Genomic DNA, 84,550 nt, shown 5'->3' on the forward strand with positions numbered 1-84,550 from the left:
TGTCAGCAGTGATTTTTATTGGAGTCACAAATGATCCTAAATCTCCATATGAAATTCGATCTTTTAAAACTGTTGCTGAAGCATATGTTTCAAGTAAATAACAAGCTCTGTCTACAGCTTCATCGACGAATTCAGTTGCAATCCCCTTTTCAAATCGACTCGATGATTCGCTTCTTAAATTTAAACGGCGTGATGTATGTCGAATAGATACAGGATCAAAGATAGCCCCTTCTACTACAACATGTCGTGTTTGTTCAGTGACTTCAGAGAAATCTCCTCCCATAACACCTCCTAATGCTATAGGGTCTTTCCCATTTGTAATGACAATGTCAGTATCTAACAATCGACGTTCTTCACCATCTAAAGTTCTCATTGTCTCATCTTTTTTAGCCTGTCTAACTTCAATAGATTGCGAACCAATTTGCTCTTGATCAAACATGTGTAGAGGTTGGCCATATTCTAAAAGTACATAATTGGAAATATCTACCACATTATTAATTGGACGTATTCCCGCTTTAATTAATCGGAACTGCATCCATACTGGAGAAGGACCAATAGTCACGTCATGAACAACACGTGCACTATAGTAAGGTACTTTATCTTCGTTTTTAACTTCTATTGTTAGTTCATCTTTAGCAGACTCTTGACTTTCATTGCTTGTTAACTGAGGTTTATTCATTTTAGTTTGATATAAAGCTGCGACTTCATACGCAGTACCTATCATACTTAATGCATCAGCACGATTAGGTGTTAAATCAAATTCCATCACTTGGTCATTAAGATATAGTGCTTCTAGCGCATCTGTTCCAGGTTTTACTGCTTCTGGAAATACATATATACCTGATTCATAATTTTTAGGAGTTACATGACTTGAAATACCTATTTCTTGTAATGAGCAAATCATACCTTCAGAGCGTTCGCCACGTAATTTGGCACGTTTAATTTTAACTCCACCAGGTAAACGACCACCAACTTTAGCAACAATCACATGTTGCCCTTCATCTACATTTGGTGCACCACAAACAATTTGAACTGGTTCTTCTTCACCTAAGTCTACTTGACAAATATTTAATTTATCAGCATTGGGATGTGGCGTCTTCGACAAGACATGTCCAACTACTAATTTTTTTATATCTTTTGTATAGTCAATAATATCATCGACTTCAATTCCAGTTCTTGTAATTCTCTCTGCTAACGCTTGAACTGACTGGTCAACATTCACATAATCTTTTAGCCATTCGTTTGAAATTAACATTATTGTTCACCTCTATCTTCTACAGCTTTAAATTGATCTAAGAAACGGACATCATTGGTATAAAAGTGACGAATATCTTCAATACCATACTTTAACATTGCAATTCGATCTGGTCCCATACCAAATGCGAAGCCAGAATATTCCTTAGAATCGAATCCGGCCATTTCTAATACATTTGGGTGAACCATGCCTGCTCCTAAAATTTCAATCCAACCTGTGTGTTTACAAACATTACAACCCTGTCCTTTACATTTGAAACATGATACATCTACTTCAACTGATGGTTCAGTAAACGGGAAATAACTTGGGCGTAAACGAATCTCACGATCTGCACCGAATAATTTTTTGGCAACTAACTCTAAAGTCCCTTTTAAATCGCTCATTTTAATATTTTTATCAACTACTAAACCTTCAATTTGTGTAAATTGGTGGCTATGCGTTGCATCATCTGAGTCACGTCGATAAACTTTACCAGGACAAATAATTTTGACTGGTCCTTGTCCTTTACGTTTTTCCATAGTACGTGCTTGTACTGGTGAAGTATGTGTACGCATTAAAATTTCTTCTGTGATATAAAAGCTATCTTGCATATCACGTGCTGGATGCGATTTAGGTAAATTTAAAGCTTCAAAATTATAGTAATCTTGTTCAACTTCATAACCATCAACAATTTCATAACCTAACCCTAAGAACAAGTCTTCAATCTCTTCAACTGTACGTGTTAAAGGATGCTTTGATCCTATTTCAATATGACGACTTGGCAATGTGACATCAATTGTTTCTTCAGAAAGCTGTTGATTTAATTTCTCTTCTTTGATTAGCTTTTGTCTTTCATCTAATTCACTCTGAATAGTTTGTCTTAATTCATTTACCTTTTGACCGTACGCTGGTTTTTCTTCATTAGGTAAATCTTTCATATTTTTCATTAAGGCGCTAACAGAACCTTTTTTACCTAAATATTTCACCTTTACTTCTTGTAACGCTTGCGCATCATTTGCTTCATTAATATCAACTAAAGCTTGTTGCTTCAACTCAGACATTAGATCATTTTGAGTCATGACTGAATTCCTCCTTATATAGTCCCTTCAATTATTTACAAATCAATACCGCCACTTGTTAATAACAAAAAAGCTTTCATCCCCTGTTCAAAAGGGACGAAAGCTTTCCGTGGTACCACCCAAATTTATGCATGCGCATACACTTGTAAATCTATTGATAACGGAATGACTATTCCGACTTAAATTTCTTTAAGTTACCAAAAAGATGAAAAAATTATTACAAGTTGGAATGACTTTCAGTCTCGATCATTCTCCCTTTTCAACTTTCTAAATAATTTATGTCTTTTTATAGGTTATTATTAATATGTTAAAGCGATAGTAATTTTGAAATTTCATTCATTATTATAGTCGATGATAACATCAAAGGTCAACCTTTCAGCTGATACATTAAGATACTTCCAGCAATAGCTACATTTAAACTCTCAGCTTTGCCATAAATAGGAATAGTAAGATTTTGCGTTGTTTCTTTTAATAAATCTGGGTTGACACCCTCTCCTTCATTACCTAATACAAGCGCAAAATTGGCTTGTGCTTCAACATCATTGAAGCTCACTGCGTTTTCAAGTGCCGTACCATACACTGGACCATTAAATTGATGAATATAATTATAGATGTCATCAAAAATGACTGGTATATGAAAAATACTTCCTTGACTAGCACGTATCACCTTATCTTGAAAAGGGTCAGCCGTCCCCTTCTCCATAACTATCAAATCTAATCCAGCAGCATCAGCTGTCCTAATTAAAGTTCCTAGATTACCAGGATCTTGAATACGGTCAATTAATAACACTTGTTTGGCTTGTGTCTTATCATAAGTTGGTTTTTTTATAATGGCAAAGAAACCTTGCGGTGTAACAGTTCCAGAAAGTGCTTCAGCAACTTTTAGATTAATTTGATACACTTCTTTCGCATAATCAACTATTGAAGATGACATTCTATCGGGATCAACGATAAACAATTGTATTACTTCAATTTGACTTTGATAAGCTTCTTCTATGAGATGAATCCCCTCTATTAAAGCAAGACCTGTTTTATCTCTTTCACGTTTCTTTTTTAATTTATTCGCATTTTTTATTTTACTATTTTGAGCAGAAGTAATTTGTTCCATTAAAATATGTCTCCATCTTCAAAAGTTTATAATTCTATTGTAAGTGAATATGTATCATTTTCAAAGTCAATAATAATGTATTCTTTAAAATTGATATGTCCCTTGAAAATCAATCAATTTTGTAGTTCTTTCATTTAAGCGATTTTAATTTTAACACGTATGATGATTGTTTTGAAAACAGAAAAAATATTCAATAATTATTTTATATAGTTGTTTGAAGTTAGAAAAATATGTTAATATATTGACATCTAATACAAACTTAGATAGATTTATTTCAATCTAGTTTCAAAAATCTCAAACGCAACTGAGACAACTACATTCAAAGGAGAGATTACATTATGAAAAAATCTAGTAAATTTTCAAAAGATTTCCCTACTAGAAAAAATCATTACGCAATTAGAAAATTCACAGTGGGCACTGCTTCGATTATCGTAGGATCATTCTTATTTTTCGGACAAACACAAGCTCATGCTGAAGAATTCGAAAGAGTAACTACTGGTACAGTTGACACAGGTGGACAGCCTGCTAGAGCAGATCAAGGACAAGAAGGACCACAAGCAGGCGCGGATACGCACAATACAGCAAGTCAACCTGGTGCTACAGGTCAAGATGCACCAAATGAAAATCATGCTGGTGACCAAAATGCTGCAGTTACACTTCCGGCTGATCAAGAAAATAATGCACCTCAAGCTGGTGCTGGTACTCCTGGTGCTGAGAATACACCACAAGCTGGTGGTGAAAATCATAATCAAGATAATGCAGTAACTGCAGCTGGTACTAGTGGGGAACAAAATGGTGGTAAACCAGCTACGTCAACGACTGGTCAAGATGCCGCGCAACCCAATGGACCTCAAGGTACTTCAGTAGCTCAACCTAGTAATGATGCTTCTAGTCAAGGTCATGATACACCTCAAGCTGATGCTGGTACTCATAATACAGAAGGCCAACCTGCTGTAACTACTGGTGAACAAGCTGGTGGTAAACCTGCTGCAACGAAACCTGAAGGTGCCGATACAGAAACTGCGCCAGTGCCTAATACTGCTGATGAAAATCACGCTCAACCTTCACCACAATCAGGAGGTACTACAGCAACACAAGCTGGACAAGTAAAACCGTCTGGAGATTCTACGCCTACCGGTAAGCCAAACACAGCAGACGATCAAGGTACACAAATTAAACCTACAAGTAACCAAGGTACTACAGCAACAACTGGTGAAACTGGAAATCAAAAACCAAGTGGTCAAACAGGTAATACTGAGAACACACCTAATAATGGTACGCAAGTAAAGCCTAATAATAACCCAGCTGTGACTGGTACTCCAAATGCTAATGAAGAACAAACTGGTCAACCTAATGCAACAGTAACACCAGGACAAGGTAATGACGAGATTAACGGAGCTACTAAACCTGGAGAAGTGTCCCCGAAACCTGAAGAAAACAATCCAGCTGTGACTGAACCTGGTACAACTGCACCTGGGAATACTAATCAAGGCACTCAAGTGAAACCTAATCCAGATCAAAATAATAACCCAACTACTGGTCAAGACGCTGATCAAACAGGTCAAGGTACTCAAGTAAAACCTAATAACAATCAAACAGCAACTGGTACACAAGGTGCCACTGGTGATCAAAATACGCAACAAGGTAATACTGAACAAAACAATCAAAATGCTGAACCATCAGCGCCTGGAACAACTGATCAAGCTGGTGCGACGGTTAAACCTGGCTCTGCTCCAAATCAAGACGCTGAAGTAAAACCTAATCCAGATCAAAATAATAACCCAACTACTGGTCAAGACGCTGATCAAACAGGTCAAGGTACTCAAGTAAAACCTAATAACAATCAAACAGCAACTGGTACACAAGGTGCCACTGGTGATCAAAATACGCAACAAGGCAATACTGAACAAAACAATCAAAATGCTGAACAAGGTAATACTGGGCAAGAGGGTTCTAACCCTAATCAAAGTGCTCAGTTAGGCGCTACGGTTAAACCTGGCTCTGCTCCAACTCAAGATACTGAAGTAAAACCAAATCCAGATCAAAATAATAACCCAACTACTGGTCAAGACGCTGATCAAACAGGTCAAGGTACTCAAGTAAAACCTAATAACAATCAAACAGCAACTGGTACACAAGGTGCCACTGGTGATCAAAATACGCAACAAGGCAATGCAGGTAATAAAGGCAATGCAGGTAATAAAGGCAATACAGGCAATGCAGATAAAGATGCTAAAGTAAATACTAATGATGATGAAACAAAAACAGATGTTAAAAATGGTACTGAATTACCTGAAACAGGACTAAGTAATGAATATGATTATACAACTACAGTATTTGGTTCTATCGCTTTAATATCTTCACTTCTATTATTAAGACGACAAAGAAAAGAATCTAAATAATACTTAACATCTTTATAACGAGTAAATCGCAATATCGATTTACTCGTTATTTTAATTTCTTAAAAAATTAATTTATCGCAATATTAAATATTGAATAACTACAAAAGACGAAGAAACTGAATAAGATAAAAAGAGAACACACTCGGTGACAACGTTGATGATTCACAATATAGAGTATTAAATTGCTCTATTCAATTGTTAAGTATTTTTTACATTCGGTCACACATAAATCAATACTCTGTTTTAAAATCAACTAAATTTCTATAAATATAAGAGGCATATTTAAATTAGTTTGATTTTATTATTTATATATCCTTAAAAAAGAGATTCCTTAAATATAGATATGAAGTGTATTGGTAAGACATGATAAATACTTTATTATTGTACTAAATTCCTATAAATAAATTATTCTAGCTACTCTAGTTCAAAACAAAAAATCCAACAATCTCACACGAGATTGTTGGATTTATTTCTTGTGTTATATTATTTAGAAACTACTTCTTCACCATTGTATGAACCACAGTTTTTACATACGCGGTGAGATAATTTGTATTCGCCACAGTTAGGGCATTCAGTCATACCAGGTACTGAAATTTTAAAATGCGTACGGCGTTTATTTTTTCTTGTTTTAGACGTTCTTCTTTTTGGTACTGCCATGATTAATCCTCCTTAGAATAGACACTTAATTCAAAATGTCAGCTCAATTAATAATTATTATATCATTAATTCAACTGCTATTGATCTTTATCGTATAATTGTTGTAATTTTTGAAGCCTTGGATCAACTTTTCTTTGTTCAGAATCACTATCTTGCTCTTTTTGAACTTCAGTCAATTGATCTTCATCAATGACTTCCCAACCATTGCCTTCAGTTAACATTTGATCACTATGTTCAGAATAGGCACGCATAGGTTTTTCAATAATTACAAGCTCTTCAGCAATGTCTTTAATATTAATCATACCGTCAGTTACAAGATGATAATGTTCATCTTCTTGATCGTCACTATCGGTATAACCATCATAGCCTTCCAAATCAAATACTTCTGAAGTAGATACATCAAGAGGCACATCAACTGGTACTAAAGTACGAGCACAAGGCATTGTGTAAGTTCCAGTAACATGCATATCTGCAATCACTTCATTTGATTTGACTGTCAACTGTCCTTCAACATTGATATCTGAAAGATCAATTAAATCTAATGATTCTCTTAAATGCTCAAAATTAACCGTTTGATTAAATTCAAATGGCTTACCTTGATATTTTCTCAATTGTGTTATTGACCATTTCATATGGCTTCACCTCTAACAAGCACAAAATTTATTTTAACTTTCTAAACAAAAGTTGTCAAGATTTTTTCTTAACATACCTCGTTCTGTTACAATACTTATGATGAATACTGAAAAGGAGAAATGCAAATGAAAAGTGTTGGACTGATAACTGAATATAATCCTTTTCATAACGGGCACTTATTTCACGCTTCATTGTCAAAACAACGCTCTGAAACTAATGTAACTATTGCCATTATGAGTGGTAATTTTGTGATGCGTGGAGAACCAGCAATCTATCATAAATTTAAACGTACTGAAATGGCTTTATCTGCTGTAGATTTGGTCGTTGAGCTACCATTGATAGGTAGCTTATCTTCAAGTGATACCTTTGCGGAAATTGCTATTAAAACGGCTCAGTATCTCGATATAGATATTATATCTTTTGGCAGTGAAAGTGCGTCCTTAAAAGATTTACAATATCTTGCAACACAAATGATTGCCTATGAAACACATCCAGTTTTTAAAGAGAAATTAAAACAAGGTAAAAGCTATCCACGAATCTTAAGTGAGTTAACACATAACGACACACTTTTGCAATCCCCAAACAATATTTTAGGAATAAGCTACCTTAAAGCAATGCAGCAATTTGCACCTCGCATGTCAGCATTGACTATTAAAAGAGAAGGTTCACTTCATCATCAAACAGTAATTGATCACCATCATTTTGCAAGTGGAACATCTATTAGGCGTTCTCTAATGAATGATAATGAAGATTGGAAAAATGTGGTCCCAAACCAAATACAATCTCTATATTGTACACCTCATACTACGGTTGAGGATACATTTCCTTTTATCAAACACCAATTAATTACACAGCCAAAAGAGAGCCTTCATTCTATATACACAATAAATGAGGGCTTTGAAAACCGCTTGCAAACAATGATTCATCGAAGTGATTCCTTTGAGTCTCTAATATCAAACCTTAAAACAAAACGTTATACGCAGACATATATTCAACGTGTATTAATGAATGTGTTATTAAATATAACGAAAGATGATGTTAACAAGGAAATTAACGCTGTTAGAGTTTTAGGAATGAGTGAGAAAGGACGTTCGTATTTAAAATATTTAAAAGCGACTTATCCAAATCGTCACTACATTACTAATGTAAATCAAAAGACTGCACATTATTTTAAAAATGAAATTAAAGCGACTCATGTATATAATCTATTAAGTAATCAATCACTGACAGACTTTAACACACCCTTAGTACGCATTTAAATGTTATAAAAGACCCGAAGTCTTACAACTCAAGCATAGTGTTAGATACAAAAAATAATTGTAGTTTAATACCATTGTAGTCAACGTTATTCTTTCACTGACCTGAGCTTTTTTGTCAAATTTCGTATATAGAGTTACCTTTCATCTTTCTATTAACTTTATAATAAAAGAATCTGCTCTATTGGGTGTATCACTTCATATTATATATATATTGCTGTAATCATTATGAACAGAAACTGTAACATCTTTTTTGTAGTTTTGTAGTTCATTATGACTAAAATCCCTCAATAGAGTATTTTGTAATTAGATACCCTATTGAGGGATTTTTGACTGGATAGTTAAGAGGTGACAGCCATTTCATATATAGAACTAAATGACTGTTATACACCCCTATATGTACAGTCGCCTCAGACATTAAATTTCTTTTTTAATGCTCTTTCGACATGAGGCGGTACAAAAGGTGATATATCCGCTTGATATGCAGCTACTTCTTTAACTATACTTGAACTTATAAATGAATAGTTTGCACTTGTCATCATGTACATTGTTTCAATATTACTATTTAACTTTTTGTTCATAGAAGTAAGTCGTAGTTCATATTCAAAGTCACTTACAGCTCTTAAACCTCGAATAATTGTCTTTGCACCTACTTGATCACAAAAATCAACAAGCAATCCATTAAAATGATGCACTTGAATATTAGGCAAATGTTTAACTGACTCTTCAATCAACGCCATGCGTTCTTCTGAGTCAAACGTTCCACCTTTACTACTATTTTTTAGTACACAAACATGGATTTCATCAAAGCGATCGGCGCTTCTTTCAATGATATCTAAGTGACCATATGTAATTGGATCAAAACTACCGGGAATAACTGCTCTTGTCTTACTCATATTATTCTCCTTTTTCAAGTAACAAAGTATCTGTCAAACCATAATGATAACGCTTAATCATTTGAAATGGCGCAATTGTTATTTCTTCATTATGACTAAACTCACAAACGATAATACCATTTTCTTTTAATAAGTTAAACTCTGCTATACGAGAAATCGCCTCATTTATAAGCCCTTTATTATAAGGTGGATCTAAAAAAATAACATCGAATTGTACTTCTCGTTTAGCAAGTGCTTTAAGTGCTCTGTCAGCATTATTTTTATAGACTTCTGCTTGTGACATTAAATCCAATTGATTAAGATTAGCTTTTATAACCTTGACCGCTTTAAAATTTTGATCTACAAAAATCATTTTATCCATACCACGTGATAATGCTTCAATGCCTAGTGCACCACTACCGGCAAATAAGTCTAATCCTAAACCAGAAACATCATATAAACTATTAAAAATACCTTCCTTAACTTTATCCATAGTTGGGCGAGTATTTCGCCCCTCTAAACTTTCTAGCGCTTTACTTTTATGCTTACCCGCAATTACACGCATTGACTCACACTTCCATTTCATTCATTTATTTAATATAATTTGAAGATAAAGGAGTTTGATTTATTTATGAAACAATCATTTATTAAAATTGGTGAAGGTTTAACCGATTTATTCGAATTTACTACTCTTATAGAATATAATCATACGCGAATCAATCGTATTGTATATTTCCATACACCTCATTCTGAGAAACAATTATCATCCGTCGCAATAATAATGAACCCTACTGCTGAAAAACATTTCCAGGCCATGTACATCATGACAAATGCATTAAAATATCCCTATCCAGAGGGCAACAAAAAATTCAAGATGATTAATTCAGCTGCAGAAAATTATGACATTCCAGTTGTAGGTATCGACGTACAACCTCCTGATGTGTACCCAGACTTAGAATTATATTTTAACTACCTTATCAGTGTTTTGCGTCTTCAAAGATGGATACCACCTTTGCAATAAATTGATACTCTATTGTATTTCATGTTTTTCTTTTTCATATGTTTTTTTCAAATATTTATATGGAGAACCTTGAATGTCGTGAACGTACTTGAGTTGCATAAGTTTATGAACAATATTGTCAGCATCTGCTTCATTTATATACATCACAACATATTTTCGTTGACGGTTTGAGTGCACGATGTGACCATATTTTCTAATTTGTCGCTCATGTTTCATATGTTTTAAATAAATAATTAAACTCGTTCTAGGAATTATATTCATTTCTTACTCACTCCATTATTTATACATTTGTTATCATATCATGACTTTATAAGTAATGAAATAACTAAGGATTAACCTAAACGATAAAAGTAATATTGAAATTCTATGACTTTAAACTTTATTTATCTTAAAATAATGATGAGAAAAAGTAATCATAACCATCGTACCCAACAATAGTATTGGGATACACTCACTTTAACTATCACTAGGAGGATTCGATTATGGCTCATTCAAAAAAATGGTTTATTAATGGTACTTTAGCAACAGCCGGTATTATAAGCAGTCTATTTTACTTTTTTAAAAATAAAAATAAACCACCGCAACAATTAAAATCAATTCCACCTTTCTTCTCAGGTCAAGCACCTTACATACTTGCACATAGAGGTGGCATGGCAATGCGTCCAGAGCAAACACAGTTGGCATTTGATAATGCTGTTGAATATGGACTGGATGGCTTTGAAACAGATGTACGACTAACTAAAGATGAACAACTCATTGTTTTTCACGATGCACTTGTCGACCGTACAACTAATGGTTCAGGTAAAGTGAGTGAACATACTCTAGCTGAACTAAAACGCTTAGATGCGGGATATCATTTTACTGATATCAATAATCAAACCCCTTATCGCGGGCATGATAAAGCTAAGATTTTATCATTCGAGGAACTGCTTGAATTGTACCCTAATATGTATATCAATGTGGATTTAAAAGATGCGCCAGACACCTATGAAGGTCGTATCGCACCAAAAGTGATTTTCGATAATATCATCAAACATGGGGCACAACATCGAGTGCTCGTTACAAGTTTCCATAAAAAACAAATTCAACGTTTCACTGAGTATAACCAAGCTGACATTGCTATCGGTGCTAGTGAAGCCGAAGTTGCTGAAGGTTTTCTTAAATTTAATGGAATGTTAGGTCATACATTTAAACCTCAAGCGGACACATTCCAAATGCCAGTTGCATATAAAGGAATTTCATTAACTTCTAAGCGTTTCATTCAATGGCTTAACTTAAATAATATTGTACCCGGTTACTATGGTGTGAATAGTATAGATTTAATGACAGACTTATATCATAAAGGTGTTCATACCTTAGTGACAGATCGCCCAGATTTAGGTCAACAATTTAAAGAAACATTAAAATAAATTGAAATATAAGTTTTTTAATGATTGCTCATTATTAATTTAACTCAAAATACCTAGGACATCCGAATTGTCCTAGGTATTTAACATATCTACCGCGCGTTTCTGAAATGAAAGTGTATTTACTTTTAGTCTTTTAACATTAATTTATCTTTAGCTAAATAATGCAATATTTACGATGTCATTATTTAATCTATTTTACTTTGTATATAGTTTGAGCGGTACAAGTATTTTTCATAAATGAGCATCGTTAAAAATAGAAATGACTTTGATAAAGTGCGAATCTAAAATTTTGTTTTATAAAATGTATATATAGTAGACTTGCCTTTCATAAAACTATAATGGACAAAAAGAGGTGTGAAATAGTTTATTAATCCATTTCACGTCTCTTAAAAATGATACAAACCGCTTCCTTCAAAGTAACAAATTCTTAATTACAAAGATTTATCTTCTGTATAACATTAATTACACAAACATTATTCTTTGATATTACTGATTAAATAATGCTTTGATCATGCCTTTTAATTACAATGAACAGTTACATGTGCCACCAGATGCACATCCATCATGCCCAGTTTGGAAGAAAGGATTACCTGTTTCAATTTTTACATGTTCAGAAACAGCAAATGCGATTTTGGACATCACTTCGTCAATTAAATTTTGTAATGCCACTTCCTTTGCTTTATACTCCATTACTACTGGAAGCATTTCATAAGCACGTTTTCGTTGTCGTGTTTCTAACATAATATCTTTGTAGTCGGGATGATATTTTCCAAATCTCATCACATCATCATACTTATCTTTCACTTTTAGAAAAGCTTGATAAAATAGACTTGCCTCATCATCAGCATCTAATTGTATTTTAGCTCGTCGGTATGATACATAAATATCAGATTGTACAATCATATCCGAGATATCCTCAATATCATCTAAAATGTCTAATATTTCTTCAGTAATCACAGAATCATCCTTTATTTACTTTACTTTTCTACAAATATTAATGAGTAGTAATCACTCATCACTTCTCCACCCATTTCATCATACTTATTACTTAACAAGCGCGAGCGATGAATATCAGAATTAATCCAACTATGGATAAGTGTAGGTACATCGTCAAAATCATAACCTACATTTTGACTTGCCGACTTATAACTTACATGGCGCTCATCCAGTCGCTGTGTTAAAGCATTCTCAGTAAACTCCACACTGTCAGATTCTTTATCCGTTGCTTCATACAAATTGATAGCAGCAATACGAGCAATATCGTTATTAACTTTAAGTGATTTTAAATTTTTCATTTCTCTCATTTTATTCGTTACTTCATAGAGTGTAATCAATTGATTAGGATTTTGTTCATGAGGAATTTTATCGTCGGAACTTTCACTAATTCGTCCCTCATCTTCTACTCTATTTAACTTATATGGTTGTAGTGTTGCCAATGTATTTGCATCTAAAAATCTCACTGCCAAAATTTTATTAGTCTGTTGATCAGAATATATTTGAGCATAAACATCTCCATATTTAATTAACGTCTGTGTCTTTAAATCTTCATCAGACATTTCAAATTTATAAGTTTTACCTTTCGTCTTGACAGTTGGTTCTGGATTAATACTAGTATCTTCAAAAATATGAGATGAATTTTCACCTATTTTAAGTGGGCTCACTTTTACACCTTTTCCTGTGGCATAAACTGATGTGATTGTTCCTTTATTAGTACTGACAATATAATATTCATCTTTGTGTTTAAAGACATAATTTTTTAAACCATTTTTATATGGATAAGACCGGTCAGCTTGTCCATAATGATGCGTTAGAGTTTTAATATCTTTTCCAATCCAAGTCCCTATCCCTTCTTTAGGTTTAGGGTTCTTAGCATCCTTATTCGCCTGTTTAAATTGCTCTGTCTTAGTCGTCTTGCTATTTTTATTAGGATTCTCTAGAACATCAAACTTTAAACGTGGTGAGTAAAAGAGATAAATTAAAAATGTCACTAATAATATAACACCAATAACTTTAATTATTAACTTCTTCATCTTTCACCCACCTCTTAATAATTATATATATTGTACAAAAATGTCCTAACCTTTTTCAACATAAGTGAAACGTGTAAACAATCCCCATCATTATTCTTATAAAAAATTTTAAATGCTTTTGTATTCTTTATTTATACCAAAGTAAACATGAATAAATTTTCGAACATATTAAAAGGTAAATATTGAATAGATATATATCGTATCAGTAAAAAACGACTTCAGTATGATTACAGATCTCGCTTCAATTTATTTAAAATATTTAGATAGGATTTGAGTCATATGTGATATGTATGTAACTGTAGAAATAGTAGATAATGATTAGGAATAAAAAATTTGTTTATTGTATAATTTATGACAACCTGACAACTAAGTTATCTTCGTTCAGTACATAAAAATACCTGAGACAACCATTTTGTCTCAGGCTCTTATAAAGAAAATTTATAGACCTAATGTAGCTTTAAGCAATGATGTTGTTTCTCCACCTGGATACAATATATATAACAATACATAAACTGCAACACCAGTAATTGCGGTAAAGAACCAAATTATTGAAGCCCAAGGCCCAATCTTTCTGTGAATATGAAGTTTATCTTTGAAGGCTAAAATGATTTGAATTAAGCCTAAAACGCCACCAACTGTTGCAAGAATGATATGGAAAACCAAGAAAATAGTGTAATAAACTTTAATAGAACTTGGTCCACCGAAAGCTGTATTACCGATAAAAATAGTTCTTGCTGCATAAATAATAAAGAATGTTAAAGCGAAAAAGGCAGCCCATAGCATAATGTTTTTATGCTTATGAACTTGACGTTTCCAAATCAATGTCCAACCAATAGCGACTAAAATCGCACTAATAACAATACACGATGTACTTATCGTTGGTAAAATGGGTACGTTCATAAGTTTCATCCTTACTTAAGTTAATTTATATCATCTTGATTAATGAAACAACTACAACGAGCGCAAAGAATACTACTAAGTAATTCAATGAATAAATGAACATTTGCGTTGCCCATTTAGTTTGATTAGATTCTTTTCTGAACGTTGTAAAACCTAAAGCTAACCATCCTAAATTAAGTAGTGTAGCAATAACAACAAAAGTTACACCTAAATTAGATAATAAGAATGGTAATGGTAATAATAACACTAACCAAATAAACATGCTTACTCTTGTCCGTTTGAAACCTTTCACTGATGGTAACATAGGAATATTTGCAAGCGCATACTCATCACTACGTTTAATTGCAAGAGCGTAGAAATGGATGGGTTGCCAACAAAAGACAACTAAGAAGAGTGCTACTGCTGGTAAACTTAATGATCCATCGATAGCTACCCAACCAATTAATGGCGGTACAGCTCCAGGAAAACTTCCAACAACAGTATTCCAAGTTGTGTGACGCTTAGACCAAATTGAATAGTAAGATACATATCCAACAATACCAATTAATCCTAAAACACCAGAAGGTATATTTAATAAGAATAAACATGCTTCACCTATTAACATCATCCCAAAACTTAACATTAATAAGTTTCTATCAGATATTCTATCATTTACTGTTGGTCTACTTTGCTTACTTGGCATAATGCGATCAATATCTTGATCATAATAATTATTTAAAGCACAAGCGCCCCCCATAATAAGCGTAGAGCCAACTAGCATCAATAGTATTTGTGGAATGGAAGATAGGAAGGAATGGTTTGTCATTACTATTGCAAGCCATGCGCCTGCAAAAGCAGGTATTAAATTACCTTGAACAAGGCCCATTTTAATAATTTGTTGTAATTCTTTGAAGGATACACGGCCCGTAGTATGTGACAAAGTTTGATCTTTGTTCATAATTCCCCTCCTTAAATTTCTCATATAGTATAATGATATAGTAAATCACATAAAAAGACTAGGTTTTATAAAATTAAATTGTGACACTTTTACGACATTATAAATCGTCAATTTTGTGACACACTTAAAAATGTTATTCTTGGTATAATAAGTTAAAAGTAAAAATATGTACATTAATTTAAAGTCATTTTTCTTCAAGTGTCGTATTTAATGAAGTATCAATTAACGAGTCTTTCAATGACTTTATTCTATTATGTAATATTATAATTTAATACTTTAAATTAATGATGGGGTGTTTATCATTGTTTAGAAAGCAAAACCTTAAATGGTTAGGTGTTTTAGCTACGATTATTATGACCTTTGTACAATTAGGTGGCGCCCTCGTAACTAAAACAGGATCAGAAGATGGTTGTGGCTCGTCTTGGCCTTTATGTAACGGCGCTCTACTTCCAGAAAATTTACCAATACAAACAATTATAGAACTGAGTCATCGCGCAGTATCAGCCATTTCACTTATAGTTGTATTATGGCTTGTAATTACAGCTTGGAAAAATATTGGATATATTAAAGAAATCAAACCACTCTCTATTATTAGTGTTGGTTTTTTATTAGTTCAAGCACTTGTAGGTGCTGCTGCTGTGATATGGCAACAAAATCCTTATGTATTAGCACTACATTTTGGTATATCACTTATCAGTTTCTCTTCTGTTTTCTTAATGACATTAATTATTTTCTCAATTGACAAAAAATATGAAGCTGACATTTTATTTATTCACAAACCTTTACGTATCTTAACTTGGTTGATGGCTATCATAGTATACTTAACTATTTATACTGGTGCTTTAGTTAGACATACTAAATCAAGTCTTGCTTATGGTGCTTGGCCTATTCCATTTGATGATATCGTTCCTCATAATGCGCATGATTGGGTACAATTCTCGCACAGAGGTATGGCCCTCATCACTTTTATCTGGATTATGATTACATTTATACACGCTATTAAGAATTATTCAGATAATCGAACTGTACGCTATGGTTATACTGCATCATTTATACTTGTTATCCTTCAAGTTATTACAGGTGCTTTATCAGTCATAACTAATGTCAATTTAATTATTGCGTTATTCCATGCTTTGTTTATCACATACTTATTCGGAATGATTGCTTACTTTATTTTACTAATGTTAAGAACGACGAGAAGTCTAAAATAATTTATTTTTTTCATAAATTTATAACAATTAAAAAGACACGCCACTCAAAATACCATAACGGTAAGATAAGTGGCGTGTTTTAATATATTTAAGTAAAAATAGACCATCTAAATATCTTACTAATTCTAGATGGTCATATTAACTATGATTGTTTTTCAATTTCCACTAATAAATCTCCTGTGGCAATGGCATCTCCATTAGCAACATTTATTTGCTTAATAATTCCATCAAATGGCGCCTGAATCGTCGTTTCCATCTTCATTGCTTCAGTGATTAATAATGGTTGATTAGCTTGAACTTCATCACCTACTGACACTTTAACTTCAGTTACAGAACCAGGCATTTGAGCACCAATATGATTTGGATTCGATTTATCGGCCTTAGGTTTAACATTAGCATTCGTTTTTACATTTTCATCTTGAATATAAATACGTCTTGCTTGACCATTCATAGCGTAATAAATTGTACGTTTACCATTCTCATCTGGTTCACTGATTGTTTCTAATTTAATAATTAGACGTTTACCAGTATCAATTTCGATTTCAACTGTTTCACCATTACGCATGCCGAATAAGAATGTCGGTGTATCCAGTAAAGATACATTACCAAATTGCTCTTTAGTTTGAATATATTGTTTATATACCTTCGGATAAAGTACATAACTAATTATATCTTGTTCTGTTACCTCGTCTTGTTGTATGTCGCTTAATTCTTGACGGATTGCTTCAAAATCGACTGGCTCCAAGTATTCCCCTGGTCTTTCAGTAATTGGTTGCTGTCCTTTTAAAATAACATCTTGCAATTTCTTGTTGAATCCATTGACAGGTTGTCCAATATCACCTTTAAAGAATGACACAACAGATTCTGGGAAATCTAATTTATAACCATCATTGATGACAGTATCTTCATCAAGATCATTTTGCACCATATATAGTGCCATATCTCCAACTACCTTTGAAGATGGTGTTACTTTTACAAGATCTCCAAACAGGAAGTTGACACGACGATACATCTCTTTGACTTCATCAAAACGTTCACCCAATCCTAAACTTTTAGCTTGTTGACTTAAGTTTGAATATTGGCCACCCGGCATTTCATGTTGATAAATTTCTGTATTTGGTGATTTGATATCACTCTCAAAGTCTGCATAGTAAGGTCTGACTACAGACCAGTAATGACTTAATTCTTCTAAACCATCAATATCAGTTCTTAAATTACGTGGGAATCCATTTAGTGCATAATATAATGAGTTTGCACTTGGTTGACTCGTTAAACCACTCATAGATGCAACAGCAGTATCAATAATATCTACGCCAGCATCAATGGCTTGTTTATATGTCAACAATCCATTTCCACTTGTATCATGTGTATGTAAATGAATTGGAAGATGTGTTGCCTCACGTAATTCACCAATTAATTCGTAAGCTGCCTTCGGTTTCAACAAACCAGCCATATCTTTAATTGCTAAAATATGGAATCCTTCTCTTTCCAGCTCTTTAGCCATTTTAACGTAATAATCTAAAGTATAAATATTAGAACGTTCAGCATTTAAAATATCACCTGTATAGCAAATTGTACCCTCAGATACCATTCCCGCTTCTTGAACAGCTTCATTTGCTACTTTCATTTGATCAACCCAGTTCAATGAGTCGAAAATACGGAAAACATCTACACCAGCTTTTGCACTTTCATGAACGAATTTCTTAATTACGTTATCAGGATAGTTTTTATAACCTACTGCGTTCGAAGCGCGTAATAACATTTGGAATAACACATTCGGAATGGCTTTGCGCAATCTTTCTAAACGTTCCCATGGATTCTCTTTCAAGAAATTATAAGCGACATCAAATGTTGCACCACCCCACATTTCTAATGAAAAACTATCTTTAAACACTTCAGCAGTTTTAGATGCAATGTTCATCATATCTTTTGTTCTTACTCGTGTTGCAAGTAAAGATTGGTGTGCATCTCTAAATGTAGTATCGGTAATTAAAACATCTTCTTGTTCTCTCACCCAATTTGCAACACCTGTTGGTCCATGTTGCTCAAGGATTTGTTTTGTTCCAGATAACTGATTGATTTTCTTTTGAGAAATTTTTGGGATTTTGGTAGATTCATATTCTGGTTTTGGACGCTTTTCTACATTAGGAAATCCGTTTATCGTCACATTACCAATATACTCTAAAGTCTTGGTACCTCTATCCAATGTCGGTGCAATATCGAAAAGTTCAGGTGTTTCTTCAATAAATTTAGTAGTATAATCACCACTTCTAAATTTATCATTACGCATAACATTGATGAGAAATGGAATATTCGTTTTTACACCACGAATTCGCATTTCGCGTAATGAACGTTCCATTTTCTCTTCAGCTTGTTTAAATGAAACGGCATGTGTAGAAAGCTTAACTAATAGTGAATCATAGTAAGGTGAAATTTCTGCACCTTGGAATCCATCACCTGCATCAAGTCTCACTCCAAAACCGCCACTTGATCGATATGCAATAATTGTGCCAGAATCTGGCATAAAATCATTAGTAGGATCTTCAGTTGTTATACGACATTGTATCGCATACCCTAAAGTTTGTATTTCATTTTGGTGTGGCATAGAGATTTTATCTCCAAATAACGATTCTCCATCAGCAACTAAAATTTGCGTTTTTACAATGTCTATACCAGTAATCATTTCAGTAATTGTATGCTCAACTTGAACACGTGGATTAACCTCAATGAAGAAAAATTCATCTCCAGAAACTAAAAATTCCACTGTTCCAGCGTTGACATATTTAATATTTTTCATCAGTTGAATTGCGGCATCACAAATTCGCTCTCTTAATTTGTTAGAAAGACCTACTGAAGGTGCAACTTCAACGACCTTTTGATGACGTCTTTGCACGGAGCAATCTCTTTCATACAAATGAATGATATTCCCGAATTCGTCACCAATAACTTGAACTTCTATATGTTTTGGATTATCAATATATCTTTCAATATAAACTTCACTATTACCAAATGACTTTTCGGCTTCTGATTTCGCACGATGGAAAGCGTCTTCTAACTCGCTTGATTCACGAACGATTCGCATACCTTTACCGCCGCCACCGCTAGTGGCCTTAATCATAAGTGGGTAACCTGCTTCATTAGCAAACTGTTCTGCAGCTTCAAAACTTTCAATAGGACCATCTGTACCTGGGATTACAGGTAAGTTAGCGTTAATAGCAGTTGTTCTTGCCTTAACCTTATCTCCGAACATGTCTAGATGTTCTAGATGCGGACCTATAAATTTAATGCCTTCCTCAGCACATCGGCGTGCAAATTGCTCATTTTCACTTAAAAAACCATACCCAGGATGAATTGCATCGACACCCGCGCGAAGAGTTACTTCGATGATACGTTCGATATTCAAATAACTTTCAGCAGGTCCTAAGTCACTTCCCACTAAATAGGATTCATCTGCTTTATATCTATGTAACGAACTTTTATCTTCATTAGAATAAATTGCTACTGTACTAATATTTAATTCTGCTGCCGCTCTAAAAATTCTAATAGCGATTTCACCACGGTTAGCAACAAGTAATTTCTTTATTTGTTTCAAAAGCCAAGACACCCCTTAGAATGTTACGAATTTTCTAAATAATTAGATAATAAAATTTTATCTCAAATGATTGAATAATTCTATAGTAATTCATGAAAGAATCATATCATTTATCAATTTGTAACATTTAATTAAATAAATTAGTTCAAACTGACTGCACTATGTGTAAGTTAAGTTGTCAGTCAATTACTAGAAAACTTATAAATGTTAATAACTTAATATTATCATCTATATAAGAATGACGCTAGTTAAAGTATGCAGATTTACAGAATCTTAAATTATGATCATGAGTAGTGACTAACTATACCAAATATTATGATATGAAAAACCCAAGAGGAATAATTTACATTCTTCTTGGGCTATAGTCTTAACTTGATATTATAAATTTTATATACTATTTAATTAATTATATCGACGTTTAATATCTACCTTACGTTGTTTCAGTCGTTTATCATCTTGTTTTATCTGTTTTGCTGTAATAAGCAGTAATCCCATGGCTATACTTAAACTAATCATCGATGAACCACCAAAACTGATAAATGGTAACGGTACACCAGTAAGTGGAATTGTGGCAGAAATACCACCGATATTTACAAATGTTTGGCTTCCGATATAACTAGCTATCCCAACGCAAACTAATTTATAAAAATACGATTGCGTTTTATTAGCAAGTTGGAAAGCTCGATATACAATAAAGTACTCTAAAATTAAAACGATTAAGCCACCGATTAATCCCATCTCTTCACAAATAATAGCAAATATGAAGTCTGTATGTGGCTCTGGCAAATAACCAAGCTTCATAATACTATTTCCTAGACCACGTCCGAACAACCCACCATTGCCAATTGCCAAAAGAGAATTAGAAATATGATATCCTGTACCTGATTCTTGACTAAATGGATTGGTTAACGTACTAAAACGTGCCTGCAAATAACTTGGAACCATGTCTAACATGAACATAAATGTAGCTACGATGATAAAACCAATAGCTACCAAAGTACCCCATTTTAGCATATTCTGCACACCGATACCTGAGTAAAAAATAATTGAGAAGAATATGATCACAATTAGCATTGTTTGACCAACATCTTTTTGAAAAAGAACAAGTATCAAACATGTTACAACAAACAAAATTGGTCCTAATATTAATTTAATATTATGTCTCACCGCAGGCATCTTCTTTTCAATCATAAATGGTATGTATAGAATTATTGCAATCTTCAATAACTCCGAAGCCTGTAAGTTCATGAATCCTAAGTTAATCCAACTTTTAGAACCATTGATATTTTTTCCTATTACTAAAGTTAGTAGTAAAAGTATAAAAATTCCAATCATCATACCTTTTTGAACATTAGGCTTTTTTAATATTTTAACATTCATAATAAAAGCCATAAAAAATACGATAATAAAGCTCATGATAACGTATAAAAGTTGTCGATTGTAAAAGTATGTACCTGAAACTGGTACTCCCCCGGTTAAAGTACCTTTTGTAGCTGCAACCATGCTTGCGCTATAAACCATTACTAATCCAATCAAACAGAGGACAACATAAGTTATTAACAATGGATAATCGATAAATTTAGAAGTCTTTCCAATATATCGCATTATATTTTTAAAATTTTTCATATACTAGATCTTCCAATACTAAATGATTAAAATTTATCTCTTTGTTGACTTAGTAAAACACATCGCTACTAAAAAGCGTTCTTATCTATTATATACTTCAACGTATCTATTAAACAAATATAAACAAATACATCTACCATTAAAATCCATGATTTAAATTTACTTTAACAATATTTGAGAGAAATGGGCTTTTTTTAGTCTGCTTTCAAATCAATTTCACTTTTAAAGCTTACAACAAAAAAGACCGAGAAAGATATCAGAATTAATATCAACTCAGTCATTTATGCGATGATTGACTCGCACAATTAATCATCTATCAATATTTTCTTTAAACATAAGACATTATGCATACTCTCAATTTAGCGAATACATTATTTTTACAATTAATTACAAATAAAAAGTTTAAACATTCGTAAATGCTTCGTGCAATTTAGAAAGTTCTTTTTCAAGTCTTAGCATTAATTGCTTACCATCTTCTTTATCAACTAATCCAAGTTGAACTGCGAAATCAACTTCCTTTTGTAAACCAAACATTTGAGTATCTAAAACCTCTTCATAAAGTGGACAAGAAGGTAAAGTTAAGTTATCCATTTGAACTTTAATTAGATGTAATATTCTGTCTGCATCTTTATTCAATTGGTCATATGCCGCACTATTTAACTTCGATTGGTTAGACATGACATATTCCCCCTATCGTTTCAATTAATATCTTCACAATAGAAGTTTATCCTACTGAAAGTTAAAAAGCAAGCGAATTTAAATTAAGTGAAAGCGATTTTGTGTTAAAATAATAAAAGATAAAAATTTAGGGAGTGGGCATTTATGATTCAAATAAAAGGAGCAGTCAATTTCCCTATTTCATTGGATAGTACGACTTGGATATTTGACGATAGAAAAGTTACTATTGATGATTTAGAACGTGGGGTATTTGATGGTAGTAGACCCATCAACTTTGATGATAACAAGGAATGGAACCGTGCTATTTTAGAAGGACAAACAAATCCGCCAACGCTTGATTCTGAAATTAAATATAAAAAACGTTCGGTTTTAGATGAGACATTTGTGATAAATATGACACCATTTTTCAAAAATGCCGAACCCATGGAGAATGCTAGCACAATAAAACTTTCTAATAAAGATTACTCTATCAATGTACCCATGGACTTATTACCTTATTTGTTCTTTCAATTTTCTAGGAATGGCAAACGTTTATATAGTGATAATGCCGTTGATAGTTTTATATATATACCTGAGGAAGGATACTCTCATCAATTTAAGTATGTCACACATATAGAGGTGCTTTAATATGAGAAAGGTTCAATGTATTATTTGCGATACTAAGGTTTTTATTGATGAACATACAGTCGAGGCTAAACGCTTAAGAAATAATCCTATACGCACTTTTATGTGCGATGATTGTAAGAGTAGACTCGATACACCTAAACAAAGCAAACGAGATTAAAATGATATATTTGAAAATTTCAAAGTATCTAACATAAATAAAGGGTGCAACCTTAATAATGAAAATTATTACTGTGGTTGCACCCTTTGTTATATAACTAAATTATTGTTCGTCCTGCATTAATTGTTTAACTCTTTTCGCTTCTTTTTCACGGGCAGATTTATTAAGTATTTTCTTTCTTAAGCGAATACTTTCAGGAGTTACTTCCACCAATTCATCATCATTGATAAATTGTAACGCTTCTTCTAATGTTAAAATTCTAGGACGATTCATCGTTTGTGTTTGATCTTTAGTAGCTGAACGTACGTTTGTTTGATGCTTTGCTTTAGTAATATTTACTGTTAAATCGTTCTCACGATTATGTTCACCAACAATCATACCTTCATATACTTCAGTACCTGGTTCCATAAAGTTAACACCACGATCTTCTAAGTTAATAATCGCATAAGATGTTGCTTGACCTTGGTCCATAGAAATCAACGCACCATTACGTCTACCACCGATTTGAGCTTTAACTCGTGGTCTAAATTCTTCAAATGTATGGTTAATAATTCCATAACCACGTGTCATAGACATAAATTCAGTAGTATAACCAATCATACCGCGTGCAGGTACCATAAAGATTAAACGCGTCAAACCATTGTCGGTCGTCATCATATCTAACATTTCACCTTTTCGTGCACCTAATGACTCAATCACTGCCCCGGCATTTTCAGAAGGCACTTCACATTGTACACGCTCAAATGGTTCACTTAACACACCATCGATTTCTCTTAAAATAACTTGAGGTTTAGAAACCTGTAATTCAAAGCCTTCTCGTCTCATGTTTTCAATAAGAATAGACAAGTGTAGTTCACCACGACCAGCAACAACCCATGAATCTGGTTGATCAGTCGGTGTAACTTTTAAAGAAACATCTGTTTCAAGTTGTTGATCTAATCTTTCTTGAATTTGTCGAGCTGTTACATAATCACCTTCACGTCCAGCAAACGGAGAGTTATTTACTTTAAAAGTCATTTCTAGAGTTGGTTCATCAATACGTAACACCGGTAATGGATCACGATGATCATGTGGTGTAACTGTTTCACCAACGTTAATATCTTCCATACCTGAAACAGCTATTAAGTCTCCTGCTTGTGCTTCTTCAATTTCTTCACGTTTAAGACCAAAGTAACCAAATATCTTCGTCACACGAAAGTTCTTAACTGTACCATCTAATTTAATTAGTGATACATTATCACCTACACGCATTTTACCTCTGAACACACGTCCAACGCCTATACGACCTACATAATCATTATAATCTAGTAAAGCAATTTGGAATTGTAATGGTTCATCTGAATTATCTACTGGTGCCGGTACATAGTCAATAATCGTCTCATATAGGGATTGCATATTTTCGTCTTGCTTTTCAGAGTCTAAACTTGCTGTTCCATTCACTGCTGAAGCATAAACAACTGGGAAGTCTAATTGCTCATCATTCGCTTCCAATTCAATGAACAAGTCTAATACTTCATCTACAACTCCCTCAGGTCTAGCAGCTGGTTTATCAATTTTATTCACAACTACAACCGGTTTTAAGTTTTGTTCTAAAGCTTTTTTAAGAACAAAACGAGTTTGAGGCATTGTACCTTCATATGCGTCAACCACTAGTACAACACCGTCAACCATTTTCATGATACGTTCAACTTCACCACCAAAATCAGCGTGTCCAGGTGTGTCTAAGATATTGATACGCGTATCTTTATAATCTATCGCTGTATTCTTAGCAAGAATAGTAATACCACGTTCTCTTTCTAAATCATTAGAGTCCATTGCACGCTCGTCGACATGTTCGTTTTCACGAAATATACCTGATTGTTTAAGCAACTGGTCTACTAATGTTGTCTTACCATGGTCGACATGCGCAATAATCGCTATATTACGAACATCTTCTCTTAAATTAGTCATTTTATAAATTCCTTTCTTGTGTATACTCCCACTTTTAATTGCAACTGTTTTATTATATCATATATTATTGAAAAGATAAGTAAAAGGTGGGGTATGGGATGCAACAAAAAAAATCTAAAGGTATTTTCTGGATCTTCTCAATATTGGCTGTCATTTTTTTAACATTATTTAGTTTCGCATTAGGTGCTGCTAATGTTCCAATGATGATTTTAACATTTATACTTCTCATTGCAACATTTGGTGTTGGGTTCAGTGTGAAAAAGAAATATCGCAAAAACAATTGGCTATAAAAATTTATTTATCATTATATTGATTTTATTAAAACCACACAAAGACAGTCATTGTACGTAATTGTAATACTTATATGAACTTGTAATTTTAAATCAAATATTATAAGTCTTGAACACTTTCAAATTTTGATTCAGTAGATTTTAAATCTAACACTTTTCATAACAGTGAGTTATTTATGATGAACATAATCAATCGAGGTAGAGTAGACGGAATTTAACTTGAATTCGTCGTTTCACTCGGGTAAAGATTCTTCACCTAGATGATTCGTAGAATGAACTGAGTGAAATTCTCTCTGATGTGACCTACAATTCATTATGAAATAACCCTCATATCAGTACATTTTCAATTCAGTCATTGACCGTCTACACATTATGAAAGCCTAGGACAACAACTATGCCCTAGGCTTTTATATTTTTTATAAAGAGATAACTCAACAATACTTATATCAAACTTTTAGTGGTTCTAAACTCCTTATAAGACATTCTTCAAATTAAGGTTTGAAGAACAAAGAAATTTGAAATCTTCATACTAAATAAAATAGATAAATTTTTAACTCTATTGATTCCGTCTTTCTATCTCTTTCCAAATCTTTTTTCATGGAGTGTAATAAGCGTATCTCTTTGCTGATTTAAATGATGGTTTAATATTTCACGATGAAGGCTAGGATTTGCTATTAATATTGAATTCGGTTGATTGAAGTCTAATTTATCGCCTAATAAGTTGGTTCCTATCCCGCCTACTTCGTTCAAAATCAACAATCCTCCTGCAAAATCCCACGGTTGTAATCTAGGTGTAACGTAAGCCGCCAATTGACCTTTCGCTACACTAATAATTTCTAATGCTGCACTACCATATGCTCGTGCACTTCTTGCATCATTCACTATTGAACTAAAAATATCACTAAGTATTGGTTTCGTAAGCCAATTAGGATTAATACCTATAATACTTCTTTTAAGTTCGGTGTTTTGAATCATTTCAAGTTTATGTGTGTTTTCAAATGCACCCTGTCCAACCTTTGCATGATATAAAACATCTTTCATGACATCATAAACAAAACCTGCATAAGGCTTCCCATCATGATAAATACCAATAGAGATGGCAAAATTTTCTTTTTGGTGAACAAAATTAAGCGTTCCATCAATCGGATCAATAACCCAAATAACCCCATTTAAATACTCGAGATTATGACCATGCCCCTCTTCGCCAATAACCTGATGATCTGGATAATTATGAAGAATCGTTTCATATAGATAATTCTCTGTCGCCTTATCCACATTTGTAACTAAATCATTAGGATTTGATTTAGTCTTAATGTCTAATTCTTCTTGCATCATCAATCTTACCTTATTTCCTGCTTCTAGTATCAATCCTTTTGCAAAATCATATAAAGCCATCGTATCATCTCCTATTACTACATATTATACATGAATAACTATGTAAATTTATATGAATACACACTATTTTACCTTTAAAAAGACTTCGTAAATCAAGAGAATGACCATCCTTATTTTAGATAAACTTTAAAAGTTTATGCTACAATATTCCTAATCATATTAAAAGGAGGCATATGATGACTCAATATACTTTTTCACCTAAAGATTTTAAAGCTTTTGAAGTCGAAGGATTAGATCAAAGAATGGAAGCACTTAATGACTATGTCAGACCTCAACTTCATCAATTAGGATCTTATTTTGAAGAATATTTTACTACACAAACAGGTGAAACATTTTATGCTCACGTAGCTAAACACGCACGTAGAAGTGTCAATCCACCTATCGATACATGGGTAGCTTTTGCTCCTAATAAACGTGGTTATAAAATGTTACCACACTTTCAAATCGGATTGTTTAGAAATCAGCTTTTCATTATGTTCGGTATCATGCACGAAGGTAGAAATAAAGAAGAAAAAGTGAAAATATTTGATAAACATTTTGATAAACTGACATCATTACCTAGTGATTATAGTGTTTCTCTAGATCATATGAAATCTGAAAAGCACTATATCAACGATATGAGTAATGAAGAGTTGCATGCTGCTATCGATAGAGTCAAAAATGTTAAAAAAGGTGAATTTTTTGTTGCCAGAACATTATCACCTACCGATAAAAGATTACAATCTGATAAGTCTTTCCTAAAATTTGTTGAGGAAACTTTTGATGAATTTTTAAAATTTTATCAATAAATTTAAAATGCTTGAGTGATTTAAATTATGAAAAGTCATTCAAGCATTTTTATTGCCCCAATATTTTTAGGTTGACCTAATATTTTCTTTAGGTTAATATATACTCATATATTAATGGGGGTGATTTTATTGAATATCAATAGTAACAATCAGGAACAACAACGAAGTTTAGATGAAATCAATAACACCATCAACTTCAATCATAATGATAGTGCAAGTCAAAAATTTCTGGCTTTTTTAGGACCAGGATTGCTTGTCGCTGTTGGTTACATGGATCCCGGAAATTGGATTACATCCATGCAAGGAGGAGCACAATATGGCTATACCTTGTTATTCGTAATCTTAATCTCTAGCTTATCTGCTATGTTGTTACAAAGTATGACTGTGAGATTAGGAATAGCAACTGGTATGGATTTAGCACAAATGACACGTCATTTTTTAAATAAGCCTGTAGCAATTATGTTCTGGATTATTGCAGAATTAGCAATTATCGCTACTGATATTGCAGAAGTTATAGGAAGTGCTATCGCATTAGATTTAATCTTTGGCATACCATTAATTGTAGGTGCATTAATCACTGTATTTGATGTATTCTTATTATTATTCATCATGAAATTTGGCTTCAGAAAGATTGAAGCTATCGTGGGAACGTTAATCTTTACCGTATTGGCTATTTTTGTATTTGAAGTTTATATTTCTTCTCCACAAGTAATGGATATGCTTAATGGTTTTGTGCCCCATAAAGAAATTGTTACAAACCAAGGGATACTTTATATTGCACTAGGTATCATAGGTGCTACTATTATGCCACATAACTTATATTTACATTCTTCTATTGTACAATCGCGAAAATATGATAGACACAGTATTCATGAAAAAGCACAAGCGATTAAGTATGCTACCATCGACTCTAATATACAGCTATCCATCGCTTTTGTAGTCAATTGCTTATTACTTACACTTGGCGCTGCGCTATTCTTTGGAACAAAAACTGAAGATTTGGGTGGTTTTTATGATCTTTATTCGGCTCTAAAAACAGAACCTGCTTTAGGTGCATCGCTTGGCGGTATTATGAGTACTTTATTTGCTGTTGCCCTTTTAGCTTCTGGTCAAAATTCAACTATAACGGGAACGTTAGCAGGCCAAATTGTGATGGAAGGATTTCTTAAATTATCCATTCCAAACTGGTTACGTCGTCTTATCACTCGGTCTTTAGCAGTGATACCTGTTATCATTTGTCTTATAGTATTTAAAGGAAATACTGAAAAAATTGAACAATTACTTGTCTTTTCTCAAGTGTTTTTGAGTATTGCTTTGCCATTTTCGTTAATACCGCTTCAATTAGCTACAAGTAATCAAAATCTTATGGGAACTTTTAAGAATAAAACATGGATTAACATCATTTCCTGGTTACTCATAATTATCTTAAGTGGACTTAACGTATATCTTATCATTCAAACATTTCAAGAATTATGATTAAATGAATAACAAAGAATATGTATCCTCTATTTTGAAATGATGAATTAGAAATATAGCTACTGTTGAAAAGGTACATAATAAAATTCAATTTAGATAGTGACGTTATATTTTATTAAAAAAGTCATTATTTTTCACTATTTATTCACATACTTAACTTCAAGTTGTATAGTCCCTTTCTTACTTTATTAAAAAATACGCCCTATCAATTATTTTTACTGATAGGGCGTATTTTTATGGACTGTATTCAACATTTATTAGTCAAATATCAATTCTAAACCTATTAATATATATATGGATCGTCCTTTTTTTGTTTGTTGATTTCTTGTTCAGGATCCCAAACATCTTTCTGTTGTTGATTTTGTTGATGATTCAGATCACTTTGGTCCTTTGAATGGTTTTGACGAAGTTGATCTGTATCATTTTCATTTACATATGTTTTATCTTTTTTTGCAAAAAGTCTAATCGCAGCAATCATCCATAAAACCATCGCGATTAAATTAGTCGTAAATAAACCTACGATAGCCGCTGCTATGAGTAAACTGGCAGCAAGGTTTTTTCTTCCTTCAATTACCATTGCACCAACAAAACCTAATAGCGTTGAAAAACCTAAAATGACTAATGATGCAATAAGAGAAACTAAAAACATTTCAGATGACATATCTTGATTATTACCTGAAAACTGCTTCATTAATTCATTATATTGTTGTTGATTTGATGCATTATTAATAAAAAATATCGATAGAATACCAAAAATTAAAAATAATAGGCTTAAGATATTAGCAATCCACGCTAATCTTTTTTCTACTTTTCTATTCAATTAATATGTGCCTCCTAACTCTTAAAACTATAGTTAATTTAATCATACTAAAAATTTATCTTTATCGCGAATAAGTGCATTTCTTATATTGATTAAGAAGTAAATAAGTTGCTATGGTGTCAAGTTGATTTATCCAGAGTCCAACTCACTTTCTTTGAAATAGCGACATAGGTATCCCCACTTTTATTAAGTAATACGGTTAATCTAAAATTAAAAATATTGAATTCATCCTATATAAAATCTAGTTACAGAGGATGAATTTTTTAAAATGCCTAGGACAGCAATAAATGTCCTAGGCATAAATATTAATTTTCTTTTTTTGAATCTTCCTCTTGGTTTAAGTTATTATCTGCATCTTCATGTTCATTATTAATCATTTGTCGACGTTCTTCATAATTCATACGTCGTTGGTTAACAGCACTTGGCTGGTTTTTTCTTCGTTCTTTCATACGTTTATTATATGCTTTTCTCTTTTCTTTTTTCTTAGCACGTATTTCTGCTTTTTCTCTTTTTCTTTGCGCTTTTAGTTCTTTAGGATCAATTTGTGGTTCAACAACTCCTACGTCATCGAGTTGATTACCTTCCATATGTTCCTGTTGTACATCTTCAAAATCCGTATTTTTAGATTTTTTATTGTACTTAGCTTGTCTTGACATGACTGTTGGTTCATCTTCAGTTTGTTGAGACGCATATTCACTTTCAACTGCTCTTTTTGGAAATTGAGAATATTTATCTTCATTGTCTACATATTCGTCTGAATAAAGTTGATTGGAAGATATATCTTCATCAGGTTGATTATCAGTTATACCATTATAGGAATCTTGTTGCTGAGCATTTCTATTGAATTGACGTCTTGTATTTCTATCTTCCTTTTTAGTGTGCATAGGTTCATACACATCATCATTATATCCATGTTCATTTCTTGACTCTGGTTCATAAAAACCTCTCTCATCATAGTATGTTTGATCATAATCATTATAATAAGATGGCACTGTTTCTATTCTATCTCTTCTAGCAAACATCATCATTGCAATGATAAAGAATAGGATAGGAATGATTAGAGTTACAATCAACAATACAAGTGGAATAGTGACTATCGCAGCTATTAAAAAAAGAAAACCAGACAAAACTCTTATATTCATAGAAATTAACGCTAAAAACGAGATGAGCAAACAAACAATAAAATAAACAATAATTGCCCATACTCCATTTTGTAACCAAATCACAAATTGAGTTGTACTTAAATCATTATTGGCTAAAATTTGTTGTACGAGTTCATTATTATTAAGTGTGTTTTCTAAATTGGCAATTGACGTATCATTACTAAAAGATACGAGCGCAATAAACATTGAAACAATAGTTAATATGAGTAAGAATACCCAACTAAACCAACCTAATATTTTTTCAGTTAGCCGATTTGCTGGACGCTTAATTTGTGTATATTGCTCTCCTAACATTCGTTACAACTCCTTAACTTACTTATCACATTATTATATTAAAAAATTCTAAAAATAACTACCATTTGCTATTTTAAAGACATTTTAAAATTTAAAAAGCTTTCATTATAATCACTGAGAGACGATTGACCTAAATCTTTATAGACTTCTAACCGTTGCTGTTCTTGCTTTGATGGGTAGAATCTATGATCGTTTCTTACCTCTTTAGGCAACTTACTTCGAGCTGCTTTATTAGGTGTTGCATATCCTACCCATTCTGTATTCTGGGCACTATTTTGCGCGTCTAGTAAGAAATTCATAAACTTATACGCACCTTCTTTATTTTGTGCAGTTTTAGGTATCACCATATTATCAAACCAAAGATTGGAGCCTTCTTTAGGTATCACGTAATTATAACGAGTATTTTCCTGTACAAGTGGTGCAGCAACGCCACTCCAAACTACTGCAACATGTCCTTCGTTTTGTTGAAGCATCATGGTAATTTCGTCGCCTACTATACCTCTAACTTGTGGTGCTAAATTATGCAAATCTTTTTCTGCTTGATGAATATGGGTCGGATTTTTGTCATTAAGGCTATACCCTAATTTATTTAATCCCATTCCAATTATTTCACGTGCACCGTCTACTAATAAAATATCATTTTTGAGTTGAGAATGATACAAATCGCCCCAACTATCAAACGTTTCATTAGGATATTTCTCTTTATCATATAAAATGCCTACCGTTCCAAAGAAATATGGAATTGAATATCGATTGTTTGGGTCATATGACAAGTTCATATAATCATTGTCTAAATTTCTGATATTTGGAATTTTGTCATGATTTAAAGTCTCAAGCAATTTAGCTTTTTTTAGTTTTTGAACAGTATATTCACTTGGAAAAGCTACATCATAGTGTGTGCCTCCATTTCGAATTTTCGCTTCCATTGCTTCATTTGAATCAAAGGTTTCATATACGACTTGTATACCTGTTTCTTTTTCAAACTTCTTAATTAAGCTAGGATCAATATATTCTCCCCAATTGTAAACATATAACTTCTCATTTGCGTGGGTATTATCTTTTGATTTAAACCAATGACTAATCATTAAACATAAAATACCAATAACCATAGCAGAAATGATAAGTTGAAAAAATCGCTTCATTCATTGACACCTCGTTTCATCTTTTTCTGACGATTAACGATATGTTGAATAAAGTAATATCCAAATACTCCAAACATAATAGCAATAAATATTATTGTAGAAATGGCATTAATCTCCATACTTATACCTTTTCGAGCCATAGCATAAACTTCTACAGACAATACACTAAATCCGTTTCCGGTAACAAAGAAGCTTACTGTAAAATCATCTAAAGAATATGTTAATGCCATAAAGAATCCTCCTATAATCGAGGGCATAATATTAGGTATAATAATGCTACTTAATAATTGTGATTCATTAGCACCTAAATCTCTTGCTGCATTTAACATATTATCATTCATTTCATATAATTGGGGTAAGACGATGATAACAACAATTGGAATACAGAACGCTATATGAGATGCTAGCACTGTTGAAAACCCTAAACCTAAACCTGTGAAATGTCCTATTGCAGTGAACATAATTAAAAAAGAAGCACCAATGACTACGTCTGAAGATACCATTAATACATTATTCATCGTTAATAGCGTAATCTTAAACCGTTTGTTGCGTAAATAATATAAAGCGATTGCACCAAATGTACCTATAACTGTAGCAATCGATGCAGATAAAAGTGCCACTGCAACAGTATTAAAAATCACCGACATCAACCGATCATTATAAAAAAGGGAGTGGTAATGTTCTAAAGTAAAATGTTCGAAGTGACTCATATTACTCGCAGAATTAAAAGAATAAATCATTAAAAAGAAAATAGGAATATAAAGCACACTTATTAATAGAGCTATATATAATTTTCCATACCATTTCACACTAATCACCCCTTCCCATTAGATGATTTTGATTTTGTAATAATGAGTAAAAAAGCCATAAAAATAATAAGAAAAAGTGCTATAGTGGAACCTAATCCATAATTTTGTATAGTTAAGAACTGTTCTTCAATTGCTGTACCTACATTGATTACTTTGTTCCCAGCAATCAACCTGGTAATCATAAACAGTGAAAGAGCTGGTATAAACGTTACTTGCACACCAGTTTTAATACCTTCTCTTGTTAACGGAACGATGACTTTACGAAACGTAGTAAATGTACTAGCACCTAAATCATTAGAGGCTTGCAAAATATTGTTAGGAATTGCTTTCATGCTATTAAATATAGGCAAAATCATAAATGGGATATATATATAACTTGCCACCAATAAAAATGCACCACTTGTAAACAACAAGTTTAATTTAGGTATTTGAAATACATGTAGAGCTTGGTTAATAAATCCATCATGCCCTAACAAACCAATAAATGCATAAGTCTTGAGAAGTAAGTTAATCCAAGTAGGGATAATTAACAACATGAGCAGTATATTTTGAAATCTTGAATAAGAAATAAAGTACGCAGCTGGGTAACTTATTACTAAGGTAATCATTGTAATTAAAGCGGCATACCATATTGAATCAATAAACATTTTTAAATATCTAGTTGAAAATACCTGCTCATAATTTGTAAAACTAAAGTGACCATGAATATCTATAAAAGAAAAGTAAACAAGTAAAATGACTGGAATGATAATAAATATAACCATCCATAATAAGTAAGGAACCAGTAACCATTTATTGACATTACGCATGATGATAGTCCTCATAACTTTCAATTCGCTTATCAAATTCTTCTTCAGTTTCACCTGGTACCATGATGTGTATTGCTTCTGGTTCAAAATACAGCCCTACTTCACTACCTACATTAGCTTTTTTTGTTGATTGTATTACCCATTCATACCCTTTTCTGTCTTTGCAACAAATTTCATAATGTACACCTCTAAATAGCATAGAATCAACTTTGGCTTTAAATAGCCCATCATTTTTTGAAACAAGTGAAATGTCTTCGGGTCTAATTACAACTTCAACTTTTTTATTTTCTGTTATTCCCATATCTACACAATCAAAATTTTGACCATAAATATTGACGACAAAATCTTCAACCATTGTACCTTCAACTATATTGGACTCTCCTATAAAATCAGCAACAAATCGGTTAACTGGTTCATCGTATATATCTATTGGTGTCCCGAATTGTTGAATTTTGCCATCTTTCATAACAAAAATATAATCACTTAATGCTAAGGCCTCTTCTTGATCATGAGTTACAAATATAAAGGTTATACCTAAACGGGATTGAAGTTCTCTCAATAAATATTGCATTTCTGTTCGTAATTTTAAATCTAAGGCGGATAAAGACTCATCTAATAATAATATTTCAGGCTCATTAACAATTGCTCGTGCTATGGCTACACGTTGTTTTTGTCCACCACTCATACCTTGTATTTGCCTATGTTCATACCCACTTAATTTCACCAACTGAAGTGCCTCAGTAACTTTACGCTTAATTTCTGACTTACTTAATTTTTTTAATTTTAAACCATATGCTATATTGTCGAATACATTTAAATGTGGAAACAATGCATAATCTTGGAATACAGTATTTACCTTACGCTTATTCGGTGGCATTTTACCAATAGGTTTATCTTTATATATAATATCTCCACTATCGGGATATTCAAATCCTGCTATGAGTTTTAAAATTGTTGTTTTTCCACAACCCGAAGGACCTAAAAGTGTATAAAAATAGCCTGGTTCAATATCAATATTAATTTCGTTTAGTATTTGTACATCTTCAAAGCCCTTACTGACATCTTTAAAAGAAAGCAATGGATTCATAAAGTTTCCTCCTATAAATATGAAGCTGTGGCAACGATTAAAACCTTAACTTCTTTATTTGTTTCGTTATATAAGCGATGTTTATCTTTCGCTTTAAAATAAAGTACATCTTCTTTACAAGCTTTATATACTTGATTTCCTAGTTGAAGTGATACTTCACCATTTAAACAATAGATAAAAGTATCTGATTCAGATGGTTTAAAGTTTTTATATGAGGCATTTGGTCGTAAAGTTAGAATCAATGGTTCCATGTCAAACTCATTAGAATTCGTTACAAGCCAGTTCAAGATATAACCTTTATCATACTCATCATAAATAGTCTGTTCGTTCTTCTTATAAAGTACCTTCTCATCTGACGATTCTTTAAAAAAGTCGCTTGCAGAAGTACCAAGTACTTCTATTAAATTTAAAAATGTTTCCATACTAGGTGAAGCATGATTACTTTCAATTTGCGATATATATCCTTTTGATAGATCAGTTCGCTCTGCTAATTCCTCTTGTGTCAAATTTTTTATTCTTCTTAAATTACGTAATTTATATCCAATATCCATCTTTCTGACCACCTAAAAAAGCTATATCATGTTTACTTATATCAAACATTTTGTTTAATGCTTAATAAAAATAACAGAATATAGCTACGTAATCAATAGTTTTATATTAACTTATTATTGCGGATTTAATAGAAAAAGTTAGTCGATATCTTTACTAAAAATAGTTTGATTTGGATTTTTTTTAATTTCTTGAATTACTTTGTAACTATTATAACCACTTTTATTTTCAAATTCTTTAAAAATCTGTTTTTCATCAGCTTTTCCGGGCACAATATGTTTAAAATTTTTATAAGCATTTAAAACTTCGTCACCTTTTACAGATGACTCATAATAATTTTCGATTTTATTAAAGAAATGAATCACTTTCATCATTTCATCATTAGTCCAATCTAAATCTAATGGATATTGATATTCCATAGTATCCTCTCCTTTATATACTTTATACTTTTATTTTTCAAATTTAGATATATTAAAAATAACACAGTATACCTTTATTGGCATAAAAAGATGGGATAAAATCCATTTTTGAATTCTATCCCACCATGAATAAATACCCCCAACAGATCGCTATGATTTAGAGTAGCTAAATGCTGAGGGTAATATTTTGAAATGATTTATGATACGTATAACTATGACAGTCTGTGACTATACATACGAAAAAGTAATATACGTACAAATCATAAATAAATCATATTAATTTAAATACATTTATCATTATTAACTTGTAATTACATAGTATGAATTGGATAACCAATTGCTTTTTCAGCAGCTTCCATTGTCATTTCACCTAAAGTTGGGTGTGCATGCACAGTTAATGCGATATCTTCTGCATTCATACCTGATTCGATAGCTAAACCTAATTCAGATATAATATCAGATGCACCAGTACCTACAACTTGTGCTCCAATAAGTGTATCATCTTCTTTAAGCGTGATTAACTTAACAAAACCATTTGTATCATCTAATGATAAAGCTCGTCCATTAGCTGCATAAGGGAATTTAGAAGCTTTAATTGATAAACCTTCTTCTTTTGCTTGAGCTTCAGTATAACCTACTTGTGCTAATTCTGGTTCTGTAAAGCAAACTGCTGGCATACCAATATAATCTACCTCTGCGGCTTGACCATCTATCGCTTCAGCAGCAACTTTACCTTCGTAACTAGCTTTGTGAGCTAATGGTAATCCAGGTACAATATCTCCAATCGCAAAGATATTTTCAATAGAAGTACGACTTTGTTTGTCCACTTCTAGTAATCCACGATCAGCAAATTTTAGACCAAGTTCTTCTAATCCTAATTCATCAGTATTAGGGCGACGGCCAACTGTAACTAAAACATAATCAGCTTCGATAGTTTGTTCCTCACCTTTTGCCTCATAAGTTACTTTGACACCATTTTCAGTTTCTTCAGCAGATTTTGCCATTGCTTCAGTAACGATTTCGATACCTTTTTCCTTCATACCTTTTTTAACAGGTTGCGTCATTTGCTTTTCAAATCCGCCTAGAATATCTTTTGCACCTTCAAGGATTGTAACTTCAGAGCCAAAGTTTGCAAAAGCAGTACCTAATTCAGAACCGATATATCCGCCACCAACTACAACTAGTTTGTTAGGTACTTCTTGTAGATTTAAAGCTCCTGTTGAATCGATAACACGTTTACCGAATTCAAAATTTGGAATTTCAATTGGTCTTGAACCTGTAGCTATAATCGCATGTTTGTAATTGTAAGTTTGAGCACTCTTTTCGTCCATGACACGTAAACTATTGTTATCAACGAAATAAGCTTCACCTCTAACAATCTCTACTTTGTTACCTTTTAAAAGTCCTTCAACACCGCCAGTTAATTTATTAACTACAGAAGTCTTGAATTCTTGAACTTTTTGATAGTTTAAAGAAACGCTTTCAGCAATTACCCCTAAGTTTTCTGAATTTTGCGCTTCAACAAAGCGATGAGAAGCATGAAGTAATGCTTTTGAAGGTATACAACCTACGTTTAAGCACACACCACCTAAATTACCTTTCTCAACGATTGTTACCTTTTGTCCTAATTGAGCCGCACGAATGGCTGCGACATATCCACCTGGACCTGCTCCTATTACAATAGTATCTGTTTCAATTGGGAAATCTCCAACTACCATGTTTTTACCCCTCCATTAATAATAATTCTGGATTATTTAATAAGCGTTTAATGTGATTCATAGCATTTTGTCCAGTAGCACCATCGATTTGTCTATGGTCAAAGCTTAATGATAAAGCTAATACTGGTGCAGCTACAATTTCTCCATCTTTAACGATAGGTTTTTGAGCGATACGGCCAATTCCTAAGATAGCTACTTCTGGGTGATTGATAACTGGTGTGAACCATTGACCACCAGCGGAACCGATATTACTAATTGTGCATGTTGCACCTTTCATTTCTTCTGAAGTTAATTTACCATCACGTGCTTTTACAGCTAGTTCATTAATTTCATCAGAAATTTCGAATATTGATTTACGATCAGCATGTTTAACTACTGGTACTAATAATCCTTTATCCGTATCTGCAGCAATACCAATATTCCAGTAATGTTTGTGCACAACCTCTCCAGCTTCTTCATTGAAAGAAGTATTAAGTGCTGGATATTTTTTAAGTGCAGAAACTAGTGCTTTAACAACATATGGTAAGAAAGTAAGTTTTGTACCTTGTTCAGCAGCAATTTCTTTAAATTTCTTACGGTGATCCCATAGTTCTTGCACATCAATTTCATCCATTAATGTAACATGAGGTGCAGTGTGTTTAGAATTAACCATTGCTTTAGCAATTGCTTTGCGCATTGCAGGTATTTTTTCTGTAGTTTCAGGGAAGTCACCTTCTGGTAAAGCTTGTGTTGCTGAAGCATTATCGACATCACTAGAAGTTGATTCAGATGCTGCGCTAGTGTTTGAACCTTCTTCGGAACTACCACCATTTAAGTATGCATCAATGTCTTCTTTTGTAATTCGTCCATTTTTACCAGAACCATTTACAGCTTTAATATTGACACCATTCTCACGTGCATACTTACGCACTGACGGCATCGCTTTAACAGTTTTATTTTCATCTACTTCTGTCTTTTCTTGTGATTGAGATGATGAAGTTTCTTCTTGCACAGGTGATTCTTGTTCTTTTTCTTCTTTCTTAGAATCCTCATCATCGCCATGACCTTTAAATTGCATTTCTTCTGCATCAGGTGCATCAATTTTAACGATGACATCTCCTACAACTGCCACTGTTCCTTCATCTACTAACACTTCTTCAACAGTACCACTTACTGGAGAAGGAATTTCTACTACAGACTTATCATTTTGAACTTCTGCTAATACATCATCTTCTTCAATTGTGTCGCCGGCTTTAATAAACCATTTAACAATTTCACCTTCGTGGATACCTTCCCCGATATCGGGTAATCTAAATTCAAATGCCACGTTCTTGTCCTCCTAAGATTTACGTATTTAAATTATTGAAAATTTATACAAAAGTTGTAAGGTAAGGAAGACCTTACAACTAAATGTAAACTTTATTTGATTGATATTTTTACGTTTGCTTGTTTTAATAATTAAAATTCTAAAGTTGCCTTAGCCTGCTCTATAATATCTTTTTTATTTGGTAACCAAACGTTTTCAGCTTGAGTAAATGGATAAATAGTATCTGATGCGGCTACTCGAGCTATTGGAGCTTCTAATGAAAGAATTGCTCGCTCTGCTAATTCTGCTGCCACTTGTGCACCTACACCAGCTTGGCGTTGAGCTTCTTGTACAACTACAGCACGACCAGTTTTCTCAACAGACGCTACTAGAGTATCGATATCAATTGGTTGTACAGTACGTAAGTCAATAACTTCAACTGAATAACCATCTTTTTCTAACTCTTCAGCAGCTTTTAGTGATTCTTGTACCATTGCTCCGTAAGATATTAAAGTAATATCATTACCTTCTTTTTTAACATTGGCTTTTCCGATGTCAATTGTGTATTCTTCTTCAGGAACCTCTTCACGGAAAGAACGATATAATTTCATATGTTCTAGATACACAACTGGATCATTACTTTGAATAGAAGAAATTAATAATCCTTTAGCATCATATGGTCCTGATGGAATAACTACTTTCAAACCAGGTGATTGAGCTAAGATACCTTCTAAATTATCAGCATGCAACTCTGGAGTGTGAACGCCACCACCAAAAGGTGTACGAATTGTAACTGGCGCTGGTTTAGTTCCACCTGAACGGAAACGAGTACGAGCAATTTGACCAGCTACTTCGTCAAATACCTCATAAACGAATCCTAAGAATTGAATTTCCATAACTGGACGGAAGCCAGTCACTGCTAAGCCTAGTGCAAGCCCACCAATTCCAGACTCTGCTAATGGTGTATCAAACACTCGATCTTCGCCAAATTCTTTTTGTAAACCTTCAGTAACACGGAAAACACCACCGTTAACACCAACGTCTTCACCGAAAACTAAAACGTCTTCGTCTCTTTTGAGTTCACTTTTAAGCGCATCGTTAATCGCTTGAACCATTGTCATTTGTGCCATGGCTTACTTCGACTCCTTCTCTTTGTAAATTTCATATTGTTCTGCTAAATTTTGAGGCATTTCTTCATACATGATATCCATTAGAGAAGTAACAGTTTGTTTTTCTGTATTGTCAGCCTCTTTAATAGCTGCTTTTATTTCAGATTTTGCACGTTCAACCACTTCATTCTCTTTGTCTTCATTCCAAAGACCTTTAGCTTCTAAATATTTTCTGAAACGTACTAATGGGTCTTTTTTCTCCCATTCGGCATCTTCATCTGAAGTTCTATAACGAGTAGGATCATCACCAGCCATAGTATGTGGTCCATAACGATAAGTTAAAGTTTCGATAACAGTTGGACCTTCTCCTGCTACTGCACGTTCACGTGCTTCTAATGTTGCTTGATAAACAGCTAAAGCATCCATTCCATCAACTTGAATTCCAGGGATACCAACTGAAATAGCCTTTTGTGCTAATGTTTCTGCAGCTGTTTGTTTACTACGTGGTGTAGAGATGGCATAGTTATTGTTTTGAATTACAAAAATTGCAGGTGCTTTATATGCAGATGCAAAGTTAATTCCTTCATAGAAGTCACCTTGTGATGAACCACCATCACCAGTATAAGTAATTGCCACTGCATTTTTGCCACGTTTTTTAAGTCCAAATGCTACACCGGCAGTTTGAATATATTGTGCACCGATAATGATTTGTGGGCTAAGTGCATTAACTCCCTCAGGGAATTGGTTACCTTTGAAGTGCCCTCTTGAGAATAAGAACGCGTCTGTAAGAGGTAAGCCATGCCAAATAATCTGAGGCACATCACGATAACCAGGTAAAATGAAGTCTTCACTTTCTAAAGCGTACTGAGATGCTAATTGTGAAGCTTCTTGACCTGCTGTTGGTGCATAGAAACCTAAACGTCCTTGTCTATTTAATGAAATAGAACGTTGATCAAGAATTCTAGTCCATACCATTCTTTCCATTAATTCCACTAATTGTTCGTCTGTTAAATCAGGTACTAAGTCTTCATTAACGACATTTCCGTCTTCATCCAAAATTTGAACCATTTCAAATTTCGATTGAGTCTCATTTAAAACTTTAACTGCATCGAATTGGGCTTGTAACTTAGGAGCCATTCAATTCACCATACCTTTCCCATGTAAATAGAAATTCATTTTATCCTCCTTAATTGTATCACAAATAAAAATCTCTGTTAAACGATTTCATAAAGTTCTGTTCCACATAAAAATAATACAGTTACATGACCTGTTATATTAAAAATCACGCAACTGTATTAACTCATTATTTATTTTAATTGGTCTACATCCTGCTTTTCTCTTTTTACTTTCTCAATGGCTTTTGAGTATGCATTAAACTTATTATTCATTTCTTTATATGCTTTAGAAAGATCTTTAGATTTTTCGTCTACTTCTGATTGTGTTGCATTATCTTCATTCAAATAAGAAAACAGTTGTTTTTCCTTGTTAAGCGCTTTTTTGTAAGCCTTTGCATAAGCATCGTGTGATTTATATTTTTCTTTAATAGCACTATCAAGTTGTTCAACTTCTTTTTTCTTTGCTTTGTTTTCTACATGTTCAAGATATTGCTTGGCTTGTTTAAATTCTTTTTCAGAATTATCTATAGCCTTCTCTTCTTTTTCAAATTCTTTTTGTCTTTGTTTTACATTTTCAACGATATCTTCAGCTGCTTTTTTACGTGTGCTTTGATCTTTATCATTTACCTTTTTAAATAATTTTTGCTTTTTCTCTTCTAATTCGTTTATTTTTTTACTTACTTGATTAACGGGTTTCTCTTGGTCCATAGCTTTTTGTACTTGATCATCATATTTTTTAATTTCTTTTTTATCTATAGTACATCCAGCTAATAACACTGATGACGTTAGGACAATTGCTACAGTCTTTTTAAAATTCATGAACTGTTACCTCCTCAAAGTTGTTCGCTTGTAATATTAAATAATAAATAATAATAAATCAATATAAAGCTATCATTCTATATTCTAGTGCAAACATTTAAAGCTATAAAATCTTTGAGTATCTATTAATGTACTTGTATCTATCATATCTGATATATTATTTAATAAGGAAGGTGTATGACATGATAACAATGAAAGATATTATAAGAGATGGTCATCCAACACTTCGTGAAAAAGCGAAAGAATTAAGCTTCCCACTGTCTAACAATGATAAAGAAACGTTGCGCGCAATGCGTGAATTTCTAATCAATAGTCAGGATGAAGAAACGGCAAAACGTTATGGTCTACGTTCTGGTGTAGGTTTAGCTGCTCCACAAATTAATGAACCAAAGCGTATGATTGCTGTCTACTTACCTGATGATGGAAACGGCAAATCGTATGATTATATGCTCGTAAATCCTAAAATAGTAAGTTACAGTGTACAAGAAGCTTATTTACCAACTGGTGAAGGTTGCCTTAGTGTTGATGAAAACATCCCAGGTTTAGTGCATCGTCATCATAGAGTCACTATTAAAGCTCAAGATATTGATGGAAATGATGTTAAATTACGCCTCAAAGGCTATCCTGCAATTGTATTTCAACACGAAATTGATCATCTAAATGGCATTATGTTTTATGATTATATTGATGCCAATGAACCTCTAAAACCACATGAAGAGGCCGTAGAAGTCTAAATCATGAACTATATTAAAACACTTCATTAAGTTGCATTTTATACTTACTTGATGAAGTGTTTTTTTAAAAGTAATTCAAATGTTATTAACATTAATTTAAAAACAAGAAAGTACATAGCGAAATAAAACTGCTTTATTTATTCAAAAACATCATGTAAAATATTACTTAACTGAAATCTTAGTAAATTGATACTAATTTCAAATTTTGAACGACATTATTACCCTAGAGAACATACTGGGCAGTGAGATTAAACAAGTATAAAAATTACGTTTAGATTGAGCTGGTATGTTTCTAACAAATTAAATTTAGAACACAAAAATTATTGAAGAATAATACTCTAATGGATATGTAAAAAATCTTTAATAACCCGAGTATTCACAACTAGGGTCGTAAAATATAACAATTATAATTTATAGGAGGACAATACAATAATGGCAGTATTTAAAGTATTTTATCAACATAATAAAGATGAAGTCATCGTTCGTGAAAATACTCAAACAATTTATGTTGAGGGACAAACTGAGGAACAAGTAAGACGTTATTTGAAAGATCGAAATTTTAATATTGAATTTATTACTAAATTAGAGGGCGCACACTTAGAATATGAAAAAGAACATTCAACACACTTTAATGTGGAGAACGCCGAATAATGAAACAACTACATTCAAATGAAGTAGGTGTATATGCACTTGGTGGTTTAGGTGAAGTTGGAAAAAATACCTATGCTGTTGAGTACAAAGATGAAATTGTAATCATTGATGCTGGAATCAAATTCCCTGACGATAATCTTTTAGGAATTGATTATGTAATTCCTGATTACACTTACTTAGAACAGAACCAAGATAAGATTGTCGGTCTGTTTATTACTCATGGACACGAAGACCATATAGGTGGTGTGCCCTTCCTATTAAAACAAATTAATGTACCTATTTACGGTGGTCCATTAGCGTTAGGTCTCATTCGCAATAAACTAGAAGAACATCATTTGCTTAGAACGACTGAATTACATGAAATAGATGAAAGTAGCGTAATTAAGTCTAAGCATTTTGAAATTTCTTTCTATCTAACCACACATAGTATTCCAGAAGCATATGGCGTTATAGTCGATACACCTGAAGGTAAAATTGTTCATACGGGAGACTTCAAATTTGACTTTACTCCTGTAGGTGAGCCTGCTAACATAGCTAAAATGGCCCAATTAGGTCATGAAGGTGTGTTGTGCTTACTATCAGACTCAACAAATGCACTAGTTCCAGATTTCACTTTAAGTGAACGTGAAGTTGGACAAAATGTCGATAAAATTTTCAGAAATTGTAAGGGTCGTATTATCTTTGCAACTTTTGCTTCTAATATTTATCGTGTTCAACAAGCCGTTGAAGCAGCAATTAAATATAATCGTAAAATCGTTACATTTGGACGTTCAATGGAAAACAATATCAAAATTGGTATGGAACTAGGATATATCAAAGCCCCACCAGAAACGTTTATAGAACCTAATAAAATAAATAGTGTACCTAAACACGAGTTACTCATTCTTTGTACTGGTTCTCAAGGTGAACCTATGGCTGCATTATCAAGAATTGCAAATGGTACACATAAGCAAATAAAAATTATACCGGAAGACACTGTAGTATTTAGTTCTTCACCTATTCCAGGTAACACTAAGAGTATCAATCGTACAATTAATGCGTTGTACAAAGCTGGTGCAGATGTGATTCATAGTAAAATATCAAACATTCACACTTCTGGACACGGTTCTCAAGGTGATCAACAATTAATGTTACGTCTGATTCAACCTAAATACTTCCTGCCAATTCACGGTGAATATCGTATGCTTAAAGCTCATGGCGAGACTGGTGTTCAATGCGGTGTTGATGAAGATAATGTATTTATTTTCGATATCGGTGATGTACTTGCCTTAACTCATGATTCTGCACGAAAAGCAGGAAGAATTCCTTCCGGCAATGTACTCGTTGATGGCAGTGGTATAGGTGATATTGGCAATGTTGTCATCAGAGATCGTAAATTACTTTCAGAAGAAGGGTTAGTTATTGTTGTTGTGAGCATTGACTTTAATACTAACAAATTACTATCTGGCCCTGATATTATTTCACGTGGTTTTGTTTATATGCGTGAATCTGGTCAATTAATTTATGATGCTCAACGTAAAATTAAAGGCGATGTCATTTCTAAACTTAACAGCAATAAAGATATTCAATGGCATCAAATTAAATCTTCAATTATCGAAACATTACATCCTTATCTTTATGAAAAAACAGCTCGAAAACCTATGATTTTACCTGTGATAATGAAAGTAAATGAAGATAAATAAACACTTAAATATATTTAGTCAAGTTACAATGAATTTATACTACTTTAAATGTTTCCATCACTCTAATAATATTAGATATTTTTAGTAGTAATTAATTATTTTGAGTTATTCATTTAATACGATTTGAGATTATATCTTCTATCTTTGAATTTCTTATAAAAAAAGAAGTATAGAACTTAAAGTTCTTAAACTAGTAAAAAGAGACAATTGCTCTATTATTTCATATAGCAATTGTCTCTTTTATAATTTTCAAACTATAATAAGCTTGTTGAGATACCTATCTTACTTATATAAGTTTCTTTAATACAAATCCTATTCCTTCTTTGACTAGCTAATTGTTTTATGGTTTAGGTTAAGAAAATTTCTTAAAGTAATGTCTCTATATTCCAATCAGAAAATACTGATTATGTATAGAACATATAAAACAACGTTTAACAACATTTTACGATGATATAATGGATTGTATCACAATGGTGTTCAATTTCATTTAACTCGGGATCTATAATTGTTTCAATAATATCATTCACATGCTAAACATATCATTTATGGAGATGAGTACTGAAGTTTCTATTAGTATGGTAAATTGAGTCATGTTATAACCTTTATTCACAAAGTATGTCATACAATACTTAGTATTGTATAAATAGAGAAAAGCAGTAAGGTAATTTTCAATCAGAAAATATCTTACTGCTTTTTTGGGATTAATGTCCCAGTTTACTTTTTATAATTTTGAAATATTTATTTACAGGAATAACATTTAATAGAAGTACAAATAATTAAGTGTACTTTATTATGTTTAAGCCTAAAATAATACAATTTTATTAATCTATTTAAATACTTAAAAAGATTCAACATTATAAACTAGATTTTCATTTACGATATTCTAAAAACAAAAAGAAACAAATTTCACTTTTCAACAATTCACTTATGCTGTACACATACATCAATTTAAAATTGGATTATGTAAACATTTACTTACTTATATTTTTTTCAAAGCGACCTAAGTCATTATCATGACCAATCATAATTAAAATGTCCCCTATTTCAATATTGATGTTAGGATCCGGAGAAACTATAAATTCTTTAGCTCTTTTAATTGCTATAATGTTAATACCATATTGTGCTCGAATATCTAATTCAATAATTGTTTGACCTGCCATTTTTTCTGTAGATTTTAATTCAACGATTGAATGCTCATCAGCAAGTTCTAAGTAATCAAGTACACTAGCACTAGCAACGTTATGAGCAATACGTCTTCCCATATCTCTTTCAGGATGCACAACAGTGTCAGCACCTATTTTATTTAAAATCTTAGCATGATAATCATTTTGAGCTTTAGCAGTAACCTTTTTGACACCTAATTCTTTAAGAATTAACGTCGTTAGTGTACTAGATTGTATATTCTCACCAATAGCGACAATAACATGATCGAAATTACGTATTCCTAAACTCTTCATTACTGCCTCATCAGTTGTATCAGCAACAACAGCATGTGTTGCTATATCACTATATTCGTTAACACGATTTTCGTCTCTATCAATAGCCATAACATCCATGTCTAATGCGTTAAGTTCTCTAACAATACTACCGCCAAAACGCCCTAGTCCAATTACGACATACTCTTTATCCATATTCGTCCTCCACTATATAAAAGAGGAATGATTACTAACATTCCTCAGAGTCTTATTATTTCTTTCCTTCCACATATGCTTTGTCGAAAACAAATAATCTTAATAATAATATTAACGATGGAATTAATAAAAGTAAACCTAAAACAAAAACAATAACTAATGATAATCCCATTTCCGGATTGACATGAGAGTCTGTAATTTTAATAAACGGATAAAGTAAATATGGAAGTTTACTCATTCCGTAGCCAAAGAATGCAAATAACATTTGCAATATAACCATGATAAAAGCTAGACCGTGTTTCTTTTTAAATATAGTCAGTAATCCAGCTATTATAAAAAATATAAAGCTGATTGCAAACATCCACCAATAATTAAAAATAGCAGTTCTAAAGTGATCAGAATTTTGAATTCTAAGAGATAAGAAAACAAATAATGAAATCACAATCATAGGTGGCCCCCAAAAAATATGCCATTGTCGTGTCATATCATAAGCTGGTTGATCATTTGCTTTATGAGCATAATATGTTAAAAAACCTGATGAAATATAGAGAACTGAAATTATGGCTAAGAATACTACAGACCATGCAAATGGACTTAATAATAATTGTATCCAGTCTAAATCAATATGTGTGCCATGCTCATAGATATAACCACCTTCTGAAATTGTTAGAGCAGTTGCTAGAGAGGCTGGAATTAATAGTCCTGTTAAACCATATAATACAATCCAGGGCAGTTTAGTATCTTGACCATAATTTTCAAAAGCATAAAAACTACTTCGTATAGAAATAAGAATTAAAGCTATTGATCCGGGTACTAATAAAACTGTTCCTAAGTATTTAGCAGAATCAGGAAAAAAACCAATAAATCCTACAAAAAAGAAAACGAAAAAGACATTTGTAACTTCCCAAACTGGATTGAGGTATCTATGGATTAAATGATTAACCTTTTTCTCATTACCTGTCATTTTAGAATGCAATGCGAAAAAACCTGCACCAAAATCAATGGAGGCGATGATAATATAACAAAATAAAAATACCCATAATACTGTTATACCGATATAAGCGTAAATCATTTTGTTTCACCTCTCTCTTCAATCACTTTTTCTACATCTTTATAAGCATGTTGATTTTTAAACATTCTAATTAGTACATAAGCCGAAGTAACTAGTAATAAAAGATATAGTAAACCGAATAACGTCGTTACTAATGTGATTCCCCCCGCCTGGGTAGCCGCCTCTGATACGCGCATATATCCTCGTATAATCCACGGTTGACGACCCATTTCAGTTAAGAACCAACCAAATTCTATCGCTAACATTGATGCGGGACCAGTTAACAAGATAGCGTATAACATCACACTACTAGTTACATATTTACGTAACTTTTTAACAATTAAAAATAACATATAGAGTCCTGAAATGATAAAACAGAATATTCCCATTGATACCATCAAATCGAAAAAGTAATGAACTATCATAGGAGGTAATTCATTTTTAGGAAATTCATTTAAACCTTTAACTTTTGTATTAAAACTATTATCTGCTAAAAAACTAAGTAATCCAGGAATCTCTAGTGCTCCTGAAACTTCATGTGTTTTTTCATTTAATACACCGAAAAGAGCTAAATTCGCATGAGATTGCGTATCATAATGCCACTCATATGCTGCAAGCTTATCTGGTTGAACTTTGTGTAAAAATTTAGCAGATAAATCTCCTGCAATCATCGAAAGAACGGTATTGATGAATCCAACAATCATGCTTAAATTAAGAGCTTTTGTATGGTATATTCTATCTTCTTTATGATTATGACGTAATAATTTAAACGCTGCGATGGCAGCTAATATAAACGCCATCGTCATACCTGCAGTTGCAACTACATGTAAAGCACGAACCATAAACGATGAATTAAACATTGCTTCTAATGGTTGAACATTTACCATTCGACCATTTTTAATTTCAAAACCCGCTGGGGTATTCATAAATGAATTGACTGATGTAATAAAGAATGCAGAGAATGAACCTCCTATAATGACGGGTATAGATATGAAAAAATGTGTCCATTTATTTTTAAATCTTTCCCAAGTATATAAATAAATACTTAAAAAGATTGCTTCAAAAAAGAATGCAAAAGTTTCCATGAATAGTGGTAAAGCGATAACATGACCGCCCATTTTCATAAATGTTGGCCAGACAAGTGAAAGTTGTAAACCAATAATGGTACCTGTAACGACGCCAACAGCAACGGTTATTGTGTAGCCTTTCGACCATCTTTTAGCCAATGTAATATAATTCGCATCATTTTTCTTTATGCCAATAAACTCTGCTATTGCAAACATAAGTGGCATACCAACACCAATTGTTGCAAATATGATATGCACTGCAAGTGTCATACCCGTCAACAATCGAGCTATTTCAACTGAATCCATCTATAAATCACCCTTCATTTTTATTTTTTAGTTATTGGAGTGACAAGTGATTAAAATTATAAGTCCTTAGTACTATTGAACTAAATTAAATTGCTTTAAATCATTGTGACGATTTTATGTCTTTTCACACAACGTTCACAAAGTTGAAATGACGTCTCTTTTTTTATATAGTGTTGTAAGATAAATCATGAGAGGATGTAATGTATGACTGATACAGTGATTATTTATACACAAGATGACTGTCCACCTTGTGCTTTTATTAAAAATTATTTAGTAAATAAAAATATCAAATTTACAGAAAAAAATATCAAAAATCAAAAATATAAAAATGAAATGATGAATTACGATGCATTTGCAACACCTTTTATTTTGCTTAAAGGGATACCTATGTATCAAGTAGATATGGAAAAATTGAATTATGAATTGAATATTACACCTTAATTTCTATTTTTAATTTTCACGTGTTTAATTTCAAATTTTCAAACTAGCTAAACAAATATTGTCATCTTCAAGTAATTTATTAAATCAATATAATATATTAAAAAAATATTCTAGGACATATTTTGCAGAAAAATAGAATTTAACAAACTAATATGATTTAAACCATTATAAAAAGACAATTTCTATATTATTTTAATAGAAATTGTCTTTTTCTAGTCTAAGAACTTTATGTCTTATACTCTTAAAATATTCTTTTTAAAGTCAATTATTTAGCCAATTGGTTAACTAATTCAACGACTTCCTCTTGCGTTGAGCATTCAACAGCTCTATTAGCAAGTTCAGCCATTTCATTTTTACTTAAACCATTGATTTGTCTTCTAGCTTTTAGGATAGAAGTTGCACTCATTGAGAACTCATCTAAACCTAAACCTAATAATAAAGGCACAGCTGTTTGATCTCCAGCCATTTCACCACACATACCAGTCCATTTACCTTCTTTATGAGAAGCTTCAATAACTCGTTTAACTAATCGTAAAATTGAAGGATTATATGGTTGATATAAGTATGAAACTCGTTCAGACATACGGTCAGCAGCTAATGTGTATTGAATTAAGTCATTCGTTCCTATACTAAAGAAATCTACCTCTTTAGCAAATACATCAGCAAGTGCCGCGGTAGCTGGAATTTCAACCATAATACCTAATTCAATATCATCTGAAACTTCGTAACCTTCGCGAAGAAGATTTTCTTTCTCTTCAAGAAGTATTGATTTAGCGTCACGGAATTCTTTAATTGTTGCTACCATAGGGAACATAATATTCAATTTCCCATAAACTGAAGCACGTAGTAATGCACGTAATTGTGGTCTAAAGATTTCCGGCTGTGCTAAACATAAACGTATCGCACGATAACCTAAGAATGGATTCATTTCTTTAGGTAAATCTAAGTATGGAAGCTCCTTATCTCCGCCAATATCTAAAGTACGTACAACTACACGTTTACCGTCCATAGTTTCAAGTACCTTTTTATAAGCCTCGAATTGTTCTTCCTCAGTAGGCATTTGGTCTCTACCCATGTACAAGAATTCTGTACGGTATAAACCAATCCCTTGTGCACCGTTATCAATAACTCCTGATAAGTCATCTGGAGTACCAATATTAGCAGCTAGTTCAGCATGGACACCGTCAACTGTTACTGTATCAGCATCGCGCAATTTTTGAAGTTCTTTCTTATCTTCAAAGAAACGCTCACGTTTGTTTTGATAAGCAATTAACTCATCTTCTGTAGGATCAATGATAACATCTCCGGACATACCATCTACAATAATCATATCACCTTGTTTAACTTCTTCAGTGATAGATTTAGTACCGACAACAGCTGCAATCTCTAAAGAACGACTCATAATTGCAGAGTGGCTTGTTCTACCACCAATATTAGTTACAAAACCTTGAACAAATTCTTTATTCAACTGTGCTGTATCTGAAGGTGTGAGGTCATTACCTACAATGACAGCACTTTCATTGATTAAACTAGGATTAGGTAAATCTACACCTAGAATATGAGCCAATACACGTTTAGAAACATCTCTGATATCAGCTGCACGTTCTTTCATGTATTCATTATCCATTGACTCAAAAATAGAAATAAATTGTGTCGTTACTTCATCCAAACCAGTTGCAGCATTGACTTTGTCATTTCTAATTTTGTCTTGAATGGGTTGTATTAATTCTGGATCATCTAAAACAAGTAAATGTGCATCAAAAATCGCTGCTTTATCAGCACCTAATTGAGCTTCGGCATTATTTCTTATTTTAGTTAATTCAATTTTTGAAGCTTCGATAGCGTCATTAAACTTTTCAACTTCACTTTCTGTGTCAGTAACTTTTTCGTTACTGTCATAAGATAAGTCTGGCTCTACAATTAAGTAAGCTTTTGCGATTGCCACACCATCTGATGCAGCAATCCCTTTAATTAATTTAGACATAATTATTCAGCTAAACCTTCTTTTGATAAGACATCAGTGATAGATTGAATTGCGTCAGTTTCATCGCTACCGTCAGCATAAATAGTTATTTCAGCATCTTTACCTACACCTAAGCTCATTACACCCATGATTGATTTTAAATTAACTTTCTTCCCGTTATATTCTAATTGAATATCTGAATCAAATTTTGATGCAGTTTGTACTAGCATTGTAGCAGGGCGAGCATGAATCCCTGTTTCGTCTGTGATTACATATGATTTTTGTTCCATATTAAACTCTCCTTTGTACAGTTAGAATCTTCAATATTATTACAATCTAACAAAATATTTACAACTTAACTTTACCAAAACCTATAGCTAAATTCAATTCGTTTAAAATCGTTTTCAGCATATAAATTTTGCACCTCGAGACGATTATAACACTTCTATAAGTTATTGATAACTTTTTCACATTTATTGATATGATTTTTACCCAATTTGCTCATAAAATAATAGCTAATAGATGCAGATACAGCTTGCCCAACAAACGGGAACCATTTTGTTTGTTTGGCAGCTGCTCGTTTAGCTACATCTTTAATCACAACTTTAAGCAACGCCTCTGATACCTTACGTCCAATAAATTGACTTCCTTGAATTGCTGCTGCAGACATAATTCTTTCTTTCACTTGATCACTTAGTGAATTAACTTGATCGTGATCTAAACCATAAATTTTATTTACATCCTCTATAATATCTCTCATTAGTTTAAAATCTACTCCAAAATCAAGTCCTGGAATAGGAACTATACTAGCACCGGAGGAAAGTAGCGATTTCTTTTTAACTAAAGTTTCAGCTCTCTCTCTACGTTGTCTAAGTTCTTCCTGTGTAGTTGGCAAATCACCTTTCTCTTTAATTTCCTCTATGTTCAATAATGAGTTCCCTACTTTATTTGTAATATTATTAGTTAGTTTACTTCTAATTCCCATTTAATGACATCCTTTCAAATAATACTTTAACAGTGATTTATACCCATATTTATAGAAAATTAATTTCTTATTGTTACAAATACTGCTTTTAAATATTTTGAAGGTTTGTAGTGAGGATGAGTTTTAAAATCTTTAGGTAACCCCATTACTTCATTTATTTCATATTCAATATTATTTTGGGCTAGTGTTTTCTTTATTACATTTTTAAATGCCTTAAGAGAAAATGCACTTGAATTGGTACATAATAGTAAAGTACCTCCAGGCGATAAAATGTTAAGGGCTCCTTCAATTAATAAATTATAATCTTTTTGAACTGAAAAAGTTTTTTTCTTATTTCTCGCAAAGCTAGGTGGATCAATAACAATTGTATCGTATTGATGCCCATGTCGTCCTGCATAATTATAAAAATCAAACGTATCCATAACATAAATATATTGAGATTTAGGGTTGATACCATTTAAACCAAAATTTTCTTCAGTTAGCCCTCTAGAGCGATTTGCTAAGTCTACACTTGTTGTTGAGTTTGCATTTTCAGCTGCTATTACTGAAAACGCTCCAGTGTAACTGAATAAGTTAAGTACATGTCTTCTTTCTGAAAACTGATCTCTTAATTTTTTTCTAACTTCTTTTTGATCTAAAAATATACCAGTCATAAGACCATCATTTAGGTCTACGTTATAAAAAGTAAAATTTTCTTCTATAACGATAGGAAATTCAGGCGCATTACCTTCTACAAAGCCACCAGTGTAGGAAGAACCTTTAAAACGCATTTTCTCAAAAATTGAAGTGTATTCATATACTTCTTTGATTGCTTCTAAGATAGGAAATCTAAATTTATATATCCCTTTCGAATACCATTGAATTAAAAGATGTCCGTTATAATTATCAATTGTCAGACCACCTACACCGTCACCTTCAGCATTAAATAATCTAAATGCGTTTGTACCTTCTATATTGAAATAGTATTGTCGCTCTTTTAATGCAGCTTCAAATAAACGTCTAAAAAACAAAGTGTTAATCTCTTCATTTTGATTATAACTCAATACCCACCCTAATCCTTTATGTTGTCTTCCAATATATCCAGTAGCTATATATTGTTGTTGCTCTGTCACCAGCGTTATCAAATCACCTTCTTTAAGATGATCATGTTCAAATAAATCTTCTTCATCTATTAATGGATAGTGGTTTAAATACTTTGTTTCTTTGCCTTTATTTAGCGTAGCAAGTTTCATAAATGAATACCTCTCTTAATTTTTATCACTGTTAGTTATGATAATTTTGTTTCGTAAATCCAGTTAACACCATATAATTTCATCATCATTTTAACAAATAACTTTAGGGAATCACACAAAAAAAGAGTGGGACGAAATTCATTCTGAATTCACTATCCCACCCATGAAATGTATTGCTCACATAGAAACTTTTCTGTGAATATTTCTTACTGTTCATTGAATATAAAGCTAGATAAATACAATCATTTATTTGAAAAGTTAAGTATTTTTACCAATGATTAATGTTTATAAATCAAATTTAACCCATTTATTTTTCTCTCAACTGTAAAGAATAAGCAACAATCATTGCAATAAGCATTAATAACAAGATTGGCGTAATGAAAATTGATAATAATAATCCATGTACCATAATATTGATAAATTCTGTAAGAAATTTAAAGAATAAAATACTGCCCATAAAGAGTTGTAAATAATAATATTTATCCCTTAAATAATAAGTTAATGTAGTTGCAATATAAATAATAATAATGAAAAGTAGCAACAATAACGTTACCCACTCAACTACATATTGCGTTTGTGATAACTCCCATTCACCAGTTAAGAATAATGCATTTCTATTATTAAATTCTAGAAAAGCAAAAAACAGAATAATTACACCACAAAACAATTGAACATACATAGGTTTAACCCATTTAGGTTTTTTCATCCAATTTGGAATATCGTCCTCTTGTATATCTACTATGCTGTTAATTTTTTGCTTAAACTTGTCCCTTTTGGCTCTAATTTTATCTAAATCAACACTTCTTCTGGTCTTACGTGCATACTCGGTTGTCTTATCTTGTAGTTGTTTTAAGTGAACTTTAGTTTGATTAGATACATTGCCTTTATTAGTTCTTGAAAGTTCAGGTTCCTCTTCGCCTAACTCTTCTTTAGTAAGTGGTAATGAACGTCTTAAGAATAAGAAATTCCATATAGCCATCTGACCTAATAACCACATAATAATGAAGAAAGTATTCACACTTAAAATATCAATTGATTCAATTTCATTTGCGTCAATACGTCCATATAGCGAAATTTGGGTAATAAGATAGCTCATTCCATAAGTTACAATAATCCACATATAATGGTTCTTACGATTGTCTTGGTTCAACTCATCTTTATAAACTATGTAACCAATATGAACTGTAAAAGGAATAATAAAGACGATTGCAAAAAAGCCATACACTTGTGTCATTAGCAATAATGTAATGATAAAGTACATAATGCCAATAACTAAAAAGAAAATTGAAATGTCATAATCGTATTTAATAGTTCTAAATAAAGTGTGACCTAACAACATTACTAAAATACCAAATACGATGATTACTATGGCACTTGTAATTGGAAAGCCACCAATAAATTTGCTCATCACTTTTATAATCTCGGCAAAAAAGGCATTTAGGAATTCCCATACGTTATGCACATGCGTATCAACCTTTTTGTCACCTTTAAATTGTTTGATTAAAGGTAAGTTAATAAAAATAATGAGACCTGTAAAAAGTGAAACGATACCGATAATATAACTAAATATAATTTCGGTGTGTTTCCTAAGAAAAGACATACTGTTCACCTCAAAATTATTATATATGAAGATTGTTTAATTGTCTTTAAAATATCATGAAATACATCTATAGACCTACAAACGTTTATTAATAGAATAACGGGGTAAACCATTTGTGTAAACAGAAATCCTATTAAAGAGGTGAATTTTTATGACAAATAAAGAATTCGAAAAAAAATCAGCAGAAAAAGCCAAAGAAGTAGAAGAAAAGCTTAAAGAACAAAACGAAGAAAAAACAGATGATATCGAACAAACTAAGAAAGATATTCAAGATACACTAGATTAATTTTATTAATGATATAAGTGGTTATGCTAGGTAATAAAAAGATTTGTTAGCATTTAAATCGTTGAATCATTGAGTTCATAAGTAATATAAAAAGACAATTTCTATTAAAATTTTTGATAGAAATTGTCTTTTTTTCGTAATAATACATAAGGCGTTCATCTATGATTATCATTATAATATTATCTTTTAATACAAATCTACGTTATTATTTAACCTTTTTTATTTCATAGTTAACATTTATGTAAATTTCTTTAGAACACTTATTTATTCTAAAGAAATAACATAACCATTTTACGACTACTTTTTCGAAAGATTTGCATCATAGTTCTTAAATCATGACTAATATCATTTATAAATAAAAACTGTCGCCAAAATCCTATATCTTGTAGGACAGTTATATTTATCACTTAATTGCACTATAGTAATTTATGTTTACGTAACAATTCTTCAATAAAAGTACCACGTATTTTCTTCAACACTGTATTTAATACTGATCGTTTGATAAAGTTTTTATTGACAAGTTCATGTAAAGATCTACGATCATTTAATTCATAAAATGCATCCATCAGTACGCGTGCATCAAATTCAGAAGCATAAACTTCAGGTACACCTCTATCAACATCCAATAATTGATAAACAGCTTCCATAGCTGTTCTAACTGAATATTCTGTAGTGAATACCGTATCTCGTTCTGTTTCTGCAAAGTTTCCAATAAATGCTAAGTTTTTAGAGCCATTCGGTACTACTAACGGTCGATCTTTGTATGCTCTAGGCATGAAATATGCAGTTATATACGGCATATAAACAGGAATCGTGTTACATTCCGATTGAGCTAATTCAACAATTTCCTCTTGTGGAACACCCATATGATATAACCATTCTTGACAGATTTCACTACCAGTACATTCCGTGATTGGCTTTTTAATGAAGTCTCCTTTTTCGTCAGAGTATAATGCGTAAATCCATACACTTACCTGATTTTTAGGTTGCTCCTTAAATTGTTGTTGACGATTGACTGTAAAACTAAGTTGCCAACTTGAATCTGCTACCGTTACAATACCCCCAGTAACGGTACGTCCAGATAACACATCACGTTTACTTAATTTTTCAATATAAGAAATCACTTTTTTATTATTAGTTGTTGTGGTTGCAGATACGAGCCAACTTTTATCAGGAATATGATCACAGAATTTCTCAGGTCTTCCAAATTCTGGACTTTGATTAGCTAAGTTTTTCCATAGTGTCCAACTGCCACCTAAAGAATGTGTTATAGGAGCAGGGTGGTCGTTATCACCATAGGTTGAACTTTCAGTAATACTTCCGTTAGTAACAAATACCAAGTCATTAACTGTTAACGGGATAGATTCTTCTTTATCATCTCTAGTTAAAATGATTTCTCTAGCAATTTTAGTAGATGATGTTGCATCAACTAAAATATTATTCACTTGTACTCCAAATTCAAAGTTCACGTTATGTGATTTTAGATATTCTACCATTGGTAATACTAAAGATTCATATTGGTTATATTTAGTGAATTTTAAAGCACTAAAATCTGCCAAACCACCAATATGGTGAACAAAACGCATAAGATATCGACGCATTTCCATTGCTGAATGCCAGGGTTCGAAAGCAAACATTGTTTTCCAATATAACCAAAAATTAGAATTTAAAAAATCTTCAGTGAAAACCTCGGAAATTTTAACATCTTCTAAATCTTCTTCTTTTTTCATACATAAACTTAAAATTTCTTTAATAGCTTTTTTAGACAATGTAAAATCGCCATCAGTATCAATGCGTTTACCACCACTATTAATGGCTCTGCATTTAGAATAGTTAGGATCTTCCTTATTCAACCAATAAAATTCGTCTAACACGGATGCATCAGGTTGTTCTAATGATGGAATACTTCTAAATAAATCCCATAAACATTCAAAATGATTTTCCATTTCTCTACCACCACGTACGACAAAGCCATGATGCTCCATATTAATACCGTCCAAACTTCCCCCTGAGATATCTAACTCTTCTAAAATATGGATATTTTCGCCTCTCATTTGTCCATCTCTAATTAAAAAACATGCTGCAGCTAAAGAAGCTAATCCAGACCCTATTAAATAGGCTGATTTACTATCAACATTTTCAGGTTTTTTAGGTCGAGCAAACGCTTCGTAATTACTATTTGTATAATACATAGAAACATCACTCCAATTAAATAAAAGTTTGAAAATTTATATGATATCGCTTTCAACTGTATTTTACTCCTCATTGTGTAATAACACAAACAATTGGTTATTTTTTAATTTAATTCACTTAAAACTATACTAATCTTTTTTATTTAGCTATTTTTAACATCAAATTAAAGATTTGTTAGAAAAATTTAAATCGTTAATTCTATAAACTTCATCATGATACACATTTATTGCAATTCATCTCTAAAATAGTAAATATATTTCTTGTTTAAATAACTATACTTGAAAGAACCTTGACAATATATGATAAAAATCATACATTTAAGTTAATTAAATAATTGAACGCACTAGGGGTGTATTCTTTACTGAGATGAGGCCAACCTCAAACCCTTCGAACCTGATCTAGCTAGTTACTAGCGTAGGAAAGTGTTGTTATACATCTAATGAATTATGATTAGATGTTGCTTCTGACGCACAACTTTCCTAGAGATGGTTGTGCGTTTTTTAGGAGGATGTTTTTATGTCAAAAGGTTTAAAACTATCTGAAATTCTTGTGACAGTTTTAATTTCAGTAGTATTTGCCATCATTTATAACTTATGGTGGTTTGTTTACAATATTGTACAAGTTGCGGGTATTCACTTAGAACAACTTACATATGGTGTATGGTTTATGGCAGCAGTCGTTTGTTACTTAATCATTCCTAAGCCAGGTATAGCATTATTAGCAGAAATCGCAGCTGGAGCTGGTGAAACGATTGTCATGGGAAAATTTGATATACCTACTATCATATATGCGATATTACAGGGACTGGCTTGTGAAATTATATTTGCTATTTTTAAATATAAATCACGTTCTGCTGCTGTAGCAATGCTTGCTGGATTAGCAACTGCTTTAATCTCTTTCCCAGTGGATTACTTCTATGGTTACTTAAACGAAGTTGCTGGATGGAACTTACTACTATTTATCATTTTCCGTTCAATTAGCGGAATTGTATTAGCTGGTTTAGTTTCATACTGGATTGTCAAAGCATTAGATAAAACTGGTGTAACTAAATTCTTCAGACCAGCATCACAACAAGATTACGATAACCTATAAGGGGATTTTTTAATTGTTACGTGTTAAAAATTTACGTTTAAAGTATCCGAATGGAGATAGGAAAATATTCGACAACTTAAATCTTGAGATTAAAAATAAAGAAAAAGTGCTTTTACTCGGTCCTTCCGGATCAGGTAAAAGCACATTACTTAATGTATTAAGTGGAATAGTACCTAATTTAATTGAACTTCCGATGAAATATGATGAATTGAATATTGATCATGATAGTGGCGTTATATTTCAAGATCCAGATAATCAATTTTGTATGCCAAAAGTATATGAAGAACTTGCATTTGTTTTAGAAAATAGAAATATTCCTAGAAGTGAGATGGATCAAGAAATCGAAGACGCGTTAAAGTCTGTAGACCTCAATGTTACTCATAAAACATATGTCAACAATCTAAGTGGTGGTATGAAACAGAAGTTAGCTATTGTTGAAACAATACTACAAAAATCAAAGACACTTTTTTTAGATGAGCCTACTGCAATGCTCGACGTAAAAGCAACTGAAGATTTATGGAAGAAATTAATCAATCTTTGGGAAGATCAAACAGTTTTAATTGTTGAGCATAAGGTTGAACATATTTGGCAACATGTTGACCGCGTATTGTTATTAAATTATGATGGTCAAATTGTTGCTGACGACACCCCTGAACAAATCTTAGATCATTATGAAGCGCTATTAACTGAATACGGAGTTTGGCACCCTAGAGCATGGCAGAGTGCACCACGCCCCATCCCATTACCTAATCAAACAAAGAATCTCTTATTTCATTTTGACGACGGGCAAATTATTAGAGGTAAAAAGACACTTTTTTCATCCAAGGAGCTTAAACTGTATTCAGGTGAATGGTTAACAATCACTGGTAAAAATGGCGCTGGTAAAACCTCTTTACTAGAAGCTATGTTACAACTAATTAAATATGAAGGTAACATGTTTTATCGTGACCAATTATTATCTAAAATTAAACAAGCGGCAAAGCATATGTATTTGGTATATCAGAATCCTGAATTACAATTTATTACGAATTCTGTTTATGATGAAGTGTATATTCATTATAATCACTTAGATTCTAAGCATGCGAATGATGAAACTATGGATTTATTAAAATTATTACATTTAGATCAAGTTAAGGATCATCATCCTTTTGAAATATCAACAGGTCAAAAGCGTCGTTTAAGTGTTGCAACGGCATTAAGTTCAAAGGCAGAGATTATTTTATTAGATGAGCCAACATTCGGCCTAGATAGTCATAATACATTTCAACTTATCAAGTTATTTCAAGAACGCGTTAATCAAGGTCAAACAATTATCATGGTGACACATGATCCAGAAATTATTAAACGATATCCAACAAGACGATTACGCGTGGAATATGGGTGTCTTAAAGAAATGGAAGGTGAACACATTGTTTGAAAGATGGAAAAAACGCCACACCTTCGTTGATGATGTAAATATCATTACTAAGTTACTTTTAGGTATCGCATTATTCTTTTTCATTATATTTATCCATAACTTTGACTTTATGATTTATATCGTTATATTAATGTTTATGTTCTTACTTTTATTTAACGGTACAGAATTTAAAATAACTGCCATTTTTATATTAGTCACAACACTCTTTGCCTTGATGTCGTCATTATTTATGATTTTATATGGTGATGGAGAACATATGCTTGTAAAATTTGGTATTTTGCAAATAAGTACAGAAAGTATTGTACGAGGTCTTCAACTATCTATGAGAACAATTACCGTTTCAATGTTTGGTATACTAATCGCACTAACTTCACAAATTGTAATGATTTTTTATAGTTTAATGCAACATTTAAAGGTGAAGCCTAAATTTGCTTATGCTTTTATGGCAGCGATTAGAATGGTTCCACTTATAATAAGTTCTCTTGTTCAATTAAGACGTTCCCTAAAAATGCGTTATCAAATGATAGATGCATCTAACTATAAAGGAATCAAGCGTCTTAACCACTTAGTCATACCTTTATTAAGTCAAAATATTCGACGTGCACATCAACTTTCTGTTGCAATGGAGTCTAAAGGCTTTAAAGATGGTCCAAGAACATACTACTATCGGGTTCCATTTTCATATAAAGATATCATCTTTGTTGCTTGTATATTAATTATCATTACTTTGTCATTTGTCTTATCATCATACCTTCCAATTACCGGTATTCATGATGTCCGTTTTGGACAATTAGACTAATAATTACACACCCAATATTTAATTAAAAGTAAATATTCATTTTATTCCAATGTAAATAGAAATCATAAAAAAATGTCCTTCGTTGATCATATCCAATCAACGAAGGACTTTATTTCGAATTGAACAACCAATTTTACTTAGTAATGGCTTTATTGCCAATATCATTACGATAAAAAAGATTGTCACTTTTTATTTGTCGTGCATGTTCATATGCGTTTGCTTGTGCTTTTTCAACTGTTGGACCTTCCCCTATAGCTAGGATAACTCGTCCGCCAGAATTCACAAAACATTGACCTTCTTTCTTTAATCCACTCACATAATAATGAGAATCTAGATTAAAACCACTTATTTCATGCCCTTTTTCATATGTACCAGGGTATCCTTTAGATGCTAGCATTACTCCTACAACAGCTTCATCTTTCCAGTTAAAATGAATAGGTTTACAATTTTCCAAATCGATAATGAGTTGCATTAAGTCACTTTCTAAACGTGTTAATAATACTTGTGCTTCAGGATCACCAAAACGTGCATTAAACTCGATAACTTTAGGTCCATCTTTTGTTAAAATTGCACCAATGTATAGTAATCCAAAGAAGTCATGACCTTCTTGTGCCATAGCTTTAGCAATAGGTTGAGCAATCTCCTTATTAGTTTGCTCAAGAACAGATGCATCAATGTGTGGTACTGGGCAATATGCGCCCATTCCACCAGTATTTGGTCCTTGATCATTATCAAATGCTCGCTTATGATCTTGAGCAATACAGTCGAAAGGAACCGCATAATCTCCATTTACAAAAGTCATTAAAGAAAACTCTTCTCCTTCTAAATAACTTTCGAAAACGACTTTCCCTTTTTCTTCTTGATAAATTGTTTTGACCCCTTCTAATGCGTCTTCTCTTGTAAAAGCAATAATAACCCCTTTACCTGCTGCTAAACCGTCTTTCTTTATTACGATTGGTAAATCACAAGTTTCAACATATTGCAACGCCTCGTTACGTGAACTTACTTCTTTATATTCTGCTGTAGGAATATGATATTTGTCCATTAATTGCTTGGCAAATAATTTTGAACCTTCAATTTGAGCCGCATCTTGTCCTGGGCCAAACACTTTAATATTTGCATTTCTTAATAAATCAGATAATCCGTCTATTAAAGGTTGTTCAGGGCCAATGATTACCCAATCAATTGCGTTATGCTGAGCAAAATGTAAAATAGCTTGATGATCTGATTCAGCAATTTCACCGTGCACTTCAGCAATATTGACCATTGCATCATTTCCTGGAATCGCGTAAACCTTATCTACTATTGAAGATTGATTGATCTTAGAAGCTAATGCATGTTCACGTCCACCAGCTCCAACTATTAAAACTTTCAATAGATTACCCCTTTCTTTTCAAAAATTAATGTTTAAAATGACGCATCCCTGTCATAACCATTGTAATGCCGTATTTATTAGCCATATCAATGGAATCTTGATCTTTAATTGAACCACCTGGTTGAATAATTGCCTTAATACCATGTTCGGCCGCATATTCAACCGTGTCTCCCATTGGGAAGAAACCATCTGAAACAAGCGCAACATTATCGTTAATTTCTATTGCTCTTTCAATTGCAATTTTAGCGGAACCTACACGATTCATTTGTCCTGCACCTATACCAACTGTTTGTTTGTTGTTACTCAATATCACTGCATTACTTTTAACGGCACTTACAACTTTCCAACCTAGCAGCATAGCTTCCCACTGTGCTTCTGTAGGTTGAGTGTCGGTAGCAACAGTCATGTCGTTTCGAGTCACATCTTTATTATCTTTATCTTGTACTAAGTAACCACCTGAAACGGAAACAAATTCTTGTTCAGCATTATCAATTGTCATATCTATTTGTAATAAACGAATATTTTTCTTTTGTGTCAATATTTTTAAAGCTTCCTCTGTAAATTGAGGTGCGATAACTACTTCTAAAAAGATAGAATGTAATGCTTCAGCTAATTTAACATCTACTGTTCTATTCAATGCTATAATACCACCAAAAATTGATTGATTATCCGCTTCATACGCATGTTGAAATGCTTCCTCAATCGACTGTCCAATTCCTACTCCACACGGGTTCATATGTTTTACTGCTACAGCAGTTGACTCATTGAATTTTTTTACTAAACTGAGCGCTGCATCTGCGTCTTTAATATTATTAAAACTCAATTGTTTACCATGTAACTGTTTTGCACCAGCAATCGTATGTTTACTATCAGAAGTTCTAACAAAATATGCAGATTGTTGAGGGTTTTCGCCATATCTTAGTGTTTCTTTATTATCTTTGAAATAGTTAACAATAGCATGATCATATTCATTTGTATGTTGGAAAACTTTAACCATTAGCGATTTTCTATATGCTTCGTCCAATTGATGATTTTTAATTCTCTCAATAACCTCGTTGTAATCAGAAGGATGTACGATAGTTGTAACATGTTTAAAGTTTTTAGCAGCTGCTCTTAACATTGTAGGTCCACCGATATCAATATTTTCTATTGCATCAGTTTCTGTTACATCAGGTTGAGCAACAGTCTGTTGGAAAGGATATAAGTTGACCACTACCATATCAATTAAATCAATATGTTGTTCTCGTAATTGCTCCAAATGACGTTCCTTATCTCGATCAGCTAAAATACCACCATGGACGGCTGGATGTAGCGTTTTAACACGACCATCCATAATCTCTGGAAATTGTGTTAATTCTGACACGGACTTAATATTGATATTCGCATCTTCTAATACACGTTTTGTACCACCCGTAGAATACAGTTCATAGTCTAAGTTAGTTAATGCTTTTGCAAACTCTACAATTCCACTTTTATTAGAAACGCTTAATATTGCTTTTTTCATTCTATAAGATACTCCTCTATTTAATGATTTTAGCTATAACTCTTGGATAAAGTTCATATTCTAAATGTTTTACTCTATCTTCTAATTGTTCTTTAGTATCGTCCGGTTTTATATCACATTGCTGTTGTTCAATAATTTCTCCCGTATCCATCCCACTATCTACATAATGGACAGTTGATCCAGTGACAGTATCTCCACTTTCTAACGCTTGTCCTATGGCATCTAAACCTTTGAATTTAGGTAATAATGAGGGATGTATATTTAATATCCGTCCTTCATAAGCTTGTAATAAGTCTTGTCCAATTAATCTCATATAACCAGCTAATACAATCCACTGAACTTCCTCACTGGATAATAATTTAAGTAGATGCTGTTCATATAAAGATTTGGATGAAAAGTCTTTTGGCTTGTTAATATGAATTGGAATATTTAAATTTTTAGCTCTATCAATACAGGGTACCCCTTCATTATCTGTATACAATGCCGTTACATTGATACCAGATAATTGCCCTGATTGGATATGTTTTACGATATTTTCAAAGTTACTACCTGATCCTGAGGCAAAAATCGCGATATTAGTCACTATTCTACCTCCAACAAATGAATAGGTGTATCATCATCTTTTATAATTTCACCAATTTCATATGCAGTTGTATCCATTGCACGTAACGTTGTTAATGTTGTTTGAACATCTTTTTTGTCAACAATAATTGTATATCCAATACCCATATTAAATATGTTATACATTTCTTTCGTTGAAATGTTGCCCTGTTTTTGTAGCCAATTGAAGACTTCTAACGTTGGGAATGATTGTGTATCTATTTTTGCTGATAAACCTTTAGGAAGGGCACGCGGAATATTTTCATAAAAACCTCCACCGGTAATATGGCTCATCGCTTTGATATCAACATGTTCCTTTAATTCAAGAATAGGCTTTACATACAATTTTGTGGGTGCAAGGAAGGTTTCTAAAAAGGTTTGACCATTAAATTGATCATGTAATTGAACTCCTGACTCTTTTATCATTTTTCTGACTAGACTATAACCATTTGAATGAATACCATTTGAAGCTAAACCAATAATTGCTTGTCCTTCTTCAACATTTGAACCATCAATATAGTTCTCTTTTTCTACCGCACCTACTGCAAAACCAGCAATATCATATTCACCTTCATGATACATTTCTCCCATTTCAGCAGTTTCACCGCCTATAAGTGCCGTATTGGTTTGTTCACAGCCGTCACTTATACCTTTAACGATTTGCTCTATGGTACTTGGCACTACTTTATTCGTGGCAATATAGTCTAAAAAGTATAAAGGCTCAGCACCTGTTGTTAAAATATCATTTACACACATTGCGACAGCATCAATACCAATTGTGTCATGCTTTCCATAGTCAATTGCTAATTTTAACTTTGTACCCACACCGTCAGTACCTGATACCAGAACTGGCGCTTTCATATTTAATTGGGACAAATCAAATGTTGCACCAAATCCACCTAAACCACCTAATACTTCTTTACGCAATGTACGTTCAACATGACTTGTTATTCTCTCAACTGCTTCATATCCTGCTTGAATATTTACACCAGATTCCTCATATGCTTTAGACATGCAAATTTCCCTCACTATCAAAATAATGTTTATTATTAGCTATATATGATTTTTGACGTTCACTTAAATGCTTTTTATAATTTTTTTCATAATCGTAAAGTCCTGCTGGATAATCACCTGTAAAACTTTCTACACACAAGCCATGATATGGCGCATCATAATCAAGTCCTATAGACTCGATTAAGCCATCAACACTTAAATAAGCAAGAGAATCTGCACCAATATGATTTTTAATTTCCTCTGGAGACTTACTTGCTGAGATGAGTTCAGCTGTTGTAGATACGTCAATACCATAAAAACTAGGGAACATAAATTCGGGAGAAGCAATTCTTACGTGAATACGGTTAGCTCCTGAATCCTTAAGCATTTTAACTATGCGTTTAATCGTTGTACCTCGAACAATCGAATCATCTACAAGTACGATATCTTTACCATCAACAATATCCTTAACAGCCGACAGTTTCACACGTACACCTTGCTCTCTTAATTCCTGAGTAGGTTGTATAAAAGTTCGAGCAACATATTGATTTTTAACTAGTCCCATTTCATATGGCAGTCCTATTTCTTCAGCATAGCCACTTGCTGCAGATAATGATGAATTAGGTACGCCTATTACCATATCTGCTTTTGCTGGGTTTTCCTGTGCTAAACGTTTACCTGATGCTTTTCGTACTGCATGAACATTTTTTCCAGCAATCGTTGAATCAGGTCTCGCAAAATAAATATATTCCATAGCTGATATTGCAGTTGTCGTTTGTCTTGTGTATGTCTTAACTTCTATACCTTCATCCGTAATAACTACATACTCACCTGCATGGATATCTTGTACAAATTCAGCACCTAAAACATCAATCGCGCATGTTTCACTTGCTAAAATATAAGCACCGTTCTCCATTTTTCCAACTACTAATGGTCGAATAGCATTAGGATCTACTGCACCATACAATGCATCTTTTGTTAGGATTGCAAAAGTAAATCCACCCTTAATGAGTCGCAAACTCTCTTTCAATGCTTCTTCAAATGTCGGCGCCTTACTACGACGAATTAAGTGCATAATGACCTCAGTGTCAGAAGAAGAATGGAAAATCGCACCTTGTTCTTCTAAATTTTGACGTAGTGATTTAGCATTAATTAAATTACCGTTGTGACATATACCTACGCTCATATCATAAAAGTGATATAAAAATGGTTGGATATTTTCAATGCCTTTATTACCAGAGGTTGCGTAACGAACATGTCCTATCGCATGTGGATAACCTTTTATATTTGACATATGTTCGTCTTTAATTGCTTCAGTTAATAAGCCTAATCCTCGTTCACCTTTTAGCGTTTCGTGATTTGAAACTACGATACCTGCACCCTCTTGACCTCTGTGTTGCAAACTATGTAGACCCATATATGTTAACTGTGCTGCTTCAGGATGATTCCAAATACCGAAAACGCCACATTCTTCATTTAATCCTGAGTAGTTAGACATTGAACTATAGCCCCTTCCCATTTTTGTTTGATATCTGAAACGTTTTCTTTTATTTTTACGTCTGAGTTTGATATATCAAATGACTGCTGATGAGTTAATTGCCCAATTTCTTGAGCTTGATCTATATCCAACGTTTGCCCTTCTTTAACAATCACAATATATCGTCCTTGAGTTTCACTAAATAATTGTGCATTGGTCACATCTAATTGAGCTTGCATCCCTAAATGATAATGGGCACTAATTTTAGCTAAAGTAACTAATAAGCCTCCCTTACCAACCGTTTGTACATGAGATGCAATGCCATTACGAATAGCCTGTTTGATTGATTTTCCTTTTGAAACTTCATCACTTAAATCAATAGATTCGAACTCATGATTAACTGATCCATACAACAATTTTTCCAATTGACTACCACCAAAGTCATCACGTGTTTCACCAACTAAATAAATTTTATCTCCTGCTTTAGGTTTAAACTCTTTTAGATAGCTCACGTCTTCAATAAGACCAACCATTCCTACGACAGGTGTAGGGAAGATAGAGGTTCCACGTGTCTCGTTATATAATGAAACATTTCCTGAAACTACAGGAGTTTGAAGCACTTTACAAGCTTCTGACATCCCTTTAGTGGAATCTATTAATTGTTGATAGATTTCTTTCTTCTCTGGAGAACCATAGTTTAGACAATCAGTCATAGCTAATGGTGTCGCCCCGACTGCAATTAAATTTCGATAGGCTTCAGCAACAACCATTTTTCCACCTTCATAAGGTTGGTTGAAAACATAACGTGCTTCACCATCTATAGTTGAAGCAATAGCTTTTTGTGTTCCTTCTACGCGCACAACTGAAGCTTGTAAACCTGGCTTAATAATTGTATTTGCCCCTACTTGTTGATCATATTGTTCATATAAGTGATGTTTAGATGCTATTGTTGGGTGTTGTAATAACTTGATAAATGTATCATGTACATCTATATCGCTGTAATCATTTTTAGATGTATTGTATTCCTTTTCTTCCCCTTCTAAAATATACACTGGTGCTTCATCAGCAAGAGGTTGCACAGGAATGTCTGCATACACTTCATCATCGTATGTAAGCACGAATCTGTCAGTGTCTGTTACTTCGCCTATTACTGCACTATCTAGTTCGTGTTTATTGAATAAATCTAAAAACTTTTGTTCTGTACCTTTTTCTACAACTAACAGCATTCTTTCTTGTGTTTCAGAAAGCATCATTTCATATGGGGAAATTCCTGGTTCTCTTGTTGGAACTTGATCAAGTCTTAAATGTAAACCACTACCACCTTTAGCTGCCATTTCAGATGAAGATGAAGTTAAACCAGCTGCTCCCATATCTTGTATACCTACTAGTTCATCAAAGGTAATTGCTTCTAATGTTGCTTCCATGAGCTTTTTGCCTACAAATGGATCACCAATTTGTACTGAAGGTCTTTTACTTTCACTTTCCTCAGTTAGTTCTTCAGATGCAAATGTTGCACCATGAATACCGTCACGCCCAGTTTTTAAACCTACATATATAACGGAATTACCAACACCCTTAGCTGTTCCTTTTTGGACCATATCATGATCAATGATTCCTACACACATAGCATTGACTAATGGATTACCATCATAGCGTTCATCAAATTCAATCTCACCAGCTGTAGTAGGAATGCCAATACAGTTGCCGTATCCACCAATACCACTTACAACACCTTTAAGTAATCGTTGATTTTGTTTTACAGTTAACTCACCAAAACGAAGACTATTTAGTAAATTAATTGGACGAGCACCAATTGAAACAATATCTCTAATAATACCTCCAACTCCAGTTGCCGCACCCTGATAAGGTTCAATTGCAGATGGATGATTGTGAGACTCGACTTTAAATACTACGGCTTGATTATCGCCTATATCTACAACACCTGCACCTTCTCCTGGTCCCATTAATACGTGCTCTCCTGTCGTAGGAAATTGTTTTAAAAATGGTTTAGAATGTTTATATGAGCAATGTTCGCTCCACATCACTGAGAAAATTCCTACTTCTGTGAAGTTGGGTTCTCTACCAAGAATTTCAACCACTTTGTCATATTCTTTATCACTTAATCCCATATCTTGATAAAGTTTTTCAAGTTTAATCTCTTCATTACTTGGTTCGATAAATTTAGACATTTTGTTCCCTCCAACTTTTCACCATTGATTCAAACAATTTCACACCGCTATTTGTTCCTAACAATGTTTCAAGTGCACGTTCAGGATGTGGCATCATCCCACAAACGTTACCCTCTTTATTAACTATTCCTGCAATATCTTCATAAGAGCCATTAGGGTTATTCGTATATTTAAGGATAATTTGATTGTTGTCGTTGAGTTCACGATATATTTCATCAGTACAATAATAATGACCTTCACCGTGTGCTACAGGATAAACAACATTCTCATTTTTCATATATAAATGCGTAAAAGGTGTTTGATTATTAGTAATTTTTAAATTTTCGTTTCTACTAATAAATAAATGTGAGTCATTATGAAGTAATGCGCCTGGTAACAATCCAATCTCAGTTAAAATTTGAAACCCATTACATACTCCTAAAACAGGCTTACCTTCTTTCGCAAATCGCTTAACTTCTTTAATAATCGGAGCAACACTTGCCATAGCTCCTGATCTCAAATAATCACCAAATGAAAAACCACCAGGTATTAAAACCCCATCAAAACCATCTAAAGTCGTTTCACGATAATCGACATATGCTGCATCAACACCTGATTTAATAGCTGCATTATACATGTCTCTATCGCAGTTTGAACCAGGGAACACAAGAACTGCAAATTTCATATTATGCTTGCTCCTTTTCATCAATAACTTTATAGCTATATTCTTCAATGACTGTATTGGCAAATAACTTTTCACTTAGTGTCGTAATAATATTATCAACAGCTTCGTCAGTTGGTTCATTAACTGTCATATACAAAACTTTACCTACTCGAATGTCATTCACTTGTTCATAACCAAGATCGTGAACTGCTCGGTTTAAAGCTTGTCCTTGTGTATCTAAAACCTGTGGTTGTAAAGTGATATGTAGTTCAATCGTTTTCATTATTTAAGATCCTCCAATTTATTTAAAAATGTTTGATAAGTTTCAATCAGCGAGCCAGTGTTGTTTCTATATACGTCTTTATCAAAGTTAGTATCCGTATTTTTATCCCATATTCTACAAGTGTCAGGAGAGATTTCATCTGCAAGTAAAATTTTTCCACCATTGGTTTTACCAAATTCAACCTTAAAATCTACGAGTCTCAAACTCATTTCATTCATCAATTGAATTAATACTTGGTTAATGTCTTTAGCCATTTGTTTAAGTTGTGTTATTTCTTCATCGTTCGCTATTCCGAGTAATTTTACATGGTCATCAGTAATAAGCGGATCATTAAGTTCATCTTTTTTGTAGAAGAATTCTACTAAAGGTTCTTCAAATTTATGCCCTTTTTTAAAACCAAGACGCTTTGTTATCGAACCAGTGGCAATGTTTCTAACAACTACTTCTAAAGGTATAATATCAACTTGTTGGACGAGTTGTTCTGTTTGTGATAGTTGTTTAATAAAGTGATTGTCAATATGATTATGAGTTAAATAATCAAATATAATAGAAGTAATTTGATTATTTAACTTACCCTTGCCAATCATAGTATCTTTTTTTGCACCGTTTCCTGCTGTTACTTCATCTTTATATTCAACTCGTAATTGACCATCAATATTTGTCGTGAATACTCTTTTAGCTTTACCTTCATATAACAATGACACTTACTTGTCTCTCCCTTCAAATTTCATTAACATATATTGTTCTGTTTGATTGACATCATCCGTCAGTAAAGTCATATGTCCCATTTTTCTATCAGGTTTTCTTTCTTTCTTACCGTAAATGTGAATATGCCAATCTGGGTGTCTGCTAAATTCATTTTCAAGCAAATCCAAATCCCGACCTAATAAATTCATCATTACTGTTGGCTTTAATAATTCAATAGCTTGCGGAAGTTTTTGACCAGTTATGGCTAGAATATGTGTATCAAACTGTGAGTAATCACAAGCTTCTATAGAATAGTGTCCAGAATTATGTGGTCTAGGCGCAATTTCATTTACATATAAGTTATCTTCTTTATCAATAAAGAATTCTACTGTAAAGGTTCCAACAAAATGTATTGCGCGAGTGATTTTCTCAACTTCCTTACGTGCTTCATATTCTTTATCAGTTCTTGCCGGAACGACTGTTTTAAATAATATTTGATTTTGATGCTCATTTTCTTGAAGAGGAAAGTATGTTGTTTGTTGTTCATTTCCAATTGTTACTGTAAGAGATACTTCCTTTTTAATATCGAGATATTGTTCAGCAACACATTCTTGCTTCTCAACTAACAGGTATGCTTCGTCTAATTCCGAATCATCTCTTACCAAAATTTGTCCTTTACCATCATATCCACCAAAACGTGTTTTCACTATGAACGGAAAGCCTAATTTGTCTATGGCTTTTAATAAGTCTTGATTTGTTTGAATTTGTATAAAGGGAACAATTTGAGTATTTGCTTCTAGTAATGTTTGCTTCTCGGTTAGCCTATCTTGTAATAGTTCAATAGCTTGGTAACCTTGAGGAATATGATATAACTGAGTGAGTTTTTTTAATTGTTCAGACGAAATATTTTCAAACTCGTAAGTAACAACATCAGAATTTTCACCTAACTGATTTAAGGCTTGCTCATCATCATAATTTGCATGAATAAACTGATGTGCGACATAGCGACATGGGCAACTTTCATTAGGATCTAAGACAATCACCTTATAACCCATTTTTTGAGCCGACTGAGCCATCATTTTTCCTAACTGCCCTCCGCCAATGATTCCTATTGTCGCGCCAAATTTAAGTTTACTGAAGTTCATTTTGCATTTCCTCCACTTTTGCGACTAAAGATTTTTCATAATTTTCCAAATTATTTTGAACTGATTCATTTGTTATTCCTAACATTCTTGCCGCTAATATCCCAGCATTTTTAGCACCTGATTTTCCAATTGCTGTGGTTGCAACTGGTATACCACCAGGCATTTGGACGATAGATAGTAATGAATCTAAACCTTTTAGACTTTTAGATTCGATTGGTACACCAATCACAGGCAATGTTGTCATGGAAGCTACCATTCCAGGTAAGTGTGCTGCTCCCCCTGCACCGGCAATGATGATATCAAAACCATTTTGACGTGCTTGACGAGCGAAATTGAACATCATTTGAGGCGTACGATGAGCTGAAACGACTTTCTTTTCGTACGGTATTTCAAATTCTTCAAGCATCGAACAACTTTCTTTCATAATTTTCCAATCTGAGGAACTGCCCATAATGACTGCTACTTTCACTTTGTACACCCTTTCGAAACTTTTGGATTGTTATTAGGAATAGTTGTATATTACACATATAGCATAACAATCCATTCGGTATTTTTCAATCAAAAATCGAACTTTAACACTTATTTAAATATTAATTTACGTATTTTGACTATCATTTTCTTTTTGATTAATGTTAAAGTTAAGATATTAATTAACAATTAGGAGGAATTTAAGGTGGTTGCTAAAATTTTAGATGGTAAGCAAATAGCAAAAGAATATAGACAGAGACTTAAAAATCAAGTCAATGAATTAAAAGAACATGGTTTTACTCCAAAATTATCAGTCATACTAGTTGGTAATGATGGTGCAAGCCAAAGTTATGTAAAATCAAAGAAAAAAGCAGCAGAAAAAATTGGAATGATATCTGAAATTGTTCACTTAGACGAATCCACGTCAGAAGAAGAAGTTTTAAGCGAACTTAATCGATTAAACAATGACGATACTGTTAGTGGTATTTTAGTTCAAGTGCCATTACCTAAACAGGTAAGCGAACAAAAAGTACTTGAAACTATCAATCCGAACAAAGATGTAGATGGTTTCCATCCAATAAATATTGGAAAATTGTATATTGATGAGCAAACCTTTGTACCATGTACACCCCTAGGTATTATGGAAATTTTAAAACACGCAGATATTAATTTAGAAGGGAAAAATGCAGTTGTTATTGGTCGTAGTCATATTGTTGGCCAACCTGTTTCAAAGTTATTGTTGCAAGCTAACGCAACTGTTACGATTTTACATTCACGTACAAAAAATATGAATGCACACTTAAAACAAGCAGATGTGATTGTTAGCGCAGTAGGACAACCTGGTTTAGTTACTAAAGAAAATGTTAAAGAAGGCGCAGTAATTATAGATGTTGGTAATACACCTGATGAAAATGGTAAATTAAAAGGAGATGTAGCATATGATGAAGTAAAAGAAATAGCTAGTGCAATTACTCCGGTACCAGGTGGTGTTGGTCCTTTAACTATTACAATGGTACTTAATAACACCCTTCTTGCAGAGAAATTAAGACGTGGCTTAACAAAATAATATCAGTGAAAAAGCCCGTGACATGAATACGTAGTCATGGACTTTTTCTGTATTACTTCCAAACCATAAATGAGTTGAACATAAGTTTATGAGTTGATTTTATTCTATTTTTTCTTTATCAATCATTTAAATATAACAACGAATTTTCGTCTAATTCACAATACTTATTAATTGAGCACTAAACTTCGAATTCAATTTCAGTAAATGTTTTCAAACAATTCACAATTTACATAATCTTTATCAAATTTTCATAAAAAGGATTTAATTTTTATGTTGATTAAGTTATATTAAGACCATAGTATGATGTCGGCAAAATAAAAATAGGGTATATTAAACTTAAATTATAGATGATTCAATAGACGGAGGTTAAGTTATGAACAAATTACTACAGTCATTATCAGCACTTGGAGTTTCAGCTACATTAGTGACACCCAATTTAAATGCAGAAGCCACTACTAATACTGAACCTCAATTAAAAGGTGTTAACGATATCGTTATTGAAAAAGGACAAGAATATAATTTACTTAAAGGCATAAGTGCTTACGATAAAGAAGACGGCGATCTTACTCATAAAATCAAAATTGATGGTCAAGTTGATACATCCAAAGCAGGTAAGTATAAAGTGAAATACCAAGTTACCGATTCTGATGGTGCTGAAAAAACTTCTATAAGAAATATTGAAGTAAAATGAACCTCTCCTCTTAATCACACATAATCTTTGTTTAATTTCTACCTATTATACATTTTAATGAAATATAAATTACGAGAACGTTTATACAAAAATGAATTGTATAAGCGTTTATTTTTGTAATTAGAAATTATTTCATATGGCTATGCATCAGTTAAGAGAACATTCAATCAATAAACTAAAACGATATATCCAACTATTAGCCTACCTAAAATCAGATACATCTTATAGACATATTCTTCTACTTAATTCTTTCTATATAAGATTATATTTTTCTATAAGTAATATTCCTTTTTTGTATCTAATTGATAAGATTTATCAATAATGTGTCGTATTACATGTAATTTTGCTAAATTTGTCTATTTTCACAAAATGTACACATAATTTTAACAAATCTTACAAACCCCGTCATATCTAGGACTAACAGACCTCAATTATATTAATAAATAATTTTTTTTGAACATACTCTTGTAAATATTGTGTAATAAACTAAAATTATTGGTAAGCCCTACATTTGTAGTATTAGGAGGTCAAAAAAAGTGTCAAAATTTAAGTCTTTGCTTCTATTATTTGGCACACTAATTTTACTTAGTGGTTGTTCAAATATAGAAGTTTTTAATGCAAAAGGGCCAGTAGCAAGCAGTCAGAAATTCTTGATTATCTATTCAATAATCTTCATGCTTGTTATTGTTGCTGTAGTGCTTTCCATGTTCGCTATTTTTATTTTTAAATATAGCTACAAAAAGAATAGCGAATCTGGTAAGATGCACCACAATTCTTTAATTGAAACAATTTGGTTTGTGGTACCTATTTTAATCGTAATTGCTTTAGCTATTCCTACAGTTAAAACTTTATACGATTATGAAAAACCACCAGAAAAAGACAAAGATCCACTTGTCGTTTATGCAGTAAGTGCTGGCTATAAATGGTTCTTTGCCTACCCTGATCAACATATTGAAACTGTTAACACATTAACAATTCCTAAAGATCGACCAGTTGTATTCAAGCTTCAATCTATGGATACAATGACAAGCTTCTGGATTCCACAATTAGGTGGTCAGAAATATGCCATGACTGGTATGACTATGAATTGGACTTTAACAGCTGATCAATTAGGTACTTTCAGAGGTCGTAACTCAAACTTCAATGGTGAGGGATTCTCTCGTCAAACATTTAAAGTTCACTCTGTAAGTCAAAATGATTTTGATAAGTGGGTAAAAGAAGCTAAAGGTAAGAAAACTTTAAGTCAAGATACTTTTGATAAGCAACTCTTACCAAGCACTTCTAACAAAGAATTAACATTCAGTGGTACTCATATGGCGTTTGTTGACCCTGCGGCTGATCCAGAGTATATCTTCTACGCTTACAAACGTTACAACTTTGAACAAAAAGATCCTAACTTCACAGCTGAAGAGGATTTATACAAAGATGTAAAAGATAAACCAATCAAACCTGCTCGTAAGGTTCATATAACAAACCCTAACTATGAACGTCATGGTATGAAACCTATGATCCTCGGCAACAATGAAAAATACGATAATGAGTTCAAAAAAGAAGAGGATCATAACTCTAAAGAAATGGAAAAAATTTCTAAGGGAGCAAAAGACGAAAATGCGTCTAAACTTCACAAAAAAGAACACGATGATCATGGAGGTGGACATTAATGAATTTTCCATGGGATCAACTACTAGTTAAAGGAAATTGGATGATTATCTCAGCACAAATTGCTGCGCCATTCTTAGTCATCGGCCTTATAGCAGTTATATCTTATTTCAAATTATGGAAATATCTATATAAAGAATGGTTCACATCCGTAGACCATAAAAAAATCGGTATCATGTATTTAATTTCTGCCGTATTAATGTTCGTTCGTGGTGGTATCGATGCGTTAATGTTACGTACTCAATTAACAATTCCAGATAACAAATTCTTGGAAGCAAACCACTATAATGAAGTATTTACTACGCACGGCGTAATTATGATTATATTTATGGCTATGCCATTTATCTTTGGTTTATGGAATGTTGTTATTCCATTACAACTTGGTGCACGCGATGTTGCCTTCCCTGTAATGAATAACGTTAGTTTCTGGCTATTCTTCGCTGGTATGATTTTATTCAACCTATCATTTATTGTAGGTGGATCACCAGCTGCTGGTTGGACTAACTACGCACCACTTGCTGGTGAATTCAGTCCAGGTCCAGGTGTTAACTATTATTTAATTGCAATTCAAATATCTGGTATCGGATCGTTAATGACTGGTATCAACTTCTTTGTTACGATTCTAAGATGTAAAACGCCAACAATGAAGTTTATGCAAATGCCAATGTTCAGTGTAACAACATTCATTACAACATTAATCGTTATATTAGCATTCCCAGTGTTCACTGTAGCACTTGCTTTAATGACTGCTGATAGAATTTTTGGAACTCAGTTCTTCACTGTAGCAAATGGCGGTATGCCAATGCTTTGGGCAAACTTCTTCTGGGTATGGGGGCACCCTGAAGTTTATATCGTTATTTTGCCAGCATTCGGTATGTACTCAGAAATCATCCCTACTTTTGCCCGTAAACGTTTATTCGGTCATCAAAGTATGATTTGGGCAACTGCAGGTATCGCATTCTTAAGTTTCTTAGTTTGGGTTCACCATTTCTTCACTATGGGTAATGGTGCGTTAATTAACTCATTCTTCTCTATCTCAACAATGTTAATCGGTGTTCCAACCGGAGTTAAACTATTTAACTGGTTGCTCACATTATATAAAGGTAGAATTACATTTGAGTCACCAATGCTATTCTCATTAGCATTCATCCCTAACTTCTTATTAGGTGGGGTTACTGGCGTAATGCTTGCAATGGCATCAGCTGACTATCAATATCACAATACTTATTTCTTAGTAGCTCACTTCCACTATACATTGGTTACTGGTGTAGTATTTGCCTGCTTAGCTGGTTTAATCTTCTGGTATCCAAAAATGATGGGCTACAAGTTAAATGAAACATTAAACAAATGGTGCTTCTGGTTCTTCATGATTGGATTTAACGTTTGTTTCTTACCACAATTCATTCTAGGTTTAGATGGTATGCCACGTCGTCTATACACTTACATGCCTTCTGATGGTTGGTGGTTACTAAACTTCATCTCAACTATCGGTGCAGTATTGATGGCAATTGGATTCTTATTCCTAGTTGCAAGTATCGTTTATAGTCATATCAAAGCTCCACGTGAAGCTACTGGAGATAACTGGGATGGACTTGGTCGTACTTTAGAGTGGTCTACAGCATCAGCTATTCCACCTAAATACAACTTTGCTATCACTCCTGATTGGAATGACTACGATACATTCGTTGATATGAAGGAACATGGTCGTCATTATTTAGACAACCATAACTACAAAGATATTCATATGCCAAACAATACTCCAGTAGGATTCTGGATGGGTATATTTATGACTATTGGTGGTTTCTTCTTAATCTTCGAATCTATTGTTCCAGCACTTATCTGTTTAGCAGGTATCTTCATTACTATGATTTGGAGAAGTTTCCAAATTGATCATGGTTACCACATCCCTGCTTCAGAAGTTGCAGAAACTGAAGCTCGTTTAAGAGAAGCTCGAATTAAAGAAAGGGAGGCTGTAAGTCATGAGTCATGATGCAAATACTATTGATTCTCGTACACACGAAGGCGAATTAAATAAACTTGGCTTTTGGATTTTCCTTACAGCTGAATTTGCGTTATTCGGTACCCTATTTGCAACGTTATTAACGTTACAACATGGTGGCGGATATGGTGGTAAATTAACTACCGATTTATTCGAATTACATTTGATTTTAATAATGACTTTTGCATTATTAATTAGTTCTTATACTTGTGGTATTGCAATTTACTACATGCGACAAGAAAAGCAAAACTTAATGATGTTTTGGATGATTATCACAGTTATCCTAGGTCTTGTATTCGTAGGTTTTGAAATTTACGAATTCGCACACTATGCTTCTGAAGGTGTTAACCCAACTATTGGCTCCTTCTGGTCTAGTTTCTTTATATTACTAGGTACGCACGGTGCACACGTATCATTAGGTATTGTTTGGGTTATTTGTTTGTTAATTCAAATCGGAACTCGTGGTTTGGATTCATACAATGCTCCTAAATTATTTATAGTAAGTTTATACTGGCACTTCCTAGATGTTGTTTGGGTCTTCATCTTTACTGCCGTATATATGATAGGGATGGTGTATAGCGGATGAATACAATCGTAAAACATACAGTAGGTTTTATTGCTTCTATCGTACTAACGCTTTTAGCAGTTTTTGTAACTCTATACACTAATATGACATTCCATGCTAAGGTAACTATCATCTTTGGTTTTGCTTTCATTCAAGCTGCCCTTCAATTATTAATGTTCATGCATTTAACTGAAGGTAAAGATGGACGTTTACAATCGTTCAAAGTTATCTTTGCAATTATCATTACTTTAGTAACTGTTATCGGAACATACTGGGTAATGCAAGGTGGACACTCTTCTCACTTATAAAGATGAGTTTTCCAAGGTTGATTTCAATAAAGAATGAATTTGAATATATTTGTTCTTTATTGATTCATTTCCACCTTATATGTAAAGAGCCTGAGACTTTTAAGTCTCAGGCTCTTTTTATATCGTAACAATCCCATACCATGTTATGCTTTAATTATTACGATATACGGAGATGATGATATGTCTATTCCCATTATAATTGATACAGATCCTGGTATAGATGATGCTACAGCAATTAGTATCGCACTGTCACACCCTCAATTTGACGTTAAAATGATATCAACTGTGAATGGTAATGTAGGTATTGAGAAAACGACGGCAAATGCACTAAAGCTTAAAAAGTTTTTTAATAGTTCTGTTCCTGTACATAGAGGCGCATCCCAACCATTGATTAATGACATTTTTGGAGCTACATCAATTCATGGTGAGTCTGGTATGGATGGTTACAATTTTCCACAAATAAATCAAGATGATTTAACATCGATTCATGCAGTTGAAGCAATGAAAAATCTATTAGTAAATACTCAAGAACCTTTAACCTTGATTGCCATAGGTCCACTTACAAATATTGCTATTCTATTAACTAGTTATCCTGAAGTTCAACCATTTATTAAGGAAATTGTTTTAATGGGTGGTAGTACCGGTAGAGGCAATGTAACGCCTTTAGCTGAATTTAATATATATTGTGATCCAGAAGCTGCTCAAATTGTATTTAACTCTGGATTACCTTTGACTATGATTGGTCTTGATTTGGCTCGTGAAGCATTGTTTACTCACCATTTTGTAAAAGACTTCAAAGATACAAATGCAACTTCAAGCATGTTATATAATTTATTTCAGCACTATAAGAGTGAAGATTTTGATATAGGATTCAAATTATACGATGTATTCACTATATTATATTTGTTGGATCCAGAAGCCTTTAATGTCAAGGAGGCGTATACTCAAATAGAATTAAGTGGCAACTTTACAAGAGGAGCCACAGTGGTAGATTTTAATACGGAGTATCCCAATTGTACAGTTGTTTTAAGTCCTGTTGAAAGACAGTATGAGGATTTATTCTTAAACGCCCTTTCTTATTGTAAATAATTAAATTGCAATTTGAATGTTATTTTATTAATCATATAACAAATGCCCGGTTACACTTCACATTGAAGTCCCGGGCATTCGTTATATATAATTTATTGAAGACTAACCTTGTAAATAAAAAATAACGAGTCTAATCCATTATTAACAAAATTACAATTACTCAACTTTAACACCTGCTGTATTATAAGGCTTTTTCTGGTCAAGAATATTATAGAAAATATGTCTCATTTTGTTTTCATTACTTACTAATCCAGGTGTATTACTTACATTCGTCCCTAAAATGACAATATAACGATCATTAAAGTAAACAGTAAATATTTGACCAAAGAATACCCCGTTGACTCTATTTAAATACGGAGTTATGTAAAAACCATATCTATATTCTTCTGGATATTCTTGAGTCCCAAATTCATGTAAAATAGGTCGAGTTTGACGCGCATTAAAGATTTTATTTTGTTGCAATGTATAAATTAATTTGCCCATATCATGTGGCGTCATATATAAATTACCAGCTCCATAATATTGATCTAATATATTAGGTTTAAGGAATGAAAAAGTATTATTTTTAAACTTATAACCTTTTGCCATCTCACTTTGAAGAGGTTTTTCGTCATAAAAAGCAGTATGTTTGAGATTATATTTATTACCTAATCGTTCATAATAATTTTTAACATATGGTTTTCCAGTAACATTTTCAATAACTTTAGCTAAAACTAAATAATTAGCATCATTATACTGATGCTTATGATAAACTGTATCATCAATACCTCGAGCTTGAATTGCTCTAACAGCTTGTTCTAAATTTTTGATATTAGTTGAAGCTTCATATTTATATAGTCCACTTTTATGTAACATTAAATCTTTAATTGTAATTTCTTTATTTGTTTTAAACCAAGGAATATATTTAGTGACTGAATCTTGCAAATTCACTTTATTTTCGACTTCAAGTTGTTTTAGCATTAAACCTGTTGTAAATTTTTGCGCTGATCCTATTAAATACATTGTATTTGCAGTGTTCTTTTTACCTTTCTCTATATCTTGATAACCGTATCCTTTATTCATTTTCACTTTTCCATTATCAAATACAGCTACAGTTCCATTAAATTGAGTTTTTTCTAAATATTTGTTTATCGATTTAGAAATGGGATCTTTTTTATCATATTTAGTTTTTAGTTTTTTAGGCTTCTCAACAGTCTTATCTCTCTTTTCAATATAATTCGTATTTCCACTTTCTTGACTTAACGTTTGTTTTTTTAATTCTAGGTGTCTTGTCCATTCAACACCTAATATACCTATTGACACGACTAAAGTTAATAATACGATAATAAAAAATACGATTTTAAATTTATTTAATTTCATCTTTATTGTTTGCCTCACACTTTAATGTCTTAAAATTTTTTGACTATTCACATCATATGTCAATATATCATTCGTTATCATTTTTAAGGTTAAACCCCAAAATACTTGAATAAATAATTACCTGATGAGATATCTAAAATAAATGCTTATATATTTTGCTAGCTAAAATGGTAATGACTTTTTTATTTAATCACACGACTACACTTAACCGATTAGAAAGTTTTAAATATTTTAACTGTAAATTCATAATACTCTGGTTATCTTTGACATATCCAGTTACTTTTAATAATTTCAATGCAACTAATATTATGATATTCATAACGTCAATGAATACACATACTTGTTCAAGAACGTTATAATATATCTAACTACTATGTTAATTAATAAATACTTTTTTGATTATCAGATTTAAGATTCGTAATTAAAGAATATTACTTACATATATATTTTATGAACAACTAATCCGTCTGCGCTTTGTTATAACAATGTTTATAGCTATTAAGCTAAAGTTTATTATAACTTAAAGCCATAAACAAATCACTTTAATTAGATAATACACTTATTTAAAAATAAATCTATAGTACTTTGGTACTATATGAAAATTAAGTTAAGCAATAAGTTGTTTAACTCAATGTTATAATCATTCATCAATAATATTTTGTAATAATAAAATGTTGATGAGAGTTGTAATTTGATTAATAAAGTAATACAATTTAAGGCTATAGTGTACTTAATAAATCATAACTTTTTATGTATCAATCATTTGTGAAATATTTAAAATTTAACTAGGAGTACTAACAATGAACAAATTTTTAAAATATTTTTTAATATTATTATCTTTTGGTCTCCTCGTTGTTCCAATTATTTTTGCTACTCAATTATATCAAAGTTCAGAATCTGCATTTGAGTCATCTCAAAACACTAAAGATTCTCAACGAAAGTCTACTTTAAGAGATACAAAAGTTGATCCTGAAAAACAACCTATATCAATTTTATTCTTAGGTATAGACGATAATGAAGGTAGAGAAAAAAACGGGCAAAGTGTAGAACATTCTAGGTCAGATGCTATGATATTATCTACTTTTAATCAGAAAAATCATCAAATAAGAATGCTAAGCATACCTAGAGATACAATCAGTTATATACCTAAAGTTGGCTATTACGATAAAATAACACATGCGCATGCATATGGTGGACCTCTTGCTGCTATGGATTCAGTTGAAGCAACAATGAATGTACCGGTAGATTATTATGTGCGTATTAATATGAAAGCCTTTGTTGAAGCAGTTGATGAATTAGGTGGTATATATTATGACGTACCGTATAATCTAAATGAACCTAACAGTGATGATACTGGTAGAATTAAAATCAAAAAAGGATACCAAAAGTTAAACGGCGACCAAGCATTAGCTGTAGCTCGAACTCGACATCATGATTCAGACCTTAAACGTGGTCAAAGACAAATGGAACTTATTAAAATATTGTTCCAAAAAGCTCAAAATTTAAATTCTATAGATAAACTTGACAATGTTATTAGTATTGTAGGGAAAAATGCTAAACATAATTTAACTCAGAAAGAAATTAAGTCTCTAGCAAAAATGTATCTTGGTGGTAACACTGAAATTAAAACATCACAACTTAAAGGTAAGGATGACTACTTAAATGATATATACTATTACCACCCAAGCGTAAAAAGTATTATGGAATATTCAAATCTTTTACGTAATGATTTAGGTTTATCTAAAATAACAAACAAAAACGATTTCTTAGATCAAAGAGTCATTAAACGATATGGTTCACTCGTACCCCTAACAGAATTAGATGAAGACTTATTACGTAAGAACCAAAAGGAATCGACTGATAGTCAGAAAGAGTCTTCTTCATCATCACAAAATAATGATGAAGAAGATCAAACTAACGAACAAACAGACCAAAATACTTTAAACGGGAACGAGCAGTATCCAAATCAACAATACAACAATCAGAACAATGGTGAAAATGGTATGATAAATAATGACAATTATCCTTACGCACAATAAAAGCTATATAAACTTATGTGGTAAATATACTTAAAAGGAGCGCAAATATGAGTCGTAAAACATATGAAAAAATTGCTAGTATAAATGGTATGTTCAACGTACTTGAACAACAAATCATTCATAGTAAAGATATGGCATTATTTAGGAATGAATTTTTCTATGTAAACCATGAACACAGAGAAAATTATGAAGCGCTTTTGATCTACTACAAGGATAGTTTAGATAATCCCGTTGTAGATGGCGCATGCTACATTCTTGCTTTACCTGAAATATTTAATAAGGTTGATGTGTTTGAGTCTGATTTACCTTTTACCTGGGTTTATGATGAAAATGGGCTCACTGATACCATGAAGAGTATCAGTGTCCCCCTTCAATATCTTATTGCAGCCGCTTTGGAAGTGACTGATGTAAATATATTTAAGCCTTCAGGTTTTACTATGGGCATGAACAATTGGAATATTGCCCAATTACGTATTTTTTGGCAATACTGCGCTATCGTTAGAAAAGAGGCTTTATAATACTATCAATTAGTAATAAACGTATCGTTTTTTAATTCTTTGGTTTATAAATTATATATTTTTCTAATTATCAGAGTGAGGTTAGGACATAATTCCTAACAAAATAGCCAGTAAATGAGTTTTTTGTAAATTCATTTACTGGCTTCTTTATTTATAATACTTCGTATTGTTGGCTCGCTTTCTTAGGGGACAGCTTCAGTCTGTAGTCTTCAACTTGTCTTGTTCCCTCAAGAGTCTCGCCAAAATATTTTGCCTTTACCATGTAATTTAACATTGAAATACTTTCAAAAATAA

The 84,550-nt window shown here is 32.6% G+C and carries 78 protein-coding genes and 1 riboswitch (1 of these 79 running past the window's edge); of the genes, 27 read left to right on the forward strand and 51 right to left on the reverse strand.

Annotation, left to right across the window (positions count from 1 at the left end; all coding sequences use genetic code 11):
* The 3 genes from pheT to HMPREF3058_RS09395 all read right to left on the reverse strand — a co-directional run.
* Window positions 1-1,255, reverse strand: the 5' portion of a protein-coding gene (gene pheT, locus HMPREF3058_RS09385) for a phenylalanine--tRNA ligase subunit beta (RefSeq protein ID WP_002446205.1). Its footprint begins 1,148 nt before the window's first position; the window shows 1,255 of its 2,403 coding nt (coding positions 1-1,255); its start codon is at window positions 1,253-1,255; its stop codon lies off the left edge, out of view.
* A complete protein-coding gene (gene pheS, locus HMPREF3058_RS09390; protein ID WP_002446204.1) occupies window positions 1,255-2,313 on the reverse strand; it encodes a phenylalanine--tRNA ligase subunit alpha in 1,059 nt (352 codons plus the stop codon). Before pheS ends, pheT begins: the two co-directional genes overlap by 1 nt.
* Before the next feature lie 367 nt (window positions 2,314-2,680).
* Window positions 2,681-3,421 carry a TrmH family RNA methyltransferase gene (locus HMPREF3058_RS09395; protein ID WP_002446203.1) on the reverse strand — a complete coding sequence of 247 codons (741 nt, stop codon included), beginning with the start codon at window positions 3,419-3,421 and terminating at the stop codon, window positions 2,681-2,683.
* A gap of 338 nt (window positions 3,422-3,759) precedes the next feature.
* On the opposite strand from HMPREF3058_RS09395, the gene HMPREF3058_RS09400 reads away from it, so the two are divergent.
* On the forward strand, window positions 3,760-5,823 hold the full coding sequence (locus tag HMPREF3058_RS09400; RefSeq protein ID WP_070731380.1) for a YSIRK-type signal peptide-containing protein: 2,064 nt from the start codon (window positions 3,760-3,762) through the stop codon (window positions 5,821-5,823).
* Between the two features lie 483 nt (window positions 5,824-6,306).
* Here the strand turns inward: HMPREF3058_RS09400 and rpmF are convergent, their stop codons facing one another.
* Both rpmF and HMPREF3058_RS09410 read right to left on the reverse strand, forming a co-directional pair.
* The gene (rpmF, locus tag HMPREF3058_RS09405; protein ID WP_001830121.1) at window positions 6,307-6,480 is read right to left on the reverse strand and encodes a 50S ribosomal protein L32; all 174 of its coding nucleotides are present in this window, start codon (window positions 6,478-6,480) and stop codon (window positions 6,307-6,309) included.
* A 77-nt stretch (window positions 6,481-6,557) separates the two neighbouring features.
* On the reverse strand, window positions 6,558-7,112 hold the full coding sequence (locus HMPREF3058_RS09410) for a YceD family protein (protein ID WP_001830128.1): 555 nt from the start codon (window positions 7,110-7,112) through the stop codon (window positions 6,558-6,560).
* Between the two features lie 126 nt (window positions 7,113-7,238).
* Between HMPREF3058_RS09410 and HMPREF3058_RS09415 the strand changes: the two genes are divergently transcribed.
* Window positions 7,239-8,372 carry a nucleotidyltransferase gene (locus HMPREF3058_RS09415; protein ID WP_002475920.1) on the forward strand — a complete coding sequence of 378 codons (1,134 nt, stop codon included), beginning with the start codon at window positions 7,239-7,241 and terminating at the stop codon, window positions 8,370-8,372.
* A 407-nt stretch (window positions 8,373-8,779) separates the two neighbouring features.
* Here the strand turns inward: HMPREF3058_RS09415 and coaD are convergent, their stop codons facing one another.
* Together coaD and rsmD are read right to left on the reverse strand one after the other, a co-directional pair.
* A complete protein-coding gene (coaD, locus tag HMPREF3058_RS09420; protein WP_002476597.1) occupies window positions 8,780-9,265 on the reverse strand; it encodes a pantetheine-phosphate adenylyltransferase in 486 nt (161 codons plus the stop codon).
* A gap of 1 nt (window position 9,266) precedes the next feature.
* Window positions 9,267-9,809, reverse strand: coding sequence for a 16S rRNA (guanine(966)-N(2))-methyltransferase RsmD (gene rsmD / locus HMPREF3058_RS09425; RefSeq protein WP_002457428.1), 543 nt, complete (start codon window positions 9,807-9,809; stop codon window positions 9,267-9,269).
* Between the two features lie 66 nt (window positions 9,810-9,875).
* Here rsmD and HMPREF3058_RS09430 point away from each other — a divergent pair, with 66 nt between their 5' ends.
* Window positions 9,876-10,265 carry a DUF7147 family protein gene (locus HMPREF3058_RS09430; protein ID WP_002457429.1) on the forward strand — a complete coding sequence of 130 codons (390 nt, stop codon included), beginning with the start codon at window positions 9,876-9,878 and terminating at the stop codon, window positions 10,263-10,265.
* A gap of 9 nt (window positions 10,266-10,274) precedes the next feature.
* Here the strand turns inward: HMPREF3058_RS09430 and HMPREF3058_RS09435 are convergent, their stop codons facing one another.
* Window positions 10,275-10,526 (reverse strand): DUF2129 domain-containing protein, encoded by a 252-nt coding sequence (locus HMPREF3058_RS09435; protein ID WP_002439362.1) that lies wholly within the window; start codon window positions 10,524-10,526, stop codon window positions 10,275-10,277.
* Window positions 10,527-10,747: 221 nt separating this feature from the next.
* On the opposite strand from HMPREF3058_RS09435, the gene HMPREF3058_RS09440 reads away from it, so the two are divergent.
* Complete coding sequence (locus HMPREF3058_RS09440; RefSeq protein ID WP_002446196.1) at window positions 10,748-11,674, forward strand: glycerophosphodiester phosphodiesterase family protein; 927 nt, start codon at window positions 10,748-10,750, stop codon at window positions 11,672-11,674.
* 522 nt (window positions 11,675-12,196) lie between these two features.
* Here the strand turns inward: HMPREF3058_RS09440 and HMPREF3058_RS09445 are convergent.
* From HMPREF3058_RS09445 to cyoE, 4 genes are all read right to left on the reverse strand, one after another.
* Window positions 12,197-12,631, reverse strand: coding sequence for a YlbF/YmcA family competence regulator (locus tag HMPREF3058_RS09445; protein ID WP_002475938.1), 435 nt, complete (start codon window positions 12,629-12,631; stop codon window positions 12,197-12,199).
* 20 nt (window positions 12,632-12,651) lie between these two features.
* Window positions 12,652-13,704, reverse strand: coding sequence for a CAP-associated domain-containing protein (locus HMPREF3058_RS09450; protein ID WP_002491589.1), 1,053 nt, complete (start codon window positions 13,702-13,704; stop codon window positions 12,652-12,654).
* A 438-nt stretch (window positions 13,705-14,142) separates the two neighbouring features.
* Window positions 14,143-14,604 (reverse strand): DUF420 domain-containing protein, encoded by a 462-nt coding sequence (locus HMPREF3058_RS09455; RefSeq protein WP_002457433.1) that lies wholly within the window; start codon window positions 14,602-14,604, stop codon window positions 14,143-14,145.
* Window positions 14,605-14,629: 25 nt separating this feature from the next.
* Window positions 14,630-15,541 (reverse strand): heme o synthase, encoded by a 912-nt coding sequence (gene cyoE, locus HMPREF3058_RS09460; RefSeq protein WP_002457434.1) that lies wholly within the window; start codon window positions 15,539-15,541, stop codon window positions 14,630-14,632.
* Between the two features lie 302 nt (window positions 15,542-15,843).
* On the opposite strand from cyoE, the gene HMPREF3058_RS09465 reads away from it, so the two are divergent.
* Entirely contained in the window at window positions 15,844-16,752 is a 909-nt protein-coding gene (locus HMPREF3058_RS09465; RefSeq protein ID WP_002457435.1) for a COX15/CtaA family protein, read from the forward strand.
* A 142-nt stretch (window positions 16,753-16,894) separates the two neighbouring features.
* Here HMPREF3058_RS09465 and HMPREF3058_RS09470 read toward each other — a convergent pair whose 3' ends face one another.
* The 3 genes from HMPREF3058_RS09470 to HMPREF3058_RS09480 form a co-directional block, all read right to left on the reverse strand.
* Complete coding sequence (locus HMPREF3058_RS09470) at window positions 16,895-20,344, reverse strand: pyruvate carboxylase (protein ID WP_070731382.1); 3,450 nt, start codon at window positions 20,342-20,344, stop codon at window positions 16,895-16,897.
* Window positions 20,345-20,746: 402 nt separating this feature from the next.
* A complete protein-coding gene (gene ftsW / locus HMPREF3058_RS09475; protein WP_002475923.1) occupies window positions 20,747-21,970 on the reverse strand; it encodes a cell division peptidoglycan polymerase FtsW in 1,224 nt (407 codons plus the stop codon).
* Window positions 21,971-22,372: 402 nt separating this feature from the next.
* Entirely contained in the window at window positions 22,373-22,648 is a 276-nt protein-coding gene (locus HMPREF3058_RS09480; protein WP_001830079.1) for an Fpa/YlaN family protein, read from the reverse strand.
* Window positions 22,649-22,792: 144 nt separating this feature from the next.
* Between HMPREF3058_RS09480 and HMPREF3058_RS09485 the strand changes: the two genes are divergently transcribed.
* Both HMPREF3058_RS09485 and HMPREF3058_RS09490 read left to right on the forward strand, forming a co-directional pair.
* Window positions 22,793-23,275, forward strand: a complete 483-nt coding sequence (locus HMPREF3058_RS09485) for a hypothetical protein (protein WP_002457438.1) — start codon at window positions 22,793-22,795, stop codon at window positions 23,273-23,275.
* 1 nt (window position 23,276) lies between these two features.
* A complete protein-coding gene (locus HMPREF3058_RS09490; RefSeq protein ID WP_002446186.1) occupies window positions 23,277-23,432 on the forward strand; it encodes a DUF2197 domain-containing protein in 156 nt (51 codons plus the stop codon).
* 102 nt (window positions 23,433-23,534) lie between these two features.
* On the opposite strand, the gene typA is transcribed toward HMPREF3058_RS09490, so the two are convergent.
* Window positions 23,535-25,382 (reverse strand): translational GTPase TypA, encoded by a 1,848-nt coding sequence (gene typA, locus HMPREF3058_RS09495; protein ID WP_002491594.1) that lies wholly within the window; start codon window positions 25,380-25,382, stop codon window positions 23,535-23,537.
* 98 nt (window positions 25,383-25,480) lie between these two features.
* Between typA and HMPREF3058_RS09500 the strand changes: the two genes are divergently transcribed.
* Window positions 25,481-25,672 carry a DUF5325 family protein gene (locus HMPREF3058_RS09500; protein ID WP_001831670.1) on the forward strand — a complete coding sequence of 64 codons (192 nt, stop codon included), beginning with the start codon at window positions 25,481-25,483 and terminating at the stop codon, window positions 25,670-25,672.
* Window positions 25,673-26,245: 573 nt separating this feature from the next.
* On the opposite strand, the gene HMPREF3058_RS09505 is transcribed toward HMPREF3058_RS09500, so the two are convergent.
* Window positions 26,246-27,067 carry an inositol monophosphatase family protein gene (locus HMPREF3058_RS09505; protein WP_002491586.1) on the reverse strand — a complete coding sequence of 274 codons (822 nt, stop codon included), beginning with the start codon at window positions 27,065-27,067 and terminating at the stop codon, window positions 26,246-26,248.
* Between the two features lie 176 nt (window positions 27,068-27,243).
* On the opposite strand from HMPREF3058_RS09505, the gene HMPREF3058_RS09510 reads away from it, so the two are divergent.
* Window positions 27,244-27,855, forward strand: coding sequence for a YktB family protein (locus HMPREF3058_RS09510; RefSeq protein WP_002457440.1), 612 nt, complete (start codon window positions 27,244-27,246; stop codon window positions 27,853-27,855).
* A gap of 114 nt (window positions 27,856-27,969) precedes the next feature.
* On the forward strand, window positions 27,970-29,331 hold the full coding sequence (locus HMPREF3058_RS09515; RefSeq protein ID WP_023474255.1) for an Nramp family divalent metal transporter: 1,362 nt from the start codon (window positions 27,970-27,972) through the stop codon (window positions 29,329-29,331).
* A gap of 283 nt (window positions 29,332-29,614) precedes the next feature.
* Here HMPREF3058_RS09515 and HMPREF3058_RS09520 read toward each other — a convergent pair whose 3' ends face one another.
* The 13 genes from HMPREF3058_RS09520 to HMPREF3058_RS09580 form a co-directional block, all read right to left on the reverse strand.
* Window positions 29,615-30,151 carry a DUF4064 domain-containing protein gene (locus HMPREF3058_RS09520; protein WP_002490062.1) on the reverse strand — a complete coding sequence of 179 codons (537 nt, stop codon included), beginning with the start codon at window positions 30,149-30,151 and terminating at the stop codon, window positions 29,615-29,617.
* A gap of 305 nt (window positions 30,152-30,456) precedes the next feature.
* Window positions 30,457-31,608: a lipoteichoic acid stability factor AuxB gene (auxB, locus tag HMPREF3058_RS09525; RefSeq protein ID WP_002491597.1), complete on the reverse strand. Its 1,152-nt coding sequence runs from the start codon at window positions 31,606-31,608 to the stop codon at window positions 30,457-30,459.
* A 68-nt stretch (window positions 31,609-31,676) separates the two neighbouring features.
* Window positions 31,677-32,750, reverse strand: a complete 1,074-nt coding sequence (locus tag HMPREF3058_RS09530; RefSeq protein ID WP_002457442.1) for an ABC transporter substrate-binding protein — start codon at window positions 32,748-32,750, stop codon at window positions 31,677-31,679.
* Window positions 32,747-33,559, reverse strand: a complete 813-nt coding sequence (locus HMPREF3058_RS09535) for an ABC transporter permease (protein ID WP_002491591.1) — start codon at window positions 33,557-33,559, stop codon at window positions 32,747-32,749. The genes HMPREF3058_RS09530 and HMPREF3058_RS09535 overlap by 4 nt, the downstream gene beginning before the upstream one ends.
* 5 nt (window positions 33,560-33,564) lie before the next feature.
* Complete coding sequence (locus HMPREF3058_RS09540) at window positions 33,565-34,368, reverse strand: ABC transporter permease (protein ID WP_002446176.1); 804 nt, start codon at window positions 34,366-34,368, stop codon at window positions 33,565-33,567.
* A complete protein-coding gene (locus HMPREF3058_RS09545; protein ID WP_002446175.1) occupies window positions 34,361-35,455 on the reverse strand; it encodes an ABC transporter ATP-binding protein in 1,095 nt (364 codons plus the stop codon). The genes HMPREF3058_RS09540 and HMPREF3058_RS09545 overlap by 8 nt, the downstream gene beginning before the upstream one ends.
* A gap of 11 nt (window positions 35,456-35,466) precedes the next feature.
* Window positions 35,467-36,006 (reverse strand): helix-turn-helix domain-containing protein, encoded by a 540-nt coding sequence (locus tag HMPREF3058_RS09550; RefSeq protein WP_002446174.1) that lies wholly within the window; start codon window positions 36,004-36,006, stop codon window positions 35,467-35,469.
* 138 nt (window positions 36,007-36,144) lie between these two features.
* Window positions 36,145-36,423 carry a UPF0223 family protein gene (locus tag HMPREF3058_RS09555; protein ID WP_002446173.1) on the reverse strand — a complete coding sequence of 93 codons (279 nt, stop codon included), beginning with the start codon at window positions 36,421-36,423 and terminating at the stop codon, window positions 36,145-36,147.
* Window positions 36,424-36,734: 311 nt separating this feature from the next.
* Entirely contained in the window at window positions 36,735-38,141 is a 1,407-nt protein-coding gene (gene lpdA / locus HMPREF3058_RS09560; RefSeq protein ID WP_002490063.1) for a dihydrolipoyl dehydrogenase, read from the reverse strand.
* 4 nt (window positions 38,142-38,145) lie between these two features.
* Window positions 38,146-39,447 carry a dihydrolipoamide acetyltransferase family protein gene (locus tag HMPREF3058_RS09565; RefSeq protein ID WP_002490067.1) on the reverse strand — a complete coding sequence of 434 codons (1,302 nt, stop codon included), beginning with the start codon at window positions 39,445-39,447 and terminating at the stop codon, window positions 38,146-38,148.
* 131 nt (window positions 39,448-39,578) lie between these two features.
* On the reverse strand, window positions 39,579-40,556 hold the full coding sequence (locus HMPREF3058_RS09570; RefSeq protein WP_002491588.1) for an alpha-ketoacid dehydrogenase subunit beta: 978 nt from the start codon (window positions 40,554-40,556) through the stop codon (window positions 39,579-39,581).
* A 3-nt stretch (window positions 40,557-40,559) separates the two neighbouring features.
* On the reverse strand, window positions 40,560-41,672 hold the full coding sequence (gene pdhA / locus HMPREF3058_RS09575) for a pyruvate dehydrogenase (acetyl-transferring) E1 component subunit alpha (RefSeq protein ID WP_001831653.1): 1,113 nt from the start codon (window positions 41,670-41,672) through the stop codon (window positions 40,560-40,562).
* 170 nt (window positions 41,673-41,842) lie between these two features.
* A complete protein-coding gene (locus HMPREF3058_RS09580) occupies window positions 41,843-42,469 on the reverse strand; it encodes a YkyA family protein (protein WP_002491585.1) in 627 nt (208 codons plus the stop codon).
* 182 nt (window positions 42,470-42,651) lie between these two features.
* Between HMPREF3058_RS09580 and def the strand changes: the two genes are divergently transcribed.
* From def to rnjA, 3 genes are all read left to right on the forward strand, one after another.
* The gene (gene def / locus HMPREF3058_RS09585; RefSeq protein WP_002457448.1) at window positions 42,652-43,203 is read left to right on the forward strand and encodes a peptide deformylase; all 552 of its coding nucleotides are present in this window, start codon (window positions 42,652-42,654) and stop codon (window positions 43,201-43,203) included.
* Between the two features lie 432 nt (window positions 43,204-43,635).
* Window positions 43,636-43,854: a DNA-dependent RNA polymerase subunit epsilon gene (locus tag HMPREF3058_RS09590; protein WP_001831646.1), complete on the forward strand. Its 219-nt coding sequence runs from the start codon at window positions 43,636-43,638 to the stop codon at window positions 43,852-43,854.
* On the forward strand, window positions 43,854-45,536 hold the full coding sequence (gene rnjA, locus HMPREF3058_RS09595; protein WP_001831649.1) for a ribonuclease J1: 1,683 nt from the start codon (window positions 43,854-43,856) through the stop codon (window positions 45,534-45,536). The genes HMPREF3058_RS09590 and rnjA overlap by 1 nt, the downstream gene beginning before the upstream one ends.
* Before the next feature lie 971 nt (window positions 45,537-46,507).
* Here rnjA and HMPREF3058_RS09600 read toward each other — a convergent pair.
* From HMPREF3058_RS09600 to HMPREF3058_RS09610, 3 genes are read right to left on the reverse strand one after another with little or no spacing between them, the layout of a single operon-like run.
* Window positions 46,508-47,167, reverse strand: a complete 660-nt coding sequence (locus HMPREF3058_RS09600) for a potassium channel family protein (protein ID WP_001831652.1) — start codon at window positions 47,165-47,167, stop codon at window positions 46,508-46,510.
* Window positions 47,168-47,222: 55 nt separating this feature from the next.
* The gene (locus tag HMPREF3058_RS09605; protein ID WP_002446167.1) at window positions 47,223-48,239 is read right to left on the reverse strand and encodes a cytochrome d ubiquinol oxidase subunit II; all 1,017 of its coding nucleotides are present in this window, start codon (window positions 48,237-48,239) and stop codon (window positions 47,223-47,225) included.
* Window positions 48,236-49,591, reverse strand: a complete 1,356-nt coding sequence (locus HMPREF3058_RS09610; protein ID WP_002491584.1) for a cytochrome ubiquinol oxidase subunit I — start codon at window positions 49,589-49,591, stop codon at window positions 48,236-48,238. The genes HMPREF3058_RS09605 and HMPREF3058_RS09610 overlap by 4 nt, the downstream gene beginning before the upstream one ends.
* Window positions 49,592-49,795: 204 nt before the next feature.
* Between HMPREF3058_RS09610 and HMPREF3058_RS09615 the strand changes: the two genes are divergently transcribed.
* Window positions 49,796-50,032 (forward strand): glutaredoxin family protein, encoded by a 237-nt coding sequence (locus HMPREF3058_RS09615; RefSeq protein WP_002446165.1) that lies wholly within the window; start codon window positions 49,796-49,798, stop codon window positions 50,030-50,032.
* Between the two features lie 265 nt (window positions 50,033-50,297).
* On the opposite strand, the gene ptsP is transcribed toward HMPREF3058_RS09615, so the two are convergent.
* The 5 genes from ptsP to auxA all read right to left on the reverse strand — a co-directional run bounded on the left by ptsP (window position 50,298) and on the right by auxA (window position 55,812).
* The gene (ptsP, locus tag HMPREF3058_RS09620) at window positions 50,298-52,016 is read right to left on the reverse strand and encodes a phosphoenolpyruvate--protein phosphotransferase (RefSeq protein WP_002491595.1); all 1,719 of its coding nucleotides are present in this window, start codon (window positions 52,014-52,016) and stop codon (window positions 50,298-50,300) included.
* 2 nt (window positions 52,017-52,018) lie between these two features.
* On the reverse strand, window positions 52,019-52,285 hold the full coding sequence (locus HMPREF3058_RS09625; protein WP_001831726.1) for a phosphocarrier protein HPr: 267 nt from the start codon (window positions 52,283-52,285) through the stop codon (window positions 52,019-52,021).
* Between the two features lie 155 nt (window positions 52,286-52,440).
* A complete protein-coding gene (locus tag HMPREF3058_RS09630) occupies window positions 52,441-52,980 on the reverse strand; it encodes a hypothetical protein (protein WP_002491598.1) in 540 nt (179 codons plus the stop codon).
* Window positions 52,981-53,039: 59 nt separating this feature from the next.
* Entirely contained in the window at window positions 53,040-54,212 is a 1,173-nt protein-coding gene (locus tag HMPREF3058_RS09635; RefSeq protein ID WP_070731384.1) for a class I SAM-dependent rRNA methyltransferase, read from the reverse strand.
* Between the two features lie 307 nt (window positions 54,213-54,519).
* Entirely contained in the window at window positions 54,520-55,812 is a 1,293-nt protein-coding gene (gene auxA, locus HMPREF3058_RS09640; RefSeq protein ID WP_002476570.1) for a lipoteichoic acid stability factor AuxA, read from the reverse strand.
* 151 nt (window positions 55,813-55,963) lie between these two features.
* Here auxA and graF point away from each other — a divergent pair, with 151 nt between their 5' ends.
* Entirely contained in the window at window positions 55,964-56,098 is a 135-nt protein-coding gene (gene graF / locus HMPREF3058_RS12360) for a glycopeptide resistance-associated protein GraF (RefSeq protein ID WP_001831711.1), read from the forward strand.
* 416 nt (window positions 56,099-56,514) lie between these two features.
* Here the strand turns inward: graF and HMPREF3058_RS09650 are convergent, their stop codons facing one another.
* Window positions 56,515-58,290, reverse strand: a complete 1,776-nt coding sequence (locus tag HMPREF3058_RS09650) for an oleate hydratase (protein WP_002499351.1) — start codon at window positions 58,288-58,290, stop codon at window positions 56,515-56,517.
* A gap of 336 nt (window positions 58,291-58,626) precedes the next feature.
* A riboswitch (TPP riboswitch) is annotated at window positions 58,627-58,729 on the forward strand.
* Between the two features lie 78 nt (window positions 58,730-58,807).
* On the opposite strand from HMPREF3058_RS09650, the gene HMPREF3058_RS09655 reads away from it, so the two are divergent.
* The 3 genes from HMPREF3058_RS09655 to HMPREF3058_RS09665 are packed head-to-tail and all read left to right on the forward strand — an operon-like array spanning window position 58,808 to window position 61,599.
* A complete protein-coding gene (locus HMPREF3058_RS09655; protein ID WP_002446159.1) occupies window positions 58,808-59,383 on the forward strand; it encodes an ECF transporter S component in 576 nt (191 codons plus the stop codon).
* Between the two features lie 13 nt (window positions 59,384-59,396).
* Window positions 59,397-60,800: an ABC transporter ATP-binding protein gene (locus HMPREF3058_RS09660; RefSeq protein ID WP_070731386.1), complete on the forward strand. Its 1,404-nt coding sequence runs from the start codon at window positions 59,397-59,399 to the stop codon at window positions 60,798-60,800.
* The gene (locus HMPREF3058_RS09665; RefSeq protein WP_070731388.1) at window positions 60,793-61,599 is read left to right on the forward strand and encodes an energy-coupling factor transporter transmembrane component T family protein; all 807 of its coding nucleotides are present in this window, start codon (window positions 60,793-60,795) and stop codon (window positions 61,597-61,599) included. The genes HMPREF3058_RS09660 and HMPREF3058_RS09665 overlap by 8 nt, the downstream gene beginning before the upstream one ends.
* Window positions 61,600-61,732: 133 nt before the next feature.
* Here the strand turns inward: HMPREF3058_RS09665 and purD are convergent, their stop codons facing one another.
* The 11 genes from purD to purE are packed head-to-tail and all read right to left on the reverse strand — an operon-like array spanning window position 61,733 to window position 72,964.
* On the reverse strand, window positions 61,733-62,974 hold the full coding sequence (gene purD, locus HMPREF3058_RS09670) for a phosphoribosylamine--glycine ligase (protein WP_002491635.1): 1,242 nt from the start codon (window positions 62,972-62,974) through the stop codon (window positions 61,733-61,735).
* Between the two features lie 25 nt (window positions 62,975-62,999).
* Entirely contained in the window at window positions 63,000-64,478 is a 1,479-nt protein-coding gene (gene purH / locus HMPREF3058_RS09675) for a bifunctional phosphoribosylaminoimidazolecarboxamide formyltransferase/IMP cyclohydrolase (RefSeq protein WP_002499352.1), read from the reverse strand.
* Between the two features lie 16 nt (window positions 64,479-64,494).
* The gene (gene purN, locus HMPREF3058_RS09680; RefSeq protein WP_002475231.1) at window positions 64,495-65,061 is read right to left on the reverse strand and encodes a phosphoribosylglycinamide formyltransferase; all 567 of its coding nucleotides are present in this window, start codon (window positions 65,059-65,061) and stop codon (window positions 64,495-64,497) included.
* Window positions 65,061-66,092: a phosphoribosylformylglycinamidine cyclo-ligase gene (gene purM, locus HMPREF3058_RS09685; RefSeq protein ID WP_002491632.1), complete on the reverse strand. Its 1,032-nt coding sequence runs from the start codon at window positions 66,090-66,092 to the stop codon at window positions 65,061-65,063. Before purM ends, purN begins: the two co-directional genes overlap by 1 nt.
* On the reverse strand, window positions 66,085-67,569 hold the full coding sequence (gene purF, locus HMPREF3058_RS09690; RefSeq protein WP_002446152.1) for an amidophosphoribosyltransferase: 1,485 nt from the start codon (window positions 67,567-67,569) through the stop codon (window positions 66,085-66,087). The genes purM and purF overlap by 8 nt, the downstream gene beginning before the upstream one ends.
* Complete coding sequence (purL, locus tag HMPREF3058_RS09695) at window positions 67,548-69,737, reverse strand: phosphoribosylformylglycinamidine synthase subunit PurL (RefSeq protein WP_002496507.1); 2,190 nt, start codon at window positions 69,735-69,737, stop codon at window positions 67,548-67,550. Before purL ends, purF begins: the two co-directional genes overlap by 22 nt.
* Window positions 69,730-70,401, reverse strand: a complete 672-nt coding sequence (gene purQ, locus HMPREF3058_RS09700) for a phosphoribosylformylglycinamidine synthase I (RefSeq protein WP_002475236.1) — start codon at window positions 70,399-70,401, stop codon at window positions 69,730-69,732. The genes purL and purQ overlap by 8 nt, the downstream gene beginning before the upstream one ends.
* A 1-nt stretch (window position 70,402) precedes the next feature.
* Window positions 70,403-70,663, reverse strand: coding sequence for a phosphoribosylformylglycinamidine synthase subunit PurS (purS, locus tag HMPREF3058_RS09705; RefSeq protein ID WP_002446149.1), 261 nt, complete (start codon window positions 70,661-70,663; stop codon window positions 70,403-70,405).
* Complete coding sequence (purC, locus tag HMPREF3058_RS09710) at window positions 70,663-71,367, reverse strand: phosphoribosylaminoimidazolesuccinocarboxamide synthase (RefSeq protein WP_002491656.1); 705 nt, start codon at window positions 71,365-71,367, stop codon at window positions 70,663-70,665. Before purC ends, purS begins: the two co-directional genes overlap by 1 nt.
* Window positions 71,368-72,495 (reverse strand): 5-(carboxyamino)imidazole ribonucleotide synthase, encoded by a 1,128-nt coding sequence (gene purK, locus HMPREF3058_RS09715; protein ID WP_002491617.1) that lies wholly within the window; start codon window positions 72,493-72,495, stop codon window positions 71,368-71,370.
* On the reverse strand, window positions 72,482-72,964 hold the full coding sequence (gene purE / locus HMPREF3058_RS09720; protein ID WP_002457464.1) for a 5-(carboxyamino)imidazole ribonucleotide mutase: 483 nt from the start codon (window positions 72,962-72,964) through the stop codon (window positions 72,482-72,484). Before purE ends, purK begins: the two co-directional genes overlap by 14 nt.
* 204 nt (window positions 72,965-73,168) lie before the next feature.
* Here purE and folD point away from each other — a divergent pair, with 204 nt between their 5' ends.
* From folD to rihC, 7 genes are all read left to right on the forward strand, one after another.
* The gene (gene folD, locus HMPREF3058_RS09725; RefSeq protein WP_002486581.1) at window positions 73,169-74,029 is read left to right on the forward strand and encodes a bifunctional methylenetetrahydrofolate dehydrogenase/methenyltetrahydrofolate cyclohydrolase FolD; all 861 of its coding nucleotides are present in this window, start codon (window positions 73,169-73,171) and stop codon (window positions 74,027-74,029) included.
* Window positions 74,030-74,402: 373 nt separating this feature from the next.
* Window positions 74,403-74,720, forward strand: a complete 318-nt coding sequence (locus HMPREF3058_RS09730) for a DUF5011 domain-containing protein (RefSeq protein WP_001831741.1) — start codon at window positions 74,403-74,405, stop codon at window positions 74,718-74,720.
* A gap of 536 nt (window positions 74,721-75,256) precedes the next feature.
* Window positions 75,257-76,381, forward strand: coding sequence for a cytochrome aa3 quinol oxidase subunit II (gene qoxA / locus HMPREF3058_RS09735; protein ID WP_001831736.1), 1,125 nt, complete (start codon window positions 75,257-75,259; stop codon window positions 76,379-76,381).
* Window positions 76,381-78,369, forward strand: a complete 1,989-nt coding sequence (gene qoxB / locus HMPREF3058_RS09740; protein WP_001831713.1) for a cytochrome aa3 quinol oxidase subunit I — start codon at window positions 76,381-76,383, stop codon at window positions 78,367-78,369. The genes qoxA and qoxB overlap by 1 nt, the downstream gene beginning before the upstream one ends.
* Entirely contained in the window at window positions 78,359-78,964 is a 606-nt protein-coding gene (qoxC, locus tag HMPREF3058_RS09745) for a cytochrome aa3 quinol oxidase subunit III (protein WP_001831738.1), read from the forward strand. Before qoxB ends, qoxC begins: the two co-directional genes overlap by 11 nt.
* Window positions 78,961-79,251, forward strand: a complete 291-nt coding sequence (gene qoxD, locus HMPREF3058_RS09750) for a cytochrome aa3 quinol oxidase subunit IV (protein ID WP_001831700.1) — start codon at window positions 78,961-78,963, stop codon at window positions 79,249-79,251. The genes qoxC and qoxD overlap by 4 nt, the downstream gene beginning before the upstream one ends.
* A 180-nt stretch (window positions 79,252-79,431) precedes the next feature.
* A complete protein-coding gene (rihC, locus tag HMPREF3058_RS09755) occupies window positions 79,432-80,340 on the forward strand; it encodes a ribonucleoside hydrolase RihC (protein WP_002486588.1) in 909 nt (302 codons plus the stop codon).
* 156 nt (window positions 80,341-80,496) lie between these two features.
* On the opposite strand, the gene HMPREF3058_RS09760 is transcribed toward rihC, so the two are convergent.
* Window positions 80,497-81,699 carry a serine hydrolase domain-containing protein gene (locus HMPREF3058_RS09760; RefSeq protein WP_002486583.1) on the reverse strand — a complete coding sequence of 401 codons (1,203 nt, stop codon included), beginning with the start codon at window positions 81,697-81,699 and terminating at the stop codon, window positions 80,497-80,499.
* Window positions 81,700-82,499: 800 nt separating this feature from the next.
* Here HMPREF3058_RS09760 and HMPREF3058_RS09765 point away from each other — a divergent pair.
* Together HMPREF3058_RS09765 and HMPREF3058_RS09770 are read left to right on the forward strand one after the other, a co-directional pair.
* Window positions 82,500-83,738: an LCP family protein gene (locus tag HMPREF3058_RS09765; RefSeq protein WP_002499354.1), complete on the forward strand. Its 1,239-nt coding sequence runs from the start codon at window positions 82,500-82,502 to the stop codon at window positions 83,736-83,738.
* 47 nt (window positions 83,739-83,785) lie between these two features.
* On the forward strand, window positions 83,786-84,256 hold the full coding sequence (locus HMPREF3058_RS09770) for a DUF2538 family protein (protein WP_002458054.1): 471 nt from the start codon (window positions 83,786-83,788) through the stop codon (window positions 84,254-84,256).
* Window positions 84,257-84,550 lie beyond the last annotated feature (294 nt).

Origin of the sequence: Staphylococcus sp. HMSC068G11, from assembly GCF_001815825.1 — a bacterium.
Lineage (GTDB): Bacteria > Bacillota > Bacilli > Staphylococcales > Staphylococcaceae > Staphylococcus > Staphylococcus epidermidis.

Bases quoted from the DNA above. Each gene is read 5' to 3' on its own strand.
- purQ (WP_002475236.1), bottom strand. From the start codon at position 70,401: ATGAAATTTGCAGTTCTTGTGTTCCCTGGTTCAAACTGCGATAGAGAC.
- graF (WP_001831711.1), top strand. From the start codon at position 55,964: ATGACAAATAAAGAATTCGAAAAAAAATCAGCAGAAAAAGCCAAAGAA.
- HMPREF3058_RS09605 (WP_002446167.1), bottom strand. From the start codon at position 48,239: ATGATTTACGCTTATATCGGTATAACAGTATTATGGGTATTTTTATTT.
- HMPREF3058_RS09490 (WP_002446186.1), top strand. From the start codon at position 23,277: ATGAGAAAGGTTCAATGTATTATTTGCGATACTAAGGTTTTTATTGAT.
- HMPREF3058_RS09650 (WP_002499351.1), bottom strand. From the start codon at position 58,290: ATGTATTATACAAATAGTAATTACGAAGCGTTTGCTCGACCTAAAAAA.
- purK (WP_002491617.1), bottom strand. From the start codon at position 72,495: ATGAACTTCAGTAAACTTAAATTTGGCGCGACAATAGGAATCATTGGC.
- HMPREF3058_RS09435 (WP_002439362.1), bottom strand. From the start codon at position 10,526: ATGAATATAATTCCTAGAACGAGTTTAATTATTTATTTAAAACATATG.
- purM (WP_002491632.1), bottom strand. From the start codon at position 66,092: ATGTCTAAAGCATATGAGGAATCTGGTGTAAATATTCAAGCAGGATAT.
- qoxC (WP_001831738.1), top strand. From the start codon at position 78,359: ATGAGTCATGATGCAAATACTATTGATTCTCGTACACACGAAGGCGAA.
- HMPREF3058_RS09600 (WP_001831652.1), bottom strand. From the start codon at position 47,167: ATGGATAAAGAGTATGTCGTAATTGGACTAGGGCGTTTTGGCGGTAGT.
- HMPREF3058_RS09570 (WP_002491588.1), bottom strand. From the start codon at position 40,556: ATGGCACAAATGACAATGGTTCAAGCGATTAACGATGCGCTTAAAAGT.
- rpmF (WP_001830121.1), bottom strand. From the start codon at position 6,480: ATGGCAGTACCAAAAAGAAGAACGTCTAAAACAAGAAAAAATAAACGC.
- pdhA (WP_001831653.1), bottom strand. From the start codon at position 41,672: ATGGCTCCTAAGTTACAAGCCCAATTCGATGCAGTTAAAGTTTTAAAT.
- HMPREF3058_RS09625 (WP_001831726.1), bottom strand. From the start codon at position 52,285: ATGGAACAAAAATCATATGTAATCACAGACGAAACAGGGATTCATGCT.
- typA (WP_002491594.1), bottom strand. From the start codon at position 25,382: ATGACTAATTTAAGAGAAGATGTTCGTAATATAGCGATTATTGCGCAT.
- HMPREF3058_RS09545 (WP_002446175.1), bottom strand. From the start codon at position 35,455: ATGAATCCATTGCTTTCTTTTAAAGATGTCAGTAAGGGCTTTGAAGAT.
- HMPREF3058_RS09760 (WP_002486583.1), bottom strand. From the start codon at position 81,699: ATGAAATTAAATAAATTTAAAATCGTATTTTTTATTATCGTATTATTA.
- HMPREF3058_RS09505 (WP_002491586.1), bottom strand. From the start codon at position 27,067: ATGGCTTTATATGATTTTGCAAAAGGATTGATACTAGAAGCAGGAAAT.
- HMPREF3058_RS09635 (WP_070731384.1), bottom strand. From the start codon at position 54,212: ATGAAACTTGCTACGCTAAATAAAGGCAAAGAAACAAAGTATTTAAAC.
- HMPREF3058_RS09580 (WP_002491585.1), bottom strand. From the start codon at position 42,469: ATGAATTTTAAAAAGACTGTAGCAATTGTCCTAACGTCATCAGTGTTA.
- HMPREF3058_RS09450 (WP_002491589.1), bottom strand. From the start codon at position 13,704: ATGAAGAAGTTAATAATTAAAGTTATTGGTGTTATATTATTAGTGACA.
- auxA (WP_002476570.1), bottom strand. From the start codon at position 55,812: ATGTCTTTTCTTAGGAAACACACCGAAATTATATTTAGTTATATTATC.
- qoxD (WP_001831700.1), top strand. From the start codon at position 78,961: ATGAATACAATCGTAAAACATACAGTAGGTTTTATTGCTTCTATCGTA.
- purF (WP_002446152.1), bottom strand. From the start codon at position 67,569: ATGTCTAACTACTCAGGATTAAATGAAGAATGTGGCGTTTTCGGTATT.
- purL (WP_002496507.1), bottom strand. From the start codon at position 69,737: ATGTCTAAATTTATCGAACCAAGTAATGAAGAGATTAAACTTGAAAAA.
- HMPREF3058_RS09430 (WP_002457429.1), top strand. From the start codon at position 9,876: ATGAAACAATCATTTATTAAAATTGGTGAAGGTTTAACCGATTTATTC.
- purH (WP_002499352.1), bottom strand. From the start codon at position 64,478: ATGAAAAAAGCAATATTAAGCGTTTCTAATAAAAGTGGAATTGTAGAG.
- def (WP_002457448.1), top strand. From the start codon at position 42,652: ATGATAACAATGAAAGATATTATAAGAGATGGTCATCCAACACTTCGT.
- pheS (WP_002446204.1), bottom strand. From the start codon at position 2,313: ATGACTCAAAATGATCTAATGTCTGAGTTGAAGCAACAAGCTTTAGTT.
- HMPREF3058_RS09415 (WP_002475920.1), top strand. From the start codon at position 7,239: ATGAAAAGTGTTGGACTGATAACTGAATATAATCCTTTTCATAACGGG.
- HMPREF3058_RS09770 (WP_002458054.1), top strand. From the start codon at position 83,786: ATGAGTCGTAAAACATATGAAAAAATTGCTAGTATAAATGGTATGTTC.
- lpdA (WP_002490063.1), bottom strand. From the start codon at position 38,141: ATGGTAGTTGGAGATTTCCCAATTGAAACAGATACTATTGTAATAGGA.
- coaD (WP_002476597.1), bottom strand. From the start codon at position 9,265: ATGAGTAAGACAAGAGCAGTTATTCCCGGTAGTTTTGATCCAATTACA.
- auxB (WP_002491597.1), bottom strand. From the start codon at position 31,608: ATGTTAGGAGAGCAATATACACAAATTAAGCGTCCAGCAAATCGGCTA.
- HMPREF3058_RS09515 (WP_023474255.1), top strand. From the start codon at position 27,970: ATGGGGGTGATTTTATTGAATATCAATAGTAACAATCAGGAACAACAA.
- HMPREF3058_RS09400 (WP_070731380.1), top strand. From the start codon at position 3,760: ATGAAAAAATCTAGTAAATTTTCAAAAGATTTCCCTACTAGAAAAAAT.
- HMPREF3058_RS09395 (WP_002446203.1), bottom strand. From the start codon at position 3,421: ATGGAACAAATTACTTCTGCTCAAAATAGTAAAATAAAAAATGCGAAT.
- HMPREF3058_RS09655 (WP_002446159.1), top strand. From the start codon at position 58,808: ATGTCAAAAGGTTTAAAACTATCTGAAATTCTTGTGACAGTTTTAATT.
- HMPREF3058_RS09730 (WP_001831741.1), top strand. From the start codon at position 74,403: ATGAACAAATTACTACAGTCATTATCAGCACTTGGAGTTTCAGCTACA.
- HMPREF3058_RS09410 (WP_001830128.1), bottom strand. From the start codon at position 7,112: ATGAAATGGTCAATAACACAATTGAGAAAATATCAAGGTAAGCCATTT.
- HMPREF3058_RS09765 (WP_002499354.1), top strand. From the start codon at position 82,500: ATGAACAAATTTTTAAAATATTTTTTAATATTATTATCTTTTGGTCTC.
- HMPREF3058_RS09590 (WP_001831646.1), top strand. From the start codon at position 43,636: ATGGCAGTATTTAAAGTATTTTATCAACATAATAAAGATGAAGTCATC.
- ptsP (WP_002491595.1), bottom strand. From the start codon at position 52,016: ATGTCTAAATTAATTAAAGGGATTGCTGCATCAGATGGTGTGGCAATC.
- purS (WP_002446149.1), bottom strand. From the start codon at position 70,663: ATGAAAACGATTGAACTACATATCACTTTACAACCACAGGTTTTAGAT.
- HMPREF3058_RS09480 (WP_001830079.1), bottom strand. From the start codon at position 22,648: ATGTCTAACCAATCGAAGTTAAATAGTGCGGCATATGACCAATTGAAT.
- rihC (WP_002486588.1), top strand. From the start codon at position 79,432: ATGTCTATTCCCATTATAATTGATACAGATCCTGGTATAGATGATGCT.
- HMPREF3058_RS09485 (WP_002457438.1), top strand. From the start codon at position 22,793: ATGATTCAAATAAAAGGAGCAGTCAATTTCCCTATTTCATTGGATAGT.
- HMPREF3058_RS09540 (WP_002446176.1), bottom strand. From the start codon at position 34,368: ATGCGTAATGTCAATAAATGGTTACTGGTTCCTTACTTATTATGGATG.
- HMPREF3058_RS09550 (WP_002446174.1), bottom strand. From the start codon at position 36,006: ATGGATATTGGATATAAATTACGTAATTTAAGAAGAATAAAAAATTTG.
- HMPREF3058_RS09500 (WP_001831670.1), top strand. From the start codon at position 25,481: ATGCAACAAAAAAAATCTAAAGGTATTTTCTGGATCTTCTCAATATTG.
- HMPREF3058_RS09440 (WP_002446196.1), top strand. From the start codon at position 10,748: ATGGCTCATTCAAAAAAATGGTTTATTAATGGTACTTTAGCAACAGCC.
- ftsW (WP_002475923.1), bottom strand. From the start codon at position 21,970: ATGAAAAATTTTAAAAATATAATGCGATATATTGGAAAGACTTCTAAA.
- HMPREF3058_RS09555 (WP_002446173.1), bottom strand. From the start codon at position 36,423: ATGGAATATCAATATCCATTAGATTTAGATTGGACTAATGATGAAATG.
- HMPREF3058_RS09610 (WP_002491584.1), bottom strand. From the start codon at position 49,591: ATGGATTCAGTTGAAATAGCTCGATTGTTGACGGGTATGACACTTGCA.
- cyoE (WP_002457434.1), bottom strand. From the start codon at position 15,541: ATGAACAAAGATCAAACTTTGTCACATACTACGGGCCGTGTATCCTTC.
- qoxB (WP_001831713.1), top strand. From the start codon at position 76,381: ATGAATTTTCCATGGGATCAACTACTAGTTAAAGGAAATTGGATGATT.
- HMPREF3058_RS09630 (WP_002491598.1), bottom strand. From the start codon at position 52,980: ATGGGAATTAGAAGTAAACTAACTAATAATATTACAAATAAAGTAGGG.
- rnjA (WP_001831649.1), top strand. From the start codon at position 43,854: ATGAAACAACTACATTCAAATGAAGTAGGTGTATATGCACTTGGTGGT.
- HMPREF3058_RS09455 (WP_002457433.1), bottom strand. From the start codon at position 14,604: ATGAACGTACCCATTTTACCAACGATAAGTACATCGTGTATTGTTATT.
- rsmD (WP_002457428.1), bottom strand. From the start codon at position 9,809: ATGCGTGTAATTGCGGGTAAGCATAAAAGTAAAGCGCTAGAAAGTTTA.
- HMPREF3058_RS09615 (WP_002446165.1), top strand. From the start codon at position 49,796: ATGACTGATACAGTGATTATTTATACACAAGATGACTGTCCACCTTGT.
- HMPREF3058_RS09510 (WP_002457440.1), top strand. From the start codon at position 27,244: ATGACTCAATATACTTTTTCACCTAAAGATTTTAAAGCTTTTGAAGTC.
- HMPREF3058_RS09530 (WP_002457442.1), bottom strand. From the start codon at position 32,750: ATGAAGCGATTTTTTCAACTTATCATTTCTGCTATGGTTATTGGTATT.